The 111,722-nt window shown below is 62.9% G+C and carries 112 protein-coding genes and 2 tRNA genes (1 of these 114 running past the window's edge); 66 read left to right on the top strand and 48 right to left on the bottom strand.

Annotation, left to right across the window (positions count from 1 at the left end):
- Positions 1 to 140 precede the first annotated feature (140 nt).
- From STHERM_RS08870 to STHERM_RS08835, 8 genes are all read left to right on the top strand, one after another.
- Positions 141 to 647, top strand: coding sequence for a tetratricopeptide repeat protein (locus STHERM_RS08870; RefSeq protein ID WP_013314554.1), 507 nt, complete (start codon positions 141 to 143; stop codon positions 645 to 647).
- A 282-nt stretch (positions 648 to 929) separates the two neighbouring features.
- Entirely contained in the window at positions 930 to 1,514 is a 585-nt protein-coding gene (locus tag STHERM_RS08865; RefSeq protein ID WP_158304554.1) for an MBL fold metallo-hydrolase, read from the top strand.
- The gene (locus STHERM_RS08860) at positions 1,511 to 2,074 is read left to right on the top strand and encodes a GNAT family N-acetyltransferase (protein WP_013314551.1); all 564 of its coding nucleotides are present in this window, start codon (positions 1,511 to 1,513) and stop codon (positions 2,072 to 2,074) included. Before STHERM_RS08865 ends, STHERM_RS08860 begins: the two co-directional genes overlap by 4 nt.
- A gap of 36 nt (positions 2,075 to 2,110) precedes the next feature.
- Positions 2,111 to 2,779: a deoxyribose-phosphate aldolase gene (gene deoC, locus STHERM_RS08855; protein WP_013314550.1), complete on the top strand. Its 669-nt coding sequence runs from the start codon at positions 2,111 to 2,113 to the stop codon at positions 2,777 to 2,779.
- 97 nt (positions 2,780 to 2,876) lie between these two features.
- Positions 2,877 to 3,920 (top strand): BMP family lipoprotein, encoded by a 1,044-nt coding sequence (locus tag STHERM_RS08850; RefSeq protein WP_013314549.1) that lies wholly within the window; start codon positions 2,877 to 2,879, stop codon positions 3,918 to 3,920.
- A 73-nt stretch (positions 3,921 to 3,993) separates the two neighbouring features.
- Positions 3,994 to 5,520 (top strand): ABC transporter ATP-binding protein, encoded by a 1,527-nt coding sequence (locus STHERM_RS08845; protein ID WP_041623790.1) that lies wholly within the window; start codon positions 3,994 to 3,996, stop codon positions 5,518 to 5,520.
- Complete coding sequence (locus STHERM_RS08840) at positions 5,517 to 6,605, top strand: ABC transporter permease (RefSeq protein WP_237223250.1); 1,089 nt, start codon at positions 5,517 to 5,519, stop codon at positions 6,603 to 6,605. The genes STHERM_RS08845 and STHERM_RS08840 overlap by 4 nt, the downstream gene beginning before the upstream one ends.
- Positions 6,592 to 7,527, top strand: a complete 936-nt coding sequence (locus STHERM_RS08835) for an ABC transporter permease (protein WP_041623507.1) — start codon at positions 6,592 to 6,594, stop codon at positions 7,525 to 7,527. The genes STHERM_RS08840 and STHERM_RS08835 overlap by 14 nt, the downstream gene beginning before the upstream one ends.
- Before the next feature lie 44 nt (positions 7,528 to 7,571).
- On the opposite strand, the gene STHERM_RS08830 is transcribed toward STHERM_RS08835, so the two are convergent.
- Positions 7,572 to 8,552, bottom strand: a complete 981-nt coding sequence (locus STHERM_RS08830) for a dihydroorotate dehydrogenase-like protein (protein ID WP_013314545.1) — start codon at positions 8,550 to 8,552, stop codon at positions 7,572 to 7,574.
- Between the two features lie 145 nt (positions 8,553 to 8,697).
- Here STHERM_RS08830 and STHERM_RS08825 point away from each other — a divergent pair, with 145 nt between their 5' ends.
- From STHERM_RS08825 to STHERM_RS08815, 3 genes are all read left to right on the top strand, one after another.
- Positions 8,698 to 9,588 (top strand): 2-oxo acid dehydrogenase subunit E2, encoded by an 891-nt coding sequence (locus tag STHERM_RS08825; protein WP_013314544.1) that lies wholly within the window; start codon positions 8,698 to 8,700, stop codon positions 9,586 to 9,588.
- 263 nt (positions 9,589 to 9,851) lie between these two features.
- The gene (locus STHERM_RS08820) at positions 9,852 to 10,724 is read left to right on the top strand and encodes an endo-1,4-beta-xylanase (RefSeq protein ID WP_237223248.1); all 873 of its coding nucleotides are present in this window, start codon (positions 9,852 to 9,854) and stop codon (positions 10,722 to 10,724) included.
- A 148-nt stretch (positions 10,725 to 10,872) separates the two neighbouring features.
- Positions 10,873 to 12,228, top strand: coding sequence for an endo-1,4-beta-xylanase (locus STHERM_RS08815; RefSeq protein ID WP_013314542.1), 1,356 nt, complete (start codon positions 10,873 to 10,875; stop codon positions 12,226 to 12,228).
- Between the two features lie 55 nt (positions 12,229 to 12,283).
- On the opposite strand, the gene STHERM_RS08810 is transcribed toward STHERM_RS08815, so the two are convergent.
- The 9 genes from STHERM_RS08810 to STHERM_RS08770 all read right to left on the bottom strand — a co-directional run bounded on the left by STHERM_RS08810 (position 12,284) and on the right by STHERM_RS08770 (position 25,608).
- Entirely contained in the window at positions 12,284 to 12,724 is a 441-nt protein-coding gene (locus STHERM_RS08810) for a GtrA family protein (protein WP_013314541.1), read from the bottom strand.
- On the bottom strand, positions 12,717 to 13,661 hold the full coding sequence (locus STHERM_RS08805) for a glycosyltransferase family 2 protein (protein WP_013314540.1): 945 nt from the start codon (positions 13,659 to 13,661) through the stop codon (positions 12,717 to 12,719). The genes STHERM_RS08810 and STHERM_RS08805 overlap by 8 nt, the downstream gene beginning before the upstream one ends.
- Positions 13,662 to 13,670: 9 nt before the next feature.
- Positions 13,671 to 17,330 (bottom strand): phospholipid carrier-dependent glycosyltransferase, encoded by a 3,660-nt coding sequence (locus STHERM_RS08800; protein ID WP_013314539.1) that lies wholly within the window; start codon positions 17,328 to 17,330, stop codon positions 13,671 to 13,673.
- Positions 17,331 to 17,450: 120 nt separating this feature from the next.
- A complete protein-coding gene (locus STHERM_RS08795) occupies positions 17,451 to 18,182 on the bottom strand; it encodes a lysophospholipid acyltransferase family protein (RefSeq protein WP_041623505.1) in 732 nt (243 codons plus the stop codon).
- Complete coding sequence (locus STHERM_RS08790) at positions 18,179 to 19,414, bottom strand: LL-diaminopimelate aminotransferase (RefSeq protein ID WP_013314537.1); 1,236 nt, start codon at positions 19,412 to 19,414, stop codon at positions 18,179 to 18,181. Before STHERM_RS08790 ends, STHERM_RS08795 begins: the two co-directional genes overlap by 4 nt.
- Before the next feature lie 62 nt (positions 19,415 to 19,476).
- Positions 19,477 to 21,225, bottom strand: coding sequence for a PAS domain S-box protein (locus STHERM_RS08785; protein ID WP_013314536.1), 1,749 nt, complete (start codon positions 21,223 to 21,225; stop codon positions 19,477 to 19,479).
- 37 nt (positions 21,226 to 21,262) lie between these two features.
- Entirely contained in the window at positions 21,263 to 22,270 is a 1,008-nt protein-coding gene (locus tag STHERM_RS08780; protein WP_041623503.1) for an AEC family transporter, read from the bottom strand.
- Between the two features lie 30 nt (positions 22,271 to 22,300).
- On the bottom strand, positions 22,301 to 23,491 hold the full coding sequence (gene dinB, locus STHERM_RS08775; protein ID WP_013314534.1) for a DNA polymerase IV: 1,191 nt from the start codon (positions 23,489 to 23,491) through the stop codon (positions 22,301 to 22,303).
- Positions 23,488 to 25,608 (bottom strand): hypothetical protein, encoded by a 2,121-nt coding sequence (locus tag STHERM_RS08770; RefSeq protein WP_148223902.1) that lies wholly within the window; start codon positions 25,606 to 25,608, stop codon positions 23,488 to 23,490. The genes dinB and STHERM_RS08770 overlap by 4 nt, the downstream gene beginning before the upstream one ends.
- Positions 25,609 to 25,754: 146 nt before the next feature.
- Between STHERM_RS08770 and STHERM_RS08765 the strand changes: the two genes are divergently transcribed.
- Entirely contained in the window at positions 25,755 to 26,264 is a 510-nt protein-coding gene (locus STHERM_RS08765; protein WP_013314532.1) for a nitroreductase family protein, read from the top strand.
- 3 nt (positions 26,265 to 26,267) lie between these two features.
- Here the strand turns inward: STHERM_RS08765 and STHERM_RS08760 are convergent, their stop codons facing one another.
- Positions 26,268 to 27,353 (bottom strand): D-alanine--D-alanine ligase family protein, encoded by a 1,086-nt coding sequence (locus STHERM_RS08760; RefSeq protein ID WP_237223246.1) that lies wholly within the window; start codon positions 27,351 to 27,353, stop codon positions 26,268 to 26,270.
- Between the two features lie 30 nt (positions 27,354 to 27,383).
- Positions 27,384 to 28,895, bottom strand: coding sequence for a UDP-N-acetylmuramoyl-L-alanyl-D-glutamate--2,6-diaminopimelate ligase (locus STHERM_RS08755; RefSeq protein ID WP_013314529.1), 1,512 nt, complete (start codon positions 28,893 to 28,895; stop codon positions 27,384 to 27,386).
- Here STHERM_RS08755 and queD point away from each other — a divergent pair.
- The 6 genes from queD to STHERM_RS08725 all read left to right on the top strand — a co-directional run bounded on the left by queD (position 28,894) and on the right by STHERM_RS08725 (position 34,035).
- On the top strand, positions 28,894 to 29,322 hold the full coding sequence (gene queD / locus STHERM_RS08750) for a 6-carboxytetrahydropterin synthase QueD (protein WP_013314530.1): 429 nt from the start codon (positions 28,894 to 28,896) through the stop codon (positions 29,320 to 29,322). The two genes, STHERM_RS08755 and queD, sit on opposite strands and share 2 nt — an antisense overlap.
- A complete protein-coding gene (locus STHERM_RS08745) occupies positions 29,267 to 30,979 on the top strand; it encodes a DNA adenine methylase (protein WP_013314528.1) in 1,713 nt (570 codons plus the stop codon). The genes queD and STHERM_RS08745 overlap by 56 nt, the downstream gene beginning before the upstream one ends.
- A 128-nt stretch (positions 30,980 to 31,107) precedes the next feature.
- Entirely contained in the window at positions 31,108 to 31,536 is a 429-nt protein-coding gene (locus tag STHERM_RS08740; protein WP_013314527.1) for a hypothetical protein, read from the top strand.
- 49 nt (positions 31,537 to 31,585) lie between these two features.
- The gene (locus STHERM_RS08735) at positions 31,586 to 31,900 is read left to right on the top strand and encodes a YhbY family RNA-binding protein (RefSeq protein WP_013314526.1); all 315 of its coding nucleotides are present in this window, start codon (positions 31,586 to 31,588) and stop codon (positions 31,898 to 31,900) included.
- Positions 31,901 to 33,073, top strand: a complete 1,173-nt coding sequence (locus STHERM_RS08730; RefSeq protein WP_013314525.1) for an iron-containing alcohol dehydrogenase — start codon at positions 31,901 to 31,903, stop codon at positions 33,071 to 33,073.
- An 8-nt stretch (positions 33,074 to 33,081) separates the two neighbouring features.
- On the top strand, positions 33,082 to 34,035 hold the full coding sequence (locus STHERM_RS08725; protein WP_013314524.1) for a 1-phosphofructokinase family hexose kinase: 954 nt from the start codon (positions 33,082 to 33,084) through the stop codon (positions 34,033 to 34,035).
- A 152-nt stretch (positions 34,036 to 34,187) separates the two neighbouring features.
- Here STHERM_RS08725 and STHERM_RS08720 read toward each other — a convergent pair whose 3' ends face one another.
- The gene (locus STHERM_RS08720) at positions 34,188 to 35,852 is read right to left on the bottom strand and encodes a diphosphate--fructose-6-phosphate 1-phosphotransferase (RefSeq protein WP_013314522.1); all 1,665 of its coding nucleotides are present in this window, start codon (positions 35,850 to 35,852) and stop codon (positions 34,188 to 34,190) included.
- A 187-nt stretch (positions 35,853 to 36,039) separates the two neighbouring features.
- Here STHERM_RS08720 and manA point away from each other — a divergent pair, with 187 nt between their 5' ends.
- Positions 36,040 to 37,254 (top strand): mannose-6-phosphate isomerase, class I, encoded by a 1,215-nt coding sequence (gene manA / locus STHERM_RS08715; RefSeq protein WP_041623499.1) that lies wholly within the window; start codon positions 36,040 to 36,042, stop codon positions 37,252 to 37,254.
- Positions 37,255 to 37,719 (top strand): YaiI/YqxD family protein, encoded by a 465-nt coding sequence (locus STHERM_RS08710; protein WP_041623497.1) that lies wholly within the window; start codon positions 37,255 to 37,257, stop codon positions 37,717 to 37,719.
- 6 nt (positions 37,720 to 37,725) lie between these two features.
- On the opposite strand, the gene STHERM_RS08705 is transcribed toward STHERM_RS08710, so the two are convergent.
- On the bottom strand, positions 37,726 to 38,142 hold the full coding sequence (locus STHERM_RS08705; protein WP_013314520.1) for a HEPN domain-containing protein: 417 nt from the start codon (positions 38,140 to 38,142) through the stop codon (positions 37,726 to 37,728).
- Positions 38,139 to 38,528, bottom strand: coding sequence for a nucleotidyltransferase domain-containing protein (locus tag STHERM_RS08700; protein ID WP_237223244.1), 390 nt, complete (start codon positions 38,526 to 38,528; stop codon positions 38,139 to 38,141). The genes STHERM_RS08705 and STHERM_RS08700 overlap by 4 nt, the downstream gene beginning before the upstream one ends.
- A gap of 197 nt (positions 38,529 to 38,725) precedes the next feature.
- On the opposite strand from STHERM_RS08700, the gene STHERM_RS08695 reads away from it, so the two are divergent.
- Positions 38,726 to 39,403: an HAD family hydrolase gene (locus STHERM_RS08695; RefSeq protein ID WP_013314518.1), complete on the top strand. Its 678-nt coding sequence runs from the start codon at positions 38,726 to 38,728 to the stop codon at positions 39,401 to 39,403.
- A 117-nt stretch (positions 39,404 to 39,520) separates the two neighbouring features.
- Here the strand turns inward: STHERM_RS08695 and STHERM_RS08690 are convergent, their stop codons facing one another.
- From STHERM_RS08690 to STHERM_RS08675, 4 genes are all read right to left on the bottom strand, one after another.
- Positions 39,521 to 41,584 (bottom strand): 7TM-DISM domain-containing protein, encoded by a 2,064-nt coding sequence (locus STHERM_RS08690; protein WP_148223901.1) that lies wholly within the window; start codon positions 41,582 to 41,584, stop codon positions 39,521 to 39,523.
- Between the two features lie 171 nt (positions 41,585 to 41,755).
- The gene (locus STHERM_RS08685) at positions 41,756 to 42,619 is read right to left on the bottom strand and encodes a VIT1/CCC1 transporter family protein (protein WP_013314516.1); all 864 of its coding nucleotides are present in this window, start codon (positions 42,617 to 42,619) and stop codon (positions 41,756 to 41,758) included.
- A gap of 63 nt (positions 42,620 to 42,682) precedes the next feature.
- Positions 42,683 to 43,129 carry a hypothetical protein gene (locus STHERM_RS08680; protein WP_013314515.1) on the bottom strand — a complete coding sequence of 149 codons (447 nt, stop codon included), beginning with the start codon at positions 43,127 to 43,129 and terminating at the stop codon, positions 42,683 to 42,685.
- Between the two features lie 15 nt (positions 43,130 to 43,144).
- Positions 43,145 to 43,894, bottom strand: coding sequence for an SDR family oxidoreductase (locus STHERM_RS08675; RefSeq protein ID WP_052295678.1), 750 nt, complete (start codon positions 43,892 to 43,894; stop codon positions 43,145 to 43,147).
- A gap of 308 nt (positions 43,895 to 44,202) precedes the next feature.
- Here STHERM_RS08675 and STHERM_RS08670 point away from each other — a divergent pair, with 308 nt between their 5' ends.
- The 3 genes from STHERM_RS08670 (at position 44,203) to STHERM_RS08660 (ending at position 46,670) form a co-directional block, all read left to right on the top strand.
- Entirely contained in the window at positions 44,203 to 44,655 is a 453-nt protein-coding gene (locus STHERM_RS08670) for an Hsp20/alpha crystallin family protein (RefSeq protein ID WP_013314513.1), read from the top strand.
- A gap of 21 nt (positions 44,656 to 44,676) precedes the next feature.
- On the top strand, positions 44,677 to 45,054 hold the full coding sequence (locus STHERM_RS08665) for an Hsp20/alpha crystallin family protein (protein WP_013314512.1): 378 nt from the start codon (positions 44,677 to 44,679) through the stop codon (positions 45,052 to 45,054).
- Between the two features lie 101 nt (positions 45,055 to 45,155).
- Complete coding sequence (locus STHERM_RS08660) at positions 45,156 to 46,670, top strand: Do family serine endopeptidase (RefSeq protein WP_013314511.1); 1,515 nt, start codon at positions 45,156 to 45,158, stop codon at positions 46,668 to 46,670.
- A gap of 69 nt (positions 46,671 to 46,739) precedes the next feature.
- Here STHERM_RS08660 and STHERM_RS08655 read toward each other — a convergent pair whose 3' ends face one another.
- From STHERM_RS08655 to STHERM_RS08645, 3 genes are read right to left on the bottom strand one after another with little or no spacing between them, the layout of a single operon-like run.
- Positions 46,740 to 47,819 (bottom strand): glycoside hydrolase family 130 protein, encoded by a 1,080-nt coding sequence (locus tag STHERM_RS08655; RefSeq protein WP_013314510.1) that lies wholly within the window; start codon positions 47,817 to 47,819, stop codon positions 46,740 to 46,742.
- Positions 47,803 to 49,023 carry a glycosyltransferase gene (locus tag STHERM_RS08650; protein ID WP_013314509.1) on the bottom strand — a complete coding sequence of 407 codons (1,221 nt, stop codon included), beginning with the start codon at positions 49,021 to 49,023 and terminating at the stop codon, positions 47,803 to 47,805. Before STHERM_RS08650 ends, STHERM_RS08655 begins: the two co-directional genes overlap by 17 nt.
- 56 nt (positions 49,024 to 49,079) lie before the next feature.
- A complete protein-coding gene (locus STHERM_RS08645; RefSeq protein WP_013314508.1) occupies positions 49,080 to 50,543 on the bottom strand; it encodes a glycoside hydrolase family 130 protein in 1,464 nt (487 codons plus the stop codon).
- 117 nt (positions 50,544 to 50,660) lie between these two features.
- On the opposite strand from STHERM_RS08645, the gene STHERM_RS08640 reads away from it, so the two are divergent.
- A complete protein-coding gene (locus tag STHERM_RS08640; RefSeq protein ID WP_013314507.1) occupies positions 50,661 to 51,176 on the top strand; it encodes a nucleoside-diphosphate kinase in 516 nt (171 codons plus the stop codon).
- 24 nt (positions 51,177 to 51,200) lie between these two features.
- Complete coding sequence (argA, locus tag STHERM_RS08635; protein ID WP_013314506.1) at positions 51,201 to 52,517, top strand: amino-acid N-acetyltransferase; 1,317 nt, start codon at positions 51,201 to 51,203, stop codon at positions 52,515 to 52,517.
- A 14-nt stretch (positions 52,518 to 52,531) separates the two neighbouring features.
- Here argA and STHERM_RS08630 read toward each other — a convergent pair whose 3' ends face one another.
- Both STHERM_RS08630 and STHERM_RS08625 read right to left on the bottom strand, forming a co-directional pair.
- Positions 52,532 to 52,930, bottom strand: a complete 399-nt coding sequence (locus STHERM_RS08630) for a hypothetical protein (RefSeq protein WP_013314505.1) — start codon at positions 52,928 to 52,930, stop codon at positions 52,532 to 52,534.
- A 54-nt stretch (positions 52,931 to 52,984) separates the two neighbouring features.
- Entirely contained in the window at positions 52,985 to 54,163 is a 1,179-nt protein-coding gene (locus tag STHERM_RS08625; protein ID WP_013314504.1) for an ROK family transcriptional regulator, read from the bottom strand.
- Between the two features lie 175 nt (positions 54,164 to 54,338).
- On the opposite strand from STHERM_RS08625, the gene STHERM_RS08620 reads away from it, so the two are divergent.
- From STHERM_RS08620 to STHERM_RS08570, 11 genes are all read left to right on the top strand, one after another.
- Positions 54,339 to 56,060, top strand: a complete 1,722-nt coding sequence (locus tag STHERM_RS08620; protein WP_013314503.1) for an ABC transporter substrate-binding protein — start codon at positions 54,339 to 54,341, stop codon at positions 56,058 to 56,060.
- A 129-nt stretch (positions 56,061 to 56,189) separates the two neighbouring features.
- Entirely contained in the window at positions 56,190 to 57,182 is a 993-nt protein-coding gene (locus tag STHERM_RS08615; protein WP_013314502.1) for an ABC transporter permease, read from the top strand.
- The gene (locus STHERM_RS08610; RefSeq protein ID WP_013314501.1) at positions 57,179 to 58,096 is read left to right on the top strand and encodes an ABC transporter permease; all 918 of its coding nucleotides are present in this window, start codon (positions 57,179 to 57,181) and stop codon (positions 58,094 to 58,096) included. Before STHERM_RS08615 ends, STHERM_RS08610 begins: the two co-directional genes overlap by 4 nt.
- A gap of 3 nt (positions 58,097 to 58,099) precedes the next feature.
- Positions 58,100 to 59,062: an ABC transporter ATP-binding protein gene (locus STHERM_RS08605; RefSeq protein WP_013314500.1), complete on the top strand. Its 963-nt coding sequence runs from the start codon at positions 58,100 to 58,102 to the stop codon at positions 59,060 to 59,062.
- Entirely contained in the window at positions 59,055 to 60,008 is a 954-nt protein-coding gene (locus STHERM_RS08600) for an ABC transporter ATP-binding protein (protein ID WP_013314499.1), read from the top strand. The genes STHERM_RS08605 and STHERM_RS08600 overlap by 8 nt, the downstream gene beginning before the upstream one ends.
- 77 nt (positions 60,009 to 60,085) lie before the next feature.
- A complete protein-coding gene (locus tag STHERM_RS08595) occupies positions 60,086 to 61,933 on the top strand; it encodes a glycoside hydrolase family 3 protein (protein ID WP_013314498.1) in 1,848 nt (615 codons plus the stop codon).
- A 51-nt stretch (positions 61,934 to 61,984) separates the two neighbouring features.
- Positions 61,985 to 64,357, top strand: coding sequence for a chemotaxis protein CheA (locus tag STHERM_RS08590; RefSeq protein ID WP_013314497.1), 2,373 nt, complete (start codon positions 61,985 to 61,987; stop codon positions 64,355 to 64,357).
- A gap of 9 nt (positions 64,358 to 64,366) precedes the next feature.
- Positions 64,367 to 65,743 (top strand): chemotaxis protein CheW, encoded by a 1,377-nt coding sequence (locus STHERM_RS08585; protein ID WP_013314496.1) that lies wholly within the window; start codon positions 64,367 to 64,369, stop codon positions 65,741 to 65,743.
- Between the two features lie 3 nt (positions 65,744 to 65,746).
- Positions 65,747 to 66,217: a chemotaxis protein CheX gene (locus STHERM_RS08580; RefSeq protein WP_013314495.1), complete on the top strand. Its 471-nt coding sequence runs from the start codon at positions 65,747 to 65,749 to the stop codon at positions 66,215 to 66,217.
- Entirely contained in the window at positions 66,214 to 66,651 is a 438-nt protein-coding gene (locus STHERM_RS08575) for a response regulator (protein WP_013314494.1), read from the top strand. Before STHERM_RS08580 ends, STHERM_RS08575 begins: the two co-directional genes overlap by 4 nt.
- Before the next feature lies 1 nt (position 66,652).
- A tRNA-Val gene (locus tag STHERM_RS08570) sits at positions 66,653 to 66,726 on the top strand.
- Positions 66,727 to 66,884: 158 nt separating this feature from the next.
- Here the strand turns inward: STHERM_RS08570 and ilvN are convergent.
- Entirely contained in the window at positions 66,885 to 67,427 is a 543-nt protein-coding gene (ilvN, locus tag STHERM_RS08565) for an acetolactate synthase small subunit (RefSeq protein WP_013314493.1), read from the bottom strand.
- A 1-nt stretch (position 67,428) separates the two neighbouring features.
- Positions 67,429 to 69,144 carry a biosynthetic-type acetolactate synthase large subunit gene (gene ilvB, locus STHERM_RS08560; RefSeq protein ID WP_013314492.1) on the bottom strand — a complete coding sequence of 572 codons (1,716 nt, stop codon included), beginning with the start codon at positions 69,142 to 69,144 and terminating at the stop codon, positions 67,429 to 67,431.
- Between the two features lie 78 nt (positions 69,145 to 69,222).
- On the opposite strand from ilvB, the gene STHERM_RS08555 reads away from it, so the two are divergent.
- The gene (locus STHERM_RS08555; RefSeq protein ID WP_041623494.1) at positions 69,223 to 70,518 is read left to right on the top strand and encodes a DUF401 family protein; all 1,296 of its coding nucleotides are present in this window, start codon (positions 69,223 to 69,225) and stop codon (positions 70,516 to 70,518) included.
- Here the strand turns inward: STHERM_RS08555 and STHERM_RS08550 are convergent.
- Entirely contained in the window at positions 70,499 to 71,083 is a 585-nt protein-coding gene (locus STHERM_RS08550; protein ID WP_013314490.1) for an FKBP-type peptidyl-prolyl cis-trans isomerase, read from the bottom strand. The two genes, STHERM_RS08555 and STHERM_RS08550, sit on opposite strands and share 20 nt — an antisense overlap.
- Positions 71,084 to 71,202: 119 nt before the next feature.
- On the opposite strand from STHERM_RS08550, the gene STHERM_RS08545 reads away from it, so the two are divergent.
- Positions 71,203 to 72,276 carry a polyprenyl synthetase family protein gene (locus STHERM_RS08545; protein WP_041623785.1) on the top strand — a complete coding sequence of 358 codons (1,074 nt, stop codon included), beginning with the start codon at positions 71,203 to 71,205 and terminating at the stop codon, positions 72,274 to 72,276.
- Here STHERM_RS08545 and ispH read toward each other — a convergent pair.
- Genes ispH through pdxS form a run of 3 tightly spaced genes read right to left on the bottom strand, consistent with a single transcriptional unit; the run spans position 72,254 to position 74,668 of the window.
- Complete coding sequence (gene ispH / locus STHERM_RS08540; RefSeq protein WP_013314488.1) at positions 72,254 to 73,159, bottom strand: 4-hydroxy-3-methylbut-2-enyl diphosphate reductase; 906 nt, start codon at positions 73,157 to 73,159, stop codon at positions 72,254 to 72,256. The genes STHERM_RS08545 and ispH overlap by 23 nt on opposite strands.
- Positions 73,160 to 73,171: 12 nt before the next feature.
- Positions 73,172 to 73,759 (bottom strand): pyridoxal 5'-phosphate synthase glutaminase subunit PdxT, encoded by a 588-nt coding sequence (gene pdxT, locus STHERM_RS08535; RefSeq protein WP_013314487.1) that lies wholly within the window; start codon positions 73,757 to 73,759, stop codon positions 73,172 to 73,174.
- 3 nt (positions 73,760 to 73,762) lie between these two features.
- A complete protein-coding gene (pdxS, locus tag STHERM_RS08530) occupies positions 73,763 to 74,668 on the bottom strand; it encodes a pyridoxal 5'-phosphate synthase lyase subunit PdxS (RefSeq protein ID WP_013314486.1) in 906 nt (301 codons plus the stop codon).
- A 133-nt stretch (positions 74,669 to 74,801) separates the two neighbouring features.
- Between pdxS and STHERM_RS08525 the strand changes: the two genes are divergently transcribed.
- Genes STHERM_RS08525 through STHERM_RS08515 form a run of 3 tightly spaced genes read left to right on the top strand, consistent with a single transcriptional unit; the run spans position 74,802 to position 76,949 of the window.
- Positions 74,802 to 75,494 (top strand): YggS family pyridoxal phosphate-dependent enzyme, encoded by a 693-nt coding sequence (locus tag STHERM_RS08525; protein ID WP_013314485.1) that lies wholly within the window; start codon positions 74,802 to 74,804, stop codon positions 75,492 to 75,494.
- A complete protein-coding gene (locus tag STHERM_RS08520) occupies positions 75,491 to 75,997 on the top strand; it encodes a hypothetical protein (protein WP_013314484.1) in 507 nt (168 codons plus the stop codon). Before STHERM_RS08525 ends, STHERM_RS08520 begins: the two co-directional genes overlap by 4 nt.
- Entirely contained in the window at positions 75,990 to 76,949 is a 960-nt protein-coding gene (locus tag STHERM_RS08515) for an RluA family pseudouridine synthase (protein WP_013314483.1), read from the top strand. Before STHERM_RS08520 ends, STHERM_RS08515 begins: the two co-directional genes overlap by 8 nt.
- On the opposite strand, the gene STHERM_RS08510 is transcribed toward STHERM_RS08515, so the two are convergent.
- Both STHERM_RS08510 and STHERM_RS08505 read right to left on the bottom strand, forming a co-directional pair.
- Entirely contained in the window at positions 76,897 to 77,490 is a 594-nt protein-coding gene (locus STHERM_RS08510) for an MBL fold metallo-hydrolase (protein WP_013314482.1), read from the bottom strand. The two genes, STHERM_RS08515 and STHERM_RS08510, sit on opposite strands and share 53 nt — an antisense overlap.
- The gene (locus STHERM_RS08505) at positions 77,487 to 78,095 is read right to left on the bottom strand and encodes a pentapeptide repeat-containing protein (RefSeq protein ID WP_041623492.1); all 609 of its coding nucleotides are present in this window, start codon (positions 78,093 to 78,095) and stop codon (positions 77,487 to 77,489) included. The genes STHERM_RS08510 and STHERM_RS08505 overlap by 4 nt, the downstream gene beginning before the upstream one ends.
- A 49-nt stretch (positions 78,096 to 78,144) precedes the next feature.
- Here STHERM_RS08505 and STHERM_RS08500 point away from each other — a divergent pair, with 49 nt between their 5' ends.
- The 9 genes from STHERM_RS08500 (at position 78,145) to STHERM_RS08460 (ending at position 84,640) form a co-directional block, all read left to right on the top strand.
- Entirely contained in the window at positions 78,145 to 78,426 is a 282-nt protein-coding gene (locus STHERM_RS08500; protein WP_013314481.1) for a hypothetical protein, read from the top strand.
- Positions 78,359 to 79,219 carry a glutamate racemase gene (gene murI / locus STHERM_RS08495; RefSeq protein ID WP_013314479.1) on the top strand — a complete coding sequence of 287 codons (861 nt, stop codon included), beginning with the start codon at positions 78,359 to 78,361 and terminating at the stop codon, positions 79,217 to 79,219. Before STHERM_RS08500 ends, murI begins: the two co-directional genes overlap by 68 nt.
- Complete coding sequence (gene rsgA, locus STHERM_RS08490) at positions 79,216 to 80,148, top strand: ribosome small subunit-dependent GTPase A (protein WP_013314478.1); 933 nt, start codon at positions 79,216 to 79,218, stop codon at positions 80,146 to 80,148. The genes murI and rsgA overlap by 4 nt, the downstream gene beginning before the upstream one ends.
- An 82-nt stretch (positions 80,149 to 80,230) precedes the next feature.
- On the top strand, positions 80,231 to 80,704 hold the full coding sequence (locus tag STHERM_RS08485; protein WP_013314477.1) for a hypothetical protein: 474 nt from the start codon (positions 80,231 to 80,233) through the stop codon (positions 80,702 to 80,704).
- Positions 80,705 to 80,739: 35 nt separating this feature from the next.
- Positions 80,740 to 80,898 carry a hypothetical protein gene (locus tag STHERM_RS11905; RefSeq protein ID WP_013314476.1) on the top strand — a complete coding sequence of 53 codons (159 nt, stop codon included), beginning with the start codon at positions 80,740 to 80,742 and terminating at the stop codon, positions 80,896 to 80,898.
- A gap of 81 nt (positions 80,899 to 80,979) precedes the next feature.
- Positions 80,980 to 83,313: an endonuclease MutS2 gene (locus STHERM_RS12680; protein WP_148223900.1), complete on the top strand. Its 2,334-nt coding sequence runs from the start codon at positions 80,980 to 80,982 to the stop codon at positions 83,311 to 83,313.
- Positions 83,314 to 83,345: 32 nt separating this feature from the next.
- Positions 83,346 to 83,573, top strand: coding sequence for a hypothetical protein (locus STHERM_RS08470; RefSeq protein ID WP_013314474.1), 228 nt, complete (start codon positions 83,346 to 83,348; stop codon positions 83,571 to 83,573).
- A gap of 25 nt (positions 83,574 to 83,598) precedes the next feature.
- A complete protein-coding gene (locus STHERM_RS08465) occupies positions 83,599 to 84,225 on the top strand; it encodes a hypothetical protein (RefSeq protein ID WP_013314473.1) in 627 nt (208 codons plus the stop codon).
- 13 nt (positions 84,226 to 84,238) lie between these two features.
- Positions 84,239 to 84,640 carry a hypothetical protein gene (locus STHERM_RS08460; protein WP_013314472.1) on the top strand — a complete coding sequence of 134 codons (402 nt, stop codon included), beginning with the start codon at positions 84,239 to 84,241 and terminating at the stop codon, positions 84,638 to 84,640.
- A gap of 55 nt (positions 84,641 to 84,695) precedes the next feature.
- On the opposite strand, the gene STHERM_RS08455 is transcribed toward STHERM_RS08460, so the two are convergent.
- Complete coding sequence (locus STHERM_RS08455; RefSeq protein ID WP_013314471.1) at positions 84,696 to 85,346, bottom strand: hypothetical protein; 651 nt, start codon at positions 85,344 to 85,346, stop codon at positions 84,696 to 84,698.
- A gap of 119 nt (positions 85,347 to 85,465) precedes the next feature.
- Complete coding sequence (locus STHERM_RS12570; protein ID WP_148223899.1) at positions 85,466 to 86,569, bottom strand: class I SAM-dependent RNA methyltransferase; 1,104 nt, start codon at positions 86,567 to 86,569, stop codon at positions 85,466 to 85,468.
- Positions 86,570 to 86,837: 268 nt separating this feature from the next.
- Between STHERM_RS12570 and STHERM_RS08445 the strand changes: the two genes are divergently transcribed.
- Positions 86,838 to 86,909 (top strand) — tRNA-Gly (locus STHERM_RS08445).
- A 73-nt stretch (positions 86,910 to 86,982) separates the two neighbouring features.
- On the opposite strand, the gene STHERM_RS08440 is transcribed toward STHERM_RS08445, so the two are convergent.
- The 6 genes from STHERM_RS08440 to STHERM_RS08415 all read right to left on the bottom strand — a co-directional run bounded on the left by STHERM_RS08440 (position 86,983) and on the right by STHERM_RS08415 (position 90,995).
- Positions 86,983 to 87,366 carry a HEPN domain-containing protein gene (locus STHERM_RS08440; RefSeq protein ID WP_013314469.1) on the bottom strand — a complete coding sequence of 128 codons (384 nt, stop codon included), beginning with the start codon at positions 87,364 to 87,366 and terminating at the stop codon, positions 86,983 to 86,985.
- Positions 87,363 to 87,728 carry a nucleotidyltransferase family protein gene (locus tag STHERM_RS08435; RefSeq protein ID WP_013314468.1) on the bottom strand — a complete coding sequence of 122 codons (366 nt, stop codon included), beginning with the start codon at positions 87,726 to 87,728 and terminating at the stop codon, positions 87,363 to 87,365. Before STHERM_RS08435 ends, STHERM_RS08440 begins: the two co-directional genes overlap by 4 nt.
- Positions 87,729 to 87,861: 133 nt before the next feature.
- Positions 87,862 to 88,077, bottom strand: coding sequence for a hypothetical protein (locus STHERM_RS08430; RefSeq protein ID WP_013314467.1), 216 nt, complete (start codon positions 88,075 to 88,077; stop codon positions 87,862 to 87,864).
- Between the two features lie 145 nt (positions 88,078 to 88,222).
- On the bottom strand, positions 88,223 to 88,957 hold the full coding sequence (locus tag STHERM_RS08425) for an arginyltransferase (protein WP_013314466.1): 735 nt from the start codon (positions 88,955 to 88,957) through the stop codon (positions 88,223 to 88,225).
- A gap of 2 nt (positions 88,958 to 88,959) precedes the next feature.
- Entirely contained in the window at positions 88,960 to 90,276 is a 1,317-nt protein-coding gene (locus STHERM_RS08420) for an ABC transporter permease (protein WP_013314465.1), read from the bottom strand.
- Positions 90,273 to 90,995, bottom strand: a complete 723-nt coding sequence (locus STHERM_RS08415) for an ABC transporter ATP-binding protein (protein WP_013314464.1) — start codon at positions 90,993 to 90,995, stop codon at positions 90,273 to 90,275. Before STHERM_RS08415 ends, STHERM_RS08420 begins: the two co-directional genes overlap by 4 nt.
- Before the next feature lie 97 nt (positions 90,996 to 91,092).
- On the opposite strand from STHERM_RS08415, the gene STHERM_RS08410 reads away from it, so the two are divergent.
- Positions 91,093 to 92,133, top strand: a complete 1,041-nt coding sequence (locus STHERM_RS08410) for a diacylglycerol/lipid kinase family protein (RefSeq protein ID WP_013314463.1) — start codon at positions 91,093 to 91,095, stop codon at positions 92,131 to 92,133.
- Positions 92,134 to 92,137: 4 nt separating this feature from the next.
- Here the strand turns inward: STHERM_RS08410 and STHERM_RS08405 are convergent, their stop codons facing one another.
- The 3 genes from STHERM_RS08405 to STHERM_RS08395 form a co-directional block, all read right to left on the bottom strand.
- Positions 92,138 to 93,004 carry an MBL fold metallo-hydrolase gene (locus STHERM_RS08405; RefSeq protein ID WP_013314462.1) on the bottom strand — a complete coding sequence of 289 codons (867 nt, stop codon included), beginning with the start codon at positions 93,002 to 93,004 and terminating at the stop codon, positions 92,138 to 92,140.
- A complete protein-coding gene (locus tag STHERM_RS08400; protein WP_013314461.1) occupies positions 93,001 to 93,600 on the bottom strand; it encodes a histidine phosphatase family protein in 600 nt (199 codons plus the stop codon). The genes STHERM_RS08405 and STHERM_RS08400 overlap by 4 nt, the downstream gene beginning before the upstream one ends.
- A gap of 63 nt (positions 93,601 to 93,663) precedes the next feature.
- Positions 93,664 to 94,494, bottom strand: coding sequence for a histidinol-phosphatase (locus STHERM_RS08395; protein WP_013314460.1), 831 nt, complete (start codon positions 94,492 to 94,494; stop codon positions 93,664 to 93,666).
- 113 nt (positions 94,495 to 94,607) lie between these two features.
- Between STHERM_RS08395 and STHERM_RS08390 the strand changes: the two genes are divergently transcribed.
- From STHERM_RS08390 to STHERM_RS08350, 9 genes are read left to right on the top strand one after another with little or no spacing between them, the layout of a single operon-like run.
- On the top strand, positions 94,608 to 95,897 hold the full coding sequence (locus STHERM_RS08390) for a bifunctional ornithine acetyltransferase/N-acetylglutamate synthase (RefSeq protein WP_013314459.1): 1,290 nt from the start codon (positions 94,608 to 94,610) through the stop codon (positions 95,895 to 95,897).
- A gap of 39 nt (positions 95,898 to 95,936) precedes the next feature.
- A complete protein-coding gene (locus tag STHERM_RS08385) occupies positions 95,937 to 96,926 on the top strand; it encodes an AAA family ATPase (RefSeq protein WP_013314458.1) in 990 nt (329 codons plus the stop codon).
- Positions 96,927 to 96,934: 8 nt separating this feature from the next.
- Entirely contained in the window at positions 96,935 to 97,804 is an 870-nt protein-coding gene (locus tag STHERM_RS08380) for a DUF58 domain-containing protein (protein ID WP_013314457.1), read from the top strand.
- Positions 97,801 to 98,661 (top strand): hypothetical protein, encoded by an 861-nt coding sequence (locus STHERM_RS08375; RefSeq protein ID WP_041623487.1) that lies wholly within the window; start codon positions 97,801 to 97,803, stop codon positions 98,659 to 98,661. Before STHERM_RS08380 ends, STHERM_RS08375 begins: the two co-directional genes overlap by 4 nt.
- Positions 98,658 to 99,656, top strand: coding sequence for a VWA domain-containing protein (locus STHERM_RS08370; protein WP_013314455.1), 999 nt, complete (start codon positions 98,658 to 98,660; stop codon positions 99,654 to 99,656). Before STHERM_RS08375 ends, STHERM_RS08370 begins: the two co-directional genes overlap by 4 nt.
- Positions 99,653 to 100,648: a vWA domain-containing protein gene (locus STHERM_RS08365; protein ID WP_013314454.1), complete on the top strand. Its 996-nt coding sequence runs from the start codon at positions 99,653 to 99,655 to the stop codon at positions 100,646 to 100,648. Before STHERM_RS08370 ends, STHERM_RS08365 begins: the two co-directional genes overlap by 4 nt.
- Positions 100,645 to 101,241: a tetratricopeptide repeat protein gene (locus STHERM_RS08360; protein WP_013314453.1), complete on the top strand. Its 597-nt coding sequence runs from the start codon at positions 100,645 to 100,647 to the stop codon at positions 101,239 to 101,241. The genes STHERM_RS08365 and STHERM_RS08360 overlap by 4 nt, the downstream gene beginning before the upstream one ends.
- On the top strand, positions 101,190 to 103,196 hold the full coding sequence (locus STHERM_RS08355; protein WP_041623485.1) for a tetratricopeptide repeat protein: 2,007 nt from the start codon (positions 101,190 to 101,192) through the stop codon (positions 103,194 to 103,196). The genes STHERM_RS08360 and STHERM_RS08355 overlap by 52 nt, the downstream gene beginning before the upstream one ends.
- A 2-nt stretch (positions 103,197 to 103,198) precedes the next feature.
- Positions 103,199 to 103,645, top strand: a complete 447-nt coding sequence (locus tag STHERM_RS08350) for a Smr/MutS family protein (RefSeq protein WP_071650361.1) — start codon at positions 103,199 to 103,201, stop codon at positions 103,643 to 103,645.
- Here the strand turns inward: STHERM_RS08350 and infA are convergent.
- The gene (gene infA, locus STHERM_RS08345; protein ID WP_041623483.1) at positions 103,630 to 103,848 is read right to left on the bottom strand and encodes a translation initiation factor IF-1; all 219 of its coding nucleotides are present in this window, start codon (positions 103,846 to 103,848) and stop codon (positions 103,630 to 103,632) included. The genes STHERM_RS08350 and infA overlap by 16 nt on opposite strands.
- A 137-nt stretch (positions 103,849 to 103,985) precedes the next feature.
- Here infA and STHERM_RS08340 point away from each other — a divergent pair, with 137 nt between their 5' ends.
- A complete protein-coding gene (locus tag STHERM_RS08340) occupies positions 103,986 to 104,345 on the top strand; it encodes a TraR/DksA family transcriptional regulator (protein ID WP_013314449.1) in 360 nt (119 codons plus the stop codon).
- Between the two features lie 82 nt (positions 104,346 to 104,427).
- Complete coding sequence (locus STHERM_RS08335; protein ID WP_013314448.1) at positions 104,428 to 104,832, top strand: hypothetical protein; 405 nt, start codon at positions 104,428 to 104,430, stop codon at positions 104,830 to 104,832.
- Here the strand turns inward: STHERM_RS08335 and STHERM_RS08330 are convergent.
- Positions 104,816 to 105,493 carry an MBL fold metallo-hydrolase gene (locus STHERM_RS08330; protein ID WP_041623481.1) on the bottom strand — a complete coding sequence of 226 codons (678 nt, stop codon included), beginning with the start codon at positions 105,491 to 105,493 and terminating at the stop codon, positions 104,816 to 104,818. The genes STHERM_RS08335 and STHERM_RS08330 overlap by 17 nt on opposite strands.
- A gap of 45 nt (positions 105,494 to 105,538) precedes the next feature.
- On the opposite strand from STHERM_RS08330, the gene STHERM_RS08325 reads away from it, so the two are divergent.
- Positions 105,539 to 106,552 carry a hypothetical protein gene (locus tag STHERM_RS08325; RefSeq protein WP_041623479.1) on the top strand — a complete coding sequence of 338 codons (1,014 nt, stop codon included), beginning with the start codon at positions 105,539 to 105,541 and terminating at the stop codon, positions 106,550 to 106,552.
- Here the strand turns inward: STHERM_RS08325 and STHERM_RS08320 are convergent, their stop codons facing one another.
- Positions 106,553 to 108,031, bottom strand: a complete 1,479-nt coding sequence (locus tag STHERM_RS08320) for a DEAD/DEAH box helicase (RefSeq protein WP_013314446.1) — start codon at positions 108,029 to 108,031, stop codon at positions 106,553 to 106,555.
- 71 nt (positions 108,032 to 108,102) lie between these two features.
- A complete protein-coding gene (gene metE, locus STHERM_RS08315; RefSeq protein WP_013314445.1) occupies positions 108,103 to 110,370 on the bottom strand; it encodes a 5-methyltetrahydropteroyltriglutamate--homocysteine S-methyltransferase in 2,268 nt (755 codons plus the stop codon).
- 178 nt (positions 110,371 to 110,548) lie between these two features.
- Between metE and rpiA the strand changes: the two genes are divergently transcribed.
- A complete protein-coding gene (rpiA, locus tag STHERM_RS08310) occupies positions 110,549 to 111,238 on the top strand; it encodes a ribose 5-phosphate isomerase A (protein ID WP_013314444.1) in 690 nt (229 codons plus the stop codon).
- Here the strand turns inward: rpiA and rpe are convergent, their stop codons facing one another.
- Positions 111,239 to 111,722 carry the 3' portion of a ribulose-phosphate 3-epimerase gene (rpe, locus tag STHERM_RS08305; protein WP_013314443.1) on the bottom strand. 164 nt of this gene lie beyond the right edge of the window, so only the last 484 of its 648 coding nucleotides appear in the window; its start codon lies off the right edge, out of view; the stop codon is at positions 111,239 to 111,241.

The raw sequence follows: 111,722 nt of genomic DNA, 5'->3' as shown, positions 1-111,722 counted from the left end.
TGCTCCTCCTCTTCTGATACGGGATCTCTCCTCCAGGAGAGACAGGATCAGTTGCGTACTGCAACACCTCGTGATAGTGTAGTGGATAGGCGTTCTTTCCCGCAACTCCCTCAGCGCCTGCCGTATGTGAGGAGGACCCCATGGGTAAATGGCCGGTGATCTGCCAGGTATCCCTTCTCGGTGTCCTGATCTCATCGGTCATCATGGTGGGGCTCATCCTCCTTTTCCGGTGGATCCATCCTGAGTACTATCTCTTTGACGCGCTCCTTGCCTATTGGGGATTGCATCTCATAGTGCGCTCTGGTTTCTCGTACCACCACAGGAGGGGTATTCGGTTCTACCGAAAAGGGGATTTCGAAAACGCCATCTCCTGTTTCGAGAGGAGCTATCGCTTCTTCACACGGCACAGATTCCTCGACAGGTTCCGATATCTCTTTCTGCTGAGTCTCTCGACGATGTCCTACAGGGAGATGGCCTTGATCAATTGGGCCTTCTGTCTCGTCCAGGTGGGAGAACGGGAGAAGGCGATCGAGAAGTACAAGGAGTGTCTTCGGGAGTATCCTCACAACCGGATCGCACGTGCTTCCCTCACCATGATGGGAGTGACTCCTGAAGAGGATGCCGGGGAAGGGACCGTACATCTCTGAGGATGCCGCGCACCTCGGGTTCGGGAACCTCCACGAGCAGATCGGAGAGGTCCTCCTCTCAGTTATCATGCCTCCAGACACGTGCTTCCACAAAAGAAAGAGGGGCTTCCCTCGATAAGGACGACACCAGGGACATCCGTTCGGGGACCCCCCGAGAGGCGACGAATCGCATAACGTTGATACATGTGGGGTATCCCCCATCCCGCATACCGATCCTCAAACCGGGAACATCAATGGCATCGATCCCTTGTGCACTCCCTCCCCCTCCTGCTATACATCCCTATGCCGTTGCGTTCGTTCTCCTACAAGAGCACCCACTACTATCTGGTGGAGGGGGAGAAGGGGCTCCTCGCCTTTGACGTGGGGTGGCCGGGTACGATACGTTCCTACATCGATGGCCTCAAGTCGCTTGGGTTCACCCTCTCCGATCTCTCCTGTTTCATGGTATCCCATTTCCACATCGACCATGCGGGTATCGCGGGGGAACTCCAGTCTCGAGGGATCCCCTTCCTCGTCTTCCCCTCTCAAGAGGAGGCGATCGCCGGGTTCGAGTCCTTCATGGCCCGCAAGGGGATGGCCTTCACCCCCATAGACCTGGAAGCCCTCGAGCGCGTACCCTTCGAGGAGTCCCGGCGGATCCTCGCTACGTGGGGGATCGGAGGAGAGGTGCTCCCTACCCCGGTGCACTCGGCGGACAGCGTGAGTCTCCTCCTCGACGGTGGAGAGGTGGCGGTGGGCGACATGCCGCCTGCGCACCAGCTCGCAGAGGAGGAGGGACGGGCGGTGTGGCGCCTCGTAGGAGAGAGGGGTGGGCGCAGGGCCTTTCCCGCGCACGGACGTCCGTTTCCCGTGGAGGAGCGCCCATGAACGACCTTCGTCTCACCGGTACCGTCCCCCTTACGACCGAGCGGCTCCTGCTCCGGCGGTTCACCCTTGAGGATGCGCCCGCTGTGTACGAGACGTGGGCGCGGGACCCCGAGGTGACCCGATTCCTCACCTGGAGTCCACATGCATCGGTGGAGAAGACCCGGTCGTTTCTCGAGGAGGCTGTCCGAGGCTACGAGAGGGATGATCAGCTCATGTGGGCCATCGTCCTCAAGGAGCCGGGGAGCCTCATCGGCAGCATCGGTGCCCGTGTGGAGCGTGCCCACAGACGGGCCGAGATCGGGTACTGTCTCGGGAGGGCCTTCTGGAACCGGGGGTACATGACCGAAGCCCTCAGGGAGGTGGTGAGGTTCCTCTTCGACGAGGTGGGCGTGGTGAGGGTGCAGGCCCTCCATTTTGTGGGGAATCCTGCCTCCGGGCGGGTCATGGAGAAGGCGGGGATGCGCTACGAGGGCACCCTCAGGAGCTACCTCATCAAGGATGACGGAGCGGTGGACGCCCTCATGTATGCCATCGTGAGGGATGCGCGCACTGGCACCTGAGCCGCGCGTGTACTATGATTGCCGAAGGAGTGGCACATGGCGGAACAATGGACGAAGACGACGCTCGCGAAGATGATCGATCACACCCTCCTCAAGCCCACGGCCACGAGGGCCCAGATAGAGGCCCTCTGCGACGAGGCCGTGAGGTATGGATTCGCATCGGTGTGTGTGAACTCCTGGTGGGTGCCTCTCGCGGCGAAGCGCCTCTCCGGGTCGGGCGTGATGGTGTGTACGGTGGTGGGATTCCCTTTGGGGGCGGCGAGTACCGAGGCCAAGGCGTACGAGGCGGCTCAGGCGGTGGTGCAGGGGGCGAGGGAGGTGGACATGGTGATCAACCTCGGTCTTCTCAAGGGTGGGGAGTACGACCTCGTGAGGGAGGATATCCGGGCGGTGGTGGATGCAGCCGCCGAGGCCCATGTGAAGGTGATCATAGAGGCGTGCTACCTTTCCGACGAGGAGAAGCGCAGGGCTTGTCTCCTCGCGGAGGAGGCAGGGGCGCACTTCGTGAAGACCTCCACGGGGTTCGGTCCCTCGGGCGCCACGGTGGAGGACGTGCGGCTCATGAGGGAGGTGGTGGGAGAGAGCCTGGGGGTCAAGGCGGCGGGGGGTATCCGCTCGCTCGAGACGGCCCTCGCCATGATCGAGGCAGGGGCCTCCCGGTTGGGTACCTCCTCGGGGGTCTCGATAGTGGCCGAACTGAAATGAGATTCTCAAAAAACGGCAGATTTTTCTTGACTGCCGGGTGAAGGGGGTCTAGTATGGGAGATATTTCTACGATTTTCATGCGATTCGAGGAGGATGTATGAGACGTTCAGGGCTTATTTTTCTTATTATGGCGGTGCTCCTGGTCTTCTTCCCTGCATGTGGGCAGAAGAAAGAGGCGAAGATCGAGGAGCCGAGCTTCAGAGTGGGACTCGTGACCGACGTGGGAGGGATCGACGACAGATCCTTCAACCAGGGCACCTGGGAGGGGATCGTACGCTTCGGTAAGGAGATGGGGCTCGAGGAGGGGGTGGGGTACAAGTACCTCCAGTCCTCGCAGGAGGCCGACTACGTACCCAACCTCGCCACGTTCGCCGACGAGGGGCTGGACCTCATCGTGGCGCCGGGCTTCCTCTTCCAGAACGCCGTGGCCGAGGTGGCGAAACAGTATCCCGACCGCAAGTTCCTGGTCATCGACACCGTGGTCGAGGCTCCCAATGTGGTATCGGCCGTGTTTGCAGAACACGAGGGCTCCTTCCTCGTGGGTGTCGCCGCGGGCCTCAAGGCCAAGCAGGACGGCAAGAACGTGGTCGGTTTCCTCGGCGGGATGCAGTTCCCGCTCATCGAGAAGTTTCAGGCCGGATTCGAGGCCGGGGTGAAGGCCGTGTACCCGGAGTGCACCATACTGGTGGACTATGCGGGAGACTTCGCCGCACCTGACAAGGGGCAGGCCATCGCCCAGAAACAGTTCAATGCAGGCGCGTACATCATCTTCCACGCGGCCGGCGGAACCGGTAATGGTATGATCAAGGAGGCCAAGGAGCGTTCCCAGAAGGGCGACATCCGCTGGGCGATCGGCGTGGACAAGGACCAGTACCAGGACGGCATCTACGGAGAGGGCACATCGGCCGTGCTCACCTCCATGGTGAAGCGGGTGGACGTGGCCGCCTACACCGTGGCGAAGATGACCATGGAGGGGAACTTCCCCGGTGGTCAGACGCTGGCCTTTTCATTGAAGAACGATGGTGTGGGGCTCCCTGCGGAGAATCCCAATCTCTCTCCGGAGATCCTCGCGGTGGTGGAGGAGTACGCGAAGAAGATCGCGAGCGGAGAACTCGTGGTTCCCGACACCCCCAAGAAATGATGCTGCTGCAGAAGAGAGGGAAGGCTTGATGTAGCCTTCCCTCGTTTTATCTATGTGGGAAGGAGAGCCCTCCGTGGACTATGTCGTAGAGATGATGGATATCGTGAAGGACTTCCCCGGTATCAGGGCCAACGACCATGTGACCTTACGGGTCCGTGAGGGGACGATCCACGCCCTCCTGGGGGAGAACGGAGCGGGCAAGTCGACGCTCATGAACATCCTCTTCGGACTCCACCATCCGGATTCCGGCGTCATCCGGGTGCGGGGCCGGGAAGTGCAGGTTTCGAATCCCAATGTGGCCACCTCGCTGGGCATCGGGATGGTGCATCAGCACTTCAAGCTCGTGCACAACTTCACGGTGGCGGAGAACATCGTCATGGGAAGCGAGCCCCGGAGGGGGCCCTTCCTCGACATAGAGACCGCCCGCCAGAAGGTGGCCCGCATCTCCCGGGAGTACGGCCTGGAGGTGGATCCGGACGCCCGGATAGAAGACCTCTCGGTGGGGAGTCAACAGCGTGTGGAGATCCTCAAGATGCTCTACCGGGACGCCCGAATCCTCATCTTCGACGAACCCACTGCGGTGCTCACCCCCCAGGAGATAGAGGAACTCATGGAGATCATGCGGAAGCTTGCCGGGAGCGGTAAGACGATCATACTCATCACCCACAAACTCAAGGAGATCAAGGAGGTGGCGGACGAATGCTCCGTGCTCCGACGGGGCAGGCTCGTAGCCACGTTTCCCGTCTCCGATGTCTCGGAAGAGGAGATGGCTGAACTCATGGTGGGAAGGGAGGTGAGTTTCAAGGTGGAGAAGGACGCCCCCCGGCCAGGATCGCCTGCTCTCGAAATTCGAGAGCTCTCTGTCCGGAACGAACGGGGAATCCTCGCGGTCGAAGGGCTGTCCCTCACTGTGCGGGAGGGCGAGATCCTCGGCCTCTGCGGAGTCGACGGCAATGGGCAACGGGAACTCCTCTATGCCCTCGCCGGGCTCCTTCCGGTGGAGTCGGGTCGTATTCTCCTCTCCGGAAAGGATATCACCCATGAGCCTACGAGGCGGAAACTGGATGCAGGGCTCGGCTTCGTTCCCGAGGACCGCCAGCGGCATGGGCTCATCCTGGCGTTCTCGGTGGGGGAGAACCTGGTGATACACGACTACGGGCGGCCTCCTTTCTCCCGGTATGGCATCCTCCGGTACGAGACGATCTACGAGCATGCCGAGACCCTCATGTCACAGTTCGACGTGCGGGCGGCCCGGGGCGCGAGAACTTCCGCTGGCGAACTCTCCGGTGGGAACCAACAGAAGGCCATCATCGCCCGCGAGGTGCACAGGTCACCCCGCGTGCTCGTGGTGGCCCAGCCGACCCGGGGGCTGGATGTGGGGGCGATCGAGTACATACACAGGAGGATCGTGGAGGAACGGGACAAGGGGAGGGCGATCCTCCTCGTCTCGTTCGATCTCGACGAGATACTCGACCTGTCCGACCGGATCGCCGTGATCTACAGGGGGAGGATCGTGGCGGAGGTGGCCGCAGGAGAAACCGACGAGAACGAACTCGGGCTCCTCATGGCGGGATCAACGGCAAGGGGGGAGAGCGCATGACTACAGGAAGACGATGGATGATCCTCTCCCTCAGTGCGGTGGTGCTGGGGTTCCTCGCAGGCGCGGTGATCATCACCCTCACGGGCCGCTCTCCGGGGCTGATGTTCGCGGCGATGGTGAAGGCCTTCTCGGGGCTCGACATCCTGAGGGGATCCTTCAACGCCAGGTACATCGGAGAGTTCCTCATCCAGATGATCCCCATCACCCTCACTGGGCTTTCGGTGGGATTCGCCTTCAGGGCGGGTCTCTTCAACATAGGAGCAGAGGGGCAACTCATGATGGGCGCTCTGGGCGGTACCATGGTGGCCCTGCTGGTCCCGGCCCCTCCGTGGCTCCATCTCCCCCTCTGCCTCCTGGGGGCCATGGTGGGAGGAGGGCTGTGGGGGCTCATCCCCGGCTGGCTCAAGGCCTGGTACAATCTCCATGAGGTGGTCGTCACGATCATGCTCAACTATACCGCCTTGCACCTGTCCAACTGGGCGCTCCTCCACGTGGTGGGTACCGTGGACCGGGTGAAGACCTCGCCGTTTCCGGCCTCTGCCCTCCTCAAGAGCGAGTTCCTCTCCTCGATCACCAGGGGATCGAGGCTCCATTGGGGGCTCCTCATCATGGTCGTCTGCATTCTCGTCTACTGGGTGGTGATCGAGAAGACCACTTTGGGGTTCGGACTGCGGGCCACGGGACACAACAAGGATGCCGCACGCTTCGCCGGCTTCCCCATCGCCGGGTATACGATGCTCACCATGGCGATGAGCGGTGCGTTCGCGGGGCTCGCCGGTGGGGCGATGGCCCTGGGGACCTTCGGATTCGGGCGGGTGCTTCCCGCCTTCGAGGGGTACGGGATGGATGGGATAGCCGTGGCGCTGGTGGGAGGGAACACTGCGTGGGGCATCGCCGCCTCGGGGGCTCTCTTCGGGATGCTCAAGGCGGCACAGCCCCTCATGCAGTCCCAGGGTGTTCCCCGGGAGATCGCGGGGATCATACAGGCGAGTATCGTCCTCTTCGTGGCCATGCGCTATGGGATCCAGCTCGTCATCGATCGGGTGTCCAGAATCAGGCAGGGAGGCAGAAATGAAGGTGTTTGAGATCTTCCCCATAGGGCTCATGTTCGCCACCCCCATCATCCTCGCGGGCCTCGGCGGGCTCTTCAGCGAGCGTTCCGGTGTGGTGAACATCGCCCTGGAAGGGATCATGATGGTGGGCGGTTTCACTGCAGCGGCCCTGGTGGTAGTGCTCGAGCCTCTCACCCCCGCGGCGCCGTGGATCGCCTTTCTCGCAGCGGCAGTCGCGGGCCTCGTGTTCTCCCTGTTCCATGCGGTGGCCTCGGTCCACCTCAGGGCCGATCAGATCATCTCGGGTACGGCGCTCAACATCCTCGCGGGAGGCCTCACGGTCTATCTCTGTCAGATCCTCTTCGGTCAGCAGCGGACCCGGGCCTTCTCCGTGGGCCTCAGGAAGGTGACGGTACCCTTTCTCGAGGACATTCCCCTCGTGGGCCCTCTCTTCTTCTCCGAAATCTATCCCACGTTCTATCTCGCCCTGTTCCTTGTGGTGATCACGTGGATCGTGGTCTACAGGACCGTCTTCGGTCTCAGGCTGAGGGCCTGCGGAGAACACCCCGAGGCCGCCGCGAGCATGGGGATAGACGTGTACAGGATGCGATACCTGGGGGTGATGCTCTCAGGTGTGCTCGCAGGACTCGCAGGTGGGGTGATGGTCCTCTCGCAGGACATCCAGTACACCCTCACTTCCATACACGGCACAGGCTTCATCGCCCTCGCGTCCCTCATATTCGGGAAGTGGAACCCCTGGGGGGTGCTGGGGGCCGCCACGTTCTTCGGTTTCTCGCAGGCTCTCTCGTTCTATGTGAACGACATCTCCTTCCTCCAGAGCATCCCCCTCGAATTCTTCCACGCCTTTCCCTACGTCCTCACCATAGTCGCCCTTCTCGCCTTCGCGGGAAGGTATTCGGGACCACGGGCGGCGGGACGGATCTATCAGCGCTAGTGGGCGCAAGGTGGGAACAGAGGGGCCGCAAGGCCCCTCTTTGTCTATCTTCCGAAACCGCGGAGGGCGATGAGGTACTGGAGCCTGCTCAAGCGCTCCTCGTCCTCGCCAGGGGTGCGTATGAGTGCGCCCTTCGCCTCCCGGAGCGAGGAGAAGCCCTGCTCGGAGAGCCAGGCCTCGAGTTCATGAACCATCTTCTCGATGTGGCCGAATCCATGTCTGAGGACGGCGGAGACCACCTGTACCGCACTCGCGCCTGCGAGCACCGCCTTGGCGATATCGAGGCCGGAGTGGATCCCGCACGATGCGACGATGTCCAGATTTCGCCTCGGCGCCTCCAGGGCTGTCCAGCGGAGGGTGTGTGAGAATTCGTGGGGATCGCTCAGCCTGTGCCCCGAGACGAGCCTCCTCGTCGAGGGGGCGATGTCCACCTGGTAGAATCGGTTGAAGAGCACCACCCCCCCGGCGCCGAGGGCCTCGATCCGGGCGAGGAGGTGTCCCAGACTCGTGAAATAGGGGCCTACCTTCACGGCGATGGGGACGGAGACCGCCGACCGTGCGGTCCTCACTATGTCGTAGATCCGTTCCTCCACCTCCTGCGAGGACTCGGCATCGTTCGAGGGAAAGGGGGCCACGTTCAGCTCGAGGGCGTCCGCCCCTGCCTCTTCGATGCGGCTTGCAGCCTCGGCCCACCACTCGCGGCTGCTGCAGTTGAGGCTCGCGATCACGGGGATGGAGAGCCGATCCTTCGCCTCGCGCACGAGGGAGAGGTAGGCCTCCAGGGCCTGCTGGGTGCCGAAGTGGGTGAGATAGTCCGCGGCTTCGGTGTGGAACCCTTCGGAGAGGCTCTTCAGGTGTTCCACCCCCTCTGCGATCTCCTCCTGGAAGAGGGAGCGGAGCACCACGGCGGCGGCGCCGTGCGTTTCGCAGGAGACGAGGTGGGAGACGTCGGCGGTGAGGGGAGATGCCCCCACAATGAGAGGATTTTTGAGAGAAAGGCCAAGATAGCGCGTGGAAAGTTCCATCCGTACGACCTCCTTTCCACACTATATCGGAAAACCGAGACATTCACAAGTTGAGATGTTTGTGTTTTGGAAGCATATGTGCTATACTCTTGACCGCTGGTCGAGAACGGCTGGAGGTGTGAATATCTCTCTTTGAGGAGGCTGTATGGGTGTGCGGAAGCGATGCGATGGGACCCTCATCAAGGGACTTCCGGGATTCAGGAAGATAAACCCCTTTGTGATGAAGGGGCGTAACGAGTCGGCGGTCTACTACAGCGACGAGTTCGTGCTCGACGAGACGCTCGAGTTCATCAGGGAGTACAACCGGAACAGAAAGCCGGGACAGAAGTCCATCAGCATCTTCCATGTGGTCCTCTGCGCCGCGGTCCGGACCATCGCCCTCAGGCCCCAGGCGAACAGGTTCATCTCCGGACAGAAGATCTACCAGCGCAACAGGATCCAGATCTCGTTCGTGGTGAAGAAGGAGCTCACCGAGGAGGGGCTCGAGAGTACGGCGAAGATCACGTTCAGCCCGAATGAGACCCTTCAGACCATCGTGGACAAGGTGCACCGGGGGGTGAAGGCGGCCCGGGATGCGGCGGGCACCGCCACCGACAAGGAGATGGAGTTCGTCACGAAGCTCCCCCGCTTTCTCCTCAACCTGGTGATCAAGGGATTCAAGATCCTCGACTACTACGGCATCGCGCCCAAGTCGATGATCGAGACCGATCCCCTCTATACGAGCGTCTTTCTCGCCAATCTCTCGAGTCTCGGCCTCGATGCCCCCTTCCACCACCTCTACGAGTGGGGCAACGCCTCGGTCTTCTTCGTCATGGGGAGGATCAAGAAGGTGCCCTACATCGACGAAGAGGGCCAGGTGAAGGTACACACCGTGATGGAGGCAAAGTTCACCATCGACGACAGGATATCAGAGGGCATCTACTGGGCGAAGACCATCAGGATGCTCAAGCACTTCGTCGAACACCCGCAGGAACTCGTAGAGCCGCCTGAGATCCCGGAAGAGATCCTCAAGGAACACATGCTGGAAGAGGTGTGATACCGTTTCAGGAGTGATGTCAGGAGCACACCCGGGCCGCCCCGGGTGTTTTTTTTTCTCCAAAGACGAGACAATACAAGGTATTTTTTAAATTCTTTTGAAAAATCCTTTCGCATATGCTACCATGAAGGGAGTATGCGACAGCAACTCGTATCCATACTCACAGGAAGGAGCCTATGCGTAATCTGGTACGAATGTGTGCGATCTCCCTTCTCGTCCCTCTGCTTGTCTCCTGTTGGTTCGAGCCATCCCTTAGAGGTGGGATGAAACCTCTGGAGGGACGATTCCTCGGCAACATCTTCTACGGTGCCGAGGAGCCGCTGAAGTTTTCGCAGTACTGGAACCAGGTGACCCCTGAGAATGCGGGGAAGTGGGGGTCGGTGGAGTCGAGCCGGGATCAGATGAACTTCGGTACACTCGACTACATCTACAACTATGCGAAGCAGCACGGGATGCCGTTCAAGTTTCACGTGCTCGTGTGGGGTCAGCAGCAGCCCTCGTGGATCAGCGGGCTTTCGACGAGCGAGCAGCGTGCGGAGGTGGAGGAGTGGTTTGCGGCCGTGGCGGACCGGTACGCCGACATCGACATGATCGACGTGGTAAACGAGCCGCTGCACTCGCCGCCGCCGTACCGTGATGCCCTTGGTGGTGATGGGAGCACCGGTTGGGACTGGGTGATCACCTCGTTCCAGCTTGCGAGGGAGTACTTTCCGGACAGCACCCTGCTCATCAACGAGTACGGGATCATCTCCGATCCGAGTGCAGCGCAGCGGTACATCCAGATCATCGATCTTCTCACGGCGCGAGGGCTTGTGGACGGGATAGGGATTCAGTGTCACGCCTTCAACATGGATAGCGTGAGCGTGTCCACGATGGAGCAGGTGCTCGACATGCTTGCGCAGACGGGTCTTCCCATCTATGTGTCCGAGTTGGACATGAGGGGTGACGATCAGACGCAGCTTCAGCGGTACCAGGAGAAGTTTCCGGTGTTGTGGGAGCATCCCTCGGTGAGGGGTGTGACGCTCTGGGGGTATGTGGAGGGACACATCTGGCAGAGCGAGGCGTACCTGCTGCACTCCGACGGCACGGAGCGGCCCGCCCTCTCCTGGCTCATGCAGTACGTGTACGGCGACTGAGTTCCTCTTCCTTGTCTTCAGGCCGCCCCTTGAGGGCGGCTTTTGTTGGGATAACCCGTCAAGTTTATTGACCGTTGGCTGAACTGGGATTAGGATAGTGAATACCCTTACAAAAGGGCGTTGCACTATTTCCATGTGGAGGTGTTCTATGAAACGAGTGGTACAGGTGCTCATGGCAGGCCTTCTCCTCCTCCTTGGGGTGATGGTCTCCTGTGAGCTCGGAAGCCCGATCGAAGGGATTTCCTCCGATGTGCTCTCCCGTGCGCCCGATACGGGGAGCAAATTCCTCGGCAACATCTTCTACGGTGCCGAGGAGCCGCTGAAGTTTTCGCAGTACTGGAACCAGGTGACCCCTGAGAATGCGGGGAAGTGGGGGTCGGTGGAGTCGAGCCGGGATCAGATGAACTTCGGTACACTCGACTACATCTACAACTATGCGAAGCAGCACGGGATGCCGTTCAAGTTTCACGTGCTCGTGTGGGGTCAGCAGCAGCCCTCGTGGATCAGCGGGCTTTCGACGAGCGAGCAGCGTGCGGAGGTGGAGGAGTGGTTTGCGGCCGTGGCGGACCGGTACGCCGACATCGACATGATCGACGTGGTGAACGAGCCGCTGCACTCGCCGCCGCCGTACCGTGATGCCCTTGGTGGTGATGGGAGCACCGGTTGGGACTGGGTGATCACCTCGTTCCAGCTTGCGAGGGAGTACTTTCCGGACAGCACCCTGCTCATCAACGAGTACGGGATCATCTCCGATCCGAGTGCAGCGCAGCGGTACATCCAGATCATCGATCTTCTCACGGCGCGAGGGCTTGTGGACGGGATAGGGATTCAGTGTCACGCCTTCAACATGGATAGCGTGAGCGTGTCCACGATGGAGCAGGTGCTCGACATGCTTGCGCAGACGGGTCTTCCCATCTATGTGTCCGAGTTGGACATGAGGGGTGACGATCAGACGCAGCTTCAGCGGTACCAGGAGAAGTTTCCGGTGTTGTGGGAGCATCCCTCGGTGAGGGGTGTGACGCTCTGGGGGTATGTGGAGGGACACATCTGGCAGAGCGAGGCGTACCTGCTGCACTCCGACGGCACGGAGCGGCCCGCCCTCTCCTGGCTCATGCAGTACGTGAGCGGTGGTTCCACACCCACACCCACACCCACACCCACACCCACACCCACGCCGACTCCGACCCCCACTCCCACACCGACGCCTACGGCCACCCCCACCCCCACACCTACTTCTACGCCCGGTGGAGGTGAGTATACCGAGATCGCCCTTCCCTTCAGCTACGACGGGGCGGGTGAGTACTACTGGAAGACGGACGACTTCTCCACCACCACCAATTGGGGCCGGTATGTGAACTCCTGGAACCTCGATCTCCTCGAGATCAACGGTACCGACTATGCCAATACCTGGGTGCCTCAGCATGCCATCCCGCCTGCCTCCGATGGCTACTGGTACATCCACTACAAGGGCTCCTATCCGTGGAGCCACGTGGAGATGAACTAGCACAGGTACCGCATGGGGAGGGGGAAGCCCCTCCCCGTTTTTTTGTTGTGGGGAGCTATTCCGCTCTGAAGACCCACCACCTGTTGGCGGTGAAGGTGAGGAGGCTGCCTGCCACGAGGGCGCAGGCCTTGCCTGCCACCACGTAGGCAGGCCAGGCGAGGATCAGGGTAGACCCCCAGGCGGTGGGGGCAACGAGCTCCTCAAAGAGGGCGATGATGCTCGTGGTGAGGAGGATCCCCGCAAGGTTCACGAACACGAACTTGAGGGCCTGAACTCCCCACGACCCTCTCCGTTGCCTGAAGGTCCAGTACTTGTGGAGGAAGAAGCCGTTCACCATGCCGCAGAAGTAGGAGACAGGTTGGGCGGCGACCGGTGGGGTGCCCAGCGAGGTGAGGAGGGCGAAGACACCCACGTCGATGAGGGTGTTGATGGTGCCCACCAGGTTGAACCGTACGAACTGGAGGGCGAGGTGCAGGTGCCGGGATCTCTCACCCATGCCGCATCTCCTTCTCCTCCACGCCCAGGGCCTCCTCCACGATGTAGAGGGGCCGCTGTTTCACCTCGTCGTAGATCCTTCCCACGTACTCGCCCAGGATCCCGAGGGACAGGAGGGTGAAGCCGTTGAAGACCAGTATGAGGACCACGATGCTCGCCCACCCCTGGACCACGCGATCGGTGAAGAGCCTGAGGTAGAGCACGTAGAGGAGGTAGAGAAAGCCCGCGAGGGAGAGGAGACTTCCCAGGAGGCTCGCCACCTTGAGGGGTTTGTCCGAGAACGAGGTGATCCCGTTGAGGGCGAAGCGAATCATCTTTCCGAGCGGGTACTTCGTGGTTCCTGCGTAGCGCGGGTCGCGCACATAGGTGACCTCGTCCTGCCTGAATCCCGTCCAGCTCACCAGGCCCCGCACGAACCGGTTGCGTTCCCGCATCCCTTTGAGCGAGTCCACCACCTTCCTGTCCATGAGCCTGAAGTCCCCCACATCAACCGGTATCTCCACGTCGGTGAGGGCCTTGAGGATCCGGTAGAAGAGGGCCGCAGTGGCGCGTTTGAAGAGGCCCTCACCCTTGCGTTTCACCCTTCGGGCATGGACGATCTGTGCCCCGGCCCTCCACTTCTCGAGCATCCGGGGGATGAGCTCGGGCGGGTCCTGGAGGTCTGCGTCGATGATGATCACGGCATCCCCCCGAGCATGGTCCATGCCCGCGGTAATGGCGATCTGGTGGCCGAAGTTGCGGGAGAAGTGGATGACCTTGCAGCGGGGGTCCCTCCGATGGAGGTCTTTGAGGAGCTGGTAGGTGCGATCGGTGCTCCCGTCGTCCACGAAGACGAGCTCGTACGCTTCCCCGGTGCCCTCCATGACGCGGGTGAGCCGCTCGTAGAGGGCCGGGAGCACCTCCTCTTCGTTGTACACAGGGATGATGATCGAGATCATGGGTTCCTCCTAGTAGAAGTACCAGGTGGGCATCCACCTGAGAAGTGTGGCGTACCAGCGGGGTACGGGAAGGCCCGAGAGGATGGGATAGAAGAGGACAAAGAGAACGACGCACCCCGCCGCGAAGGCGGGCACGATCCATCGGTTCTTCCCCTGGGGGTGGAAGAGGCCGAGCTCCTCGGCTGCGTGCACGAGGAGGAGGATGCTGAAGGGTATGGCGGCGAAGTAGTGATAGAAGAAGGTGAGCGACCTGGGGCTTATGGCCCAGGGGAGGTACTGGAAGGCGTAGAGGAGGAGCAGGAGGCCTGTGAGCCGGGAGCGGGTCTTCACCCACCGTACGAGGAGCCAGAGCAGGGATGCGGTGCCTCCCCAGATGATGAGCGGGTTGCCCATGGCGAAGATGGAGGAGACCACGTCGGAGGGGAGGTACGACTTTCCGGAGTAGTACCAGATGGGCTTGATGAGCAGGGGCCACTGCCACCACGGCGAGGAGAAGGGGTGCGTGGCGGTGAGCTCGCTGTGGTACCGGTACATCCCCACCTGTTCCCTGAGGATGTAGGAGATCGGTGAGGAGATGGAGAGGATGCGGATGTTCGGGATGTAGCTCGCCCCGTAGGTGAGGGCGGGGAGGAGGAGGAAGCTCCCTGCCGACCAGAGGAGGAACAGGCCGAGCCTGCGTGGGGTGACCTCGCCTGCCTTTGCGGCGCGGGCGAGCTTCCAGAGGTAGAGGACCGCGAGGCCCCCGCCCGCATAGACGCAGGTCCACTTGGTGGCTGCGCCGAGTCCGAAGAAGAGGCCCGAGAGGAGGAGGGGGAGGCCGAAGTGCCTGAAAGAGAGGGCCTCCTCATCGGGGAGGAGCACGTAGTGGAGCATGGGGATGTACATGAGGATGATGAAGAAGACCGCGAAGCTGTCGATGGTGGCGATGCGGGTCTGGACGAAGTGAAGGTGTTCCACCGAGAGGAGGAGGGCGGCGAGTAGGGCGAGGCATGGTCTCCGGAGGAGGGTCCTCGCGAGGAGGTAGAAGAGGGGGATCATGAGGACCCCTATGAGGGTTCCTGCAAAGCGCCAGCCGAAGGGGGTCATGCCGAAGAGGAGGATCCCCAGGCTGATGATGAGCTTGCCGAGGGGTGGGTGGGTGGTCTCGCTCGGGGGGAGGCCCAGTACGTACTCGTAGGCGGTCCGGGCGTGGTAGATCTCGTCAAAGTACATGTTGGTGAGGTAGCTTATCCGTTCGGGGATGGTCCCCTGCTCGTCCACCAGGAGGTCGGGGTTGCCCATGCTCTTGGCCGAGGAGAAGTAAGTGGGGATCTTCACCGGGATGGGGGTGCCGTCCCTGTCGAGAAAGGCGATCTCGTGGAGGGCAAGGCCGGGGGTGTGGACTCGAAAGAGGAGGTAGCGGCCTTCCGGGGCAGGGAGGGGCGCGCTGAACCAGCCGAATTCGGCGTAGGGGTTGGTGTTTTCGATGACCGTGAGGTTCTTCCAGCTTTTTCGGTCGGGAGAGGAGAGGATGAAGTATTTTCCCGTACCGAGTCCGCGGTAGTAGAGGATGGTTCGTGGGACGCGGTCGGGGGGGAGTTCCACCATGAAGTATTCGGTGCGTTCACGCGGCTTGTAGAAGGTGGTGGGGGTGTTGAGGGAGCCGAGGTTGGTGAAGGCGATGAGGGTGTAGGCGAGGGTGATGAGGCCGAGGAGGATGAGGTGTCGGGGGGTGGTGTGTTCCTCGTGTGATGGGAGGAGGGGTGAGGGGGCCGGCCGCTGAGGGATGAGGCGGCGGAGGGGAGGGATGAGGGAGGGGAAGAGCCCGAAGATGAGGAGGAGGGCAGCGATGAGGGTGAGGAGGGAGGCGAGGGCCATGGGGGCTTCAAGGGGGAGCTGGAACTGTTTCAGGGCGGCGTGGAAGAGGACGTGGGCCTGGTTGAGGTAGGAGGAGGCGGTGATGAGTCCGAAGATCCAGAGGAAGGGGGTCCGGGTGGTGGTGAGGAAGGCGAGGAGGGAGAGGATGAGGGCAGGGTAGATGTAGCGCTCGTGCATCTTGGGGAGGAGGGCGAATCCCCAGAGGGCGAGGAAGAGGGCGGTGAGGAAGGGGATGGTGGAGGGGGTGTGCCGTTCCTCGCGGAGGTAGACGAGGGCGGCACCGCCGAGTAGGGCGAGCTGGATGAGGGTCTGCCAGGTGGAGAGGGGGATGCCGAGGAAGGGGGTGAAGAGGGGTTTCCAGTTGAGGCCTGTGAGGGTCCAGAGGTTGGCTGCGTTCACCGAGCCGAAGGGGTAGGAGGTGAGGATGCGGCGGTAGAGGGCTGGGGCGAGCTGGGGGTGGAGGATGAAGAAGGGGAAGTGGACGAGGAGGAAGGTGCCGGCGAAGGAGAGGAGGGAGAGGCCCATGGTGGGGGCGAGGCGTCGGAAGGTGGTGAGGGCCTCGGGTCGGGTGCGGGTGGTGAGGGGACGGATGAGCCAGGTGAGGAGGAAGAGAAGGGCGATGGGGGCGAAGAGGAGGGCTTGGGGTTTTATGGCGAGGGCGAGGCCGAGCCAGGCGGCGGAGGCGATGTAGGACCTGCGGTGGAAGGCGAGGAGGAAGAGGAGGAGCACCAGGGTGAGGACGCTGTCCGCCTGGCCGTAGACTGCCGAGTTGAGGATGATGGATGGATTGAAGAAGTAGGCGGCGGTGAGGGGGAGGGCGAGGGGTGAGGAGAAGGTGCGAAGGAGGATGGTGCCGGTGAGGAGGTCGGAGAGGATGGAGGGGAGCTTGAGGAGGAGGAGTGTGGCGGGGTGGCCGAAGGGGAGGCGGAAGAGGGTGATGAGGAGGCCTACGGGATAGAGGAGGAGGAGATAGCCGGGGGGGTAGTCCTTGAAGCTGGCGGTGGCGTAGAAGTGGGGGATGCCCTCCCGGGCGAGTTCGGTGGCCCAGGCGTAGAAGGTGGGCATGTCGGAGGAGTGGCCGGGGAAGAGGGGGGCGAGGGCGAGCCGGATGAGGAGGGCTGCGAGGAGGAGGGCGGGGAGGGGGATGCGGGAGAGGAGGGGGGTGCGGAGGAGGAGGGCGAGGAGGCCGAGGTAGGCGAGGATGAGGAGGAGGTGGAGGCCGAGGGGGAAGCGGGGGGTGGAGGGGGTGGTGGGGGCGAGGCCGATGATCCTGGCCCCTGCAGGCGCGCGTTCCACCTCCACGAACTCCGCATCGTCGAACCACACCGTGCCTGTGGAGAGGGCCCCGTAGCCCCCCAACCTGAGGGTGAGGTTCACCTCTCTCTGGGTTGCTCCGGTGCGGCAGTAGGTCTCGAGGAGGACCCACTCCCCTTGGGTGTCCTTCACGTCAGAGGACCGCTCGGTGGTCTCGAGGGCGGAGAGGTTGGCCCCCAGCATGTCGGAGGGCACGCCTTCCACCTTCACCCACACCGAGAACCTGTAGAGACTATTGGGTTCCACCTTGACCTTCTGGACGAGTTTGCTGTCTTCAAGGGTGGTGGCGGTGAGGACGGCAGCATACCTCCCCGAGTGGGCATCCTCGGACCGGGTGAGGACCACACCGTCGGTGTGCTTCCATGTGTGGAGATGCCAGCCGTGGGGCGCAGAGGGTGACCACTCCTCGAATCCGGGATTTCGAAGCAGGTTCTCTCCGGCTGCGACAGGGAGGAGGGTGCCTACCAGGAGAAGGAAGGGCAGGAGTCTCTCTCTCATCACGACGCTCCTTGGGGATTGTGCCGACTCCGACTTATTGTGCAATGGATGGGCCGATCGTGCAAGAAAAAAACACGCGTGATGGGGGAGGAGGACTAAACCGGAGGTATTAGGCGCGCCTCAGGAGGGGCGGCTCGTTTCCCGATCGAGAAGTGGTCCTTGAATGATGTGAAAGACCTTCTCGGGGAGTTCCTTCCGCCCTTCTTCGGTGAGGGTCGAGAGCTCTATGGGAGGATGGATGTGCACCTCCACAGGGTGCTTCCTGAGGTACCCTCTCTCCTCGAGGAGGTGGAAACTCCCCACGATGGTGATGGGCACGATGGTGGCGTTCGAGAGGTAGGCGAGCTTGAAGCTCCCGTGCCTGAAGGGCCTCATGGTGTAGGAACGGGAGCGTGTGCCTTCGGGGAAGATGACCATGGGGTGGCCCTCCCGGATGTGACGGGCCCCCTCTTCTATCGCGCGCTTGCCCTGCCGGAGGCTCTTCCGGTCGATGAAGACGCAGCGGAGGGCGGTCATCCAGAACCCGATGACGGGGAGCAACTTCAGCTCTTTTTTTGCGATGAAGCCGGGCGCCCTCCCGGTGGCCATGAGGATGAGGGGGATGTCGGCGAAACCCTGGTGGTTGGCCACGAAACAGATGCGGTCGTGGGGCGGAAGGTGTTCCTTCCCCTTCACCGTGATCGGCACCCCGGCCACGAAGAAGAGTGACTTGCCCCACAGCGTGGCGGTCATCTGGACGTACCGTCGCGCGAGACGGGGGGAGAAGAGGGAGAGGAGGGGACCGAGGGGATAGAGAAGGGCGACGAAGAGGAGCTCGGTGATGAAGAAGAGAAGGAAGGCCGTGCTCCTCATTGCGTTGCCCCCGAGAATACGGTGGAGAGGCGGCGGGCCGCCTCCTCGACGTTCTCCCTGAAGTTGAAGGCGCTGAACCTCACGAAGCCCTCTCCCGATTTCCCGAATCCTGCACCCGGTGTGCATACCACCTGGGCCCTTTCGAGGAGGAGCTGGAAGAACTCCCAGGAGTCAGTGCCGGTCTCCACCCAGATGTAGGGTGAGTCCTCTCCACCTGTACAGGCGTAGCCGAGACCGGTGAGGGCTTCTCTGAAGATCCTGGCGTTTTCCATGTAGTAGGCGATGTTGGCGCGCACCTGGGCCTGGCCCTCCGGGGTGTAGACCGCCGCGGCCGCCCGCTGTACGGGGTAGGAGACACCGTTGAACTTGGTGCTCTGCCTCCTGAACCAGAGGTCGTGGAGGCTGTGGAACCTCCCCTCGCTGTCCTTCACCCTGCACTCTTTGGGGACCACGGTGTAGGCGCACCGCGTGCCGGTGAAGCCTGCGGTCTTGGAGAAGCTGCGGAATTCAACCGCCACCTCACGGGCTCCGGGGATCTCGTAGATCGAGCGAGGAAGGTCTGGATCCTGAATGAAGGCCTCGTAGGCCCCGTCGAAGAGGATGATCGCGTCGTGCCTCCTCGCATACTCCACCCACAGCGCCAGGTAGTCCCGGGGTGCCACCGCTCCGGTGGGGTTGTTGGGGTAGCAGAGGTAGACCACGTCCACCTCCTCGTCAGGGGGTTCCGGGAGGAAGCGGTTCTCGGGCACGCAGGGGAGGTAGATCACGCCCTCGTACCGTCCGTCGCGATGGGAGCCCGTACGACCGGCCATCACGTTGGTGTCGAGGTACACGGGATACACCGGATCCTGGATGGCGATCTTCGCGTCGGAGGAGAAGAGATCCTGGAAGTTGGCGGTATCCGACTTGGCTCCGTCGGAGATGAAGATCTCCTCGGGGTCTATCTCCACGCCTCTGCTCCGGTAGTCTCCCTCTGCGATGGCCTCCCGGAGGAAGGCGTAGCCCTGCTCCGGTCCGTAGCCCTTGAAGCTCTCGGCCCGGGCCATCTCGTCCACGGCCTCGTGAAAGGCCCTTATGCACGCCTCCGGCAGGGGCAGGGTGACGTCGCCTATCCCCATCTTGATGATGTCCGCCTCTGGATGTGCCTCCTTATAGGTGTTCACCCGCTTCGCGATCTCGGAGAAGAGGTACGATGAAGTGAGTTTGAGGAAGTGCTCGTTCATCCTCGCCATAGGGCGCTCCTGCTGGAAGAGTTTTCCCCATGATAGTAGAGAGTGGTGAAAAAATCAAACGGTCACGACCGGCGGGCGGGGATGCGGATGGTGTATCGGGTGCCTCTCCCGGAATCCACCGAGAGGGTGCCGCCGAGTTGCTGGACGAGCAAGCGGATGACCTGGAGACCGAGGCCTCCCGATCCTGCGGAGTCGTGTGTTTCGGGCAATCCTCGTCCGTCGTCTCCCAGTTCCATGACGAGTTCGTCCCCTTCCCGGCGCAGCGCGAGGGAGATGGTTCCACGATCCTCGAAGGCGTGCTTGCAGGAATTGGTGATGATCTCCGTGACGATGAGTCCGAGGGAGGTGGCGTCCTTGGCACTGCAGGAGAGGGGCGCGAGGTCCATGTCGAGGGAGATCCTATCCCCCGGCGCATAGGCTATCAGCAGTGTCTGGGCGAGGCGGGAGAGATAGGCGGAGAGGTCGACCTCCTTGATGCCTCCGAGGTTGTGGAGCAGGGCGTAGAGCTCCGAGAGGGACTTCACCCTGGCCTCGAGCGAGGAGATGCGGGAGAGGAGACGTGGATCGGCCCATGAGGATTTCTCGAGATGGATGAAGCTGAGGATGAGCGAGAGGGTGTTCCGGACCCGGTGGAGGAGTTCCTTGAGGAGGAGTTCCCTCTCTTCCACGGCCTTCTTGAGCTGTTCCGTGGCCTCCTTGAGGGCGATCTCGGCGAGTTTCTTCTCGTGGATGTCTCTTCCTACCCCGATGATGCCCACCACATTCCCCTCTTCGTCGAGTACGGCGGTGTCGCTCCAGGCGAGCCATCGTTCGCCGTAGACGGTCATGGCGCGTTGCTCCATGTAGGCGGTGTAGGGGGGACGATAGAGGGCTTCCATGGCCTTGAGGGTTGCCTCCCGGTCGTCGGGATGGACGAGGGGGATGAAGGTCTTACCCAGAAGTTCCTCTTCGCTCTTGCCGAACATGCGGCAATAGGAGGGGCTCACGTAGAGGAACCGGCCCTCGGTGTCGATTTTGACCACGAGGTCGGTCTGGTTTTCGATCAGGAGACGATACTTCTCCTCGTTTTCCGTGAGGGTCTCAAGGAGATCGGATCCCCTCAGGACGATGAGGAAGAGGTCCTTCGTCCATGGGATGAGGAGCGCCCTTCCTCCATGCTCCGAGGTCTTCCGGAGGGGGATCTCGAGGGGCCCCCCCTGGTCGAGGGCTTCCGCCACCCTCTCGGCCGGGAGGCTCGTCATGTCCGAGAGGAGGGGGGAGGAGTGGTCCATCCATGCCTTGAAGAGGCCGTTTCCATGGAGGGGCCTCCAGGAGAGGGCCCCTCTCTCCCGCGTGAGTCCGCAGAGGGCGGCGGGCTGGTCGAGCACGTCTATGAGGCGCCGTATACGGTCGTCGGTTCCGGCGGCGCGATCCGCGCACCTGTCCTTGAGGAGACGGATCACGTTGGTGAGGAGGGTTTCCCTGGTGACGAGTTTGGGAAGGAAGATGCTTCCCTCTATCGACTCCACCTGGGCGAGGGTCTCGGGGTCCGAGTAGTTCGAGAAGAACGAGTAGTTCGAGAAGAAGATGATGGGAAGGGACGATGTCGTCCTGATCCGCCGTGCGAGGTCGATACCGTTTTCCCCTTCACCGAGTCCAATGTCCATGAGGACGAGGCCCACGGCGGGTGTGGTATCGAGGGCCCTGAGAGCCTCTTCCGAGGAAGTGGTGTGGATGGTCTCCAGTCCCCTCTCGGCGAGGGTCCGTACGAGGTCGAGGGCGATGAGTACTTCGTCCTCCACGAGAAGGACGGGAGGGAACCGCGTGGCCACATATCAAGTGTGGTATATAACAAGCGGTTTTTCAACTTCATGGGTAGAGGAGCGAGAGAAAGAGGACGAGGGAGACGGGGAAGAGGATGAGGTAGGCGAGATAGGAGGTGAAGAGGGAGATGCCGGCTATCTCTTTGTGGGTGTCGGCGCTCTGGGCCATGATCGAGAGGTTGGTGGCGGGCGGGGTGTGGGTCTCGAGGAAGAGGACCCACAGCTGGGGAGGGGTAAGGGTGTCCCTGAGGAAGAGGAAATAGGCGAGGTAGAAGAGGGCCGGGAGGATGAGGAGGCGGACGCCCACGATGGTGAGGGCGGCTCCCAGATAGGCCTTTCGTTCCTCCCGTGACACGGAGATGTCGGCGAGCATGGCACCGAGGCAGAGGAGGACGAGGGGGAGGGTGGTGGAACCTATGGTGTCGAGGGTGGAGACGATGCTCGCGAAGGGGAGGGAGGGGTGGAAGAAGGCCTCCTGGAGACCGAGGACGGGGATGGAGAGTCCCGCGAGGATCCCCCGCACGGTGGGGGTGAGGAGGGCGAGGGGGGATCGGGTGGCGGTCCCGGTGATGAGGGCGTAGCCCGCGGTCCACAGGAGGGTGCTCGAGCCCACGAGGTAGGCGCCCACGTAGATCCCGGGGAGGTCGGTACCGAAGCGTTCGGCCACGAGGGGCACCGAGAGGGCGAGGAGTTCGATGTTGGTGATGGGGAGATACCCCGAGTTGCCGAACGAGGCGAGGGCGAGGTAGGCCTTTCGTTCCTCCCGGTCGAGTCGGGGGATCAGGGTCCCCAGGAGTGTGGCTGCGACGAGGCCTGTGAGGGCGATCCCCACTGCGCTGAGGGGGAATATCCAGGCTGTGGTGAGTTGCGGGAGGGTGGTGCGCGAGAAGCGTGCGAAGAAGTAGAGGGGGAGGAAGATGCGCACGAGGAGGGTGCTGAGGTCCTGGAAGAACGATGAGGAGAATCCTCCTCTCTTTCTGAGGAGGAAGCCCAGTCCCATGAGCACGAAGAGTTGAAGCACCGAGTACATGAGGGGGAGGAAGGGGATGCGCATGGCCTGATTGTAGCGGGGGAAGGGAAAAAATCAAGGTGCGGGGGGATCCCGGTGGGGATGGGGAAGGAGTCGCGCCTTGGTGAGGAGTTTCCTCCCTTTCTTCTTCTCGAGGGCGAGGAGCGCCTCTTCCAGTGTCTTCTTCTTCCGGGAGGGATCGGGGAAGAGCTGGGGGGGTAGGAGTTCCGTCTCGGGGGCGAGGCCCGAGACCCCCACGCCGAGGAGCCTGATGGGAGTCTTGCCGTCCCATCGTGAGGTGAGGAGGGTCCGGGCGGTCTCGTAGAGGTCCTCGGCGCACTGGATGGGGGTGGGGAGGGTGATCTGTGCGGTGGTGGTGGTGAAGCTGGAGTAGCGGATCTTGATGAATACGGTCTTCCCGGTCTCTTCGTGGAGGAGGAGGCGTTCCATCACCTTGTGGGAAAGTGCGAGGAGGTGGGTCTCGGCTTGATCCATGGTGGTGATGTCCTGGTCGAAGGTCTCTTCGTGGCTCGCCGAGCGGGTCTTGGGTTCGTCATGGTAGATGCCTGGGTCGTGGCCGTGGGCGATGGTATGGAGGAATGCGCCCTGAGCCTTGCCGAAGAGGGCCTGGAGCTGTTCACGGGTGAGTGCCTGGAGCCTGGAGGTGGTGGTGATCCCTTTCTGCTTGAGGAGCGCGAGGGTCTTCTCTCCCACACCCCACAGATCGGCGAGATCGAGGCTTCGGATGAAGGGTTCCTCTTCTCCTCGAGGCACCAGGAAGAGTCCCGCCGGTTTGTTCCTTTCCGAGGCGAGCTTCGCCACGTACCGGTTGGAGGCGATGCCGATGGAAGCGGTGACCCCCACCTCTTCCCGGATGGTGCGCTGGATGGTCCGGGCCGCCTCCTCCGGAGGGCCGAAGAGGCGTTCGGTTCCGCTCATGTCGAGGGATGCCTCGTCCACCGAGATCTGTCTCACCTCGGGGGTGAAGCGATGGAGGATCTCCATGACACGCCTGGAGTATTCCTGGTAGAGGCGCATGCGGACGGGGAGGAAGATGCCGTGGGGGCAGCGTCGCATGGCCTCCTGTATGGGCATGCCGGAGCGTATGCCGTAACGTCTCGCCTCGTAGGAGCAGGCCGAGACCACGCCTCTCCTGGGGGGGAGTCCGCCTACGATGACCGGTTTGTCTTTGAGCTCGGGGTGCTCGACTTTCTCGACCGAGGCGTAGAAGGCGTCGAGGTCCACGTGGAAGTACACGGGTCTCACGGGCCGCCTCCGAGCGTGAGTGTGCGGATGTACACGGTGTGGGTCTCGACCTTCACCAGGGGGGAGGAGATGGAGGGGGCTCCGGGGTTCGAGCGGGTGAGGGCCCTCACGGTGAGGGTGATGGGGCGGCCGTGGGGGATGTAGAGGGGGAGTGTGAGCGGGAGCGCGGGGACGGGGGAGATGACCACGAGGGCTCGTTTCCGATCGGTGTCGAATTCGAAGGGGAAGGTGGTCTCCAGGAGGGGGAGGCCTTCCTCTGATTCGAGGGTGAGGTGACAGGCGTCGAGGGGCAGGGTGCTCTCTATGGTGAGGTCGACGCGCAGGCGGTTGAGGAACCGGTGTTCCCGGGTGGAGAGGAGGAGGGGTGAAGGGGGGGCGGGGGTGGTGAGTGAGAAGGTGCGGGTTTCGGGGAGCGGCTTCCACGCGGTGTCGTACGTGAGGATGAGGCCGGAGAGTGGGGCGGGGCTTTCCACGGTGATGCGGCGTTCCGTCTCGTCGATGTATTCCACCACGTGTACGGGCCGGGGGGTCTCTTCGGTGAAGGTGGGGGTGAGGAGGAGGTGGGTCGTGAGGAGTGCGGTGGCGAGTCCGGAGAGGATGAGGGAGAGCAGGAGGAGGGTGCCCACCTTGGTGGCGGGACGGTGGAGGAGGATGTCGAGGCGGAAGAGGAGGAGGAGGAAGGGGAGGAGGAGGAAGGCCATGAGGAGGTCGCCGGCCGCCGGTGGGGTGAGGAGGAGGGGGGACGGGGTGGGGGTGGAGAGGATCCACCAGAGGGTGTAGACGATCCAGAGCGGTGAGAGGAGGAAGAGGAGGAGGCGGAGGATGCGCGATCGTGTGACCGAGAATCCGGTGGCACAGAGGAGGGACCAGAGGAAGACGATGCCCAAGGGGAGCATGATGCTCCCGAAGAGGGCGATGTCGAGGGCGAGGAGGAGGATGGCGGCTGCGGTGTAGTAATGGGTTATCCTCATGAGGGGGAGGGAGAAGATCCTGAGGAGGAAGAGGAGGGTCGAGATGAGGAATACCGTGAGGGAGATCTTGAGGAGGAAAGAGGCCTGGAGGTGGTGGAGGAGGAAGGCGTCGTACCGGTGGAATCCTGCGATGCTCCCGAGGAGGGTGGTGCCGAGCAGCAGGAATGCGCCGGTGGCGAGAAAGAGGAGGGGCGTCATGAACCATCCCCGCTTCATGATGGAGAGGTAGCGGCGGAGGTGCCTGAATCTGAAGAAGCCGAAGAGGAGGGTGGCGGTTATGCCTGCGAGGAGGAGGATGAGATAGTGGTGTTCGTGGATGACGATGAGGTGTCCGGCATTCAGGGGGATGGCGAGGTAGTGGTTCTCCCAGGTTCGAGGGGGGGTGGGGGGGAGGGTGGTGATGAGGGTGGTGAGGAAGTCGAGGAGGGGGGTGGGGTCTGCAGCGGGGGTGGCCGGGGTGAGGGCGGCCGAGGGGAGGTCGTGGGTGTAGAGGGTGGTGAGGAGGGAGGCGTAGGGGAGGTCGTCGGGTGCGAGGAGTGAGAGGGTCTGGGCAGGGATGGAGGGGGGGGTGTGGATGGAGAGGGAGGGGCCTGCGGCCCGGAAGAGTGTGGCGAGGAGCCAGGGAGGGGCCTTGCGGGCCGAGGCGGTGGTGTGGAGGGTGAGGGAGGAGGCGGGGTGGGTGATGTCCAGGTAGAGGAGGACCCTATGGTCGAGGGCGGGGAGTCCTTCGAGGTAGGAGAGGGTGTGGTGGAAGGGTGGGGTGACGGGGAAGGGGGAAGGGAGGGGTGCAGAGGGTTCGGTGCGTTCCTGTACGAAGAGGACTTCCAGGTTGACCGGGATGTCGGTGGTTGCAGCCCAGGCGAGGAGGGTGAGGCCGAGGGCGGGGGGGAACGGGGTGCCGAGGGGGAGGACGAGGGTGAGGGTGGTGGGGCGGTGGCGGGAGAGGGTGGCGAGGATGGGGGCGTCGGGGGCGGGGGAGAGGGGGGAGGCGGGGATGCCTGCGTCGGAGAGCGCCGAGAGGAGGTAGGCGCGGGGGGTGTCGGTGGCGGAGAGGGCGTGGAGGTGCTGGGCGAGGGAGGGGGATTGGGGGGAGAGGGGAAGGAGGACGAGGAGCGAAAACAGCGGGATCCAGGGATGTCGCCTCATGATGGATGTAAGCATAGGACAACCACAGGGCAAGGTCAACTCAAACCTTTGCTCGGTCACGGTTTTACAATCCCCCGGTTTCCCGCTATAATGATGCCCGACACGGGTTGTCCGAATCACATCCATGGTGTGGTAAGGGGGAAAAAGTGGAACTTCTGCCCGAGATCGCGGAACGTGTGAGCGTCCGATCCTTCACCGACAGAGTGCCGCCCGAAGATGTGGTCCGCAGGATCCTCGAGGCGGGGCGCCTCGCTCCCTCGGCCAAGAACAGGCAGGCGTGGCGGTTCGTGGTGATACGAAAGGAGGAGGTGCGGAGGAAGATCGAGGAGGCGGCCTTCCATCAGGAGTACGTGGGGCAGGCGCCGGTGATCATTGCAGGGTGTACCACCAACGTGGAATACCGCATGCCCAACGGCCAGCTCTCCTATCCCATCGACATCAGTATCGCCATGACCCAGATGATGCTCCAGGCCGTGCACGAGGGCCTCGGTACCTGCTTCGTCTCGAGCTACGACGAAGAGCGGGTGAAGTACGTGCTCTCGGTTCCCTACTCCATGCGCGTGGTGCTCCTCCTCCTCCTGGGGTATCCGGCGGAAGAGCCGCTGAGGCCTGAGCGCTATCCCCTCGAGCGCATCGTGGGTTTCGACCACTGGTGAGTGTCAGCGGAGGGCCTCGTAGCGGTATGAGAGGGCGGCTCTCCTCCTGCTGCGATCGAGCCCCAGTTCGATGAGCCTGGTGAGGAGGTCAGGAAACGAGATGCCCGCTGCCTGGGCCATGAGGGGGAACATGCTCACCGGCGTGAATCCCGGAAGGGTGTTGATCTCGTTGAGGTAGAAGACCTCGGTCTCGGTGTCGAGGAGAAAATCGACTCGCGCGAATCCCTCACACTCGAGGGCCCTGTAGGCCTTCTCCGCCAAGCTCCGTACGTACTCCTGCTGTTCAGGGGTGAGCTCTGCAGGGATCTTGAGCTGGAGACCTTCGGTGTCCTCGTACTTGGCCTCGTAATCGTAGAATTCGTGCGTGTGGATGATCTCGCCGGGGGGGAAGCTCCGTACGTCCTCGTTTCCCCACACCCCGCATTCGATCTCCCGGGCCTCGATCCCCTGCTCGATGACGATCTTCGAGTCGTACGTGAAGGCGAGTTCACAGGCCTTTTTGAGCCCCCGCTCGTCGTGGACCTTTGAGATGCCCACAGAGGAACCGCCCCGGGCGGGCTTCACAAAGACGGGAAACTCCATTCTCCGTCTGAGCTGAATCGCAAGCTCGTTCCAGGGAGGGAGTGACTCCCGGCGTACCACCATGAAGGGGAGGATGGGGAGTCCCGCCTGCAGCCACACCGCCTTGGCCCTGTCCTTGTCCATACCCAACGCGCTCCCGAGCACCCCCGCTCCCACGTACGCCACCCCGGCCTGCTCCAGCAACCCCTGGAGCGTGCCGTCCTCTCCGAAGGTGCCGTGCACGATGGGGAAGACGCAGTCCACCCTCAGGTCTTCCCCCCCACACCAGAGCCCCGCGCCCGGCACCACCCACACCACCGCCCCCTCGTCCTCGGCCACCTCCAGCGCCCCCTCCTTCACCCGCACCTCGCGCTGCAGGTACCACCGTCCCGCGTGGGTGATCCCTACCGGCAGGACCTCGAACCTCTCGCGATCGAGGTGCTCGTAGATCGCGGCCGCCGACCTGCACGAGACCTCGTGTTCCCCTGAGCGTCCACCGTAGAGCAAGGCGATCCTCATCCGTTCCATGCCCCGCATTATACCCGCCCCCCCCTTCCCTCACAAGCCCTGCTCCTCCCGCCACCCCCGCGCCGCCAGTGCCTCCCGTACCGCCCCCACCTCATCCCACGCCACCGGACCCTCCGCCGTGACGATGCTCCGCTCGTGGCCCTTCCCCAGGCACAGCACCGCATCCCCCTCGCGCGCCATCCCCACCGCCAGGCCGATCGCCTCTCTGCGGTCCGGCACCATGAACAGGCTCTCACCCTCCACCAGCCCCTCGCACCCCGCGGCGATCTCCCGCAGGATCGCCATCCTGTCCTCGCCCCGGGGATCCTCATCCGTGAGCACCACCACCTCCGCCCAGCGCGAGGCCACCCGCCCCTGCATCGGCCGCTTCGTCCTGTCCCGCTCGCCCGCCGATCCGAAGACCACGATCAGGCGCCCCTCCACGAACCGGCGCACGAACGGCAGGAGCTTCTCGAACGCCCCCGGCGTGTGGGCATAATCCACCAGCACGAGGAACGGCTGACCTGCCTCCACCCGCTCCATCCGGCCCGGTACACCCTCGAGGTGTGGCACGTGGGACAGGAACCCCTCCGGCTCCTTCCCCGCCGCCGCCGCGGCCCCCAGCACCGCCGCGAGCACGTTCTCCACATTGAAGCGGCCCGGGAACGGCACCCACACCTCGAGGGTCTCCCTCCCGTGCACGAGACACCGCGACCCTGCGAGCGACTCCTCCCGCACCTCGGCCCAGAGCCTCGCCCCCTCCCGTGTACCAAGCCCGTACCCCCACACCCCGGCCCTCGTCCTCTCGGCGAGGAACCCTGAGGAAGGATCGTCCAGGTTGAGCACCGCCTTCCCCCCCTCGGGGAGCCCCCTGAAGAGCCTGCCCTTGTCCTCGCGGTACTGCTCGAACGACCCGTGGAACTCCATGTGCTCGTGGGTGATGTTGGTGAGCACCCCCACGGTGAAGCGCACGTCTTCCAGCCGTGCCGTGCGCGGAGAGAGCCCGTGGGAGGTCGCCTCCACCACCGCGTGGGTGCACCCCGCCTCCCTCATACGGGCCAGCGCCCCATGCACGAACGGGGCCTCGGGCGTGGACTGGCGAAGCGGATTCGGCTCGGGCTCCCCCCCGGTGGAGAAGAGCGCCGTGGAGATGCACCCCACCTTCACTCCCGAAGCCCGGAGGAGCTGGTAGATGAAGTAGGTGGTACTGCTCTTCCCGTCCGTACCCGTCACCCCCGTCACCTCGAGATCCTGGGAAGGATGCCCGTAGAACACCGCGGAAGCGGCGGAGAGCGCCCTCCGGGCGTTCTTCACCCTCAGGTACACCACCCCTTCCCGGTAGGACGGAAGCTCCCGCTCGTGTACCACCGCGACCGCACCCCGCCCGAGCGCATCCTCAACGAACCTGTGTCCGTCGGTGTGAAGCCCCGGAAGGGCGAAGAAGAGCGCCCCCGATTCCACGTCCCGCGAATCGTAGGCGAGGAGACGCACCCGGGGATCCCCTCCGCCCCGCACCTCCTCGGGCTTGATCGCATCCAGCAAAGATGATAGAACCAGACTCATGGCCCCATCCTATCAGGGAGACGAGCGCGCAGACAAGGCCGTGTATGTGGTGAGGGCGGAAGGCACCTTTGCTGCGGCCCACTACCTCTCTTCCTACCACGGGAAGTGCGAAACCCTCCACGGCCACAACTACCGCGTCCGAGCCTACGCCGCAGGGAGGAAGCTCGACGAAGGGGGTATGGTCCTCGACTTCGGGATCCTCAAGAAGGCCCTCAGGGAGGTCCTCGCACGGCTCGACCATACGAACCTCAACGACCACCCCTTCTTCCAGGAGAACCCGAGCGCCGAGCGGATCGCCACCTATGTGTACGAGGAGATGGTGAAGAAACTCCCCGGGACACCGATATGGAAGGTAGAGGTGTTCGAGACCGATGAGAACCTCGCCATCTACCTTCCGTACGGGGATACGTTCCCACCCCTACCTTAACCGTCAGCTCATCGCCTACATAGGCAACAAACGCCCCCTCCTCCCCTTCCTCGCCCGGATCTTCCACAAGGTGAGAGCCCGTACCGGAGCCCGCACCTTCCTCGACCCCTTTGCCGGCACGGGCGTGGTGAGCCGTCTCGCTCGTACTCTGGGCTTCGAGGTGACTGCAGGCGACTGGGAGTTCTACGCCTCCCTCGTGAACAAGGCCTACCTTGAGATCGACGCCTCCGATCTTCCCCTTCTGTACCGGCATCTGGGCGGCATCGAGGAAGTCCTCTCGGTCCTCAACCGTCGAGGCGCCGCCGGATACCCGCGAGCGCCCTACATCAGCCGGTACTACGCCCCACGCAGCCTCGAAGACGCCGATCCCTCTTCCGAGCGACTCTTCTACACACCGTACAACGCCCGATTCATCGATGTGGTGCGCGAGACCATCGAGGAGTGGTATCCCGGCTGGGACCTCCCCGACCCGGCGGGAAAGGAAAAGGCCCTCCTCGTGGCCCTCCTGCTCTACGGTGCGGCCAAGCACGCCAACACCTCGGGGCTCTTCAAGGCCTTCCACCGGGGCTTCGGAGGCCATGGCCGCGATGCCCTCACCCGTATCCTCGCCCCCATCAGGATTCCCCATCCGGTGCTCCTCGAGCACGGACCGTCCGCCCGTACCTTCTGCGAGGACGCCTTCTCCCTCGTCTCGCGAATAGAAGCCGATCTCTGCTACCTCGACCCGCCGTACACCATCCACCAATACGGCAGCAACTACTTCATGCTCAACACCATCGCCCTATGGGACAGACCTCCGGTGAGCGAGGAACGCGACCGGGAAGGGAAGCTCGTCCACAAGGCGGGGATCAGGTCTGACTGGAAGCGCACCTGGTCTCCCTTCTGTTCCCGCAGGTACGCCGAGGAGGCCATGGAGGCCCTCGTCGTGCAGGTGCGGGCCCCTGTGCTGCTGGTGAGCTACAACACCGACGGGATCATCCCCTGTGAACGCCTCGTCGACATCCTCTCGCTCCACGGCTCGGTGGAGGTGGAGGTGGCGAACCACACCGCCTACCGCGGGGGACGGCAGAGCATCCACAGAAAGACCGGCACCGTGGAGTATGTGTGCATCCTCACCAGGGGGAAACCCGCCTCGCCGGAGCTGCGACGATCCCTCAGACACGTCCTTGCGGTGAAGGAGGTCGAGGCCCTCCTCTCGAGGGGTTTCCGACCCGCCCTCCTTTCCCGCCTCTTCCGACTGGAAGGCGACCTCCTCCACCTCTCCCCCTCTCTCCCTCCGGTGAAGACCATAGCCGGCTACCTCCCCCAGGGAGCCCCTCCGGGTCTCGAACGGTGCAGCCTCGAGGAACTCGAGAGCATGAGGGCCGACCTCTCCCTCGCGGCGTGTACCGACAAGGAGGAGGAATTCTACGTGGCCCTCTCCATCCTCCCCCGACTCTCCCACAGGAAGGAGGTCCGGCTCCTCTCCAAACGCGTGGTGTGGCTCCTCTCCAAGTTCGCCTTCAAGAAGTACCGGTGCGAGTTCAGCCGCGCCGTGTCCCACCTGCAGCACCTCCTCGCGTCGTCGCCGGGCGCCTATCCCCTCATCGAACGAGACCTCGCCCGCCTCCTGGAACGCGCCCGGAGACGGATGGGGAAGATGGAACGGCAGGAGTGAACTCTTCGGGTGAGGAGGGTGTCGTCGATTCCCCACGCGGATCTCCTGATTGATTCCGGTCACCGCCTGTACTATGCTTTCTCGTGTCACGGGGGAGGTCCTCGTGGAGCCATCCCATGGAGGTACGTATGAACCTTCGAATCTTTCTCCGACGGTTCGATGCCGTGCTCGCGGTGATCCTCATGATCTCGCTCTTCCTCCCCTGGGTGAGCGCCTTGGGGATTTCGTTCTCTGCCGTCACCTTAGGGGAGATGGCCGGCGGAATGGGGAGTATCCAGGAGCTGCTCAAGGGTGGCACCTCTGTGCTCACCGTGCTCCGCTATGCCTTCTACGTGCTCTTCGCCCTCTGCTGGATCGTCCTCCTCCTGCGGCTCGCCGATGCCGGGGCGCGTCTCGTCTCCGTGGTCACGGGCGTGCTGGGGCTCCTCCTGGCAGGCGGCGTCCTCTTCGAGGTGGTGCGCCACGATCTCGCACTCAGGCCCGGATGGGTGCTCGCAGCGGCCGCCGCGGGACTGCTCCTCATCTTCGGACTCGCACGCCGGAAGGCGGAGCCCTGAGGATATGCCCATCCTTGCGGAAGGCTCACGATTTGCATAGTATAAAGTGATGATGGAACTCAGAGGCTATCAGAGGAGCGCCCTCATACGGATGGCGCACGATCTGGAACCGGCGGTCTATGTGGGAAAGGCGGGCTTGGCCGAAGGTGTGTTCCGGGCCCTCCACGATGCCCTCGAGAGGAACGAACTCGTGAAGGTGCGGTTCGTGGCCTGGAAGGATGAACGGGAAGACCTCGCCCGCGAGCTCGCGGAGAGACTGGGGGCCCTCCTCGTAGCCGTGATCGGACACGTGGCCGTGTTTTACCGGGAGGCGAGCGATCCCGAGAGGCGGAGGGTGATCATCCCGTACCGCGAGGAGGGGTGAATGGCGGTTCGTCCCACTGTGGCCCGGACACCGGAGCTCTATGCAGGGGAAGGGGTGTTCGACCTGTTCCCCCGGCTCGTGGCGGAGCGGGGGTGGAGGAAGGTCTTCCTCTGTACCGGCATGTCCTCCTTCGACGGTCTCGAGCCTGTACAGGAGGCGCTCAGGGAGATCGAGCGCAACGGGGTGGAGTGGGAACGATACCCGATACACGGCGAGCCCTCGCCCCAGGTGGTGGACGAGGGGGTGCGAAGGGCCCGCGAGATGGGGGCCGAGGTGGTGGTGGCGGTGGGCGGAGGGAGCGTGCTCGACACCGGAAAGGCGGTGAGCGCAGGCCTCTTCCTCGAGGGGAGCGTGAAGGACTACCTCGAAGGAGTGGGGACGAAGTCCCCCACAGGGGAGCGACTCCCGCTCGTGGCCGTGCCCACCACGGCGGGTACGGGGAGTGAAGCCACCTCGAACGCCGTGCTCTCCGAGGTGGGCCCCTCGGGCTACAAACGCTCCCTCCGCCATCCCGGCTATGTTCCCGATGCCGCCTTTCTCGATCCGCTCCTCCATCTCTCCTGTCCCCCTTCCATCACCGCAGCGGCGGGTATGGACGCCATCTCGCAGCTCGTCGAAGCCTTCCTCTCCACCGAGGCCAACCCTGCAAGCGACGCCCTCGCCCTCCAGGGGCTCGTGCTCGCAGGTCGTTCCTTCCTCGTGGTGGTGCGTGAGGGCGGGCGGAAGGTGGATGCGAGGCTCGAGATGGCCTATGCCGCCTATTTCTCCGGCGTGTGCCTCACGAGCGCAGGCCTGGGGTTGGTGCATGGGCTCGCCTCACCTCTGGGGGCTCGGTTCCCCGTATCGCACGGCCTCCTGTGTGCCAACCTCCTGCCCGAGGTAATGGAGGCCACGGTGCGGGTCCTGGAGCGGGAGGGGTACTCCTCCCTCCTCACCCGGTGCGCCCTCGCGGGCGAGGCCCTCTCGGGTCGGCGTCCCACCGGTACCAGTCCCCCCTCCCTCCTCCCCGCCACCCTCTATGCCCTCCGCGAACAGGCGGGCATCCCCTCCCTCTCGGGATGCGGCATCACACCCGAGGATGCGCGCGCCCTCGCCGCCTCCGCTTCCCACAAGGCCCACCCCTGCACCATACCTCGAGAGGAGATCGCTTCCATCATCATCTCACGCATCTAGGAGGCCGCATGCCCGATATCCCCGTTCCTCCGCCCCCCCTTCCCCCCTACTTCCTGGTAGTCTGCCCCAGTCCCACCTTCCAGCGTACCCTCCGGTTCGATGCGGTGCGCAGAGGGGCGGTCAATCGCGCCCGGGAGTCATCCCTCTGCGTGGCCGGCAAAGGCCACAACGTCTGTCGCACCCTGAGCCAGCTCGGACAACGCGCCGTACACCTCACCCACCTCGGCGGACTCCAGGCCCCCCTCTATCTCCACCACGCCCACCGGGAGGGCATCCACGTGCACGCCGTCTCCCTTCCGGTGGAGATCCGTACCTGCACCACCGTGATCGAGGCCGACGGAGCGGTCACCGAACTCGTCGAGGAGTCGCCCCGCGTCCCCGAACAGGCATCCTCCCGCCTCACTGAGGCCTTCTTCCAGCTCCTCTCCGGCGCCCACACCCTCATCCTCACCGGCAAACCGGCCCCCGGTTACCCCGCAGACCTCTACGCCCGCATGGCGCAGGCCGCCTCCCGTACAGGCGTCCGCCTCATCGTGGACATACGCGGCCCCGAGCTCGAGGCCGTGCTTCCCCACCGTCCCCTGGTCGTGACCCCCAACCTGGAGGAGTTCTCCTCCACCTTCCTCCGGGGAGCGGCCGCATCCAGGGACCAGGCCGCCGCCGAGGCCCTGCGCCTCGCACGCGCCTACCACACCGCCTTCGCCATCACCTGTGGCCCGGAGCCCCTCATCCTCGCCGGCCCGGACGGAGTGGACCACGTCCCGGTGCCCCGGGTTCCGGCGGTCAACACCATAGGGTGCGGCGACGCCTTCACGGCGGGCCTCGCCCTCGCCCTCCATCGGGGCAAGCCCCTCCAGGAGGCCGCCTCCTTCGCGGCTCGGTGCGCCTCCGAGAGCGCCCGCACCCTCGTCCCCGCCTCCCTTCCCGACCCCAGGGCACTCATCCTCGAGCTCGCGGACTGACCCCGCCTCCCGCCCCATCCGACCCCCTGCGCACCTCCCGTATCCCGTTCTCCCCTCGCGATCCGCCTTCACTCCTCCACTCCGTCCCTCATGAAGAAAGGCGCCCGGAAGGTCCCGGGCGCCTTTGCCATGAAAGAGGCATTGATCGTCGCCTATTCCAGCCCTTGTTCGAGCTTCAGCGTCATGGTCGGCTGGTTGCACACATCGTCCGGCCCGTAGTACTGGATCGCGCCCGGGAAGACATAGGCGCTCTCGGTCGCCCACGCATCCCGCTGTGTTGCGAACCGCTTGAACGGTGCACCCTCGAGATCCACGAGGGCCTTCCTGATCACCGGCTTCATCTTCCCGTGCCGCTTCTCCATGTTCATCATCATCGTGAGGGGGATCCCCATGGGCTTCCACTCCACCGCAGGTCGGGCGAGGTTCTTGATCGCCGCGATGTAGCCCGTGAGCCCGTTCGCGATCAACACGAAGGCCGTGAACCCGAGGGCGTAGCAGTAGTCGGCGTCGAAGTTGCTCGGGAAGGCGCACCTCGCCTCGTAGCCGAAGAAGTGGTTGAGAGCGCTGAACTTACCCTTGTAGGCCCCTTCCTCTTTGAGCGCCTTGAGCCGGGAGGAGACCATCTCGATGAGCAGTTTCTCGGTCTCGATCCGCGAGACCTGGACGTTACCGTGCGGATCCCTGTCCATGAGGAGCTGTGCCTGGATCGTCTCGGGGAGTGAGGAGAACACGTGCTGGTTGTTGCCCGAGAGCTTCCCCTTCACCCACGAGATCCGTTCCCTCGGATCATCGATCCTGTTGAAGACCTCCGCCTCCTTCGCGAGCAGGGTGTTGAGCTCGTCGATGAGCGCCCCCACCTCCGGTATGAACTCGATGAGCCCCTCGGGCACGAGCACCACCCCGAAGTTCTCCCCCTTTGCGGCCCGTTTCACCACGGCATCCACGATCTGATCCACGATCTGGGAGAGGGTCATGTTCTTCTCGCGCACCTCCTCCGAGACGATGCACACGTTCGGGTGGGTCTGGAGGGCGCACTCCAGGGCGATGTGTGAGGCCGAACGGCCCATGAGCCGGATGAAGTGCCAGTACTTTCGGGAGGAGATCGCATCCCGGGCGATGTTGCCGATGAGCTCTGCGTAGACCTTGGTGGCGGTATCGAATCCGAAGGACGCCTCGATGTACTCGTTCTTCAAGTCCCCGTCGATGGTCTTGGGGATTCCGATCACCTGTATGGGCGCCCCCTGTTGTACGAAGTACTCGGCGAGCAAGGCGGCGTTCGTGTTGGAGTCGTCGCCTCCTATGATGACCAGGGCGTCCAGCCCGTGTTTCTTCGCGTTCTCGAGAGCCTTTGCGAACTGCTCGGGCGTCTCGATCTTGGTTCGTCCCGAGCCGATGATGTCGAACCCTCCGGTGTTCCGGTACTGGTTGATGAGCGAGTCGGTGAACTCTATCCACTCGTCGTCGAGGATGCCGGAAGGCCCTCCCTTGAAGCCGATGAGCGTGGACTCCCTGTTCGCCTTCTTGAGGGCGTCGAAGAGGCCGCAGATCACGTTATGGCCGCCGGGTGCAGGCCCGCCCGAGAGGATCACCCCCACGGTCCGCCTCCTCCCCGCCTCGGGGTTGGATCCCCTGGTGAGGGTGGCGATGGGCTTCCCATAGGTGTTCGCAAACAGACGCTTGAGGTCTTCCCTGTCGGCCACCGCCTCGGTGGGCTGTCCCAGTTCCGCCTGGATCCTGGCGATCTCGTCCTGAAGCACGGGAGGCAGCTTGGGGACGTATCCATATCTGGCCTTCTGAAGCGGGGATATCCGTGTCATGAGCTCCTCTCCTTTGGATGATATGGTTGCGACGGGGAAAGTGTATCCGTATGGATCGGTTTGTTCAAGGAGTGTGCATCAGCGTCGGGAAACGCCCGGCTGCTGCCTCCCGCTCGTTTCTCCACATCGCTACTCCTTGTCATATCGGAATTTTTGCCGTACACTGGGTATGACACACGGAAGCACGATGAAGGGAGGAAGAACGCCCGTGCAGCCCGGTATCCATCTGCTCGAGAACAGCATCCAGCACTATGCGTGGGGGTCTCCCACCGCCTTCACCACCTTTCTCGGCATCCCCAACCCCGAGGGCACGCCCATGGCCGAGCTGTGGATGGGCGCCCATCCGAAAGCCCCCTCCTATGTCCGCCTCTCGGACGGGGAACGCGTACCGCTCGGAGACCTCATCGAACGGGATCCCGTCTCCTGGCTCGGCGCTGCGGCCCCGCGCTACGGCAACGTCCTCCCCTTTCTCTTCAAGGTCTTGGGCGTGGCTCAGCCGCTCTCCATCCAGGCCCATCCGAACAAGGAGCAGGCACGAGAGGGCTTCGAACGGGAGAACCGGGAGGGCATCCCACTCGATGCACCTCATCGCAACTACAGGGATCCCAACCACAAACCGGAGGTGATCTGTGCGGTGACGCCCTTCTGGGCCCTGCGGGGCTTCCGCTCGCCCGGGGAGATCGCACGCAGGTTCACCCATCCCGCCTTCGAGCCCCTCGAGCAGGCGGTGAGGGACCTCCGGATAGACCCCACTCCCTCGGGCCTCTCCCGCTTCTTCCGCACCCTCATGACCCTGGAGCCTCAGGTGAAACGAGAGGTGGTGACCACGGCCTCGGTGGCCTTCCGGGATCATCCGGAGCCCGAATACCAGTGGCTCCTCCGGCTCGCCGACCTCTATCCCGGGGACATCGGTGTCCTCGCCCCCCTCTACCTCAACCTGGTCAAGCTCGCGCCGGGTGAGGCCATGTTCCTCCCCGCAGGGGAACTCCACGCCTATCTCGAGGGCGTGGGGGTGGAACTCATGGCCAACTCGGACAACGTCCTGAGGGGCGGATGTACTCCTAAGCACGTGGACGTGCCGGAGCTCCTCCGCATACTCACCTTTCGAGGGAAGGATGGGGTGGAGGTGCTCTCCCCCCGGGAGGTCGCACCCGGTCTATGGGCGTACGACCTGCCCACCGGGGAGTTCGCCCTCTCCTGTATCGAGGCGGACGACCCGGTTGAGGTGCAGGTGGGTTCCATGGAGATCCTCGTGCTCCTTGGGGACCATGCGATCTTCTCCTGGGAAGGCGGAACCCTCGAGCTCTCCAGGGGACAGTCGGTGGTAGTGGCGGCCGTGGTGGGCCGCTACGAGGTGAGTGTCGAGGGCCGCCTCTACCGGGCCTCGTTGCCGGTGGCGTAGATGGCGCGGGTTCGCATCTACCTCGACGGCGACTCGTGTCCCGTGAAGGTGAGGGAGGTGATCTTCAGGGCTGCAGCGCGGCGTGAGGTTCCCGTCTACGTGGTGCATCAGGGAAGGCTGCGGCTCCCGCAAGGCCCGTGGATCAAGCCGGTGAAACTCCCCCCGGCGCCCGGCGCGGCCGATGCGTACATCCTCACCCATGCGAAACCCTGGCACCTGGTCGTCACCCGGGATATCCCCCTCGCCGCCGAGCTCGTGGAGCGGGGGGTGCCGGTGATAAACGACAGGGGTACGGAGTTCACCCGGGAAAACGTCCGGGAGCGCCTCTCCGTGCGCCACGCCATGAAGCAGCTGAGGGAGCTGGGGCTGGTGAAGACCCGCAGTCGTTTCTCGCACCGCGAGCTGCGGGCCTTTGCCGCGGTCTTCGACCGGGTCCTCACGAGGCTCCTTGAGGAGTCGGGGTAGGGGAAGTCAGGGTTCCTCCACCTCTCTCTCGGAGATCCCCAGTTTCCTGAGGACCAGATCCTTCACCTCGCCCGCACGTTCGAGCGCTTTCCGTGCCTCTTCCAGGGTGGGGGTATAGAACTCGTCCGGATAGCGCACGTCCACCGCATACGAGGTAAGATCCCCCGGATCGAGTGATTCGAAATCCTCATCCTCCCTGCTGCAGAGTGCGAGCAGGAACTCGATCGAGTGCGTTCTCCCGAACTCCACCCCGCGGGAGATGAGGTACGCCTTCAGGAACTTCTCCACCGCCTGTTGAGAGTGGAAACATACCGAGGAGGTGATGACCTCGTTCTCTGGGGGGAGGTTGAGCTCGTGCGAGGCCGTGAGGTAGTCTTCCCAGCCTTTGTGGAGCCACTTCCTCACGTAATCCTTGGGGTTCACAGGGGGACCCCTCGATGGAGCGCCTCTCTCGTGATGCTTCCCGGCAACGATTCGTAAGAGGGGAGCTCTTCGGCGGTCTTTACGAGGATGTCCACCGGAATGAGCTTTCCGGCAAAGACCCTTCTCAGCTCCCTCGAAATCCTCCTCTTCTCCTGGATGCTCAACCTCTCTCTCACGATGACGAGGATATCCCAGTCGCTCCCCTTGGAGGAGTCCCCTCGCGCGCGCGATCCGAAGAGGAGGATGCGCTCGGGATGGAGCCCGTTCTCTCCCAGGTGCTCACGGATGAGTTTCCCGATGAGCGGTTTCACCTCGTCCTCGGGGATTGCTCCCCCCGAATCGAAAGGGAAGGACCGTCGCCCTTTTCCGTGCACTCCTTTCCTCATCCCGTGTACATACTAGCACATCCCGCGCGGTTGTGCAGCCTGTAGGTTTCGGCTCCTTGAAGACCCGCAGTCGTTTCTCGCACCGCGAGCTGCGGGCCTTTGCCGCGGTCTTCGACCGGATCCTCACGAGGCTCCTTGAGGAGTGAGCCCTGCCTGGGCCACTTGCCTCCCCCGTCGGAATCCAGTACGTTCTCCGCATGAGGATACGAGGTGTGATCTTCGATCTCGACGGCACCCTGCTGGACACCCTCCCCGACTTGGCGGAGGCGGTGAATACCGTACTCGCACGCCACGGGTTCCCGACCCACCCCATCGAAGGCTACCGGCTCATGGTGGGATTCGGCGCCATCACCATGATAGAACGGGCCGTGCCGCCGGAGGCCCGATCGCCCGACCGGGTGGAGGCCCTCTTTCGTGAGTTCGAGGAGGAATACGAGCGACGGGCACACCTCCGAACCCGCCCCTATCCCGGCATACCCGAGCTCCTCGGCCGTCTCAGGGAGGCCGGCGTCCGTCTCGCGGTGTTGAGCAACAAGCCGCACCACGCCGTGGAGGGAGCCCTCGCCCCGTTCTTCGACCTCTCCCTCTTCGATGTGATCCTGGGGCACCGGGAAGGGCTCCCGCCGAAACCGGACCCCCGAGGGGTCTACGAGATCCTCGCAGCGTGGAGCGATCTCGGACCCGAGGATGTGGTGCTTGTAGGCGATTCCGAAGTGGACCTCCAGACCGCGAGGGCTGCGGGCATACAGGCGGTCGCGGTCACCTGGGGCTTCCGCACCGAGGAGGAACTGAGGGATGCGGGCGCGCGGATACTCTGTCATAGTGTAGAGGAGCTCTCCGACCTCCTCTCCCGAGAGTTGTCCCCCCTGCGGTGAACGCCGGGGCGCCTCGTCTTCCGTTGGAGGGCGCGCCTCGTGTGACTCGGCGTCGAAGCCCGCGAAGAGGTGCGTGTACACCCTCCCCACCGGGGTGCGCCCGCCTGTCGAGCCCCCTCACGAGGTGATCCTGAGATACCCATCCCACCCTTCGGGTACACCCGATGCATGCAGGGTCATTGCCTGCTCGAGGTAGACCCTTGCGGGCATGTCGGAAGGGACGACCTCGAGGACCCTGTTGAAGAGCGAGATGGCGGTGGCGAAATCCCGCTTGAAGAAGGCGAACATCCCCTGTTCGAAGGAATCGTACGCCGCCCTCAGCTCCTTTTCCTTGAGGAACTCCCTGTCGGTGAGCACCTGGAAGACCGATACCGCGGAGGACTTGCCCTTCACCATCACCTTCCCCAGGAATCGGAGATGGAGGGCTCCGGGATCCGCCAGGGACATCACCACCTGCTCCGATATGAGGATATCGGTTCCGAACGTCTTGGTGAGATTCTCCAGCCTCGCCGCGATGTTGACCACGTCGGAGATCACGGTGGTATCCATTCGGAGATCCTCGCCCACGGTACCCACCATGCACGGCCCGGTATGTATCCCTATACCTATGCGTATGGACGGCCAACCCCTCGACTCATACCGCCTGTTGAGCGCCGGGAGCGCCTGCTGGATCTCGAGGGCCGCTGCAAGGGCGTCGTCCGCCTTATGGGGGAAGATGGCCATGACCCCGTCCCCTATGTACTTGTCGATGAATCCGTGGTGCTTCCTGATGATGGGACCGACGCACTCGAAATACCCATTGAGGAATTCGAAGCTCTCGGCAGGGGTGAGGGACTCCACGATGCTCGTGAAGTTCCTGATGTCGGAGAACATGAGGGTGAGCTCGGTCTCCGTCTGATCTCCCAGTCGCACGTCCTTTATCGACCCCCTGTGCATGAAGGAGAGGAATTCCCGGGGGACGAACGTGGAAGAGGCCTCGTAGAGCTCCTTCCAGTTCCTCTCCATGGTGTATTTCTCCTCTATCGAGGTCTGGAGTCTCTTGAACTGGATCAGGGTGAGGAGCACGATGAAGACCAGGAAACCCGCGGGGATGATATTGAGGGTGAGCCGGTTGGAGGGGAGGAACCCCAGCCCTCTTAGGCCGAAGATCACGACGCTCGCAATGAGCAGCATGTAGACGTACAGGAGTTCCCGTCCCAGGAATACCTTCCTGCTGGGAGCGCGCAGGACGATCCAGAGGCTGGGGATGAATGACACCACCCCGATGAGGGCGAAGGCCTTCACGTAGAACCCGGGCTCGGTGAGGAAGGTGAGGACGATGAGGAGGAGGGCCGCGCCCCAGAATGGGGAGAAGATCCGGAAGAAGCCGGACTCATCCTCTCTCCTGAAGAAGAAGATCATGAAGAAGCTCAGGGCCACGAGTCCCAGCACGCCGCATATCACGTAGAGCCGAAAGAGGGGGACGATGTGTTTCGGCATGAAGAAGAGGACGAACCCGTCCTGTACGGACTGGAAGATGCCGTAGAAGAGGATGAATACCGAGAGGAACAGGCTCGCGATACCGTCGGATTCCCTCTTGTAGACATAGAAGAAGAAGAGGTTGATGAATGCGGCCAGGAGAATGGCCCCCAGGTAGAGGCCCTTCGCGGCGGTCTCCCTGAGGGCGAGGACCCTGTAGGTGTGCTCCTCGTAGAGGTGGAGGGGAAGCCTGAGGGTTCCCTCGGTGGCGATCCGCAGATACATCGTGTTGCGCCCCGGCCTGAGCTCCACGGGGAATACGGGCCTGTGAGAACCGGTGTAGGTGTCGGATCCGAGTACGCGCCATCCGCCCGTCTCCTGAGGGAGGTAGAGCCACACGTCGTCCACGAGGCTGTAGTCGAGCACGAGGAGGAAGGAGGCGGGCCTCCCGCCCTTGTACTCGAAGAGGAGTCGGAACCACATGGGATTGCGCTCGAATCCGAACGAGACATCCCCTTCCCCGGAGGCCTCTTCAAAGGCGGACGGGGGGAGGGAAAGGACGTGGTCGAGACCGGCTGTGCCGGTGGTGTCCTTCCAATAGGAACACCGGCCGCCTATGTGCACCGCTCTGTCGGAGTCCGTCACCGGGATCACGGGATCTGCCGCAAGGAGACGCACCCCCAGGAAAAAGAGAACGACGATCGATCTGCTCAGCCCTCTCATGGATGAGGCCATGGTACCGTGATTTCCCGAATTCCTCAACAAGAGAATTCATACTTTGTTCATGCCTTGCTGAGTCTTGGGCGGGTCTTGGTCTTGAGGCGACTCGACCACCTGTGGGGGGTACATCATCTCGGGAGGCTGGGCTCATACGGCGCGGTCTGCCGCGCCTCTCTAGACCTCCACCTTGAGGACGATGCGGGCGAGGAGGCCGATGCCGAACGAGAGGGCCGCCACCCCGAGGCTCACGCCCAGCATCTCGAGGAAGAGCCGGGCGAAGGATTCCTCCTGTACCACGCTCACGAAGAAGGTGAAGATCACTATCACGATCACCGCCCCCAGGAGGGCGAGCGCGAGGGCAGGGACATAGTGGCCGAGGACGAAGTATGGCCACACGAGGATGAGCACCGTCACCAGGTAAACCACCCCCGTGTAGAGAGCCGCCTTGCCGGGGGACTTCTCCCCCTTCTCGGAGCGGGTGGAGAGGTATTCGGAGGCGGCCATCGAGAGGGCCGCCGAGATCCCTGTGATGAGTCCGGTGAGGCCCACGAGCCGGGTGTGCTGGAGCGCGAAGGTGAGACCGGCGAGGGCGCCGGTGAGTTCCACCAGGGCGTCGTTGAGTCCCAGGACCATTGAGCCGATGTAGCCGAGCCGCTCCTCGTCGAGCATGGCGGCGAGCTCCTTTTCATGCTCCTCCTCCTCGTGGAGGATCTCCTCGGCCTCGGGCACGGCCGTCACCAGGCTGCCGTATCCGGCCTCGGCCCGTTCCTCGCCCCGCTCCATGAGTTTGATGGCGAAGGTGTAGCTGAAGATGCGGGCGATGAAGAGGTAGAAGAAGGCCTTGAGGCGGTTCGGACGGAAGGTCTTTCCGGTGTAACGGGACCACACCTCGGCGTGCCGCCCCTCTTCCCCGGCGATGCGGAGGAGTACCTCACGGTTGTCTCCCCCCACGAACTCGGCGAGCCGGGTGTAGACATAGTGTTCCGTGGTCTCTGTCTTCTGGAACACCTCGATGGTCTCGAGAAGCCTCTGATCCACCCCGTTCCTCCTTGTATGATCTCGTTTCAATCTAACATCGGATATAAGATTGAGCAAGATCTCCTATCGCTTCCCCTGCCGTTCTATTTCCGCCTTCAGGGCGGGATAGGGGTCCGTCCAACCGGGAGGTTTCACGGTCTTGCCGTCCTCGTTGTAGTGAGGCTTCCCGTCGGGCCAGAGTTTCTTCATGTTGGCCTCGTGGACGATGCGGAACAAGGGCTCCGGTTCCACCCCCATCTCCACCAGGGTGCCCAACGCGAAATAGATGAGGTCGATCATGGCATCCGCCTGATCCACCACATCCTCCGCTTCGAGAAACTCCTCCACCTCCTCCTGCATCCACTTGGCGCGGGCCGCGGCCCGCTTCCCCTCGAGGAACCGGGGCCGGTCCTCGTGTGGATGTCCGAAGCGCAGGTGGAACTCCCGTACGGCCCGCCAGGCCAGGTTGAGGCCCTCGTCGGAGTCGCAGACCCGTCCGTCCTTCTCCCTCTCGTCTTCCGATATGAGCATAGTCCCTCCAGGGTGTTACACGTAGATCATCTTCCTCGTCATGCCGCCGTCGATGACGAAGTTCTGTCCCGTGATGAAGTCGTTCGCAGGGTCGAGCAGGAAGAGCACCATGCGCGCGATGTCTTCCGGTACCCCTACGCGGCCCGCAGGGTGCTGGAGCGCGTCTTCCTCGGTGTGGTGGACCTCCTGCCTCAGCGCACGCTTCTTCCGATCGCGCACCTCTATCCATCCGGGGCTCACGGCGTTCACACGGACGCGGGGGCCCAGACTCACCGCGAGGGCGTGGGTGAGGGCCAGGAGCCCTCCCTTGCTCGCGCTGTAGGCCTCGGTGTGCGGCTCGGACATGAGGGCACGTGTGGAACAGATGTTGACGATGGCCCCCCGGGTGGCGGCCAGATGGGGTGCACAGGCCTGGGCGAGGAAGCACGGCGCCGTGAGGTTCACGGCCAGCACCGCCTCCCACTCCTGCCTCGAGAGCGCGTGCAGGGGGGCGTCTGCCGAGACGGCCGCATTGTTCACCAGGCCGTGGAGGCGTCCGAAGCGCTCCAAGGTGAGGCGCACTGCGTGTTCTATCCCTTCCTGGAAGGCGATGTCGGCCTCGATCGGGAGGTAGCCCCGGTATGTTGCCAACCGTTCCTGTTGTTCCTGGAGCGCCTCTCCGTCCTTGTCCACGGAGGCCACCGCATATCCCGCTTCGAGCAGGGCCTTCACGATGGCGTCGCCTATACCCTGCGCTCCGCCGGTCACGAGCGCCGCTCTCTCCATGAGGCCCAGTGTAGGCGAGGCGGGGCGTTCCTGCAAGGGGCCCCATGGATCCTCGGTGAGGGCCGAATCGTGTCATTATGACACATGGTGTCTCTCGGGGCGCCTCCCCCGGGTGGGTAATTTCGACCCAATCGGGACCGCCCATCCATCCTCGCCGCCCGAGGTATGCACGTTTAAGATCTTTCCAGCAAAGGAGATGTGTTTTTATCATACGGTTGGCACGGCATTTGCTAATCTATATGTGGAGCGAAGATCGCTCCGGCCCACGTGGTGGGCTCCATACACACACCGTACGTAAGGAGGGAGATATGGCAAGGGATCTCGTGAGAAGGACGACCGACACCTGGCTCGACGAGCTGGACAGGATACAGGAGGAGATCAACCGGGTCTTCGACCTCGTATGGCCTGAGACCACAGGTCTGTTCGACAGAGTCACCTCACCGAGTCTCGATGTGATGGAGACCGACAACGAGGTGATCGTCTCCTGCGACCTCCCGGGTGTGAGCGAGAAGGATCTCGACATCACCCTCACCAACAACGTACTGACCATCAAGGGCGAGAAGAAGGACGAGAAGGAGGAGAAGAAGGGAGACTACTACCGTAAGGAGTCCTGGAGTGGTGCGTTCCAGAGGACGGTCTCCCTGCCGGATTCCATCGATCCCGATGCGGTGAAGGCCGAGCTCAAGAACGGGGTGCTCACCATCACCATCGCAAAGAGGGAGGAGAAGAAGCCCAAGAAGATCGCCGTGCAGGTGAAGTAATCCCGGGGAAGGAGGTGTGCCATGAAAGAGAGGAAGGAACTCCAGAAACAGGAAGCGAGGAAAGAGGAGCGGGTCTTTCGGCCTCCTGTGTACGACGTGCGCGAGGAGGACGGAAAGATCGTGGTGAGGATGGAGATGCCGGGCGTGGACAAGGATGGGGTGGAGATCTCCGTGGAGGACAACACCCTCACGGTGGTGGGGCACAGGAAGGACACCCTTCCTGAGGGGGCCTACCTGGTGAGGGAGCGGAGGATGTGCGACTACAGGAGGGTCTTCACCCTCGACGAGACCGTGGACCCCGAGTCCATCGAGGCCCGGCTGGAGAACGGTGTGCTCTTTCTCACCCTCCAGGTGAAGGAGAGCGCGAAACCGAAGAAGATAGAGGTGAAGACCGCCTGAGTGGCAACAGGGGCTGCCCGATGGGCAGCCCCTGTTGTGTTGTAACTTTTTCCGGCCGGATTCGTTTTTGTGAGAGAAGCTCGTCATGAGGGAGGAGTGGTATGAAGCGGAATCTTGTCCTCAGAGCCGTGGCGTTCGTGTTCCTCGTGGTTGCGTGCACGCAGGCGCAGCAGAACGTGGCCTTCGTCGACTCCCCTACGGCAGCCGGCCAGACGGTCGATCCCTCTCCCTCTGCGGTGCCCGTGAGGGAGGAACGGGTGGTCGAGAAGACCTATGTCGATCCGAGGGCCTTTGAGGAGATCTTCAACCGGGTCTCACGTGATGTCCTCCCTGTGGTGGTGGAGATCAACGTGGTGGAGGTGGTGAAGCAGCGGGTGCCCTCCTTCGAGTCCCCCTGGGACTTCTTCTTCGGGACACCGCAGTTCCAGGAACGGGAGTTCAGGCGGAGCGGACTCGGCTCGGGCGTGATCGTACGTCGTGACGGGAAGACGGTCTACGTGCTCACGAATGCCCACGTGGTGGGGGATGCGGACGAGATCAGCGTGAAACTCTACGACCAGCGGAGCTTTCCGGCGAAGATCGTGGGGAAAGACGAGCGGATCGACCTCGCGGTGGTCTCTTTTGAGACCTCCGAGGAGATACCGGTGGCCCGCCTGGGCGACTCCGATACCCTCGAGGTGGGCGACTGGGTGCTCGCGGTGGGCAATCCGTACGGGTTCGAGTCCACCGTGACGGCCGGGATAGTGAGCGCCTTGGGGAGGAAGAGCCCCCCCGGTACGCAGATCGGTGAGTTCACGGACTACATCCAGACCGATGCGGCCATCAATCCGGGCAACTCGGGCGGAGCGCTCGTGAACCTTGACGCCGAGGTGATAGGGATCAACGCATGGATCGCCTCCCAGACCGGAGGCAACGTGGGGCTCGGGTTCGCCATCCCCATCAACGTGGCGAAGCGTGCCATGGAACAGCTCATCGAGAAAGGACACGTGGCCTATGGATGGCTGGGAGTGACCCTCCTCGACCCTTCGGACGTAGCGTTCCCCGGGTTTGCCGAGGCTCTCGGTATCAAGGGGAAGAAGGGGACGCTCATCTCCAACGTGTACGTGGGGTCCCCCGCGTGGCAGGCGGGGCTGAGGCCGGGGGACTTTGTGGTACGGGCGGGGAACACCGTCATCACCCAGGCCTCGGAGCTCTCCCGGGAGATCGGGATGCGGAGCCCCGGTGAGCGTGTTGAGATAGAGGTACTCAGGCAGGGCGGGAGCAAGATCTTCACCGTGCGCCTCGGGGAGAGGAAGACCGACGATGAGCTTTCCCGGGCCGTGGAGCAGTTGTGGCCCGGTCTCATGGTCACCCAGCTCACCGACGAGGTGCGTGAGCGGTACGGGGTCGAGGCCCGTACGGGTGTCCTGGTGGTACAGGTGGCGGCCGGGACTCCACCTGCGGTGGCCGGGCTCCGTGCAGGGGATGTGATCACCGGTGTGGGAGAGCGTGCCGTGAGGTCGGTGAAGGACTTCTACGGGGCTCTTGCCGAGACGAGTAGGCCGGGGGCCACGGTACGTTTCAGCGTGCTCCGGGGCACCACCGAGGTGGTGATCGGACTCAAGGTACCCAGATAGGTGTCCCTGACGTGATGAAAGAGAGGCCCACCCTCAGGGTGGGCCTCTTGTGTACCATCACGTAGGAGATCAGCCTGCTGCTCGAGGCCCCCGTTCACCGTGGGCCTCGAGATGAGCGAGGACCTCGTCCACTCCGGTACGGACGAGGCAGGTATACTGATCCGCCGCGCCGTAGTATATGGAGAGGGTCCCGTCCTCGTGGGCGATGATCCCGTTGGTGAAGAGCACGTTTCCGAAGAAGCCTTCCTTCTCGTAGGGTGCCTCGGGTTCCATGAGGGGAACGGTACCCCGCGCGACGATCTTCCGGGGATCTTCGTGGTCGAGGAGAAGGGCGAAGAGGGTGTAGCGTTGTCCCTCGCCTTTCGCGTGGTAGATCTGGAGCCACCCCTCCGTCGTCCTGATCGAAGGCGCGCCGCCCCCTATCTTCATCGCCTCCCACACGGTGGGCCTTGGTCGGGCAAGGCAGGAGTGCGCTCCCCAGTGAAGGAGGTCCGGCGATTCCGCGTACCAGATCGACGGTTTTCCGAAGCCTTCGTTGTTGGGTCTGTGGAGCGCCGCGTACTTTCCTTTTATCTTTTCCGGAAAGAGACACACGTCCTTGTTCTGGGGATGAAAGATGATCCCGTGGCGTTCCACGGTTCGGAAGTCGGTGGTGGAGGCGAGGGCCGTGGCCCATCCATCGGGGGAGACCACGGTGAAGTTGATCCAGTACCGCCCCTCCAGGTACACCACCCGGGCGTCTTCCACCCCGAAACGTTCGACCGGGGAGGCGGGGAAGAGGAAGGGTTCCCGCTCCACCGTGAAGTGGACTCCGTCGGTGCTCCGCGCGAGGCGGATGTGGCTCATGCTGGACAGGTAGTCCACACCCTTGTACACCACTCCCCTGGTGTCCTTGAGGCGTACATCGGGATCGTCTTCCCTGAATGACAGGACCGAGGGGATGCCATTGCCCTCTTCCCTGAACTCCACATGGGGTACCCGTATCCACCCCTCCTCCTTTCGCACCCGTTCGGCCACGCGGAGGAGGAGGATGTACTCATCCCCCACCTTGATGGCCCCTGGGTTGAAAGCCCCTACCACCTCATACTCAGGATTGGAGGGGGATACGTCTTCCGGCCGTATGAGGGGGTTCTCAGGATGTCGTTCCATGCACGCCTCCTTCCGTGGGGATACGGGGTGACAACGGTCTCACCCGCTCGTCCTGTGCCGGTTCGGGAATGTAGATGTAGCGGGCCTTCCCCAGATTGGAGCCGAGGATCCTTCGATACACCTCGATGTGGGCCTCGGCCACCTTTTTCCAGGACGCCCTCTTCTCTATATAACGGCGGATGTTCTCTTGAAGCCGGGCATGGAGGGCCTTGTCATTGAGCACACGGGGGATGAGTTCCAGGTAGTCTTCGTCGTGTTCCGCGATGAGACCTCCTCCGCTGCGTTCTATCACCTTTCTGAAGGCGAGGAGCCCGGAGGTGATCACCGGTCTGTGTGCGGCGAAGCACTGGGCGAGCATCCCGCTCTGTGCCCCTTTCTCGTAGGGGAGCACCACCACATCGGCCGCGGAGAGGATGGTGTCGAACGTGTACTGGGGGAACTGGCCACGGAAGACCACGATGCGGTCCTCCACGGGGGAGGAGTGGATCTTTTCGAAGAGCTGTCTGCGGTACTCGTCGTACTCCAGGTTCCTCGTCTTACCGGCCACTACGAGGACCAGGTCTTCCACCCTCTCCACCAGGCGGGGCAGCAGATCGACGATGAGTTCGAACCGCTTGCTGGGCCTGAAGTAGCCGGCGAGGAGGACCACCTTCTTGCCTTCGAGCCCCAGGATGTGCTTGGCATTGGGTACCGGCCCTACCTTCCTGATCCCATGTTCGATGACCGCGATCTTCGACTCGAGGGAGGGGATATCGGGGAAACCCTTGAGGAGGGACGTTTTCTGAAAGTCCTCGTGAACGATGACGGCGGAAGCCGCCGAGACGAGCGGGTGGAGCACGATCTTCTCCTCCTGTGAGAGGTGCTCGTACACGGTGTGGAGGGTGATGACCACTGGGATTCCCACCAGATGGTAACGGAGTGTGAGGTCGACGATCTCCATGCCCCGCTGCTCTCCATAGAGGCCGTACTCGTGCTGTATGTGCATGATGTCGGGGGTCATGGACGTACTGAGCTTGAATACCGTGTGGGCGAAGGTATCGCTCCCGGGAGGAAAGACCGGAAACACACGCTCTCCCTGGGCGCCGAAGGGGCTCATCACGAAGATCTCCATCTGGTGGAACCTGAGGGCTTCCACCAGGTACTGACAGTACGTGGCGATACCGCACTCTATGGGCGGATGGGTGGAGATCATCCCTATACGCATGCAGTCCTCCTTTCAATGGGGTAGCGTCTCGGCCCCCAGAGCCGGACCTCCCTTCTCTAGGGACCGCAGTGAAGTAGTTCCTCGAGAAGCTCATCCACCTGTACGATGGCGAAGCTCGTCACGTAGTCGGACATCGCGTAGGGGATGAGGAGCCTCCCCTCGTGCAGGAGGGAGCCGCAGCTGTAGAGTACGTTCGGCACGTATCCCGCCCGCTCCTCACCCACCGCTTCCAGGAGCGGATCCCTGAGTCGCCCGAGGACGCGGAGGGGGTCTTCACGATCGAGGAGCACCGCCCCCAGAGCGTAGTGGCGCATGGGCCCCACGCCGTGGGTGATCACGAGCCACCCCGCCTCGGTCTCTATGGGCGGTCCACAGTTCCCCATCTGGATGAACTCCCACACATACTTCGGTCTCAGGATGATCCGGTACTCGTTCCAGAAGCTCAGGTGGTCGGAGAACATGAGGGTGATGGTCTCGTTGTCCTGGCGGCCGAGCATGCAGTACTTTCCCCCTATCTTCCGGGGAAAGAGGGCGAAGCCTTTGTTCTTCACCGCCTTGCCCGTGAGCGAGATGAACCTGAAGTGGGTGAAGTCCTTGGTCGCGAGGAGCTGTGGTGAGAAGCTCGTGCCGTCATAGGCGGTGTAGGTCGCATAGTAGGTGACGGCTCCCCTTTCGTCCACGAAGCGTACGAACCGGGCGTCCTCTATCCCCTTGAGATCGACCACGGTCGCGGGGGGGATCACCCGCCGGTCGATCGGTACGTCCGGCGGGAAGTATACCTCTTGGTTGAAGCTCGCGAGCCACTCTATCGCCTCGAGCGTTCCGAGGAATGGGCGCGTGTGGGTGGGGGTGGCCTCCCTGAGCTCTTCGATCCTCCGGATGAGATCGCGGTAGCCGAACTCTTCTCCGAGAGGGGAGAGGAGCAGTTCGGCGTACTCGTTGTAGTAGCCCGCCTCAGTGAGCTTTGCGATGAACTCCCTCTTGTTGTAGGTGGAATTGGCGATGACTTGAGGGGGAAGGACGTAGCGGGCCCCGGATTCCTCCACCGTCACCCGGCCGTCGGGATGGAAGACCCCTTCCCTGAAGACGAGGGAGGAGATGTGTCCCTCACCCGTGGCCCGTAGGGAGAGGACGAAGCGGATGGCCCCCTCGGGGAGCCCGCTCTGATCCGGATGGGGAACGATGGATGGATTGAAGAGCGCCGAGGCCTCTATGGAATACTCGCTCGTGAAGAAGCTCCCGATGAAGAGTTTTCTCTCCTCCGAGAGTTCGGCATCCAGGAAGAGGTAGGGTCGTATCCTTTCGAAGTGACTGGAGAGGCGTTCCTTCAGGTAGGACTCATGGTGGGAGAAACGCGCTGATATCGAGGAAAGATGCTCCGTCACCTCTTCTTCCGAGAGGGTGAGTATCCTCGCGAGGACGTGTTCTATCCGCTCCTTTTCGCCGGGAGTGAAATACCGAAGGAGGACACGTTGAGGGTTGGGTCTCAATTTCACGGGGACTCGCGTGACCGTGACCATGGATCCTCCTTGTTGAGAAGAGGGAGAGAAGGATTCCCTCTTTAACTATAGTGAAGGAGCATGACGCTCGTCAACGAAACTGCTTGACAGAAGGGGGATGTCTCGTAAGATAGGGACATGGGAACACAGGAGATCACGCGTACCCTCTGTCTCGTCAAGCCTGATGGCGTGCGGCGAGGGTTGGTGGGAAGGATCCTCACGAGGTTCGAGGATGCGGGCCTCAAGATCGTGGCCATGAAGATGCTCGTGCCCGACGAGGAGCGCGCACGACGTCACTACCGGTACGAGGATATTGCGGTACGACACGGGGAGGCCGTGTGGAACAGGCTCGTGCAATTCCTCTGTTCCGGCCCCGTGGTGGCCTTCGTGCTCGAAGGGGTGGACGTGGTGCCGGTCGTGAGGAAGCTCTGCGGCAGCACGGAGCCCGCTTCCGCCCCCCCTGGGACCATCAGGGGCGATTTTGCCCACCATACCTATGAATACACCAATTCGGCCCAAGGGAGCGTCCGCAATCTCATCCATGCTTCGGCTACGGACGAGGAGGCCGCATACGAGATATCGGTGTGGTTCCGGGAAGAAGAGCTCGTCTCCGGATACAAGAGGTCGGACGAGGCCGAGCACTATCTCTCCTGAGAGGGAAGGACGGCGTATACCCCTATGAACCTTCAGGAGCACGTGGAACTCATACGGGAGGTCTTCTACTATCTCCGCAGGTTCCGGGGAGCCACCTTCGTGGTGAAGGTGGACTACCGTGCGCTGCAGGCCCCCCACGCTCCACTCCTGGTGAGAGACATCGCGCTCCTCAGACAGGCGGGAATCAACGTGATCCTCGTTCCCGGGGCAAAGGAGCGGATCGACGAGATCTGCAGGCAGTACGGCATCTCCTGGGAAGAGAAGGACGGGGTGCGCATCTCGCCGGAGGAGGCCATGCCCTTCATCGAGATGGCGGCCTTCGATGTTTCCACCAGGCTCATGACCGCCCTTGCGGGCGAGGGGATCCATGCCGTGGTGGGCAATTGGGTGCGGGCCCGGAGCCTCGGGGTGATAGACGGGGTGGACTTCCTGCGCACCGGAAGGGTGGATCGGGTGAACATCGAGCCGGTCGTAAAGCTCCTTCACGATGAGATCGTTCCCATCTTCCCCTGTGTGGGGTGGAACGCCCAGGGCAAGCCTTACAACATCTCCTCCAACGAACTCGCCGGTACCATCGCCGCCCAGCTCTCCGCAGAGAAACTCTTCTACCTCATCGACCGACCGGGGTACAGGGCCGCCGATCTCCTCCTCCCCGAAGGGGTGGTGCTCACCGAGGAAGGGTATATCTCCCGACTCACCGTGGAACAGGCCGAGGCCCTCCTCGAGATGAATCCGGGCAGCCGCTCCCATCTCGAGCACATCGCTCATGCGGCTCGTGCGTGCAGGGCCGGCGTGGACCGTGTACACATCCTCAACGCCATGATCGACGGGGTCCTCCTCAAGGAGATCTTCTCCAATCTGGGGGTGGGGACCATGATTCACAGGAACGAGTTCGAGAGCATTCGGCCCATGCGCGAGGAGGATGTTCCCGCGGTGCTCCGGCTCATGGATCCCCTCATCCGCGAGGGTGTGCTCCTCCCGAGGAGCGCGGATCAGCTTCGGAACGAATATCAGAACTTCTACGTGTACGAGCTCGATGGGAGCATCTACGGGTGCGGAGCTCTCTATATCTATGGGAAGGAAGGTGAGGTGGCCGGGCTGGCCATGGACTCCACGGTGCGGCACCTGGGGATCGGGCGGAGGCTCACCACCTTCCTCATCGATCAGGCGCGCAAGGCTGGACTCACGCGTCTCTTCGCCCTCACGACGCAGGCCTCGGATTGGTTCGAGCAGATGGGCTTTTCGCTTTCTTCCCCTGAGGAGCTTCCTCCCGAGCGCCGTCGTCGCTACCTTCCTTCCCGCAACTCCCGAGTGTACGTGAAGGACCTGGACCACGACTGAGCAGGACGAGTCCGTCAATCGTCGTAGAAAAGCTCGTTCACCGCATCCCAGGTCTCCGGATCGTTGTCCCTGAGTCTGCACACGAAGGCATACTTGTCGAGGAGGAATCGCATCCTCTGGAGTTTCGCCTCCCGCGCCCAGGCCTGCTTATCCCCCCCCGAGTAAGGGCGTTCCATGTTGAGCTCGGCCTCGAACTCCTCGGGGCCGAGCGAGGCGAGCCGCTCGAGTTCTTCCCTCAGCCGGGATTTTGTGATCCGCACGAGGTCGAGATCGAGCCTGCCCTGCGTGAACGAAAAGGAGAGCATGTCCAGATGGGCCGCTGTCTTCTGGATGATGTCCGGATCATGATCGGGCAACCGTTCCAGCCCCTCGAGGATCTCCTCGTATGCCTTCTGGAATTCCTGTTCCGTCATACTATAGACTATAGAAGAGAATCTTCCGGCTGTACACACGGTCGTTGCGGCGTCTCAGGATTCCCCCCGCTGCCAGTGCTCGAGCACCAGCTCGAGGAGGTGTAGGCCCGAGGGAAGGACCCTGGAGCCGGGGACCACCTCCGGCACGCTGAAGAGACGCTCGAGGAAGCACCCCGCGGCGCCGTAGGCCACGGTCTTCTCTTTGAGAGGCGACATCTCGATGCGGGGGGAAGTCTGCTCCGGATAGAGCCAGTTTTCCTGAATCTCTTCCATGAAGATGGTCTTCACTTCGTGCTCGAAGGCCTCCAGATCACCGCAGACCACGATCCGGCTCAGGTCGAGGGTGTTCGCCAGGAATGCCACGTGCTTGCCCAGTTCCACGATGACCTTCCTCACCACCTGAGGGTCGGGTATGCGCGCCGCCTCCTCGTCCGGGATGCTGAACTGGGTGACGTTCGGGGGCCGCCAGAGGATGCTCTTGAACTCTCCTGCGATGAAGTGATCGCCGTAGAAGACCCCCTCGTGAAAGAGGAACGCCATGCCGATGCCGACCCCCATCTGGGGAACGGTGTGGGCACTCGTTTGGCGGAATTCCGAGAGGATGAAGAGGGCGTTCCCCTCACGGGCCCCCCTCGTCTGGAGAAGGTCGGCCCAGCAACAGCAGTTCGCGTCGTTCTCGATGAACACGGGAAGTCCGAACCGTGTCTCGAGGGGAGGGACGAGTGCGGTGGGGGAGGTGATGTCCAAGGGGTTGGAACGGTGCACCACCCCTTCGAAGGGATCGACCAGACCCGAGAGCCCTATCCCTATGCCGGCGAGCGGGAGGCCGAGGGCTCGGACATCCTCCCTGGTCTCCTCGATCATGCGGACGGTGATGAGGATGATGTCGTCCTCCTTCGGGAGGGCGGCCTCCTTGTAGAAGAGTTCCCTTCCGGTGAAGTCGAGCGCGATGGCGGAATACGTCGTGGTGTGGAGTTCGAACCCCAGGACCATCCCGAAGGAAGGGTTGATGCCCAGGTAGATGGGCTTCCTCCCGCCGCGTGGACCCGAGGGGCCTTCCTCACGGGGAACGACGAGCCCCATCTGTTCGAGGGATGCCACGATCTTCGTGACGGTGGACTTGTCGAGGCCCAGATCCTCGGCGATCTCGCTCCTGCTCTTCCTGGGAAAGTGCCACACGTGTCTGAGGACCCGCGAGATGTTGATGGCGTTGATGGTACGAGCATTAGCCATGATACTTTTATATCATATCTCAGGAAAGAGCACAAGAACTTGATTGACTACTCCAAAAAAAAGCTTGACAGCTCCGAAAAGCCGGGGGTATACTTTCGTTGGTGTGATACAATAACCAAGGATCGCACAACCCCAATGTCATTGGGGTGAATATATCACAGCAGGAGGGACTGTTATGAGAAAAGCCTTTACCGTGGTCCTGAGTCTCTTCCTCCTTGCGGGTGTGGTGTTCGCGAGCGGTCAAGCTGCCCAGCAGGCCGGCGCGGCTCCCTCTCAGCAGGTGGTGGAGTTCCCCAGGAACGAGACCCTGTACTCCAGCGGTACCATGTGGGCTCCTCCGTCCAACTGGAACCCCTATACCCCGTGGGCGGTGGCCACAGGGACCATCGGTCTCTGCTACGAGCCTCTCTTCCTCTATGATCCGCTCAAGGACGAGTTCATCCCATGGCTCGCCGAGAGCGGGAAGTGGGTCGACGACAAGACGTACGAACTGAAGGTGAGAGAGGGGATCACGTGGCAGGACGGCAAGCCTCTCACCGCCGAGGACGTGAAGTTCACCTTCGAGCTCGCCAAGCAGCAGAGCGTGTCCCTGAGCGCCATCTGGGACTGGCTCGCCGAGATCGTGAAGGTCGACGATTACACCTTGCGGTTCACGTTCAGCGATCCCCGTTACCAGTCGTGGGACAACATCCTCTACACCCAGGGGATCGTGCCCAAGCACATCTTCGAGGGCAAGGAGGACGTGGCCAACGATGCGAACGAGAACCCCGTGGGTTCCGGTGCCTACAAGTATTACGGGCACAGCGAAGACCGCATGATCTGGGTGCGGAACGACGACTGGTGGGCCACGAAGCTCCTCGGCAAGAAGGTTGCTCCCAAGTACATCGTCGACATCCGCAACTCGAGCAACAACGTGGCGCTCGGCATGGTGGTGAAGGGTGAGCTCGACCTGTCCAACAACTTCCTGCCCGGGATCGCCGCCCTGGTGAAGCAGGGGTACGTGAAGACCTACTACGACGGGCCTCCGTACATGCTCTCGGCTAACACCGCTTTCCTCTGGCTCAACCTTACGAAGAAGCCCCTCAATGATCCTGCTTTCCGGAGGGCGATCGCCTTCGCCATTGACACCCAGAAGATCGTGAACGTGGCCTACGCAGGTCTCGTCCAGGCTGCGGATCCGACCGGCTTGTTGCCCACCTGGAGTAAGTACGTGGACAAGGACGTGGTGGCGAAGTACGGGTTCAAGTACGATACCGCTCGGGCGAAGAAGATCCTCGCCGATGCGGGTTACAAGGACGTGGACGGTGACGGGTTCGTCGAGGCGCCGGACGGGTCCAAGATCAGGCTCTCGGTGATCGTGCCGTTCGGGTGGACCGACTGGATGGAGTCCATCAAGATCGTGGCCGAGGGGTGTAAGGCCGCGGGTATCAACGTGGAACCCGAGTATCCCGACTTCGGTGGGTACAGCGATCAGCTCTACGGCGGCACCTTCGATATGGCGATCAACAACTTCGGCTCCGGTCTCAGCAACACGCCGTGGACCTTCTACAACTGGGTGTTCTACCATCCCATCTCGGACAATATGCCCAACGGTAACTTCGGCCGGTATAACAACCAGCAGGTCTTCGACCTCGTGGAAGAGCTCAACCGTGTGCCCACCGACGATACCGAAGGCATGAAAGCCGTGATCTCCAAGATCCAGGAGATCCAGCTCAAGGAGATGGTGGCCATCCCGCTCTGGTTCAACGGCCTCTGGGCCCAGTTCAACACCTCGGTGTGGACCAACTGGCCCACCTCAGCCAAGGATACGCCCGACTACATGCCGTGTCTGTGGGGCGGGTACGTCCAGGTGGGCGGTCTCCTCACCCTCACCGAACTCAAGCCCGCACAGCAGTAAGCACGTCGAGGCCCTCCCCGGAGGGGAGGGCCTTCTCCTCCTCAACTCCAGTGCAAAAAGTCTTTACGTACGGATCGGATTCGGGCGTTATAATGGAACAAGAGGGTATCAAAAAGCTCAGGAGGATACGTGAAACGCTACTTCACCCGGAAGATAGGTGTCTATCTCCTCACGTTTTTCGTGGCCGTCACCATCGACTGGCTCATTCCCCGGTTCATGCCGGGGGATCCCATACAGTCGATGCTCGCGAGGGCCCAGCTCAGGCCCGATGCGTACAAGATCATCTACAGCCACTACACTCAGGCCTTCGGGCTCGATCTGCCCTTGTGGAAACAGTATCTCAATTTCTGGGGGGCGATCTTCAGGGGTGATCTCGGGATCAGCATCTACCGGTTCCCCACGCCGGTGATGGAGGTCATCATGGAGGCCGTACCCTATGACATCGCGCTCCTCCTTCCCGCCGTGCTCTTGAGTTGGTGGGCGGGGAACAAGTTCGGGGCCTTCGCCGCCAGACGGAAGCGGCTCGACAATACCTTGCTGCCCGTGGGGTACTTCCTCACGGCCACTCCCTACATGTGGATGGCGATCATACTCGCCTGGGTGCTCGGCACCACCTTCGGGATCTTTCCCATCGCCGGGGCCTACAGCTTCGGTCTGGTGCCGCATCTCTCGGTGCGATTCTTCCTCGATCTCCTCTGGCACTGGTTTCTCCCCTTTCTGTCGCTTTTCCTTGTGATGTTCGGGGGATGGGCCATAGGTATGCGGAACATGATCATCTACGAGTTGGAGGCGGACTACTCCCGCTATCTCGAGGCCCTGGGTACACCCCGCAAGCTCATCCGCCGGTATGCCTTCCGGAACGCCATCCTGCCCCAGGTGACCGGACTCGCCCTCCAGCTGGGGACGATCGTCGCGGGAGCCCTCGTGACCGAACAGGTCTTCTCCTATCCCGGCATAGGATATCAGATCCTGGCCGCCATTCAGAACAAGGACTACTTCCTCCTCCAGGGATGTTTCCTCTTCATCATCATCGGGGTGCTTCTCGCGAACTTCTTCATCGACGTAATTTACATTCTCATCGATCCGAGAACCCGTTACGGACTTACAGGAGAGTCGGCATGAGTGACAGGGAAATGATACACGAGGTAGAGCAGGGGGCCGAGCCTCCCCAAGGGGTCAAGCCTCAGATGTCGTCTTTCAGGGAGCTCCTGTTCTTCGCATGGAGGAACACGCGGGTGAGGATAGGGGTGGCCATCGTGGGATTCTTCCTCCTCGTGGCCCTCGTGGGTCCTCTCTTTGCGAAGTACGATCCGAACGAGTACGTGGGGCCTCCGAATCAGCCTCCGAGCGCGGAGTACTGGTTCGGGACCACCACCTTCGGCCAGGATGTGTACAGCCAGTTCGTCTATGGCCTGAGACCCGTGTTCATCGTAGGCCTCCTTGGAGGAGGGCTCGGCACCCTCATCGGCATGCTCATAGGGTTCGTCGCGGGCTACAGGGGCGGGGTCGTCGATGAGGCCCTCAATATGTTGACCAATATCGTGATCGTGATTCCCACCTTCGCCCTCCTCCTCATCATTGCGGCCTACCTCAAGGTGCGGAGTATCTTCAGCGAGGCCCTCTTCATAGGGTTCACCGCGTGGCCGTGGGCGGCGCGTGCCATCAGAGCGCAGACCTTCTCCCTGCGGGCCAGGGAGTTCGTGGACCTCGCGCGGATATCGGGGATGCGTTCGGGGAAGATCATCCTCACCGAGATCGCCCCCAACATGATGTCGTACCTCTTCATGACGTTCATCCTCCAGTTCGGTGGTGCCATCCTCAATGCGGCGACTCTCGACTTCATCGGTCTCGGTCCCACCAACGCCATATCCCTGGGACTCATGATGAACAACGCGGTGCTCTGGAGCGCGCTCCAGCTCGGTGTGTGGTGGTGGTTCGTGCCGCCCGGGCTTGCGATCGCTGCCATAGTGGGGGCCCTCTACATCACGAACGTAGGGCTCGACGAGGTCTTCAACCCCAAACTCAGGGAGATGTGAGGCATGAGTCTACAGATAGAGAATCTCAGGGTGTACTATCAGACCCTCCGGGGTGATGTGAAGGCCCTCGACGGGGTCTCCTTCACCATAGGAGACGGAGAGATCATGGGGCTCGCGGGAGAGTCGGGGTGCGGAAAGTCCACGCTGGGCAACAGTCTGGTGCTCCTCAAGCCGCCCATGCGCTATGTGGAGGGCTCGGTCACCGTGGACGGGGACGATCTTCCCATATGGGACTTCGAGAGGATGAACGACTATCGGTACCGCACCATCTCCACCGTGCCGCAGTATGCCATGAATGCGATGAATCCCACGAGGAAGATCGGGCGGATGATCGCCGAGATCCTCGAGGCGAAGGGGGAGAGTTTCGAAGCCCTGCTCCCCGAGCTCACACGCCGTCTCGAGCTCGTGGAGCTGCCTGAGAAGGTGCTCGACATGTACCCCATCGAGCTTTCCGGTGGGATGAAGCAGCGGATGGTGATGGTGATCTCCACCCTCCTCAACCCCTCGGTCCTCATCGCCGACGAGATCACCTCGGCCCTCGACGTCTCCACCCAGAAGGCGATCGCCGAGATGCTGGTGGAGTTCCGCAACAGGGAGTTCGTGAAGTCGATGATCGTCATCACCCATGACGTTTCGATCCTCTACCAGATCGCCGACAGCATCATGGTGATGTACGCGGGCAAGTTCGCCGAGCGGGCCCCCACCTCCACGCTCATCCGGGAGCCTCGGCACCCCTACACACAGATGCTCATCTCGTCGCTCCCCGAGATAGGGGTGAAGTTCGGTGAGAAGCGGCTCAAGGGAATACCGGGCAAGCCGCCCCTCCTCCTCGATCCTCCCCGGGGATGCAGATTCAGGGACAGGTGCCCGTTTGCCCACGAGCGGTGTGTGGAGGAACCACCCGTGATCGAAGTGGAGAAAGGACACTGGGTATCCTGCTGGAAGGAGGTAGGGAGCGATGCTTGAACTACAGCATGTCTCGAAGATCTACAGGATAGGGGCCTTTGGACGGAAGACCCTGAGGGCGGTGGACGATGTGAGCTTCGATATCGAGGACGGAGAGGTGGTCTCGCTCATCGGGGAGAGCGGAAGCGGAAAGACCACCATCGGGAAGATGATCCTCAGGCTGATAGGGATTTCGGAGGGGAAGATCCTCTTCGACGGCAAGGATATCTCCCTCCTCAAGGGGGCGTCGCTCAAGGAGTACTATCGTCACGTGCAGGGGGTCTTCCAGGATCCCTTCAGTTCGTACAACCCCATCTTCAAAGCTGATCGTATCTTCAGCCTGGTGAAGGAAGAATTCTACCCTTCGGTGCCCGCCTCCGAGTGGAAAGAAAAGGTCGAAGGGGCCCTCCGTGCGGTGGGCCTCAACCCTCCCGACGTGCTCAACAAGTACCCCCACCAGCTGAGCGGGGGCCAGCTCCAGCGGTTCCTCATCGCCCGGGCTCTGCTCCTCGACGTGAAGTTCCTGGTGGCAGACGAGATCATCAGTATGCTGGATGCCTCCACCCGCGTGGACGTGCTCAACCTCATAGGCGATCTCAAGGCGCGGGGGCTTTCGGTCCTCTTCATCACGCACGATCTCGCCCTGGGGTACTATATAGGTGACAAGGCGGTGATCATGTACAAGGGGAAGGTGGTGGAAATGGGCTCCACCGAGAAGGTCTACCACGAGACCCTCCATCCCTACACGAAGATGCTCATGGCGGCGGTGCCCCGCCTTGATGAGAAGTGGGAGGATGTGGAGCTGCGCCTCAAGGAGCAGGCGGGGGACGGGAGTCTGGGGTGCCCCTACTACGGCCGGTGTCCCGTGGCGGAGGACCGTTGCCGTGTGGAGAATCCACCCCTTCATCGAGTGGACGAGGACCACTGGGTGGCGTGCTGGAAGTACTACGAGGGAAAGGACGGTTGAACGACGAGGGAGGGTTGCATGCCCTCCCTCGTCTGTGAGAGGATTGGTAACGATAACACATCGAAAAGGAGGGGCACATGAAACATCACACACAGGTCTGGATGCTCATGCTCGTGTTTCTTCTTTTTCCCATGTGGGGATGTGGTGTGAAGGGAGATCCTTCACGAGGCAGGTTCAGGGACTCGTCTCTCTCCCCGGAGGAACGCGCGCGTGATCTCCTCTCCTACATGACGATCGAGGAGAAGATCGGTCAGATGGCCATGGTCGACAGGGGGTATCTCAAGAGTCCACACGACATCGCCGAGTACGGCCTGGGAGCCATCCTGAGCGGGGGAGGTTCTGCGCCGCGGCGGAATACCCCCGAGTCGTGGAAGGAGATGGTGGACGGCTTCCAGAGAGAGGCCCTCAGTACCCGTCTGGGTATTCCGATACTCTACGGCATCGATGCGGTGCATGGTCACAACAATGTCTATGGTGCTGTGATCTTTCCCCACAATATAGGGCTGGGGGCTACCAGGGATCCGGAGCTGGTCGAGCGGATAGGACGGGCGGTGGCCGAGGAGGTGGTGGCCACTGGTATCCATTGGACCTTCGCCCCCTGTGTAACGGTCCCCCAGGACGAACGGTGGGGGAGGACGTACGAGGGGTTCAGCGAGGATCCGGAGCTCGTGGCCCGGCTGGGCGCGGCGCTCATTCGGGGGTTCCAGGGCGTACCGGCCCCGGAGAGCCTCGCCCGACCCGATACCATCCTCGCGACGGCCAAGCACTTTGTGGCGGATGGCGGGACCACAGGAGGGAAAGATAGAGGCGACGCACGGCTCACCGAGGAGGAACTGCGCCGCATCCACCTGCGCCCCTATGTGGAGGCGGTGAGGGTGGGTGTGGGGTCGGTGATGGTGAGCTACTCGAGCATCAACGGGGTGAAGATGCACGCCAACCGTGAACTCATCCAGGAGGTGCTGAGGGGTGAGCTCGCATTCGACGGACTCATCGTCTCGGATTGGGCGGCGCACACCGAGTTGCCGGGGTCGCTCAAGGAGAGACTCGCCACGGTGATCAACGCCGGGGTCGACATGATCATGATCCCCGACGACTACCGGGGGTTCGTGGCGGCGGTGAAGTCGCTGGTGGAAGAGGGCGTCGTGTCTCGGAAGCGCATAGACGAAGCCGTGTACCGTATTCTCCTCACCAAGTTCCGGCTTGGGCTCTTCGAGCATCCCATACAGGAGAATGTGGACTTCTCGGTGGTGGGGAATGAGGCCCACCGCGCCCTCGCCCGGGAGGCGGTCCGGAAATCGGTAGTCCTTCTCAAGAACGAGGGGGGAGTACTTCCCTTGAAGAAGGACGGTTCGCGTATCCTTGTGCTTGGTGACAAGGCCGACGATCTCGGAGTTCAGTGCGGAGGATGGACCATCACCTGGCAGGGGAAGCGGGGGAGGATCACCGAGGGGACGACCATCCTGGAGGCAGTCAGGAAGGCCGTGGACGATCCTTCCCTTGTGACACACGTACGGCGAGCCTCGCAGCTCGCGCAGGTGAAGGCCGATGTGATCATCGTGGTGGTGGGAGAGACGCCCTATGCCGAGATGCACGGCGACAGACAGGATCTCTCGCTCACCAGGGAGGACAGGGAACTCATTATCCGCGCCTCCCAGACTGGCCTGCCGGTGGTCGTGGTTCTCGTGAGCGGCAGACCCCTCCTCATCACCGATCTGGTCGACTCCGTGGATGCGCTCCTCGCGGTGTGGCTGCCGGGTACCGAGGGGGATGGGATCGCCGATGTCCTCTTCGGAGACTATGCACCCACGGGAAAGCTGCCCTTCGTCTGGCCGAGGAGTATGGAGGTACTCCCTCTCACCATCGAGGAGAGTGGGGATCACCCGGAGAAGGCCCTGTTTCCTTATGGATACGGTCTTTCCTACTGAGCGTTTTCAGCTTGACTTATAGGGAGGTTTATATAAAGATAGAAGGAGAGAATGAGCGACTATCTTGATCCTCACAATGAAGAGCTTCTCAAAGATTTCTTTGCAGAGGCCTACCAGCAGGTGGAGCTCATGGAGCAGAACCTGCTGGTGCTGGAACAGGATCCGGGCAACTCCGAGGCCGTAGACGAGATCTTCAGGGCGGCCCATACCTTGAAGGGGGGGGCGGGGACCGTCCAGATGGAGGAACTCGCGGAATTCACACACACCCTCGAGGATGCCCTGGATGAGATCCGAAGCGGCACGGTGAAGGTCTCCTCGGAGATCGTGGACCTGCTTCTCTCCTCGCTCGACGTGATCAAGGCCATGCTCGGCGCGAGGGAGGCAGGGGACGTCTACCGAGAGGATGTCTCTGCCCTGGTGGAACGCCTCAAGGCCCTCCAGGGGGCCGGAGCACACCCGCCTGCGGAACCCCCTGTATCGGGAAAGAACGTCGGATCGTCCCGGAAAGGGGCCCCTTCCAGAGGCAAGGCCGCTTCCACCGGAGGGGGGAGCCTCTCGGAAGAGGAGATACGCGAGCTCTTCGAGGCGGCCCCGTCGAGGCACACCCTCTACAGGGTGCAGGTCACGTTCGACGAGTCGAATGTGATGAACACGGTGGGAGGGATCCAGGGCTTCGCCCTGCTCAAGGATCTGGGGGCGGTCCTCAGGACGGATCCTCCCTTCGAGAAGCTCTACGAGGACGAGTTCTTCCCGGTGGTGGTGTACTACGTGGCCTCCTCCCTTTCGGAGGAGGAGATCCGCTCCCGTATCGTCTTCCCGAGTGACGTGGCGAAGGACGTGAAAGTGGAGCGAGTGAGCCTCCCCGGGGAAGGCGAAGCGGAACGGGAGCGCGTCGGGGAGCCCGAGGGGGTGGAGGAAGAAGCGGAGAGCGGGGGAGGAGAGGTGGTTCCCGTTCCGGCCGGAGAGGAGGAGGGGCCGCTCCCCGAACTCCCGAAGAAGGCACCCGCTGCCCCGGTGCGCGAGAAGTCGGTGGCCACGTCCATTCTCCGGGTCGACAGCGGGAGGGTGGACGCGCTCCTCAACCTCGTGAGCGAGGCGGTCATCAACAAGGCCACGTTCAATCAGATTTCCGTCCAGTTCGGAGAGACGTTCACCCAGTTTCAGACCCTCCAGTCGCTCTTCGGCGAGAAGCTCAGGGGCCTCATGGAAGTGATCCCCGAGCTCGCGCGTATGATGGTGGAGCAGGATGTCTCCGAGAAACAGGTGCGGCGGATGCTCCAGGAACAGTACGGTGATCTTTTCGAGATGTTCGACCCGGTGGAGGCCTCGTTCAAAGGGATACTGAACAAGTATCGTGAGGCGACCCAGCAGCTCAACCGCATCACCGGTGAGATGCAGGAAGCGGTGATGCGTATCCGCATGGTCCCCATCTCGCAGATCTTCGCGCGCTTCCCGAGGCTGGTCAGGGATCTCTCACGGTCGCTCAAGAAGAAGATCAATCTCATCATCGAAGGGCAGGAGACCGAGCTCGACAAGTCGGTCATTGAGGATCTCCTCGATCCCCTCATCCACTGTGTGCGGAACTCGGTCGATCACGGTATAGAGAGCCCCGGGGAGCGGAAAAAGGCGGGGAAGCCTGAAGAGGGTACTATCATCCTCAGGGCGCGGAACGAAGGCAACCTCATCGTGATAGAGATCATCGACGATGGGCGGGGGATAGATGTAGAGGCGGTGCGGAAGCGCGCGGTGGAACGGGGCCTCATCCATCCCAACAAGATCCTCTCCCAAGTGGAGGCCTTCAACCTCATTTTCGAGCCCGGCTTCTCCACGGCACGGTCGGTCACCGATCTCTCGGGCCGGGGTGTGGGGCTCGACGTGGTGAAGCGGCAGATCGAGAAGCTCAACGGGTCCATTTCGGTCTGGTCGGAGCAGGGAAAGGGCACCCGGTTCACCATCAAGCTCCCCCTCACCCTTGCTATCATACAGGGGCTCCTCGTGCAGGTGGGCACCGAGCGCTACGCCATCCCCATCACCTCGGTGGTGGACTGCCACAGGATACGTCCTTCGGACATCCGGTATATCGACGGGTATGAGGTCTTCGACGTACGGGAGGAGGTGGTCTCCCTCCTCAGGTTGAACCGCCTCTTCAAAATCCCCACGGATGAGGAGAAGGAGTATTTCTTCGTGGTTATCGTGGGAAGCGGGGAACGTAAGATGGGGATCGTGGTGGATGGCATCCTGGGAGAGGAGGACGTAGTGATCAAACCTCTCAAGGATCACTTCGTGAATACGCCCGGCATCGCGGGGGCCAATATCACGGGTGAAGGCACCGTATCTCTCATCATCGACGTCCCTCAGCTTCTGGAACTGGGCCTCAAGGAGGAACGTGAGGCCCGCAAAAAGCGCGATACCAGTATCCTCTAGGAGTGCTGCATGGCGGTGAAAGATGCTGACCTGAAGGAACGGGACGCGGTGGAAGATGTATGGGACGAGGAGGAAGAGGTCCAGGAGATAGAGATCCCCGATTTCAGGATGGTGACGTTTTCCCTGGGCGGACGGGATTACGGCGTGGATATCATGAAGGTGAAGGAGATCGCGAAGTTCGCTCAGTACACCTATGTGCCCAATACGCCCCCCTATGTGCGGGGGGTCTATAATCTGAGGGGTGAGATCATCTCGGTGGTGGACCTCAGGCGGATGTTCAATCTCCCCTTCGAGGAGACCCCCGGCCGGCCGGATACCGGACTCATCGTGCACGTGGGGGATACCTTGGTGGGGGTGGTGGTCGACGCCATCGACCGTGTAGTCGCCGTCCCCTCCCGGAGGATCCAGCCTCCCCATCCCCTCTTCGGGGATATCAACGTTCGGTTCATAAGCGGCGTGGTGGAGCACGAGGAGAGGCTCTACATCGTCCTCGACATAGAGCGTATCCTCGGAAGGGAGGAAGAGGAAGAGGAGTCCGTCCCGGAAGAGTCGGCTCCTCCATCCGAGATCGGGAAGGAGAAGCCCCCGAAGGCTCCGAAGGAAAAGGGTGCCGCCCCGCGAAGGAAGGAAGAGCAGGACATCCAGTTCATAAAAGAAGGACTCGCCGCCCTCGCAGGATTCCATGTGACGGCTCTCAATGAAGCATGGCTGAAAGCCCGGTGGGAGGAGTGGAAGCAGGAGCGGGCGGCTCAGGGGAAGGAGCTCCAGCTCCAGGAAGAGGAGGATGCGCAGGAGTTCCTCTCTCCTTTCTTCTCCCCGCATACCGGGGAGTTCTGGGGAGAGAAGTACGCGACGCGTGTGGCCGAGGGCCTGCCGAAAGAGGTGTCGCCGCCCTACAAGGTCTGGAATGTCGGTTGTGGAAAGGGGTATGAGACCTATTCCCTCGCCGCGCTCCTCAGGAACCGATATCCCGGTGTGCTTCTCACCATCTGGGCGCAGGATGTAGACCTCCTGAGTGTCTCCATGGCACCCAATCTCGTAGTGAACAAGGAGGAGGTGCCCCCCTGGCTCCATCCCTTCCTGGTTGAGGGCCGGAACGGCTACACCTTTTCGAAGGAGATCAAGGACGCCATCGTCTTCGAGTATCATGATGTCTTGAACGCCAACCCGTTTGTTGGTATAGATCTCATTGTGGCACGGGATGTCCTCTCGTTCCTCGAGCCTTCGGCTCAGCTCAGGGTCCTGGAGGAGTGGGAAGAGAAGCTCAAGCCCAAGGGCCTTGTCCTCGCCGGGGCGCATGAGGACATAAGCGTGTACGAAGGATGGAAGAGGGTCCGGGATGATCTCCCGCTTTTCCAGAAATCAGCGATTGGAACGAAGGAGTGATATATGCGGGTAGAGTACATCAACCCCTTTGTCGAGTCTGCCTACTATGTACTCAAAGAGGTTCTGGGTGGTGAGGTACGGAGGGGGGAACTCTTCCTCAAATCGACGACCATGCCGGTCCTCGGGGTGGCTGCGGTGGTGGGCCTCGCCGGCGACGTGGAAGGGCGGGTTCTGTTCGATATGTCGAAGGAGACCGCACTCAAGGTTGCTTCGGTGATGAACGGGGAGGAACTCACCACGCTCGACGAGCTGGTGAAGGCTACGATTACGGAGCTCGCCAACATGATCACCGCCCAGGCGGTGACGAAGCTCCATGAGTTGGGATTCCGATTCGATCTCACTCCCCCGGCCATCTTCACAGGGGACAACATGGAGGTGACGGATCCGGAGGTGGAGGCGCTCATCGTGCCCATGGAGGTGCCTCAAGGAAAGGTGGAGATAAACGTGGCAATCCGGGAGCGGAGGGCTGTATGAAGACCAAAGCGGATTTTCCCAGCATCAACGAGCGGCGGCCTGAAGGGATCAAGGAGAACGGGGAACCATATCGCGTGCTCGTGGTAGATGATTCCATGTTCGTCACCAAGCAGATAAGTCAGATCCTCGCCTCCGAAGGGTTCGAGATCATCGCCACGGCGGGGGACGGCGAGGAGGCCGTCGAGAAGTACAAGGAGCTCTATCCGAAGGTGGACCTGGTGACCATGGATATCACCATGCCGAAGATGGACGGCGTGACGGCCCTTGAAAAAATCATGGAATTCGACAAGAATGCCCGTGTCGTCATGATAAGCGCGCTGGGCAAACAGGACCTCGTCAAGAAGTCCTTGCTTCTCGGCGCAAAAAATTATATAGTGAAACCGCTCGACAGGAAGAAGGTGCTCGAGCGTATCATCATGGCCCTGAAACGCTGATGGGCGGTTAGCTCAGTTGGTTAGAGCACTTGCTTGACATGCAAGGGGTCGGTGGTTCGAATCCACTACCGCCCAAGTACACATCCCCCTGCAAGAGGGCAGGGGGGTTTTTTATGACATCGTATCGTGATAAGAGAAGCGCCTTTGTGAATGGCCTTGGGCCTCTCTTCGATCTCCGGGAACACATAAAGAAGCCGGGACAAGCCCGGCTTCCGCTATCCTCAGACCGATGGTCAAGGGGTGAACTCACTCCCCTTTGCCATGAGCACCTTGCCGGTACGCATGCTCTCCAGGATGCCGTAGGGCTGGAAGACCCTGAGGACGGTATCGATCCTCTCGGGATCGCCCACCGCCTGGAGGATGATCCTGTCCTCCGTGAGGTTGAGGATCTCGCACCCGAGTGCCTCGCCGGCTTGGAGGATGTCCGTCCTGACCTCGGCGGGACAGTTGACCTTGATGAGGGCGAGTTCCCTCTGGATGATGTCCTCCCCGGTGCGGTCGCTCGCATGGACCACGTCTACCAGCTTGTTGAGTTGCTTGATGACCTGTTCCAGCCCCTTGCGTTCACCGGTGGCCACGATGTTCATCACCGAGAAGTCTGGATTGGTGGCCGATTCGGAGACCACGAGGCTGTCGATGTTGTACCCCCGCCGCGCGAATACGAGGGCGATCCGGATGAGGACTCCCGGTTTGTTCGCCACGTAGAGGCTTATCGCGTGACGCTCGTTGGTCTGATTCCTGCCGTTGTTGTTCGTGAGGGTCTGTTCCTGTGCCATATCACCTGCTCCTTACGGGTCTCTTGAGTCGTCTTCGAGGTGGTTCGAGGATCATTTCGCTGATGGCGGCGCCGGCCGGAATCATGGGGAAGACGTTCTCCTCTTTCTCCACCTCTGCGTCGATGAGGCAGGGGCCGTCGTTGTAGGAGAGTGCCTGCTCGACCACCCGCTTCACGTCGCCCGGTCGTCGCAGACGGAAGGCCTTGCACCCGAAGCTCCGGGCGAGCTTCACGAAGTCTGGGCTGCCTTCGAGGTCCACGCCGGAGAGCCGGTTTTCGTAGAAGAGGTGTTGCCATTGCCGTACCATGCCGAGGTACCGGTTGTTGATCACCACGATCTTTATGGGGAGCTTGTGGATCACCGCGGTGGCGAGCTCGAAGAACGTCATCTGGAAGCCTCCATCCCCCACGATGGCCACGACCGTCTCGTCGGGGCGGGCGAACTGGGCCCCTATGGCCGCGGGCAGGCCGAAGCCCATGGTTCCCGCTCCTCCGGAGGAGATCCAGTTCCGGGGGGAGTCCACCTTGTAGTACTGGGCCGCCCACATCTGGTGCTGGCCCACGTCGGTCACCACCACGGCCTTTCCTCCCGTCTGTCGGTAGAGTTCCTCTATCACGTGCTGGGCCTTGAGTTTGCCCTCTTTCCGATACTTGAGTGGATACTGGCGTTTCCACCGGTTAATCTGTTTGAGCCAGTCCGTGGTGTCTCCGCGTCTGGTGATCCCCACGAGGGCCTCCACCACGTGGCGTGCGTCGCCCACGATGCCCACATCGACCTTGATGATCTTGTTGATCTCGGCCGGGTCGATGTCGATGTGGATCTTCTTGGCGTTCACGCAGAAGCGGGAGACGTCTCCGGTGATGCGGTCGTCCCACCTCGAGCCGATGGAGACGATGAGGTCGCAGTTGTCCACGGCCATGTTGGCGTATGCCGTGCCGTGCATCCCGAGCATCCCGAGGCTCAGTTCGTGTGTCTCGGGGAAGGCTCCCTTTCCGAGGAGGGTGGTGGTGACGGGGATCTGGAGCTTCTCGGCGAGCTGGCGCACGGCCTTCTCGGCTCCGGAGATGATGGCTCCGTGTCCCACGAGGAGCACGGGGCGTTTGGCTTCTTGGAGGAGCCGTGCGGCTTCCTCGATCTTTTCCATGTCGCCTTCGATCTGGACCTTGTATCCCTCGAGGTGGAACTCCTCGTCGTAGTCGGGTTCTATGGGGGTGTTGGAGACGTCTTTGGGGATGTCGATGAGGACGGGGCCGGGTCTCCCCGTGGTGGCGAGGTGGAAGGCCTCGCGGACGATGCGGGGGAGTTCCTTGGCGTTCTTCACGAGATACGAGTGTTTTACGATGGGGTAGGTGATCCCCGAGACATCGGCTTCCTGGAAGGCGTCGAGTCCCAGGTTGTTGCGCGTCTGCTGCCCGGTGATGACGACGACTGGAGAGGAGTCCATGTAGGCGGTGAAGATGCCGGTGACGGTGTTGGTGGCCCCGGGACCGGAGGTGACCAGTACCACCGCCGCTTTGCCGCTCGCCCTGGCATACCCGTCCGCCATGTGGGTGGCTCCTTGTTCGTGACGGGTGAGGATGAACTTGATGCCGGAGTCGACCAGGGCGTCGTAGAGTGGAATGGCGGCTCCGCCGGGGATGCCGAAGATGTATTCCACTCCGTGTCGATGGATGAGGTCGATGACGACTTCTGCTCCCTTTTTCTGTTGACCTGTCATATGCTTGTCCTTTGCTCCGGTATGATATAGATTACAGAATATACCCGATTTGGTTGTGTGTCAAGAAAAGAGGAGAATATGATGACTTTTTTTGTGCAGATTTCCGACCTTCTCGTGCTATTGGTTGTTTTTTCGCTCATCGTCATCGCCTACCTGTTTCTAAAAAATATTACGATCTCCATTTTGGTGGGCATGGCGGGTATGATACTGTTCTACGGCATACCGATTGCCGATTTCTTCCTCTCGTTCCTGCCGGGGAGGGCCTTCACGCTCCCGATGCTCTTCTTCTTCCTCGTCATCATAGGGGTGATGGCCCTTTCGTCTCTATTGAAAGAAGCGGGGCTCGTGGATTCCGTGGTTCGGATCGTGGAGAGACGCGTGCGGTATCCTTGGAGCCTCGCGGTCTTTCCCGCTCTGGTGGGGTTGCTGCCCATGCCGGGAGGGGCCATCTTCTCTGCGCCCATGGTCGCCCGTGCGGACAGGTCGGAGAGGCTCTCCGGTGCCCAGCGTGCGGTGGTGAACTACTGGTTCAGGCATCTCTGGGAGTACTGGCTGCCGCTCTATCCCGGTGTGCTCCTCGCCGTGGAGCTCTCCGGGATGAGTACGCTTTCGTTCATGAGAAACCACGCGGTCTTCATGGTACTCGCCCTGGTGGTGGGATATGTGGTCTACCTGAGGGCGGTGACCCGTGCGGGGGGAGGGCGGGGGGAGGAAGAGGATGCGGGGGCTGGGGATGGGCTCCGGGCGCCGTTCCTCGAGATCGGGATCGTGTTGGGGGTGTATGTCCTCGGGAGCGTCCTGTTCCCCGGGGTGAGGGGAGGACGGTATCTGTGGTTGGCGCTGGGGGTGTGGTCGGCGATCGCGGTGCTCCTCGTGAGGACGGATATCCCGGGCGGGAAGGTGCGGGGGGTGTTCTTCGGGAAGCGGTTGTGGAGTCTCGTGCTTCTGGTGATGCTCATCAGGGTCTACGGTTTCCTGTTCGAGTTTCCCTCGGACGGGGGGACCTTGGCCGAGCGGATCGCCGGGTCGCTCTCGGGGGCGGGGATTCCCCCGGTGGTCGTCCTGGTGTTCCTTCCGTTCATCGCGGGGTTGGTCCTGGGGATCGCCGTGGGGTTCGTGGGGGTGAGCTTCCCGGTGGTGATGGGGCTCCTCTCAGGTATGGGGGTTGAGCGGGTGGGGCCGTACGTGATGCTCGCCTACGTGGCGGGGTACATCGGAATGATGCTCTCGCCCCTCCACGTGTGCTTCGTGGTGAGCAGTGAGTACTTCGAGTCGCACCTCTTCCGGAATATGCGGTTGCTCGCCGTGCCGCTTGTCGTGATCGCCGCGGGCGCGGGTGGTTATTTCTTCGTCCTCAAGGCGTTTGGATGGTGAACGGCGTGAGTATGCGTTCCTCTTCCGGGGAGGGGGGGCGGACGGTGAGGATGTGGACGTTGAAGATGAGGGTCTTTCCTGCGAGGGGGTGGTTGAAGTCGAGGGTGAGGCCCTCGTCGGAAACCGAGACCACGGTGGCGGGGACGATGCCTTGTTTCGTGTTGACGGCGATGAGGGCCCCTTTCCTGAGTGTCGTCCGGTCCATCTCGGGGAGTTCGTCCCACGAGAATGTCTGGACGGCTTTCTCGTGCCGGGATCCGTAGCCTTTCCCGGGTGGGACGACCACGGTACGCTCCTGGCCTGCGACCATCCCCATGATGCCCTCCTCCAGGCCGGGGATGAGCATACCTCTCCCGATGATGACGGTGAGGGGGGCTGTTTCGGGGGCGTGGGCGAACTGGGTGCCGTCGGGGAGGGTCCCGGTGTAGGCGAGCTGGACGAGCATGCCGGTTTCCACGCGGTAGGTGGGTTCCGGGGGTGTGTCGGGGCTCTCGGGTGTGGTGGTGCGACAGCCGGTGCCGATGAGGACGACGAGGGCCGCGAGGGTGAGTGTGCGCCTGTTCATGTGACCTCCCTTCTCTCTCATCGGCAGTATAGCATGTGTCGAGAAGGGGATAAACGGGATGAATGCGGTCCTTGCATAAAGGGGAGGCGATCCGTAGTATGCTGAACCTGGAGGTGTGCATGGGAGATGTGTCGCTGTGGCAGGATCTGTACGCCCGGGCGAGGGGGGCGATAGAGGGGGTGCTGGAGGAAGGTGAGGAGATGGCGCGGCGTGTGGTGTCCGGGACGGGGCGCTGGGGGGAGGATGCGGTGGGCCGGCTCTTCGGGTTTGCGCGGAGGGGGAAGCTGGTGCGGGGTGCGCTCGTGTGGGCAGGGGCGGGGGTGTGTGGTGGGGCGCCGGAGGAGTGGTGCGCCCGGGTGGGGGCGGCGCTGGAGCTGTTCCAGTCGGGGCTCCTGGTGCACGATGATGTGATGGACAGGGATCGGGTCCGGCGTGGGGGGCCTTCGATGTTCGCGCAGTACGAGGGGCGGGCGGGTGAGGAGGGGGTGCGTGAGGCGCGGAGGGTGGGGGAGGCGCTCGCGGTGTGTGTGGGGGATGTGGCGTTCTTCCTGGGGTTCGGGTTGCTCGCCGGGGTGGGGAGGGGGGAGGCGATGCGGGATGCGCTCCTCCGGTGCGTGGCCGAGGAGTACGCACGGGTGGGGGTGGCGCAGATGGACGATGTGTGGTACGGGGCGGCGGGTGAGGGGGTGCGGCTGGAGGATGTGCTGCGGGTGTACCGCTACAAGACGGGGCGCTACACCTTCTCGGTGCCGCTCTCGCTGGGGGCGCTGCTCGCGGGGGCGGACGAGGGGGTGCGGGGGGCGCTTGAGGAGGTGGGGGAGCTTCTGGGGGTGGTGTTCCAGATACGGGACGATGAGCTGGGGTTGTTCGGGAGCGAGGAGGAGATCGGGAAGCCTGCGGGGAGCGATGTGCGGGAGGGGAAGCGGACGGTGTTCTGGGTGCTCCTGCGGGAGCGGCTTGAGGGGGAGGAGCGGCGGCGTTTGGATGGGGTGTGGGGAGGGGAGGTGGGGGAGGAGGAGCTCGGATGGGTGCGGAGGATGGTGGAGGAGCGGGGGGTGCGGGAGGAGGTGGGGCGCCTGGTGGAGGGGTATGTGCGGCGGGTGGAGGAGCGGGTGGCGGGGCTGGGGGTGGGGGAGGAGGGGAGGAGGTTGATCGAGGAGCTCGCGGCGTTCAATCTGAGGAGGAGGGCGTAGTGTCGTAGTGGGTGAGGAGGTGGGTGCGGATGGCTGCTTCCTGGCTGGGGGGGGTGGAGGAGGAGGAGACGAGTTGGATGCGGGTGGCCCGGCGGAGGTGGGGGTGGAGGGCCGGAAGGTCGTCCACCGAGGTGATGAACCAGGTGGCGGGGTTGTGCGCCTTGAGCCGCTCGTAGAGCTTGGCGGCGTTGGAGGATGAGGGATCGCCTATGACGAGGGTGAGGTCCACCTGGTCCTGGAGTGCGAGGGCGGCTTCTTCCCTGTGGGTGGTGATGGGGCAGATGGAGTTGTGGACGGCGAGGGTGTGACGGGGGAGGTGGGTGCGGGCTGCGGTGGTGAGGGCCTCGAAGAGGGAGTGGGGGGCGGTGGTCTGGGAGACGAGGAGCACGGGCTGCGGGGGGTGGAGGGGGTGGGAGGGGTCTTCCTTCACCTCTCGAAAGAACGACTCGATCTCCTCGTTCGTCTCCAGCACCCACACCTTCCGGGCGTAGCTCACGAGTCCCTGTACTTCCGGATGTTTCCTCTTGCCGCTTATGAGTACGGCGTATCCGGCTCGGTCATGGTCGAGGATGACCTTCTGGAGGGCCTTGACCTTGAAGCAGGTGAGGTCGGTGACACGGAATCGTTCCCTGAGGCGCTCCTCCACCTCCCGTGGGATGCCGTGTGTCCTGATGACCACATGGGCCCCCTCGGGGATGTCCTCTATACGTGAGACGGTATGGATGCGCCGTCGTTCGAGTTCCTCGATGAAGTGGTGGTTGTGGATGAGCTCGCCGAGGACGTAGAGCGGTTCATCCGTGCCGTTGCGGAGGGCAAGGAGTGCATCTTCCGCCTTCTTCACGCCCGGGCAGAATCCCGAAAATCGGGGGGCGAGTATCTCCATGAGAACTCCTCGTCACCGGACCGTGAGCCGCGAGGCCACTTGTTCAAGGAAGTACCGGTGGATGCACGGATCGTCGGTGAGTTCCGGGTGGAAGGTGGCGGCCAGGATGTGCCCCCGGCGCACCAGGATGGGAAGGTCTTCGAACCAGGCGAGCACCTCGACGCCGGGTCCCACCGCGCGGATGATGGGCGCCCTGATGAAGACCGCCCGATAGGGCTGCTCCCTGAGGGAGGGGATGAGCACGTCGGTCTCGAAGCTCTCCTTCTGCCTGCCGTAGGCGTTGCGTTCGATGGAGATCTCGAGCACCCCAAGGCGGGGCTGGTCGGGATACCCTATGATCTCTCGGGCGAGGAGGATGGCGCCCGCGCAGGTCCCGAACACGGGAAGGCCCTCCCTTATGCGGGCCGAGAGGGCCTCGAGCATGCCGAAACGGACGAGGAGCCCCCCCATGGTGGTGCTCTCACCGCCGGGTATCACCAGCGAGGCGCAGCCTTCGAGGTCTTCCATCGAGCGGACGATCCTCGTCTCCACTCCCAAGGAGGCGAGCATACGCTGATGCAGGGCGAAGTCGCCCTGCAGTCCCAGTATCCCTACCCTCATTCCTCACCAGCCTCGGTGGGCGAGCTGTCTGCCCTCTTCGATGGTGCGCACCTCGATCCCGTGCATGGGCTCGCCCAACCCCCGGGAGATCTCGGCGAGCTTCTTCGGGTCGTTGTAGTAGGTGACGGCCTCCACGATGGCCTTGGCCCGTTTGGCTGGATTCTCCGACTTGAAGATCCCGGACCCCACGAAGACCGCCTCGGCCCCGAGCTGCATCATGAGCGCGGCATCGGCCGGGGTGGCGATGCCTCCTGCGGAGAAGTTGGGTACCGGGAGCTTGCCGGTCTTCGCTACCTCGTGCAGCAGGTCGAACGGAGCACCCAGGCGCTTCGCTTCGGTCATGAGCTGTTCGTCGCTCAAGGTGGTGAGCCTGCGTATCCCGTTCATCACCGCGCGCATGTGTCGAACCGCCTCCACCACGTCGCCCGTGCCGGCCTCTCCCTTGGTGCGGATCATGGCCGCACCCTCGCCTATCCGCCTGAGGGCCTCGCCCAGATCGCGGCACCCACACACGAACGGCACCTTGAAATCGTGCTTCCAGATGTGATGCTCCTCGTCCGCAGGGGTGAGCACCTCGCTCTCGTCGATGAAGTCGACCCCCAGGGCCTCCAGGATCTGTGCCTCGACGAAGTGCCCTATGCGGCACTTCGCCATCACCGGGATGGAGACCGCCTCCTGGATCCGGATGATGATCTCGGGATCGGACATGCGCGCCACCCCACCGTGGGCGCGGATATCTGCAGGCACCCTCTCGAGCGCCATCACCGCGGCAGCTCCTGCATCCTCCGCGATACGCGCCTGCTCCGGCGTCACCACATCCATGATGACCCCGCCTTTGAGCATCTCGGCGAGCCCCACCTTGGTGCGCCAGGTCGCAGTCTGACGTTCGGACCACAGCTTCTCGCTCATAGCCTTCCCTCTCCGGATGGTATCATGGAAAACAATATGCCATTCGATCCCTGAGCGTCAAGGTAAGACAAAGGGCCTGAGGGCCGGCGGCGGCCTTTTCTCATCGTTGTCCTTGTGCTATAACCAGTAGGAGATGAGGGAGCGGGAGGAACACATACGACGCATCCTCGATGAGGTGAGGGAACGGTGCGTGAAAGCGGGGAGGCGGCCGGAGGAGGTGCGGGTGATGGCCGTCACCAAGCTCCACGGCCCTGAGGCGATTGCAGACGCCTACCGTGCGGGCATCAGACTCTTCGGCGAGAACAGACTCCAGGAGGCCGCCTCCAAGCGAGAGGCCTTTCCCCCCGATGCCGAGCTCCACCTCATCGGCCACCTCCAGCGCAACAAGGCCAGGAAGGCGGTGGAGCTCTTCTCCTGCATCCACTCGGTCGATCGCATCCCCCTCATCGAGGCCCTGGAGAAGGCGTGGGGGGATCGGGGAGGAAGGCTCCCTGTGCTCGTCGAGGTGAACATCTCAGGGGAGGAGACCAAGTATGGGTTCCGCACCGAGGAAGAGGTGGGCCAGGCCCTCGAGCGCCTCGCCGCAAGTCCCGCCCTCGAGCCGCGGGGCTTCATGACCATGGCGCCCTACACCGACGACGAGAGGGTGATCCGGGCCGTGTTCGGGGGGCTGCGCGAGCTGGCCTCTCGTATGCAGAAGGCCTTCCCCTCGCTCCCCCTCGCCGAACTCTCCATGGGCATGAGCAACGACTATCCCATCGCGATCGAGGAGGGGAGCACCATCCTCCGCCTGGGTACGGTGCTCTTCGGGGAGCGTGCCCCGTGAGAGCCCGCCTCACCTCCCTCCTCGTCCTCCTCGCCCTCCCCCTCACCCCCCTCTCCCCCGAGGCCACCCCCCCGCCCTACGAACCCTACCGGCCCGAGGAGTTCCCCACCTGGGCGCACACCATCCGCCGGTTCGAGATCATCTCACTGGGCATCTTCCCCTTTGCCCTCTTGTTCACCAACCTCGGGTACTCCCTCTACCGCTACGCCACCCACGACTGGGATCCCCGCTACGCCCCCGCCCCCTTTACTCAGCCCGGCGGCGAGCCACTCTCCGACGAGGAGCACCTCCGCATCTACCTCATCGCCGGCGGCATCTCGCTCGCGGCCGCCTTCATCGACGCCCTCATCGTGGCTCGCCGCCGCTCCTCCCGGCCCGCCGCCCCGGCCCCCACCCCCGCCCCCCAGGCCTCTCAGCCCCTCCTTCCCCTCCGGCCCGCCCCCCTTCACGCCGCACCCTCCCCCTTCGCCACCTACCCCACCCCCGGGGATGCCCATGACTGACCCCACCCCCTTCTCCCTCCACGTCCCCCCCCACCTCGACGGACTCCGTCTCGACCAGGCCCTCGCCGAACTCCTCGGCATCACCCGCAGCCAGGTCAAGCAGCGCATCGCCGATCTTGCCCTCGACGGCCGGCCCGCCAAACCCTCCCAGCGCGTCCACGCCGGCGCCCGCATCGCCGGCACCCTCCTCCCCGAAGCCCCACCCGATCTCACCCCCGAACCCGTCCCCTTCACCATCCTCTACGAAGACCCGCACTGCCTCGTCATCGACAAACCCCAGGGCCTCGTCGTACACCCCGGGGCGGGCAACCCCACCGGCACCCTCGTCCACGGCCTCCTCCACTACTCACACGAACTCGCCGCCCGCGCCACCTCGGAGGAGCTCGATGACGAGGAACGCATGCGCATCGGCATCGTCCACCGCCTCGACAAAGACACCTCGGGCGTCCTCGTGGTGGCCAAAGACCCCGCCACCCACCACTTCCTCGCCGCACAGTTCAAGGAAAAAGAGACGAAGAAACTCTACCTCGCCGTACTCAAAGGCACCCCCCCTGCCCGGGAAGGAGACATCGAAGGTCACCTCGCCCGTCACCCCGTGCACCGCAAGAAGTTCACCCTCCTCTCGACACCGGACCGGGGCAAGTACTCCCACACCCGCTACCGCCTCCTCGCCGCCTTCGGCACCCACTCCTTCGTCGCCCTCTACCCCACCACCGGCCGCACCCACCAGCTCCGCGTCCACACCGCCGCGCTTGGGTGCCCCATCCTCGGAGACCCCCTCTACGCCCGCCCCGACACCCGCTTCCCCGACGCCACCCTCATGCTCCACGCCTATCTCCTCACCATCCGCATCCCCGGGAGGGGCCTCCTCACCTTCAGGGCCCCGCTCCCCCGGCGGTTCAAACAGATACTCCGGGCCCTCGCCCGGGCGTCAGACGGAGATCCACGTTGAACGCCGCCTCGGTCCGCACCGTGGTGGGAGGCCCGTGCCCCGGAAAGATGATGTAGTGTCCCGGAAGCGCGAGCAGCTTCTGATTGAGGTAGGCGATGAGGAGCGCCTTCCCCTGAGGATTCACCGGACTTCCCACCTTCCCCGAGGTGAGGGCATCGCCCGTGAACACGTACGGCCCCACCACATACGCCACCGAGTCCCGCGAGTGGCCGGGAAGGGAGAGCACCCTCACCTCCACCCACCCCAGATCGAGCCGCCGCCCCTCGTGCACCATCTCGCACAACACCCCATCGAGGTGAGGCGTATTCGCGTAGACCGTGGCGTCGTAGATCCTGAGAATCGTCTTGATCCCCTGGAAATGGTTCCGGTGGCCGTGGGTGACCAGCACGTGCCGCACGTAGTAGCCGTGATCCTCCACCAGGTTGAGGAGGTACTCGTCGAAACACCCCGGATCCACCAGGATCGCATCCCCCCCTTCCTCGGGACCCACCAGGTACGTGTTGGAGAACCCCGGGAGCGAGAAGTGGGCGAAGACCTTCACAGCGGCGTCTCCTCCTTCGGCGCGAAGTAGGCATCCTCGTCGTTGGAGTAGGGGAACGTCACCTCCTCCAACAGAGCCCCGATAAAGTACGTACGCTTCAGGTTGCAGTCGTAGAAACGGACCTTCCTGAGCGAGCTCAGCATGAAGCGGGAGTGGTAGAGATCGCAGCTTTTGAACTCGCTCTCCTCGAAGATACTGCCGTTGAAATTCGAGGTGAGCACATCCGACTCCTCCACTGTACACCCCACCACACGCGACCCCGCAAAACTGCAGAAGTTCGTATCCAGGCCGGTGAATGTCACCCCCTCGAAGACACTCCCGTCCAGGAAACAGAGTCTGAGCAGGAGCTTCTCCACCCTGGTGTTCGAGAGACGACATCCGGAGAGATTGCAGGCATATAGCCGCTTCCCCGAGAGCGGAAGCCCCGAAAGGTCCATGCCCGAGAGCGAGAGATCGGTGATCCGCTCCTGCCGGGTGAGCATCTCACGTATCCGGGAGGCGAACGCCTCCTGTTCATCGGCCGTAAGATGGGAGAAACACCGATCGTACCCCGAGACGGCAAAACCCGGACATCCCTCATGTGCACACGGCGTAGGGACGAACATGTGCACAGGATACTTTATTTCCGTGGATTTTACAATTAGAATATACACCATGAGATGCTATGCCTGCGGGGCGCCCATCGAGGTGGAGAAGGTGTACCGTTCCACGCTCTGCCCCTCCTGTGGCAAGGAGGCACGGGTCTGCCTCAACTGCAGATTCTACGATCCCAACGCCCACTGGGAGTGCAGGGAGACCATCCCCGAACGGGTCGCCGAGAAGGACAGGGCCAATTTCTGCGACTACTTCACACCGACGGAAGAGGACCATGCAGGAGACAGGAACGCGGAGGAACGAAGAAGAGCTCGCAAAGCGCTTGAAGACCTCTTTGGATGACTCGTGCCGGCCGGTGCTCTTTCTGGATTCTGGGATAGGCGGTATCCCCTACCTCCTGTGGGCCCTCGAGCACATCGAGGGCGAGGAGTTCGTCTATGTCGCCGACAGGGCCCACTTCCCCTACGGTCCCAGATCCCACGAAGAGCTCGAGGCCATCCTGGTGGACCTGGTGGCCGATCTGCTTCGCCGGTTCAGGCCGAAGCTCGTGGTGCTCGCCTGCAACACCGCCTCGGTGGTGGGGCTGCCCGCCCTGCGTGCCCGGTACGAGATCCCCTTCGTGGGCGTGGTGCCCGCCATCAAGCCCGCCGCCTCCCTCACCCGTACGGGCGTCGTAGGCCTTCTTGCCACCGAGCGGACCCTGAGGGATTTCTACACCGACGAGCTCATCGCCGCCTATGCGAACGGCGCGCGGGTGGTGAAGGTCCCTTCCCCGCACATCGTGGAGTTCGTGGAACACCGCTTCATCGATGCCGCAGAGGAGGAACGCCGCACCGCAGTCCGGGAGGCGGTGGAGCGCTGTGTGGCCCAGGGCGCCGACACCATCGTGCTCGGCTGCACCCACTTCGTGTTCCTCGAGGCCCAGATCCGCTCCCTCGCAGGGGAGCACGTGCAGGTGATAGACTCCCGGGAAGGAGTGGGCCGCAGGCTCGTCCACCTCCTCTCGTACCTCCCCTGTGGGAGGAGGGGCCCCTCTACAGCCTCGTTCTACCTCACCGGGCGGACCCCTCCCGAGGGTCGGTATGTCAGGTTCACCCGGCACTACGGAGTCTCCTTTGGAGGTGTGCTCGAATGAGAAGAGGCCTGGTGCTCATGGGCATCAACAACATCTTCACCGTAGAGGAGGAAGGCACGGGCGCCCTCTACGAGTGCCGTATAAAAGGAAAAGTCCTCGAGGATGCCGTAGGAGACTACAACCCCCTCGCTCCCGGCGACCGGGTGGAGTTCGAGGAAAACCCCATCGAGGAGCACAAGGGCTCCATCGAGCGCAGGCTCGAACGGAAGAACGCCTTTCTCCGCTACAACCTCAAGCGAAAGGCCCCCCAGACCCTCGCGGCCAACCTCGATTTCCTCGTCTGCCTTATGAGCCCCGACCAGCCGCCCTTCAGGCCGCGCTTCATCGACCGGGTCCTCGTGGCGGCCGAGCTCACCGAAGGGTGCGAGGCCCTCGTGCTCCTCAACAAGAAGGACCTGGGCGTCCCCCCACACGTGGAACGCCGTCTCTCCCTCTACACCGAGATCGGCTACCACGTGCGCATGATCTCGGTGAAGACCGGCGAGGGGATCCCCGCCCTGGTGGAGTTCTTTCAGGGGAAGACCGTGGTGCTCGTGGGGCAATCGGGGGTGGGCAAGTCGTCGCTCCTCAACACCCTCGTGCCCGGCGCAGGCCAGCGTGTGGGGGAGATCTCGCGCAAGTACAACCGTGGCTCCCACGTCACCAACTACTCACGCCTCTTCCATGCCCGGGGCTTCGAGGTGATCGATACCCCCGGGGTGCGGGAGTTCGTGCCCTACGGGACCTCCTCCCGTGATGTGGGGTGGTGCTTCCGCGAGTTCGAGCCCTATGCCAAGGAGTGCGCCTATCCCTCGTGCCAGCACATGGACGAGCCCGACTGCGCGGTGAAAGAGGCGGTGATGAAAGGCCGCATCGACCCCGAGCGCTACGAGAGCTACCTCAGGCTGCGGGAGGAGCTCGAGCTCCTCGAGCAGGAGGAGTACGGGTGAGAGGCAGGATTCCGGCCGCGCCCTCCCATGAGAGAGCGCGCTACGGACTGCCGTCGGATACTTCGTCGAGGAGAGGCCCGCGATGCTCGCATGGCACACATGGAGACCTGTGGATGAGATCCCGTCCCACCGGCTTCCCGACACCCCTTCGGTCTACTGTCTCCGTCTGGTGGATGGGGCCGGACGGCCTGTCCCCATTCCCCGCTTCCTCGCCACCGACGAGGAGGGGATCCTCCACATAGGGAGGGCGAGGAGCATCCGGCGTCGGCTCCTCAGGTTTCACGAGGCCATGCGCCGAAGGAGGGCGCGACACGCCGAGGGAAAGCTCGCCTTCTTCCTTATGAGGAACGTGGAGGCCTTTGCCCGCCGCATCGAGGAGGGTGAGTGGGCGCTCCAGTACTCGTATGCGGGCCTCTCCACTCCCTCCGAGGCCAAGCGCGAGGAGGAGCGCCTCCTCAAGTGCTACTTCAGGCGCTTCGGCGAGGTCCCGCCGCTCAACCGGGAGCTTCCCCACGGCATGGTGAGATGGCAGGACCTTTCCTGCGAAGGTGAGTGAGGGGGCCTTCCTCTTCCCTTGAGGGATTCGACCGCATGGAGGAACAGGTGCCGGCGATGTGGCCGTGGGGGCTGGAGCTGGGCATCTTCGTCCCCCTCACGCACAATCTTCTCTTCCGCTTCTCAGCCGACACGTATAACGTCGAGTACTTCGAGTCGTGGGGGATCAAGCTCTCCACCGGTGTGTCGCTGTAAGGCACCGGGAGGGCGTCCTCCCGGTGTGTTTGTGCGGGGGTGGGTGTTGCGGAAGGGGGCGTGTTGCCGTACCATGGGGGCATGGATGCGCGGTCGGTTGAGCGGCTTGAGTTTCCTCTCATCCTGGAAGAGGTCGCTTCGTATGCCTTGAGTGAGGAGGGGCGGCGAAGACTCGGGGAGCAGGGGTTTTTCACCGATCCCCGTCTTATCGAGGAGGAGCTTGCGCGGGTGGGGGCGTGGCGCACCCTCATCGCCCGGGGCGTGGAGCTTCCTCCCTCGTTTCCCGATATCGGGGCACTGCAGGGTCTGCTCAAGACCGAGGGAGCACGGCTTTCCCTGGAAGATCTGTGTGCCTACATGTTGTGGTTCGAGGCGCTCATGCGTCTGCGCGCCTCGCTCGTGGAGGCCGACCTTCCCCCGCTCAGCGGTCCTGCGGCCGCGTTGCCCGATTTCTCGGCCGAGTACGAGCTCCTCTCGCGCTACATTGCCTTTCCGCCCGAGATCAGGGAGGAGCAGGTGCCCGAGCTCAGGCAGATTCGGCAGCGGATCCGCGCGATTCAAGAGGAGATCGAGCGCATCGCCTACCGTTACCTGCACGATCCGGCCTTTGAGGGAGTCTTCAGGGCCGCGGTTCCCACCCAGCGCGAGGGGCGCACGGTGCTGCCCGTGAATATCAATTTCAGAGGCAGGGTGCGGGGTATTGTGCATGAGGTGTCGTCCAGCGGGGCTACGGCCTATATCGAGCCGTTCGAGATTGTGGAGCAGAACAACCTGCTCGTCCAGGAGCAGAACCGCTACCAGGAGGTGGTGGACCGGCTGTTGGGGCAGCTTTCTCAGCGGGTACGGGCCAGGTGGGCCGAGGTGGAGTACGCCCGGGGGGTGCTGGGGGTGCTCGATGCGGCGTACGCCAAGGCGCGCTACGGTGCGGTGCATCGGTGTGTGGCTCCTGCGCGGGGGGATCGGCCGGTGGGGAGGAAGCTGCGGCATCCGCTCCTGGGGGAGAAGGCGGTGCCGGTGGACTTTGCCTATGAGGAGGGGGTGAGGGTGTGCGTGCTCTCGGGGGCGAATGCGGGGGGAAAGACGGTCTTCCTCAAGACGTTGGGGCTCGCGGTGCTCATGCACCAGTTCGGTATGGAGGTGCCGGCCGAGGAGGGGACGGTGCTTCCCGTGTACGAGCGGGTGCTGGTGGTGCTGGGCGACGAGCAGTCGCTCCAGAGCGAGCTGTCCACGTTCTCGGCCTACATGAAGCGAGTGGCGGAGGTGCTGGATCAGGCGGATGCGCGTTCGCTCGTGCTCCTCGATGAGCTGGGTTCTGGGACGGATCCGGAGGAGGGGGGTGCGCTCTCCGTGGCGGTGCTGGAGGAGCTGCGGCAGCGGGGGGCGTGGGTGCTGGTGACGACGCATCAGGCGGCGCTCAAGGCGTATGCGTACGCCACGCCGGGGGTGATGAACGCGAGTGTGAACTTCGACGAGGAGAGTCTCAGGCCCCTCTACACGATCACGCCGGGGGTGCCGGGGGCGAGCTATGCCCTGGCGATCGCGCGGCGGATGGGGGTGCCGGAGGGGGTGTGCAGGCGGGCGGAGGAGTACCTTTCGGGGCGCGGGCAGGAGGTGTCGGTGCTCATCCGCAACCTGCTCACCCGGGAGCAGGAGCTTGCGTGGCGGGAGGAGGAGTGTGCGCGGCGTGAGAGGGAGGTGGAGGCTCGTGAGCGGGCACTGAGGGAGCGGGAGGAGGCGTGTGAGCGGTGGGAGGCGGAGTTGAGGCGTGAAGGGGTGAGGGATCTGCGGGAGTTTCTCAGGGAGGCGCGGAGGCGGGTGGAGGAGGCGGTGCGGGAGGTGCGGGAGGGGAGGCGCGAGGCGGAGCGGCGGGCGAGGGAGGTGGTGGCGCGGGTGGAGGAGCGGGTGGGGCGTGAGGAGGCGGAGGTGGAGCGGGTGAAGGGCCGCAGGGGGCGGAGGGTGCGGATCGAGCCGGGGATGCGGGTGCGGCACGTGAGGACGCGTGCGGAGGGGGTGGTGGTGGAGGAGAAGCGGGGTAAGTGGGTGGTGCAGTTTCCCACCATGCGGGTGGTGGTGGATGGTGAGGAGCTCGTGCCGGTGGACGAGGGGCGGGGGGCGAGGGGGCCGGAGGTGGTGGTGGAGCGGGAGACGGTGGGCGGGGTGCCGGTGGTGCTGGATGTGCGGGGGATACGGCTGGAGGAGGCGCGGCGGGTGGTGGAGGAGTGGCTCGACCGGGCGGTGCTGGCGGGGATGCGGGAGGTGAGTGTGGTGCACGGCACGGGGACGGGGGTGCTCCAGAAGGGGGTGCAGGACCTCCTGCGGGCGCACCCTCATGTGGAGCGGTTCCAGTTCGCCCCGCCCGAACAGGGCGGATTCGGGCGGACGCTCGTGTGGCTGAAGCAGGGGGAGGGGGGTTGAGCGGGGGAGGTGGGTGGGGGTAGTATCGGGGTATGGTGCGGGAGTTCCTCCTCTACCTGCGTGTCTTCACGCGCTGGGAAGTACTCCTCATGACCGCGGTCTTCTTCGTGGGGTTCCTCATCATCCTCTACCTGGCCGCGGTGAACCGACATTCCAAGGTGATACGGGGAAAGCTCCCGGAGTTCGAGGAAAAGCCCGCCCCCACGCCGGGCAAGGTGACACCCGATCAGGAGGACATCACGCAGAATGCGCCGGAATAGCCGGAATACATGGAAAGGAGATGCCATGGGATCTCGAGGCAAGAGGCTCTTACCCCTTCTCACCCTGGGACTTCTTCTCTTCACCTCATGCATATCCGAGGAGGTGAACCTCTCGCTCGATCGGGACGGGAGCGGCGTGTGTGGCATCACCTACACCATACCGAGGGCCCTCATCGAGACCGAGACCATGGAGGAGCCTCCGGACTTCGAGCATCCCGATCCTCTCCTCCCGGTTCCCCTCTCCCGGGAGGCCATCGAGCAGGACCTCGAAGAGCATCCCGGCCTCACGTTGCGCTCGTACAACGCGGAGGAGACCGACGAACACATCATCGTCAGGATGGAACTCGGCTTCTCTTCGGTGGAGGCCCTCGATGCATGGCTCGCACGCGGCGGTCAGGGGGTACGCCGCGAGGGGAACAGCCTCATCATCACCCTCTACACCCCTGAGGAGGCGGAGTTCGACGAGGATACCCGCGCCTTTATCGAGGCCTTTTTCGGGGAGTACACGGTCTCGTGGCAGGTGAGGGTCCCTGCGCGCCTCTCCTCGTGGGAGCCGGGCGAGCAGGTGGATGCCCGTACCGCCCGCCTCGTGCTCACCGTCTCCGATATCGTCCAGAACAAGGCCCCCACTACATGGAAGGTGAGCTGGTAACCGGGAGGGTGAGGTGGAACATCCCTACCTGGTGGCATTCGAGAGGAAGCTCAAGGAGCTCTTCGACAGGGTAGACGACTACCTCGAGGAGCGGTATGAGGGCCTGTATCCCCTGCACCCGGTGCGGCCGCCACGCGGTGCCACCTCGAGCAAGGATCAGGACGGCCTCTTCTCCATAGGGGCGAGCTTCTCACCCGGATTTGGGACCCGGTACGGCAAGGGATACGTAGTCGACCTGCGGATCGCCACCCTCTCCCACGTGGACCCCGCCTTGCGCGAGCAGATCCTCCGGGATGCCCTCTCCCATCTCCAGCGGCTTCTCGACGAGGCCTTCCCGGATCGTCACTTCAAAGTGGTGAAAGACGGGGAGGTCTACAAGATCGTAGGGGATCTCTCCTTGAGGAGAGAGACCTGAGCATGCCGGGCCCTCAGCCTGGCAGGAGATTCCAGTTCTTCGACCGTTTTTCGTATCATAATAATCCCGAGAAATCGGGAGCGTTTTCCATCTCCTCGAGTTCCTCCTGACTGGCGCGCTGTGCAGTCACGGTCTGCCGTTCTTGAACTTCGCCTTGCTCGTCGTAGACGGTAACCTCTACCGTTGCCTCATCGCCTTCAACAGTGTACCCCATTTCTAACCATCCGCCTTCGAAACTCACCCGCATACTGTCTTCCGCGATTTCGTCGACCTCTCCGCTCTCTGCAAGAGAGCGGTACATACCGAAGCCGCTTACTCCGATGTCTTTCCAGGGAGTCGAATCGAACATGGAGGCACCAGGGTCGTCCCCGCTGAACTCGTAGTACAGGTCCATACTGGTCTCGCTGATGCGTACGTACATATAGGCCCAGCACTCTTCTTCCTCACCGTCGCTATCTATATCCACATCGATCCAGCCGTCCCCGTCAGCATCGTCATTCCCTAGGTCCGCAAACACATCAATCGGGAGCACGATTGTTTCCTGGGATGGGTAGGTTTTTTCTACGCTGATAATCTTCCAGCCGCCGAGCAAAGGTATCTCTCCTGCTGCACCAGTGTCAGCTGCACCAGTGTCACATCCGGTGAAGAACACAGAGAGAAGCAAAGACGCCGCAACGAGTACTCCTGCAACCTCTCTTGCTTTCATGGTGATCCCTCCCGTCCGGAAGATGATATGGAGACACGCTCTCCTCTATACTTCAATATAGCGCACAGTGGGTAGGAATTCAAGGGTGATTCGACCTCCTCACATCGAGAGTTCTGTGCTCATGTGTGAAGCACCCCTGCCACCTCCATATGCGGGGTCTGGGGATAGAAGTCGAAGAAGGCGAGGCGTGCGAGTCGGTACCCGGCCCGCATAAGATGCGCCACGTCTCGGGCGAAGGTGGCAGCATTGCACGAGATGTAGACCAACAGCGGGACCCTCTGCGCCTCGAAGAAGCCCCGCACCGTGCGCGAGAACCCGCTCCTCGGCGGATCGGCCACCACCACTCCCGGCACCCCCCCGCGATACCCCCTCAGGAACCGCTCCGCCGACACCCCCACGTACGCCGCCCCTCCCCCCAGCCCCCGCTCCGCATACCCCAGCGCCGCCACCGCGCTCTCCACCAGCCGCGGCCGCCACCCCCTCCGCGCCAGCACCTGCGAGAACACCCCGACCCCCGCGTACAGGTCCCACGCCTCCCCCCCGTCCCCTGCCGACACCACCCCCTCCACCCACTCGAGCAGCCTCTCCAGCACGAACAGATTGCTCTGGAAGAACAGGTCCGTCCTTCCGAAGAACACATATCCCCCCACCTCCACCCTGAACTCCTCCGGCTCCTCCCCGCCCCACAGCCGCCCCTCCCACCCCAGGAACCCCAGCTTCCGCGCCCTGCCGTTGTACCGCCGCGTGAAGATCGGCGCGCACGCCGGGTGGGCTACCTCGCACCCCTCCACCGCCAGGTGCGTCAGATCCCGCCTCAGGAACCCCGCCCTGCCCCCCTCTATGTGGACCTGGAACCTGCTGCGGTACCCATACGCCGGCCCTTCGTACACCTCGCACCCCGGCACCTCCCTCACCCCCTCACGTCGCAGGTGCTCCTCCAGCCATCCCCGCTTTACCGCCACCTGGTGCTCGTACGCCACGTGCTGGAGCACGCACCCCCCGCACACCCCGTAGTACCCGCACCTCGGAGCCACCCGCGCCGCCGCCCCCTCCCTCACCCCCACCAGCACCCCCTCGTCGTAGTCGCTGTGCCGCGCGACCACCTCCACCTCCACCACCTCCCCATCCACCACATCCGGCACCATCACCACCCGCCCCTCATGCCGACACAACCCCATCCCACCGGGAATGAGCTTCTCTACCTTGAGGACATAGCGCTCCATACCGGGCCCCATCCTACCCCACCAGGCCCCTCCTCATCCACCCCACCCCGCCGCCTAGTGCCCTAACCCCTTCCCCTGTGAGAAAAACCGACCTGTCAGAAGGGACTGGGGGAGGGGGGTTTGGGGTCATCTGCCGGATGGGGTAGGACGTGCATTCGGGAAAAGATGATCCTCGCGCGTTCCGACGCGCTGTTCCTCCTTAGACAGTGCCTGCGTGAAAAAGCTCTTGCCAAAGAGGATGGTTTTCGCTATTATAGATTCCACACAGGCGAGCGTCGTATAATGGCTATTACCCCAGCTTCCCAAGCTGGTGATGGGGGTTCGATTCCCCTCGCTCGCTCGAAGCACACACCCCTCGGGACCGAGGGGTGTGTTTTTTTAAGGAGCATGGTGTTTCCCTTCGAAGGTGCGTGCTACGAGAGCTTCCTCATCACAAACGCCCGGGTGTATTCAGCCATTGTGAGTGCCTCTGCAGTCTCTTCAGGCGAGGGGATGTAGAAGTCATCGGGATAGCGGACCTGTACCGCGTAGATGGTGAGCTCGTAGATACGGCGCTTTTTTAATTCTTCAAAGTCTCTATCCCTCTCGATACAGAGAGTGAGAAGTTCTGCAATGTTATGGGTTCTGCGCATATCGACCTGATGGTGGGTGAGAAATGCTTTGAGATACTTTTCCACTGCCTGTTGACAGTGAAAGCATATTACATCGGTAGGAGCCCCCTCTATCTTAGTCTCGTTTCTCGCCACGATGAGGTCGTGCTCTGCTTTGAGAAGCCATTTCTCCACCTGCTCGTTCATATCCTGATCCCTTCGGTGCGGGCTAGGTAAGAAACGGTGTTCTTTGAACGGCTGAGGTGAGCAAACGCCTCCCGGCTCTGGATGATGATATCACAGAAGATGTGCTGCTCTGCGAGTCTCATTTGTATGCTGCCGGCTACACGCCGTTTCGTGGGAAAATCGATCGGTGTATCGACCACCACGTAGAAATCCCAGTCGCTGTGTGCAGTGCTATCTCCTCGGGCCCGTGAGCCAAAAAGAAGAATACGTGCCACATGAAAGCCCGCCTTTTCAACTTCTTCTTCGATCACGGCCTTCGCGGTACGTATGGTTTCTTTGGCAACTTGTTCTCCCATATCCTTGCCTCGATGAGTAATACTCATATATGTATCCTATCAGGAGTATGAGGATGCTGCAATGAGAGATCCGTGCGGCAAAAACGTACACCCCTCCCTGCGGAGGGGTGTGGCTTTTTCTCTCGTACCTCCTTGGTGAGGGCGAATGCCCTTCCTCCTTTTAGGGGGGATATATCGTAAGCAGGAAGAACGTGATGTCGTCTTCCTGCGGGTGGCTGTCCCTGAAGGCGAGGTGTTCGTGGAGGATGAGGTCCTTGAGGGTGCGAATGTCGTTCCCGTCCCACGCATCCACGGCACGCGTGATGCGGTCGTAGGAAAAGGTGGCCCCCTCGGGGTTGTGCTGCTCGGTCGCGCATGAGGATGCGGGTGTCGGCAACGGGTGAGAGGGAGGGGCCTCTCCGGGCGGTGGACTCCTGTGCCTGCGCGCCGGTGTGCATCGTTCACCTCCTCTGCGGCTCGTCCCGAGGATGAGATGCGGCGGTTAGGGGTGTATGAGGAGGGGGTGAAATTTCGGTAAGGAGTCACTCGTTCGGGATCCACCTGCCGTCGAGGGCGAGCTGGTGGGGTCTGAAGCGTGCCTTGTAGTTCATCTTGCGGCTCTCTGCGACATAGAAGCCGAGGTAGAGCCAGCGTTTATCCAGGAGTCGGGCGTACTCGATCTCTTTCATGATGGAGAAGGTGCCGAGGGAGCGGGCGCGTTCGTCCGGGTGGAAGGCGAAGTACACGCTGCTTATCCCGTGGGGAAGGATGTCGACCCACCCCGCCCCCACGAGCCGGTCCTCCACGTAGTAGCGCATGAGGTGGGTCTCCACCGGGCTTATGCAGAGGAAGTGGCGGAACTCCTCCTCGTCGGGGGCAGGGCGCTTGTGCCACCGGGAGACGTACGTGCGGTAGAGGAGGTAGACCTCGGGGTCGAAGTTGGGGGTGCCTACGATGATGCGTACGTCACGGTTCTTCTTGAGGACGCGGCGCTGCGATTTGGAGGGACGGAAGCGGGTGGCATCCACCCGGAGGGGGATGCAGGCCGTGCAGCCCGGACACACGTTGCGGTAGAAGTACGATCCGCTCCGGCGGAGGCCGTAGGGGAGGAGGGCTTCGTAGAGGGAGCCGTCCATGACCGAGGCGACGAGGCCCTCGGTGGCCCAGGTGCGGCCCTCCAGGTAGGGGCAGGGCTCGGCCCCGCCGGGGAGGAGGAGGTCCCGCCTCCTGAGGAGTTCGAGCGGGTTCTCGAACCTGTGGTGCCGCCTGTCGGCCATGGCTACCGACGCTTCAGGCGCGGGAGCTTGAGGGTGAGGACGCGGTCGGTGTGGAAGATCCGCAGGGTGAGGAGGAAGATGAGCACGAAGGTGAGGGTCTGGTAGCCGAGGCCCAGGCCCACTGCGAGGTAGTCGTCGGCGAGGAGGAGCGAGGTGGAGATGAAGGCGTGTGTGAAGGGGAAGAGGTAGAGGGCAAGGCGGGCGAGGAGGGGGAGCGAGAGCACGTCGAGGAAGAGGGTGAGGAGGTAGAGGGCGAGGAGCACGAGCATGATGGGGGTGACGACCACCTGGACGCCGCGGATGTCCTCGGCGAAGAGTCCCAGGATGAGGGCAATGCCGAGCACGTTGAGGAGCGAGAGGAGGTAGCTCAGGCCCCTGAGCAGCTCGTCCCAGGGGGGAAGGACCAGCCCAAGGTGCTGGAGGGCGAGGGTCACGGAGAGGGCGTCCGGAGAGCCCTGGGCCGCGGAGGCGCTGGTCTGGAGTCCCTGGAAGGAGTCGAGGTAGTAGGTGAATCCCGCGAGGTAGATGACCACCATGAGGAGGGCCATGATTCCTGCAGCGGCCATCTTGCTGATGGCGATGTAGCTCCGGGGTACGGGGAGGGAGAGGAGGGTCTCGAGGGTCTTGCTCTCCTTCTCGGTCGCGATGGAGGTGGCCACGAACTGGGCGCCGAAGAGGCTCACCATGAAGAGGAGGAGCACGAGGATGGTGTTCTGGTTGATGAGGTAGCCTATGAGGACGTCGGGCGAGACCGCGGCGATTCTCCCGTTATAGACGACCTTCTCACGGAGGCGTGCCGGTTCCAGGTACCGTTCGAGGAGGGGGGACTGCTCACCCCCGCCGCCGGTGAGGATGACGCTCCGGAGGGCTTCCATGAGGAATGTCCGGAACGATTCCGGCGGGACGAGTCGGGTGATCTGGAGGATGCCCGCGGTGTTGCGAAGGGAGAGGTAGAGGGTGATCTCAGGTGACTCCCCTTCCGGGGAGAGGAGGTGTTCCACGAAATCCGAGGGGAAGACGAGGACACGGGGAGGTGCCTCCGGGTTTTCGAAGATCCTGGGGCTGAAGTCGTCTTCCTCAAAGGCAGGGATGCCCTGCTCGTTGAGGTAGGCGATGAGCCCTCCGGTGGTGGTGATGGGGCGGGAGGGGAGTTGTGCGAGCCTGAGGTCGTGTGCCTCTTCGCTCATCTTTGCGAACTGGTCCTTGAGGATACCACCGAGCATGACGAACACTATGACCATGATCACTACGGAGAGTATCACCTGCGGGGTGATGAGGCCCTGGATCTCTTTCTTGAGGAGAATCGCAAACTTTCTCATCGGGTCACCTCCATGAAGACCTGTTCCAGGTTCTCTGCGCCTGACCGTGCTTTCAGTTCCTGCGGTGTACCCTCTGCGAGGAGTCGTCCCCCATGGATGATCCCCACCCGTCGGGCGAGGAACTCCACCTCAAGCATGTTGTGGGATGAGAGGAGCACGGTGATACCCTCTTCGGTGAGCGATCGGATGAGGGTGCGCACCTGGACGGCGTTCTCCACGTCGAGGCCTGAGGTGGGCTCGTCGAGGATGGCGAGGAGGGGTTTCATCATCACCGCCCGGGCGATGAGGAGCTTGCGGGTCATGCCCTTGGAGTAGGTGGAGATCTTGTCCTTGAGTCGTTCACCCAGACCTGAGAGCTCGCACCCACGGGCGAAGAATTCCTCTTCCCGGGTGATGCTGTCGGCATAGAGGCCGGCCATGAATCGGAGGTAGGCCTCGCCCGTCATGTGTTTGTAGGCGAGGGACTCCTCGGCGAGGTAGCTGATCCGTGAGCGTACCTCGTCGGGGTGTGCGAGTCCGTCGATACCGTCGATGGTGAATCCTCCCTCGTCCGGGACGAGGAGGGTGGAGAGGATCCGCAGGGTGGTGGTCTTGCCTGCCCCGTTGGGGCCTATGAGGGCGTAGATCTCTCCCTTGTCGATCGAGAAGGAGAGGCCGTCGAGGGCCGTCACCCGCCCGAATCGTTTCTTCAGTCCGTCGACTGTGAGGAGTGCTGCCATGGGACCTCCTTTCCTCCCGCCAAGCCTAGCATCCTGCTCGCTCCGCGTCTAGCACGGTTTTCCTTGCATTTCCGGGGATTCCGTGTATACTCGCCGTATGAGTCGATATGCCCTTCACCACCTCCTGGTGGACATCCTGGGGAGTGCGGCGGCCCGATCGGGGCTCTTCTCCTCGGGATGGGAGGTGTTCATACTCCTCAACCCTGCGAGCGGGATACTCGCACGGCCTTCGGCCCTCGCTCCCCTCCTCGAGAGGGCCCTCGCGGCCCTTCCCGACGGGCCGGGTCCGCTGCCCCGATTCTGCCGGGCGGCCTATTCGCACTTTCCGGGGCATGCGGTCTTCCAGGTCAGGAAGGCGGTGCGGAGGAGGAGGGGGAGACTCCTGATCATAAGCTGCGGCGGCGACGGTACCCACAACGAGGTGCTCCATGGTATCCGGCAGGAGTGGGAGCATGCGGGTGACGATGTCTGGCTTCTCAGGCTGCCCTTGGGGAGCGGAAACGATGGGGCCGATGTGGGGAGTCTCGAGGAGGGGGTGCGGCGGATCCTCTCGAGTCACGTGGTGAAGCCGGTGCCGGTGTATGCGTGTACCACGGCCCGGTCCGCCTCCCCCCGCTGGGGCGCCAATGTGGTGAGCGTGGGGATAGACGCCTTCGTCTCACTGGTGGTCAACCGGGTGAAGGCGAGGTGGGGTGGCCGCATGCCGGGAACCTGGTACAGCACGGTGGGCGATCTGGCCACCCTGTTCTACGAGCTCGTGGTGCCTCAACGACCCGTGGAGGTGGAGGTGGTGAGCGGCAGGGAGCGGGTGGTGCTCGAGGACCTCTTTCTCATCATGGCGTTCGGTAGTTCCGGAGGGCGTACGTACGGGAACGGGAAGCCCATCCTCCCTGGGAGGGAGAACCTCTGTCTCATCCGGCACGCCCCCCTTCTCAGGAGGCTCGAGGTGAAGAACCTGCTCTATCGGGGGGAACACGGCGGCCGGCCCGAGGTGCGCCTCCTCTCTGCCGAGAGGGTTCGGATCCGTTCCCGGGTGCGGCTTCCGGTGCAGCTCGACGGAGAGGCGTGGTGGCTCGGAAAGGAGGAGTTTCCCCTGCTCATCGAGCGGGTCGCTGCGGGCTGTTACGTCCTCGCCTGAGGGGCTATCTGGGCGGATCGGCCGGAAACAGGTAGAGGGTGCGTTCGCGGGCGAAGCCGGCGAATCCCGCCTCTTCCACCCGGGATCGGTGTCTCTCCCAGTCGTCGCCGTAGTGCATGAGAAAGGTCTTGGCCTTTATCTCGTCCGGAAGGGTGCAGAGCTCCTCGAACGAGGCGTGGACTCCTCCGTCGAAGAACTGGCAGTCGTGGAAGATGACCTCGAGCGGGTAGTGCTCGTGGAAATAGGTGATGATCTCCGGGTCGAAGCGGGTGTCGCCGGTGAAGAGGATGCGTCGGTCGATGAGCAGCCCGGTGCTCCATGCGGCCTCTTTCCAGGAGCGGGCCTGTTCGGGTATGTGGATGGTGCGGTAGAGGAGTATGTCCATGTCTCCCACCCAGATCTGGTAGATGGGCCTGGGCTTTTTGAAAAGGAGACGGGGGGTGTGGATGACGAAGAAGTCTTCCAGGTTGAGGTGGGGCTTGAAGGGGTGTCGCTCGCTGTAGGCGGAGCCCCCTTTGAGCGACTCGTTCCAGAGCAGCCGCTGATATGCGCGGGGGATGTACAGGTGGGGCCTGCGTCGTTTCATGTAGCGGTTCACCAGCATGATCTCCTCGGCCCCCCCTATGTGGTCGGCGTGGGAGTGGGTGAAGAGGTAGTGCTGTATCTCGCCGACCGAGAGGCCGAGCTCGTGGAGGGCCTGGGTTCCCCGCGTACCGCAGTCCACGAGGAGATGCTGCTCGTTCTTCACGAGCAGGAGGTTGTTCTGATAGAGCCTCTTCGAGAAGGCCGTCCCAGTCCCGAGGAAGAGGAGGGCGAGTTCCCCCGTGCGGGTGAGAGGAGGGGGAGTGGTGGTGAGGGGGGTAATGGTCATCGAGCTGGTTCCTCCAGGTGAAAGGTGTGATTGAGGAAGGCGAGTGAGGTGTAGCCTGTGGGATAGACGTCCACGGCGCTCACGCTCGCCCGGTCGAGGTCGAAGTGCCAGAGGTAGGCGAGATGGAGACCGAGTACTGAACACACGATGGTGCGGAGCGGGCCGCCGTGGGAGACCAGGGCGATGCGCTCACCGGGACCGTGTCGGGAGACGATCTCCTTGAAGGCGGGGAGCACCCGCTGTGCGAGCCGGGCGAGGGTCTCTCCGCCGGGGGGAGAGGTGGTGTGGGGGTTCTGGTACCACGCCTCGAGGAGTCCACGGGGGATCTCCTCGTGGAGTTTCCCCTCCCACTGGCCGAAGTCGATTTCCCTCAAGGCTTCCACCTCCTGCGGTGTGCCGAGGACTTCTGCGGTTGCCCGCGCCCGGGCGAGGGGGCTGGTGTAGACCGCCTCGAGGCGAAGCGGTGCGAAGAACCGGGCGAGGGCCTCCCGTTGGCGCAGCCCTTCTTCCGAAAGGGGGGGATCGGTGATCCCGATGAAACCTCGGGCGCTGCAGGCGGCGTGTCGTACGAGGTAGACCCTGAGCGGCGATGTCATATCTATAAGGTAACGGATTCCGGGCAAAAAATCAGCTTTTTTTCTCTCTACATTGGGGGAGCATCACTCGAGGGGTCGCTCAATCCATTCCCCACCCAGGAGGGCGTACACCTTGGTGTACCCCGCCTCTTTCATGAGGGCGACTGCCTCGTCGAAGGCGAAGTCCACCTGGGCGGGGTCATGGGCGTCGGAACTGAGCACCAGGGGGATATCCCGCTCCCGCGCGAGGCGGAGGATCCACGGCGAGGGGTAGATCGTGGAGATGCATTTCCGGGCGAGGCCGCCCGTGTTCACTTCGAGAAGGGAGCCCACCTCGGCGATGACGTCGAGGCACGAGGCGACGGCGTTCCGATACCAGGGTTCCTCTTCGGTGAAGAACTCGTTGCGCTGGTTGTTCTTCTTGATGAGGTCGAGGTGTGCCACGATGGTGGGCGGGGTTTCGCGGCACATCTGGGCCACCTGGCGGTAGTACCATTCCACGAAGGGTTGTATGCCGCCGAAGAGCTCGATACATGCCTTGTAGTCCTTGGGGTGGCCGTCGATCTCATGGAAGGTGTGGCGGGCGGCGTCTTCCACTACGTGGACCGCACCGATGGTGAAGTCGAGGGGCTGGAACCGCTCGTCCGCGGGGGTGAGGTGAGGGGGCAGGTAGTCTATCTCGAGTCCGAGGTAGATGTCGAGTTTCTCGCTCGTCCGTTTGAGGGTTTCCACGGCTTCCCTGTAGGCGGGGAGGTCCCGTTCCTTCATGGTCCAGTCGTTCTTGTAGGGGAGGGGGGCGTGGCTCGAGAAGCCGAGGGCGAGGAGGCCCCGGGATTCTGCGGCCTTGAAGTAGTCTTCGGGCTTGCCTTTTCCGTCGCAGAATGAGGTGTGGGTGTGGTAGTTGGTGTGGTACACGAATGACTCCTTGGTCCGCCGTTGCAGAGATACTACACGATAAAGTATAGAATATCGTGGATCTTTTGTGTAGCATGGGGGTGTTTCTTCTCCTGTACCGTAAGGGAGGTCTCATGACTCGATGGTGGAGTGATCTGGTGTTCTCGTCGAAGGAGGAGTACGAGGGGTTCTGCAGGAGGTATGCGCAGCTGCCCGAGGGGGTGCGGGCTTCCACGGTGCGGTTCGGTTTCGCTCCGGTGGAGCGGCCGGACAGGCAGTTGCTCATGGATCTTTCCCTGGTGGTCCTGGATGAGCCGACGGTGCGGTGGGCGGCGCGGTTCACGTCGAGCGCCTTCCCGGGGGTACCGGTGCGGATAGGGCGGGCGATGCAGGGGAGGCCGATCCAGGGGTTCGTGATCAACAACCGTATCGCCAACGTGGGGACTGCGCACGGCGAGGAGTACGCGCTCCGAGTGCGCGAGCGGGTGGGTGAGGCGGTGGGGATCGATCCCGGGCTGCTCGTGCCGTCGTCCACCGGGATCATCGGGTGGGAGCTGCCGGTGGAGCGGATGTGTGAGGAGGCGGGGAGGCTTGCGGCGGGGTTGGGGAGTGCGGACGGGGTGGCGCTCGCGCGGGCGATCATGACCACGGATGCGTACCCCAAGCTGTGCGCGGTGCCGGTAGGGGAGGGGATGCTGTGGGGGATGGCGAAGGGGGCGGGGATGATCGAGCCCCACCTCGCGACGATGCTCGTGTTCCTGTTCACCGATGTGGAGGTGGATCCGGAGGTCCTGGACGGGACGCTGGGGGAGGTGGTCGACAGGACGTTCAACTGCATCTCGGTGGACGGCGACCAGAGTACGAGCGACAGCGTGTTCCTGGTGTCCACGGCGCGGAGGGAGCGTGTGGGGGAGGGGGAGTTCCGGGAGGCGCTGGAGCGGGTGTGCGGGTTCCTGGCGGAGCAGGTGGTGCGGAACGGCGAGGGGACGGGGCACGTGGTGCGGGTGGAGGTGCGGGGCTGGGACGATGAGGTGGCGCGGGGGGTGGGGAAGGCGGTGGTGAACTCCCCGCTGTTCAAGACCGCGATTGCGGGGTGCGATCCGAATGTGGGGAGGGTTCTCTCGGCTGCGGGGGCGTGGTTGGGGCGCAGGGGGGTGGGGATGCGGCCCGAGGGGGTGCGGGTGTGGATGGCCGACCAGGTGGTGTTCGAGAAGGGGCGGTTTTTGCTTGATAGAGAGAAGGAAGTTCTGTTATCCTCGTATCTCAGGGCCACCGCCATGGAACCATCGGGCAAGGTGTTTCCTCCGCACCAGGGACTCGTGGACGTGCGACTGGAATACGAGGAAGGCGAGGGCCGGGCGGTGGTGCTGGGTTCCGATCTCACCGTGGAGTATGTCCACATCAATGCGGACTACCGCTCGTAGCGGATACGAGGGAATTCTCCAGCATGAAAGGAAGGCCAGATGAAGGCTGAATCCCAGAGCGATCTCGAGGTCAAGGTCGGGAGGGCTCAGGAGCTCCTCTCGAAGTGCAGGGAGGAATTCTCCCGAGTCGTGGTGGGCCAGGAGGCCATGTTCGAGGGGCTCATGATGGGGCTCCTCGCAGGAGGTCATGTGCTCCTCGAAGGTGTTCCAGGCCTCGCCAAGACGCTCGCCGTGAAGACGCTCGCGGGGATCCTCGATGCGAGCTTCAAGCGCATCCAGTTCACCCCCGACTTGCTCCCCGCCGACCTCACGGGTACCCTGGTCTACCGGCAGCAGACCGGTGAGTTCGTGGTGCGGAGGGGGCCTGTGTTCTCCAACATCGTGCTCGCCGATGAGATAAACAGGGCGCCCGCCAAGGTGCAGTCGGCACTTCTGGAGGCCATGCAGGAGCGGCAGGTGACCATAGGTGATACCTCCTACGCGCTGCCGGATCCGTTCTTCGTCCTGGCCACCCAGAACCCCATCGAGCAGGAGGGGACCTATCCCCTTCCCGAGGCGCAGCTCGACAGGTTTCTGCTCAAGATCCTCATAGGGTATCCCTCCCCACAGGAGGAGCTCGAGATCCTGAGGAGGAAGGGGATCGAAGAGGACGTGAAGGTGAAGCAGGTGCTCTTCAAGACCGATCTCAAGCGACTCCAGGAGATCGCGCAGAGCGTGCTCGTGGATCCCCGCATAGAGGAGTATATCGTTTCCATCGTGGCGGCCACCCGACAGCGTTCGAAGTCGAGGACCTCGTACGCCCGGTTCATCGAGTTCGGCGCGTCTCCGCGCGCCACCATCGCCCTCTATCGGTGTGCGAAGATAAAGGCCCTCCTCGATGGGAGAGGATTCGTCATCCCCGAGGATGTAAAGGACGTGGCGTATCCGGTGCTCCGTCACAGGGTCGTCCTCTCCTACGAGGCCGAGGCAGAGGACATGGACGCCGAGAGGGTGATAGAGGCCCTTCTCGAACAGGTGCCGGTACCCTGAGAGGACGTATGGACCCTTTCCGACTCCGGGCCAGGATCAGACAGCTTTCCCTCTTCTCGGACATCATCCTCGAAGGGCTGTATGCGGGGAACTACCGTTCGGTGTTCAAGGGACAGGGGATGGACTTCCAGGAAGTGCGGACGTACGTACCCGGAGACGATGTGCGCCTCATCGATTGGAACGTGACCTCCCGGTTCGGAGAACCGCACACCAAGGTCTTCCGTGAGGAGAGGGAGCTCGTCCTCTTCCTCGTGGTGGATGTGTCCCGGAGCATGCGGTTCGGCTCGAACCAGTACAGCAAGTTCGACTATCTCGAGATCCTGTTCTCCATCTTCTCTCTCGTGACCCTCGAGAACAACGACAGGGTGGGGGCGCTCTTTTTCACCGACGAGGTGGAAGACGTCATCCTCCCTCGCAAGGGGAAGACCCACGTGCTCGCCCTCCTCAGGAGGTTCCGGGACATGAGACCTCGGGGACGCGGCTCCGATCTCGCCCTGGCCCTCAGGACGGCCCGCGACCTGCTCCCACGGCGGAGCATGTGCGTGGTACTCTCGGATTTCAGGAGTGCGGGCTTCCTCGACGATCTGCTCCTCCTCCGTGCGCATCACGATCTTTTCCTCGTGAGGATCGGCGATGTCCTCGACAGGGACTTCCCTCCCACCGGGTACGTGGAGCTCCTGGACCCCGAGACGGGCACGGTCCTCCCCGCCTTCGGTCGGAGCGGGAAGTTCCGCCGGTGGTACCACAGGTATTGGGAATTCTTCGATCGCCTCCTCACCGAGGAGTGCGCGCGTGGGAGGATCCCTCTCCTCGATATGAGTACCTCAGAGGATCCGGTGGTCCAGCTCAAACGCTTTTTCTCGAGGAGGCGTCGGTGAGGCGGGCGGTCTGTGCCCTTCTCCTTGCAGTGACGTCGGCCGCGGTGTACGCGGCTCCCCGCGTGCGGAGCGTCACCTTCCTCCCCTCGGAATTCTTCGTGGGGGACAGGGTGGAGATGCGTGTGGTGGTCGAAGGGGTGGATGTACAGGATCTCGTGCGACCGGAGGTCCCCACCCTCGAATGGGGGGTGGTGGAGGATATCGAGCTCAAGCCTGTCCGGGGTGGGGTGCAGATCTCCTTCTATTTCATGAGTTTCCAGCCGGGGAGTCACCTCGTCCCGTCCCTTCCCTGCGGGGCATTCACCCTGGAGCCGCAGGAGGTGGTGGTCTCCTCCTACTATGAGCGCGGGTTCACCCAACCCGCCCCCTACAAGGACCCGCTCCTCCCCCGAGGGACCCGTCTCTTCCTCGCCCTCCTCGGCGGTGTGGGGTTGGGGATCCTCCTCCTTGTCTTCCTCTTCCTCTCGAACGGGTTCGGCTTCGTGAGGGCATGGTGCCGATTCGTGGAGGAGCGCTTCTTCCTCAGGGGTCTGCTCCGTCAGTTGGGGAGACTGGAGGAGGAGTACCACGGGCTCCCGCAGGACGAGTTCTACACGAGGCTGATCGAGATCGCGAGGAAATACCTCTCGCGGTTCCACGGCGCACGATTCGCTTCGGCCACCACCCGGGAGCTCATGGATGTGCTCCCCGGGGTGCTCTCCGAGCAGTTCGCCCGGCAGGTGTACGGGGTATTCCGCGAGGCCGACGGGGTCCGCTTCGGGAGCCGACGGGTCTCGCCTGAGCACGAGAAGGCCTCCCTGGAGGTCGTGAGGGCACTCCTCTCCAGGAAGGCCGCGGAGAAGGAGGGGGGTGCATGATAGGTTTTTATCGTCCCGGCGCCCTCTGGCTCTTCGTCGTGCTCGTGTGCCTGTTCGTATGGATGAGGAGGAGGGGGTGTGGGAGCGCGGTGCGTTTCCCCTTCGTCTTCTGGGGTTCCGACATCCCCCCCGGCCTGCCGCTGTGGTACAGGATCGCCTCCCTCCTCCGGGATGCGGCCCTGTGGGGTATGCTTTCCCTGATGGTGCTCATCCTCTCGGGCCCCTACCTGGTGGAACGGGAACAGGTGGTGGTCTCGGATCCTCCCACCATCGTCATAGCCCTCGATGTCTCCCCGAGCATGGGTGCGATGGATATTCCGGGGAGGCAGCGGTTCCAGGTGGCCCGTGAGGTCATCAGGGGATTCGTGCGTTCGTATCCCCACATGGCGGTCGGACTCGTCCTGTTCGGGAAGGAAGCGCTCCTGGAGGTGCCCCCCACGATCGATGTGGAGTATTTCCTGGAAAGGCTGGAAGCCGTCCGTCTCTTCTCCCTCGGTGACGGTACGGCCCTCGGTATGGGCGTGGGGACATCGCTCCTCCACCTCTCGCGTGTGAACGCATCCTTCAGGGCCGTCGTGATCCTCACGGACGGCAAGAACACCACCGGTGAGATCCTGCCCGAGACGGCGGCTGAGATGGCCAGGGAGCTCGGTATCCCCCTGTTCACGGTGGGGGTGGGAAGCGACCGCCCTGTGAGCCTCGATGTGATCGACCCCAGCACCGGTACCCGGTACGCAGGGGTGCTCGAAGAAGGGTACGACGAAGAGACCCTGAGGAGGATAGCTGAGATATCGGGCGGACAGTTCTTCTCCGGGTACACCCCCACCTCGCTCCACAGGATCTTCCAGTACATCGGGGCTACGGCCACGGCCGATGTGCGGCGGCAGCTTGCGGTGCGTGTCGTCTCCCTTCACGCCGGTCTCCTCCGGATGGCCCTCCTGTGTGCAGCCCTCTGGTTTCTCCTCCACTACGCGGTGCTCGGGGAGGTGTTGTGAAGTTCATCTTTCCGGTTCGTCTGTGGTTCCTGCTGGCGCTCGCGCCCGTCCTCCTCTTTCTCGTGTGGTGTTCCTACCGGCGGCTGAAGGAACTCCTGCTCCTCAAAGGGAGAGACAGGAAGGAGCATCTGGTCTCCCGTTTCCTCGTCAGGGAGTTCCTCGTCCAGGTCTTCCTCCTTCTGGGGATTGCCGGTCTTCTCGTAGCCTATGCAGAACCGTTCTGGGGTATGGAGCAGGAGACGGTGAAGAGAAGGAATGCGGATATCGTTCTCCTCTTCGACATCTCGAGGAGCATGCTCGTTCGCGATGTGCCCCCTTCGCGATTGGAGGTGGCCAAGGAGATCGCCCTCATGCTCGTCTCGCGCATCTCCGGAGCGCGCTGGGGAGTGGTGGCTTTCAAAGGGAAGGGAGAACTCCTCCTCCCCCTTACCCCTGACCTTCTGGGGCTCGAGGACGCGATAGGCCTCCTCACTCCGGTACTCCTGAGGTCGCCTGGTACCGACGTGGCATCCGGGCTCTCCCGGGCCCTGGAGGCCTTTCCCCAGCAGAGCAACCGGCAGCGGCTGGTGATCCTCCTCTCGGACGGAGAGGCCCTCACGGGGGAGATCGGTCCCGTACTGGAACTGGCGCGGAATCTGGGGGTTGCGGTCCACACCGTGGGAATAGGGACCGAGTCGGGGGGGCCCGTTCCCCTCGAGGGAGAGGATGTCCTCAAGAAGCCTTCGGGCGAACCGGTGATCTCGCGGCTCGATGCATCGCTCCTCAAGAGGATCGCGGAGATCACGGGTGGCCGCTTCTTCTCCGTGAGGGATGCAGAGGGACAGACCTTCCAGCACGTGGTCTCCACCATTGAGGAAACCATCGCGAGGGAGGAGCGGGAAGGGATACGCCTCGTCCCGGCAAGACGCTATCCCCTGTTCGTGGGGCTCTCCTTCCTGGCCTTCTCCCTCATGCTCCTCGTGAGAGGGTGGCGATGGGAGGTGGAGCCATGAAGGGTTCGATCCGTGCGGGCATACCGCTGCTGCTCTTCCTCGTCCTGTTCCTCCTCCCGGGATGTACACAGGCCTCGTTCCATCTGAAGATGCTCCAGGGCGCCTATGCCTATTCCCGGGGGCATTACCAGGATGCGCTCGTCGCCTACCTTCCCTTTGCGGACATGGAGGGAGAGGAGGGGAGCGTCATCGCCTACAACCTCGGCACTGTGTACCATGCCCTGGGGGATGAGACCGCATTTGCGAAGTGGAAGCAGGCCGAATCGGCCAAGGACCCTGAGACGAGGTTTTCTGCGTTCTACAATCTCGGTCTCTACTACTACGATCACGGAGAGTATCAGAACGCCTACCTCTACTTTCTCCAGGCCCTCAGACTCGAACCGGACGACAGGGATGTCCGTGTCAACCTCGAGCTCGCGTATCTCAAGCTCTCCGCCTTCTCCGCGGCCCCGCAGGTCTCGGAGCAGGGGGGCACGAGGGATGCGCCTCCGGAGAGGGGAATCTACCTCCTCGACTATCTCAGAAAGAAGGAGCAGGCGCGATGGAAGGCCAGAGAGTTCGCACCGCCGGAAGGCACCTGGCAGGACTGGTAGTGCTCCTGGCCGTGTTGTTCCCTGCAGGAGCCCAGGAACCCTCGGCCGATCTACCCACCGTACAGGTGTCGGCGGCACGCATCAGGAGGACCGAGCGTCTCACGCTCGATCTCTCCATCCCCCTCGATGCGCCAGGGGAGGCCGTGGAGGTGATCCCCCCGCCGGTTCCGGAGATCCTCTCCCTTCTGGTGGGACCACTCGTACAGCCCGTGAAGGATCCGGAAGGGAAGCCCATGCTGAGGTACCGCTATACCTTCCAGGGGGTTCGATCCGGGAGGAGGATATGGGGGCCCTTCCAGGTGCGGCGGGGAGGGAAGGTGTACCAGACCGATCCCTTCCTCATAGAAGTGTCCTACAGGGGGGACATCGACAAGGTGGCCTACGATGTGGAGTGGGAGGCCCCGGAGCGGGTCCTCGCCCGCCAGAGCGTGCCGGTCACCCTCTACATCCGTCATCTCGACAGGATCGTGCTTCCCGATCGTGTGCAGATTCCCGAGCTCCGGGGGGCCTTCGTGGAAGAGGTGCCGGTGCTCGCTCCTGTGGAGGAGGAGTCGATGGGGGCGCACACCCTGTACCACGTTCCGGTGAAGACCCTCATGATCACCCCCTACGAGTCCGGGACCATCAGGCTGCCCCCTGCGACGGTGATCCTGGGCGGAATGGAGGAGTCCGGAGGTGCCCTCACGGTGAGGGTCGATCCGCTTCCCCAGTCCTCTTCTCTCCATGGGGTAGGGCGGTTCGAGTTCTATGCCACCCGTACGGTCTCCGCGGTACAGGTGGGGGAACTCTTCGGGGTACGGCTCCTCGTGAAAGGGGTGGGGAACTTCCCCTTTCTCTCGTTTCCCCAGCCTGATCCCGGGGATCTCGCCGTCCTGGTCCGCGAGGAGGAGGACGAGGAGTACAGGGCGTCGACGGAGGGCTACAGCGGATGGCGGCAGCGTACCTATTGGTTCAGGGCCGTCGAGGAGGGCAGGCTCACCGTCCGCATCCCTCCTTTCCGCTATGTCCCCCCCGGACAGAACGGGGTGAGGAGCGCCGGGGGGACCTCGCTCGCCGTGGAGGTGAGGGAGGAGAACGTCACACCGGCCCTCACCTTCCTCTCCCTGGAGGAGGTGCGGTCCTTGCAGGGGAGGTGGATCGTGAAGGATCTGCGGGTGCTCTTCCTCCTCATCCCCATGGGCTTGGCCCTGCTCTCCCTCCTCGTTCCATGGAAGCGGCTCGGAGGGTACGCCCTGGCCGTGTGCACCGTCTTATGGGCTGGACTCCTGCTGTGGATACTCCTCGTCCCCCCCGATGTCCCGCTTCCGGAGCAGAAACTCCAGGAGGGGCTCGCCTTCCTCGCACGAGAGGACTACGGCAAGGCCTACGAGGCCTTCCAGGAGGCTCTGGCCGAAGCGGATCCGGCTCCGGGAATCCACTACGACGCGGCCATGGCGGCCTATGCCCTCGGCGAGCACGGGAGGGCCGTCTATCACCTGAGGCGTGCATGCGTGCAGGCGCCCATGGCCGTCATCCTCCGGGAGGCCCTCTCTCGTATGGAGGAGGAGATCGGCCTTCAATATCAGGCGGCGCTTCCCGCCGCGTTTCCGCCCGGCATCCCCTGGTTGGGCGTGATGACAGGATGCACCCTGTCGGGTCTACTCTTCGCCACGTACATGCGGTGGCGCGCTCCTGTGCTCCTCATATCCCTGCTCCTCTCCCTCTCGGCTGCGATCGCGGCGGGAGGGTACGTCTTTTACCGGGCCGTGGTCTTGCGCGAGCCGCAGGCCGTGGTACTGACCGAGACCCCTCTCCAGGCGGTTCCCGAAGAGGAAGGGCGTCGATTGCAGATCTGTCCTGCGGGTACGGCGGTGAGGACCGACTACCGGTATCAGGACTATGTCCGTGTCCACACGGGGATGGGAACGAGCGGCTGGGTGAGACGGGATGCGCTGCAGTGGTACATCGGGAGGTGATCGTGGCGGAATCGTTCGGCGATATCCTCAGGGAATGGGAAGAGCGTGAGAGGAAGCGGGGAGGCGACCTCCTGCACAGGTACCTCGATCGTTATCTCCCCGACGAGCGTGTAGTGAAGGAGAAGGAAGGTGGGGAAGGGCGAGCCTCCGGCTCCCGTTCGAGTAACCGTCCTTCCACGCCTCAGGCCGTCCTCGATTTGCACGGTTTCACGAGGGAAGAGGCAGAGAGGCGGCTCAAGGACTTCCTCGTAGAGGCCCGGGGGAAGGGGTACAGGGTGCTCCTCGTCGTGCACGGGAAGGGCCTCCATTCCGAAAGGGAGCCGGTCCTCAAAAAAGTGGTGTACAGGACGCTCGAGTCGTGTCCCTTCGTCGGCAGGATAGAGACGGCCCCCCGCAGATGGGGCGGGGCTGGAGCCGTGGTGGCGTTCCTTCGTCAGCGTTCCCGGTAGATGATCCTTCCGCGGGTGAGGTCATAAGGTGAGAGGGCGACTTTCACCCTGTCACCGGGGACGATTCGGATGAAATACTTTCTCATCTTTCCCGAAAGATGGGCGAGAATCAGGTGTCCGTTCTCGAGCTCCACTCGAAACATGGTGTTGGGCAACGCCTCTCTGACGATCCCCTCCACTTCGATCGCATCTTCTTTGGTCACAGAGCCTCCTCTGGATGGAATTGTAATTAAACCTACTATATAGCAAGCACTTAGTGCTGTCAACTCCCGCGCTCCACTTGACATTTTGGGGTTTTTCCTGCACTTTAAGGCGCCAAAAAGACTGGAGGAGGCCCTTGGTGGATAGAGCCTTTCTTGAGCAGATGAAGGAGAAGCTCCTTGAGATGAAGAGGGAGATCCTCATGAATCTCGCACAGGAGAACGAGGAACTCGAGGAGCTCATCTCGAACGAAAACGAAAAGGATCTGGTGGACATCGCGGCGAACGATCTGGACAGGAGGATCCTCAATTCCCTCGAGGGCCACGAGTTGCGGCGACTCAACCAGATCGATGCGGCCCTTGCCCGCATAGAGAACGGAAAGTACGGCTACTGCCTCAAGGACGGAAAGCCCATCCCACGGGAGCGCCTCGAGGCCATCCCCTACGCCCTCTACTGTCTGGACTGTCAGAAGGAACTGGAGCGAAAGCAGCGACTGTAGAGGCCTGAGGGTCTCTTGCGTTTCTCGGAGAAAACTATTCAAGTCTGTTCCCCTCTGCCGATAATAAGAGCAGGGAGGAACCATGATAGCCTCTCGCGTGGGATACGAGACCATCTCCTACATGGAGTTCATGGGAAACAGTCGGGCATCGCTCCCCGTGTACGTACCGGTGGACCTCCCGGGCCCCGTGGTGCTCCGCCTGCAGCATGTGATCGGAGTGCCCTCGAGCGGAGGGGTCGAAGGCGTCCCGGTGAGCAAGCTTCAGGTCCTCGATCTCCTCATCGAACGGTTCATAAAGCTTTCCCAGCGGCACGACGGGGTGTCTCCCGTCACCAAGGAGGATCTCTCCGCCGAAGAGGTGGACGATCTCATCCTGTCGCTGGAGGAGCGCCTCCACGACGTCTCTGTGAGCCACTCGCAGGCCCCGGTTCCACCGCCGGGTATCAAGACACTCACCACCGGGGTCGTCCTCAACCTCTCGGCGTGAGCCCCTCCTCCCGCACGAAGGGGTTCCACCCCTTCTCGTGGCCCAGTGTCGTCTCCGGACCGTGCCCCGGATAGACCCGTATCCCGTCGCCAAGTGGATAGAGGCGTTCGACGATACTCCTCTCCAGCGCCTCCCACGAGCCTCCCGGAAGATCGGTCCTTCCCACCCCTTCCCGGAAGAGCGTATCCCCTGAAAAGAGCACCCCTTCCTCGGGGGCGTAGAGGCAGATACTGCCGGGGCTGTGCCCGGGGGTGTGGAGGAGACGAAGGCCCCAGGGGTCGAGTTCCTTCCCATCGGTGAGGGGACGGATCGAAGAGACGGGTGGGCGGTCGAGATCGGCTGTGGGTATCCCGGCGGAGTGGAGCCAGGCGCGCTGCAGGTCGAAGGCTTCCTCGAGGAGGGGAAGATCGGCCTCGTGGAGGAAGACGGGGATGGTCCGATCGTGGTGAAGGCGGTCGAGCAGGTGCCCGATGGCTCCCACGTGATCGATGTGTCCGTGGGTGCACAGCAGGGCGGAGGGAAGGATCCCGAGGTCTTCCAGCCAGTCGACGATCCGTGGGGCATCCGCCCCGGGGTCGATGAGGAGGGCCTTCCCCGTGACCTGGGACACGTACACGTAGGCGTTGGTCGCCAGTTGACCTACCACGAGCTTTTGCACCATGATGCGATCATAGTAGGGAACCGAGGGCTGGGTCCAGAGATGAGCATGACGATCCTCACAGCGGTCTTTCTCCTCTGCTACATACTCATTCCCGGCGGGGGAGGGGTCTTCCAGTGGTACCGGTGGTTCCGCTGGCGGAGACGGTTCTACGGATCCCTCCTCTTTCCCCTCTGGAGTCCCGGCAAACCTCTGACGGGGCGGAAGTGGCGGTTTCTCGGGACGGTGGATTCCCTGGTCCGTGACCACTACCTGTGGGTCAGGTGCAACGGACTCCTCGTCTGGGTGGATCTTTCGCGTGTACTCCTGCACCTCCTTCCCGGGAGCGAGGAGGCCCGCCTGGGTGGGATGGAGGTGCTCCATGCGGAGGACGTGCATCACCTTCCTTCGGGGGCGAGTGTCTACCTGGCGGGGAGGGTGAGGGAGGAGAACGGCAAGATCGTCCTCGATCCCCAGTCGGAACCCGTGCTCGTACTCTACAGTGTACCCCTCCACCACCTCGTCCATTCGGTCATCGCCTCCGCGCGGAGCGTGAACGAGTTCTGGAACCCTCTCACGGTGCCTTTCATGGGGGTGGGGATGCTGCTCCTGCTCCTCTTCGGCAGCGTGTCCATCCAGACCCACTATCTGGAGGGACTCCTCTCCCTCACCGCGGCGTTCCTCCCTGTCTCCGTCTTCTTCCCTCCTGCCGTGTTCGGGTACTACCTCCACAGGAAGCTATGGAGGATGGGGAAGAAGGCGCTCGTGACCTATGAGCAGGCGACCCTCCCATGGAAGGCGTGCAGGAGGAGGCCCGAGGAAGGGACGTCATGGGAGGTCGGCGACAGACGCTACAGGGTGAGAGAGGAGGGGGATTCCTTCGTCTTGGAGGTGAGGGAGGTGGAGACGGGGGCCGCCGATCCCCTGCTCCACGGCTACACCATCCACCGGTACGCCCGCCTCTCGAGGATGTGGTGGAAAGGCTGGGGCATCCTCCTCCTGGCGGCGCTCTCGCTCGTGCTCTCCGTGGTGGTCGAGGGGATTCTCATCCTCATGGGCGTGGACTATCTCATGGGAGGGTGATCACCTCCCACTCCTCCGTTTGCCGTAGTTGACCGTGAGCCGTTTCCCCTTGAAGTCCGTACCGTTGAGGGTGGAGATGACCTTCTCCGCGAACGGCTCGCTCACTTCCACGAAGGAATAGTTGTCGAGCACCCGGATCTCCCCGATGTCCTCTTCGGTGAGCCCCTCCACCGAGAGCACGAGTTCCTTGAGATCTTCCGGAAAGATCTTGCGGTTCTTCCCCATGCTGAAGAATATGTCCTGCATGGGCAGGAGGCTCCGGGCAGAGTCGGAAAGGATGTTCCGTACGAGATAGGCGGCCACGTCCGCCCTGCGGAAGAAGGGCACCGCCTTCCTGAAGGCCTTCCTGTATGGTTCGATGGCATGAGGGTTTTGCCTGTCGAGGCATTCCAGGACGCGCTCGAGGAATCCCCTCGCCACGGCCTCCTCGTCAGGAGGTTCCCGCCGTGCGATCGAGCCCACCCGGCTTTCGAGCTCATGGATCCGCTCCTCCTCGCTCTGGGGGGCGAGGAGGAACAGGTGTGTGAGAGGTATGTGCTCGCTCAGACAGCGTTTCCCCTGGAGGAAGATCTCCGGACCCGGAATACCGGCGAAGATGACGGCCTTTGCCGTGTAGAGGGAGGGGAATGGGCGGGGGGCTTCCAGGAGGAGCACCTCGGCGTCGAGGGTCTTGAACTTCTTGAGTGCGCGATCCTCTGACCCGGGCGAGGAGTCCCGGAGTATGGAAGCGAAGGAGATGTGCATCCTGATGAATGTCCGTCTCAGCTTCTCGGTGAGCGTGTCGGGGACGTAGCAGATCACCTTCTTGAGGTCATGGCTCAGGATGAGGTCGGCTACGGCCTCGGCCATCCGGTCGGGGGCCTCCAGGGGAAACCACGCCTTTTCGGTTCGGCTCTTCTTCCAGCTGGAGAGGGGCACGATCTGCGGATGGGAGAGGACGTCCTTGAGGTCGGCGACTGCACGTTGCGGGTCGGAGGCGAGGACGATGCACTGCGGGTGTGAAGGCACCTTCGAGAGAACGAACTCCACATCGGCCTTGAATATCTCCGCGGTCTCTTCGTCCTGCGGATATTCCATCACGACACGCCTGATGTGCTGGAGGGAGAGGTTGTCCCTCCGTATATGGTCTATGAGGCGTGTGGCGGTACAGCAGACGGCGTGGGAGGGGAAGGCCAGCGCCTGGGCCTCCCGTCTCGGGGTGGTCCTGCCCCCCAGGAAGAGGAGCTCGGGAAGCGAGGCAGGGTGCATCCCTGCCTCGCGGATGAGATCGATGATGCGCTGTTCCGTGGGGGTGAGGTAGAGACCTTCACGTTCCACCACCTTGGGGAACCCTCTGAAGAAGTAGGCGGGGTAGGGGAATTCCCCCTCTTCCACCTGGATGATCACATCCTTCCCTTTCGCAAGAAGGGCCTCGACCTCAGGATTCTGGAAGATCGCAGGGATACCGTTCTGCAGCGTGCTCTTTGTCTGTCGTCCCACTTGGAATCCCTCACCGTTGAGTATATGCTTTTACCATATAAGGGCTTGGGTTATTTGTCAAGGAAAGTTTTTCATTTCCTCCCGTCGTACTCCTTCCTGAGTCTCCGAGCGGCTTCCACCATGTTGGTGAGGGAGGGACGCACCTCCTCCCAGGCACGGGTCTTGAGTCCGCAATCAGGGTTCACCCAGAGCTGCCCGGGGGCGATCACCTCGAGGGCCTTCTTGAGGAGGCGGTACATCTCCTCGATGCCGGGGATCCTGGGACTGTGCACGTCGTATACACCCGGTCCGATGTCGTTGGGGTAGTCGAAGCGGTGGAACGCCTCGAGGAGCTGCATGTCGCTCCGCGAGGCCTCTATGCTGATGACGTCGGCGTCGAGCCGGGCGATCCACTCGATGATGTCCTCGAAATCGCTGTAACACATGTGGGTGTGGATCTGTGTGTCGGGGGCCGCCCCCGAGCTCGCGAGGCGGAAGGCGTCGGTGGCCCAGGTGAGATACTCCTCCCACTGCGTCCTTCTCAGGGGGAGCCCCTCCCTGATGGCGGGCTCGTCTATCTGGATGACGGTTATGCCCTGAGCTTCGAGGTCCGCCACCTCGTCCCTGAGTGCGAGGGCGATCTGGAACGCGACGTCCCGGGCGGGGATGTCGTCCCGGACGAAACTCCACTTGAGCATGGTGACCGGCCCCGTGAGCATGCCTTTCACCGGCCGGGAGGTGAGCGACTGGGCGTAGGTGATCCACCGAATGGTCATGGGCTCGGAGCGGTGGACGTCGCCGTAGATGATGGGGGGCTTCACGCATCGAGTCCCATAGCTCTGCACCCACCCATTGGTCGTGGTGCAGTAGCCCGGCAGGAGTTCTGCGAAGTACTCCACCATATCGTTCCGTTCCGGCTCTCCGTGCACCAGGACGTCCAGGCCGAGGGCCTCCTGTTCCCGTATGACCCTCTCTATCTCGCCCTCCATATAGGTCTCGTACTCCTCCCGGGTGATCTCCCCCCTCTTGAACCGGGCTCTCACCTTGCGGATCTCGGGGGTCTGGGGGAAGGAGCCGATGGTGGTGGTGGGGAAGAGTGGAAGGCCCAGCTTCTCCTGCTGGAGGGGCTTGCGATCGGCAAAGGGAAGGGAGCGGGTAAGCTGTGTACCTGTGACGGATGCCACGCGTTCCCTCACGCGGGGGATCATGACCTCGGGATGCCGTCTCCTCGCCTCGGCTGCCTTTCGTGAGCTCTCCCATTCCGGACCTGTCTCTCCGTTCGTGAGGTAACGTGCGAGGAGACTCAGTTCCCTGCACTTTTGCACGGCGAAGGCGAGCCATTCCTTGATGTACTCGGGGAGTGCTGTCTCGAGCTCGAGGTCGATGGGCACATGGAGGAGCGAGCACGAAGAGGAGAGCATCGTCTTGTCGTCTCCTCTTCGGGCCACCTGCGGTTCGACTATCCGGGCCGCCGCCTCCAGGTCGGCCCGCCAGACGTTCCGTCCGTCTATCACCCCGAGGGAGACGACCCTGTCTTCGGGAATCCGGGAGAGGACCTCGACCCCCTCGCGTGTGAGGTCGAGGTGGATGCCCCGTACGCCGGAGGAGAGGAGGAGCTCGATGTTCTCTCCCACTGGCCCGAAGTAGCAGGCCACCAGGATCCTCTCCGTGTGGTCGGAGAGCTGGGCGTAGATCGAGGCCCATGCCTCCTTCTGGGGGGAGGAGAGGTCGGTGGCGAGGATCGGCTCCTCCAGCTGTATCCACTCGCAGTGCGGGGCGAGACGGGAGAGCAGCGTCGCATAGGCCTTACCCACCTCGTCGGCGAAGGACCATCTGGGGCGCTCCCCGGTCTCGCGGGCGAGGGAGAGGAAGGTGAGGGGACCGGGGAGGGTGGCCTTCACCCGGTAGCCGAGACTTCGGGCGAGATGCACCTGTTCCTCGATCCGGGTGTGTTCCGCGAGTCGGATCGAGGAGGAGTCTTCCAGTTCAGGTACGATGTAGTGGTAGTTGGTATCGAACCACTTGGTCATGTCGAGGGCCGGGATGTTGCGCTCCCTGTCGCCCCGCGCGAGGGCGAAGGAGAGGTCGAGGTCGTGGGGGTAGTCCTCTTTCTTGAATCGCGAGGGGATGAGGGAGAGCGCGAGGGCCATGTCGAGGATATGGTCGTAGTACGAGAAGTCACCCACTGTCACCAGTGAGAGTCCCGCCTCCTTCTGGGTCTTCCATGCATATTCCATGAGCCGCTTTCCCGTGTCTTCGAGCGAAGACCGGTCTGTAGCGCCTTTCCAGTATGCCTCCACTGCTTTCTTGAGTTCCCTGCGGGCACCTATGCGGGGAAATCCTATGACGTGTGTCTCCATGGCATCTCCTTTCCTCGTGAGCCTCTTTACTCTTTGTCCGGGTCAGACTATAAGAAGCCCATGAAGTTGTCAATCGAGGCGTTTCTCTCTGGAGGTATCGGGACTGGATGGGGTGGGAAGATTCCCGTATACTGCCTTCTGAGATTTCACTCGGGGGAAGGTCGTGGATAGAGAAGAGATGAAGCGTCGTGTGGCATTCCACGCGGTGGACACCCATGTGAAGGATGGCATGAGAGTAGGACTGGGTACGGGCTCGACCGCGGTGTGGGCGATACGGAGGATAGGGGAGCACATGAGGGAGGGGCGTCTCTCGGGCATCGTGGGGGTTGCGACGAGCTTCGCGAGCGAGATGGAGGCGCACCGGCTCGGTATCCCGGTGAGGTCCCTCAACGACCCCGAGATAGGGGGGGAAGTGGACCTCGCCATCGACGGGGCCGACGAGGTGGATCCCACCCTCCACCTGGTGAAGGGCGGCGGCGGCGCCCTCTTCAGGGAGAAGCTGGTGGCCTACAATGCCCGGAGGTTCGTGGTGGTGGTGGAGGAGTGCAAGCTCGTACCCCACATCGGTACGGGGTTTCCCATTCCTGTGGAGGTGGTCCCCGAAGCGAGGGCCTGTGTGCTCAAGGCCCTCGAGGCGCTGGGCGCGGAGTGGACGATCCGACACGGATCAGGGAAACAGGGGCCGGTCGTGACCGACAACGGCAACCTCCTGGTGGACGTCCGATTCCCTGCCCCCGTGGATCCCGAGGAGATGGAGATACGGCTCGGGCTCATCCCCGGAGTGTACGAGACCGGGTTCTTCACGCGGATCAGGCCCACCGTCTGTGTGGGGCTGCCTTCCGGAGAGGTTCGTACCCTCGGGGAATGATCAGGTGGCGAGGGCCTCGCGGAGACGGAGGATCTCTCCCCGCTTGTCCTCGGACTGGAAGATCGACGATCCCACCACGAAGGTGGTGGCCCCTGCGGATCTGGCCTCGGCGATGGTCGTCGGGTTGATACCCCCGTCCACCTCTATGTCGACCCTGTCGCCGAGGAGCTCCCGTGCCCGTTCGATCTTTCTGAGCATGGGAGTGAGGAACCGCTGACCTCCGAACCCGGGCTCCACGGTCATGATGAGTACCCTGTCGAGGATGTCCTTCACCGGCTCCAGGAGGCGTACATCGGTGGCGGGGTTGAGGGAGATGCCGGCCAGCCTCCCCTTCTCCTTGATGCGCTGGAGGATGAGGAAGGCCTTCGTGGTGGCCTCCAGGTGGAAGACGAGGATGTCGCTCCCCGCCTCTATGAATTCCTCCCAGTATCGTTCGGGATGGCTGATCATGAGGTGGGTATCGAAGACGAGGGAGGAGAACTCC

Origin of the sequence: Spirochaeta thermophila DSM 6192 (assembly GCF_000147075.1) — a bacterium.
Lineage (GTDB): Bacteria > Spirochaetota > Spirochaetia > Winmispirales > Winmispiraceae > Winmispira > Winmispira thermophila_A.
Note: the sequence above shows the minus strand (reverse complement) of the source record. Positions and strands in the feature narration are given on the sequence as shown.

Coding starts and splice junctions, on each gene's coding strand:
- argA (WP_013314506.1), top strand. CDS start 51,201: ATGAACCTTCAGGAGCACGTGGAACTCATACGGGAGGTCTTCTACTAT.
- manA (WP_041623499.1), top strand. CDS start 36,040: ATGAAGGGAGGAAGAACGCCCGTGCAGCCCGGTATCCATCTGCTCGAG.
- STHERM_RS08720 (WP_013314522.1), bottom strand. CDS start 35,852: ATGACACGGATATCCCCGCTTCAGAAGGCCAGATATGGATACGTCCCC.
- STHERM_RS08740 (WP_013314527.1), top strand. CDS start 31,108: ATGAACCTTCGAATCTTTCTCCGACGGTTCGATGCCGTGCTCGCGGTG.
- pdxT (WP_013314487.1), bottom strand. CDS start 73,759: ATGAGGGTAGGGATACTGGGACTGCAGGGCGACTTCGCCCTGCATCAG.
- STHERM_RS08580 (WP_013314495.1), top strand. CDS start 65,747: ATGCGGGTAGAGTACATCAACCCCTTTGTCGAGTCTGCCTACTATGTA.
- STHERM_RS08810 (WP_013314541.1), bottom strand. CDS start 12,724: ATGGGTGAGAGATCCCGGCACCTGCACCTCGCCCTCCAGTTCGTACGG.
- STHERM_RS08405 (WP_013314462.1), bottom strand. CDS start 93,004: ATGACCATTACCCCCCTCACCACCACTCCCCCTCCTCTCACCCGCACG.
- STHERM_RS08515 (WP_013314483.1), top strand. CDS start 75,990: ATGACTGACCCCACCCCCTTCTCCCTCCACGTCCCCCCCCACCTCGAC.
- STHERM_RS08575 (WP_013314494.1), top strand. CDS start 66,214: ATGAAGACCAAAGCGGATTTTCCCAGCATCAACGAGCGGCGGCCTGAA.
- STHERM_RS08435 (WP_013314468.1), bottom strand. CDS start 87,728: ATGAGTATTACTCATCGAGGCAAGGATATGGGAGAACAAGTTGCCAAA.
- STHERM_RS08695 (WP_013314518.1), top strand. CDS start 38,726: ATGAGGATACGAGGTGTGATCTTCGATCTCGACGGCACCCTGCTGGAC.
- STHERM_RS08860 (WP_013314551.1), top strand. CDS start 1,511: ATGAACGACCTTCGTCTCACCGGTACCGTCCCCCTTACGACCGAGCGG.
- STHERM_RS08680 (WP_013314515.1), bottom strand. CDS start 43,129: ATGCTCATATCGGAAGACGAGAGGGAGAAGGACGGACGGGTCTGCGAC.
- STHERM_RS08610 (WP_013314501.1), top strand. CDS start 57,179: ATGAGTGACAGGGAAATGATACACGAGGTAGAGCAGGGGGCCGAGCCT.
- STHERM_RS08325 (WP_041623479.1), top strand. CDS start 105,539: ATGACGATCCTCACAGCGGTCTTTCTCCTCTGCTACATACTCATTCCC.
- STHERM_RS08600 (WP_013314499.1), top strand. CDS start 59,055: ATGCTTGAACTACAGCATGTCTCGAAGATCTACAGGATAGGGGCCTTT.
- STHERM_RS08585 (WP_013314496.1), top strand. CDS start 64,367: ATGGCGGTGAAAGATGCTGACCTGAAGGAACGGGACGCGGTGGAAGAT.
- STHERM_RS08760 (WP_237223246.1), bottom strand. CDS start 27,353: ATGGAACGGATGAGGATCGCCTTGCTCTACGGTGGACGCTCAGGGGAA.
- STHERM_RS08335 (WP_013314448.1), top strand. CDS start 104,428: ATGATAGCCTCTCGCGTGGGATACGAGACCATCTCCTACATGGAGTTC.
- STHERM_RS08870 (WP_013314554.1), top strand. CDS start 141: ATGGGTAAATGGCCGGTGATCTGCCAGGTATCCCTTCTCGGTGTCCTG.
- ilvB (WP_013314492.1), bottom strand. CDS start 69,144: ATGACAGGTCAACAGAAAAAGGGAGCAGAAGTCGTCATCGACCTCATC.
- STHERM_RS08825 (WP_013314544.1), top strand. CDS start 8,698: ATGGGTGTGCGGAAGCGATGCGATGGGACCCTCATCAAGGGACTTCCG.
- STHERM_RS08690 (WP_148223901.1), bottom strand. CDS start 41,584: ATGAGAGGGCTGAGCAGATCGATCGTCGTTCTCTTTTTCCTGGGGGTG.
- STHERM_RS08505 (WP_041623492.1), bottom strand. CDS start 78,095: ATGTTCGTCCCTACGCCGTGTGCACATGAGGGATGTCCGGGTTTTGCC.
- STHERM_RS08410 (WP_013314463.1), top strand. CDS start 91,093: ATGAGTCGATATGCCCTTCACCACCTCCTGGTGGACATCCTGGGGAGT.
- STHERM_RS08665 (WP_013314512.1), top strand. CDS start 44,677: ATGAAAGAGAGGAAGGAACTCCAGAAACAGGAAGCGAGGAAAGAGGAG.
- STHERM_RS08360 (WP_013314453.1), top strand. CDS start 100,645: ATGAAGGGTTCGATCCGTGCGGGCATACCGCTGCTGCTCTTCCTCGTC.
- STHERM_RS08645 (WP_013314508.1), bottom strand. CDS start 50,543: ATGGTCACGGTCACGCGAGTCCCCGTGAAATTGAGACCCAACCCTCAA.
- deoC (WP_013314550.1), top strand. CDS start 2,111: ATGGCGGAACAATGGACGAAGACGACGCTCGCGAAGATGATCGATCAC.
- STHERM_RS08865 (WP_158304554.1), top strand. CDS start 930: ATGCCGTTGCGTTCGTTCTCCTACAAGAGCACCCACTACTATCTGGTG.
- STHERM_RS08400 (WP_013314461.1), bottom strand. CDS start 93,600: ATGACATCGCCGCTCAGGGTCTACCTCGTACGACACGCCGCCTGCAGC.
- STHERM_RS08795 (WP_041623505.1), bottom strand. CDS start 18,182: ATGAGGAGCACGGCCTTCCTTCTCTTCTTCATCACCGAGCTCCTCTTC.
- STHERM_RS08805 (WP_013314540.1), bottom strand. CDS start 13,661: ATGATCTCGATCATCATCCCTGTGTACAACGAAGAGGAGGTGCTCCCG.
- queD (WP_013314530.1), top strand. CDS start 28,894: ATGGCCCCATCCTATCAGGGAGACGAGCGCGCAGACAAGGCCGTGTAT.
- STHERM_RS08790 (WP_013314537.1), bottom strand. CDS start 19,414: ATGGCGAGGATGAACGAGCACTTCCTCAAACTCACTTCATCGTACCTC.
- STHERM_RS12680 (WP_148223900.1), top strand. CDS start 80,980: ATGGATGCGCGGTCGGTTGAGCGGCTTGAGTTTCCTCTCATCCTGGAA.
- STHERM_RS08850 (WP_013314549.1), top strand. CDS start 2,877: ATGAGACGTTCAGGGCTTATTTTTCTTATTATGGCGGTGCTCCTGGTC.
- STHERM_RS08380 (WP_013314457.1), top strand. CDS start 96,935: ATGGACCCTTTCCGACTCCGGGCCAGGATCAGACAGCTTTCCCTCTTC.
- STHERM_RS08700 (WP_237223244.1), bottom strand. CDS start 38,528: ATGAGGAAAGGAGTGCACGGAAAAGGGCGACGGTCCTTCCCTTTCGAT.
- STHERM_RS08500 (WP_013314481.1), top strand. CDS start 78,145: ATGAGATGCTATGCCTGCGGGGCGCCCATCGAGGTGGAGAAGGTGTAC.
- STHERM_RS08735 (WP_013314526.1), top strand. CDS start 31,586: ATGATGGAACTCAGAGGCTATCAGAGGAGCGCCCTCATACGGATGGCG.
- STHERM_RS08650 (WP_013314509.1), bottom strand. CDS start 49,023: ATGCGTATAGGGATGATCTCCACCCATCCGCCCATAGAGTGCGGTATC.
- STHERM_RS08710 (WP_041623497.1), top strand. CDS start 37,255: ATGGCGCGGGTTCGCATCTACCTCGACGGCGACTCGTGTCCCGTGAAG.
- STHERM_RS08465 (WP_013314473.1), top strand. CDS start 83,599: ATGGGATCTCGAGGCAAGAGGCTCTTACCCCTTCTCACCCTGGGACTT.
- STHERM_RS08840 (WP_237223250.1), top strand. CDS start 5,517: ATGACTACAGGAAGACGATGGATGATCCTCTCCCTCAGTGCGGTGGTG.
- STHERM_RS08470 (WP_013314474.1), top strand. CDS start 83,346: ATGGTGCGGGAGTTCCTCCTCTACCTGCGTGTCTTCACGCGCTGGGAA.
- STHERM_RS08390 (WP_013314459.1), top strand. CDS start 94,608: ATGACTCGATGGTGGAGTGATCTGGTGTTCTCGTCGAAGGAGGAGTAC.
- STHERM_RS08755 (WP_013314529.1), bottom strand. CDS start 28,895: ATGAGTCTGGTTCTATCATCTTTGCTGGATGCGATCAAGCCCGAGGAG.
- STHERM_RS08525 (WP_013314485.1), top strand. CDS start 74,802: ATGAGGGAGCGGGAGGAACACATACGACGCATCCTCGATGAGGTGAGG.
- STHERM_RS08545 (WP_041623785.1), top strand. CDS start 71,203: ATGGGAGATGTGTCGCTGTGGCAGGATCTGTACGCCCGGGCGAGGGGG.
- STHERM_RS08415 (WP_013314464.1), bottom strand. CDS start 90,995: ATGGCAGCACTCCTCACAGTCGACGGACTGAAGAAACGATTCGGGCGG.
- STHERM_RS08555 (WP_041623494.1), top strand. CDS start 69,223: ATGATGACTTTTTTTGTGCAGATTTCCGACCTTCTCGTGCTATTGGTT.
- STHERM_RS08670 (WP_013314513.1), top strand. CDS start 44,203: ATGGCAAGGGATCTCGTGAGAAGGACGACCGACACCTGGCTCGACGAG.
- STHERM_RS08725 (WP_013314524.1), top strand. CDS start 33,082: ATGCCCGATATCCCCGTTCCTCCGCCCCCCCTTCCCCCCTACTTCCTG.
- STHERM_RS08780 (WP_041623503.1), bottom strand. CDS start 22,270: ATGCGCATCCCCTTCCTCCCCCTCATGTACTCGGTGCTTCAACTCTTC.
- STHERM_RS08440 (WP_013314469.1), bottom strand. CDS start 87,366: ATGAACGAGCAGGTGGAGAAATGGCTTCTCAAAGCAGAGCACGACCTC.
- STHERM_RS12570 (WP_148223899.1), bottom strand. CDS start 86,569: ATGGAGCGCTATGTCCTCAAGGTAGAGAAGCTCATTCCCGGTGGGATG.
- STHERM_RS08835 (WP_041623507.1), top strand. CDS start 6,592: ATGAAGGTGTTTGAGATCTTCCCCATAGGGCTCATGTTCGCCACCCCC.
- murI (WP_013314479.1), top strand. CDS start 78,359: ATGCAGGAGACAGGAACGCGGAGGAACGAAGAAGAGCTCGCAAAGCGC.
- STHERM_RS08420 (WP_013314465.1), bottom strand. CDS start 90,276: ATGAGAAAGTTTGCGATTCTCCTCAAGAAAGAGATCCAGGGCCTCATC.
- STHERM_RS08355 (WP_041623485.1), top strand. CDS start 101,190: ATGGAAGGCCAGAGAGTTCGCACCGCCGGAAGGCACCTGGCAGGACTG.
- STHERM_RS08655 (WP_013314510.1), bottom strand. CDS start 47,819: ATGGAACGACATCCTGAGAACCCCCTCATACGGCCGGAAGACGTATCC.
- STHERM_RS08605 (WP_013314500.1), top strand. CDS start 58,100: ATGAGTCTACAGATAGAGAATCTCAGGGTGTACTATCAGACCCTCCGG.
- STHERM_RS08640 (WP_013314507.1), top strand. CDS start 50,661: ATGGGAACACAGGAGATCACGCGTACCCTCTGTCTCGTCAAGCCTGAT.
- rpiA (WP_013314444.1), top strand. CDS start 110,549: ATGAAGCGTCGTGTGGCATTCCACGCGGTGGACACCCATGTGAAGGAT.
- STHERM_RS08660 (WP_013314511.1), top strand. CDS start 45,156: ATGAAGCGGAATCTTGTCCTCAGAGCCGTGGCGTTCGTGTTCCTCGTG.
- STHERM_RS08385 (WP_013314458.1), top strand. CDS start 95,937: ATGAAGGCTGAATCCCAGAGCGATCTCGAGGTCAAGGTCGGGAGGGCT.
- STHERM_RS08815 (WP_013314542.1), top strand. CDS start 10,873: ATGAAACGAGTGGTACAGGTGCTCATGGCAGGCCTTCTCCTCCTCCTT.
- STHERM_RS08730 (WP_013314525.1), top strand. CDS start 31,901: ATGGCGGTTCGTCCCACTGTGGCCCGGACACCGGAGCTCTATGCAGGG.
- STHERM_RS11905 (WP_013314476.1), top strand. CDS start 80,740: ATGGAGGAACAGGTGCCGGCGATGTGGCCGTGGGGGCTGGAGCTGGGC.
- pdxS (WP_013314486.1), bottom strand. CDS start 74,668: ATGAGCGAGAAGCTGTGGTCCGAACGTCAGACTGCGACCTGGCGCACC.
- STHERM_RS08425 (WP_013314466.1), bottom strand. CDS start 88,957: ATGGCCGACAGGCGGCACCACAGGTTCGAGAACCCGCTCGAACTCCTC.
- STHERM_RS08595 (WP_013314498.1), top strand. CDS start 60,086: ATGAAACATCACACACAGGTCTGGATGCTCATGCTCGTGTTTCTTCTT.
- ispH (WP_013314488.1), bottom strand. CDS start 73,159: ATGGAGATACTCGCCCCCCGATTTTCGGGATTCTGCCCGGGCGTGAAG.
- rsgA (WP_013314478.1), top strand. CDS start 79,216: ATGAGAAGAGGCCTGGTGCTCATGGGCATCAACAACATCTTCACCGTA.
- STHERM_RS08550 (WP_013314490.1), bottom strand. CDS start 71,083: ATGAACAGGCGCACACTCACCCTCGCGGCCCTCGTCGTCCTCATCGGC.
- STHERM_RS08745 (WP_013314528.1), top strand. CDS start 29,267: ATGAGAACCTCGCCATCTACCTTCCGTACGGGGATACGTTCCCACCCC.
- STHERM_RS08590 (WP_013314497.1), top strand. CDS start 61,985: ATGAGCGACTATCTTGATCCTCACAATGAAGAGCTTCTCAAAGATTTC.
- STHERM_RS08830 (WP_013314545.1), bottom strand. CDS start 8,552: ATGGAACTTTCCACGCGCTATCTTGGCCTTTCTCTCAAAAATCCTCTC.
- metE (WP_013314445.1), bottom strand. CDS start 110,370: ATGGAGACACACGTCATAGGATTTCCCCGCATAGGTGCCCGCAGGGAA.
- STHERM_RS08455 (WP_013314471.1), bottom strand. CDS start 85,346: ATGAAAGCAAGAGAGGTTGCAGGAGTACTCGTTGCGGCGTCTTTGCTT.
- STHERM_RS08820 (WP_237223248.1), top strand. CDS start 9,852: ATGAAACCTCTGGAGGGACGATTCCTCGGCAACATCTTCTACGGTGCC.
- STHERM_RS08625 (WP_013314504.1), bottom strand. CDS start 54,163: ATGGCTAATGCTCGTACCATCAACGCCATCAACATCTCGCGGGTCCTC.
- STHERM_RS08330 (WP_041623481.1), bottom strand. CDS start 105,493: ATGGTGCAAAAGCTCGTGGTAGGTCAACTGGCGACCAACGCCTACGTG.
- STHERM_RS08370 (WP_013314455.1), top strand. CDS start 98,658: ATGATAGGTTTTTATCGTCCCGGCGCCCTCTGGCTCTTCGTCGTGCTC.
- STHERM_RS08485 (WP_013314477.1), top strand. CDS start 80,231: ATGCTCGCATGGCACACATGGAGACCTGTGGATGAGATCCCGTCCCAC.
- STHERM_RS08800 (WP_013314539.1), bottom strand. CDS start 17,330: ATGAGAGAGAGACTCCTGCCCTTCCTTCTCCTGGTAGGCACCCTCCTC.
- STHERM_RS08620 (WP_013314503.1), top strand. CDS start 54,339: ATGAGAAAAGCCTTTACCGTGGTCCTGAGTCTCTTCCTCCTTGCGGGT.
- ilvN (WP_013314493.1), bottom strand. CDS start 67,427: ATGGCACAGGAACAGACCCTCACGAACAACAACGGCAGGAATCAGACC.
- STHERM_RS08770 (WP_148223902.1), bottom strand. CDS start 25,608: ATGAGGCGACATCCCTGGATCCCGCTGTTTTCGCTCCTCGTCCTCCTT.
- STHERM_RS08630 (WP_013314505.1), bottom strand. CDS start 52,930: ATGACGGAACAGGAATTCCAGAAGGCATACGAGGAGATCCTCGAGGGG.
- STHERM_RS08675 (WP_052295678.1), bottom strand. CDS start 43,894: ATGGAGAGAGCGGCGCTCGTGACCGGCGGAGCGCAGGGTATAGGCGAC.